This is a genomic window from Streptomyces sp. NPDC030143 (assembly GCF_055573695.1).
In genome coordinates, this window is sequence record NZ_JBVIAY010000020.1 from 1 (window position 1) to 110,600 (window position 110,600).

Genomic DNA, 110,600 nt, shown 5'->3' on the forward strand with positions numbered 1-110,600 from the left:
AAACGCCCGGTTACATTCCGAACCCGGAAGCTAAGCCTTACAGCGCCGATGGTACTGCAGGGGGGACCCTGTGGGAGAGTAGGACGCCGCCGAACTCCTTTTAGAGCTCTGGCTCTTGGGCACCAGCCCAAGAGCCAGAGCTTTTTTGCGTTGAGGTAGGGTCAGGGAGCATCGTTGGCTCGTTTTCTACGGAGGCCCCCGGGTGGAGGTCCAGGAGACCCGTGTTCAGACCGACCGGGTCCTCACCATCCCCAACATCCTCAGCATGGCGCGTCTCGTCGGCGTACCGCTGTTCCTGTGGCTGATTCTCAGGCCTGAGTTCGGGGGCCCGCAGAGCGACGGCTGGGCGCTCCTGGTGCTGGCCCTGAGCGGCATCAGTGACTATCTGGACGGCAAACTGGCGCGGCGCTGGAACCAGATCAGCAGCCTCGGCCGGCTCCTCGACCCGGCCGCCGACCGGCTCTATATTCTCTCGACTCTGGTCGGCCTCACCTGGCGGGAGATTCTGCCGCTGTGGTTGACCGCTGCACTTCTTGCGCGCGAGCTGGTACTGCTGGTGATGGTGGGCATCCTCAGGCGGCACGGCTATCCGCCGCCCCAGGTGAACTTCCTCGGGAAGGCGGCCACCTTCAACCTCATGTACGCGTTTCCCCTTCTCCTGCTCAGTGACGGAAACGGATGGCTTGCGTCACTCGCTGCCATTTTCGGATGGGCGTTCGCAGGATGGGGTACAACCCTCTACTGGTGGGCAGGAGTCCTCTACGTGGTACAAGTCCGCCGCCTGGTCCGTGCGGACGCCATGGCCGACTGAACCCACCGTTTGGCAGATACAGCGGTCGCTCGTTGGCCCGCGGGGGCAAAGTGCGGGACAATCTGGACGGGTGAAGTCGGCCAGACCCTCGTCTCTTCAAGGAGGACGCTTCCGACATGAAGGCCGTCGTGATGGCCGGAGGCGAAGGCACGCGCCTTCGTCCTATGACCTCGAGCATGCCCAAGCCGCTCCTGCCGGTGGCCAACCGGCCGATCATGGAGCATGTGCTGAGGCTGCTCAAAAGGCATGGGCTCAACGAGACCGTTGTCACCGTGCAGTTTCTGGCCTCGCTGGTCAAGAACTACTTCGGTGACGGTGAAGAGCTCGGAATGGAGCTCAGCTATGCCAACGAGGAGAAGCCACTCGGTACCGCAGGAAGCGTCAAGAACGCTGAGGAGGCGTTGAAGGACGACGCTTTCCTCGTCATCTCCGGCGATGCGCTCACCGACTTCGACCTCACCGAGCTGATCGACTTCCACAAGGAAAAGGGCGCTCTGGTCACCGTCTGCCTGACTCGGGTCCCCAACCCCCTGGAATTCGGCATCACGATCGTCGACGAAGAGGGCAAGGTCGAGCGGTTCCTGGAGAAGCCCACCTGGGGTCAGGTCTTCTCCGACACGGTGAACACCGGTATCTACGTCATGGAGCCCGAGGTCTTCGACTACGTCGAGGCCGATGTGCCCGTCGACTGGTCCGGGGACGTCTTCCCACAGCTGATGAAGGAAGGCAAGCCCATCTACGGCTACGTCGCCGAGGGCTACTGGGAGGACGTCGGCACGCACGAGAGCTATGTGAAGGCCCAGGCCGATGTCCTGGAGGGCAAGGTCGACGTCGAGCTCGACGGTTTCGAGATCTCGCCCGGGGTGTGGGTGGCCGAAGGCGCCGAAGTACACCCCGACGCCGTTCTGCGCGGGCCGCTCTACATCGGCGACTACGCGAAGGTGGAAGCCGGAGCGGAAATCCGCGAGCACACCGTCGTCGGATCCAACGTGGTCGTGAAGAGCGGGGCCTTCCTGCACAAGGCCGTTGTCCACGACAACGTGTACGTGGGGCAGCACAGCAATCTCCGCGGCTGCGTCGTGGGGAAGAACACCGACATCATGCGGGCGGCCCGCATCGAGGACGGCGCCGTCATCGGTGACGAATGCCTGATCGGTGAGGAATCGATCGTGCAGGGCAATGTGCGGGTTTACCCGTTCAAGACGATCGAGGCCGGCGCGTTCGTCAACACCTCGGTGATCTGGGAGTCCCGCGGGCAGGCGCATCTCTTCGGTGCCCGGGGTGTGTCCGGCATTCTGAACGTCGAGATCACGCCCGAACTGGCGGTGCGTCTCGCCGGCGCCTACGCGACCACCCTCAAGAAGGGGTCCACGGTCACCACGGCCCGAGACCACTCGCGGGGTGCCCGCGCGCTGAAGCGGGCGGTCATCTCGGCGCTCCAGGCCAGCGCCATCGACGTCCGGGACCTGGAGAACGTGCCGTTGCCCGTGGCCCGGCAGCAGACCGGGCGAGGGAGCGCCGGCGGGATCATGATCCGGACCTCGCCCGGGGTGCCGGACTCCGTCGACATCATGTTCTTCGACGGCCAGGGCGCCGATCTGTCGCAGGGCAGTCAGCGCAAGCTGGACCGGGTGTTCGCGCGCCAGGAGTACCGGCGTGCGTTCCCGGGCGAGATCGGTGACCTCCACTTCCCCGCCAGCGTCTTCGACTCGTACACGGGGTCGCTGCTGCGCAACGTGGACACGACCGGGATCTCCGAGTCGGGCCTGAAGGTCGTGGTGGACGCCTCGAACGGCAGCGCCGGGCTCGTGCTGCCGAGCCTGCTCGGCAAGCTCGGGGTGGACTCGCTGACGATCAACCCCGGTCTGGACGAGTCCAGGCCGACCGAGACGGCCGACATGCGACGCCGGGGACTCGTGCGGCTCGGGGAGATAGTGGCGTCCTCGCGGGCCGCGTTCGGTGTGCGGTTCGACCCGGTGGGTGAGCGGCTGTCCCTGGTGGACGAGAAGGGCCGGATCATCGAGGACGACCGGGCCCTGCTGGTGATGCTCGACCTGGTCGCCGCCGAGCGGCGCAGCGGGCGGGTGGCCCTGCCGGTCACCACCACGAGGATCGCCGAGCAGGTGGCCGCGTACCACGGGACGCAGGTCGAGTGGACGACGACCTCGCCCGACGACCTGACCCGGGTCGGGCGGGACGAGTCGACCATCTTCGGCGGTGACGGCAAGGGCGGGTTCATCGTCCCGGAGTTCAGCAGCGTGTTCGACGGCACGGCGGCCTTCGTGCGTCTGATCGGGCTGGTTGCCCGCACCCAGCTCACGCTGAGCCAGATCGACGCGCGCATTCCGCGGGCGCACGTCCTCAAGCGGGATCTGGCGACCCCCTGGGCGGTCAAGGGCCTGGTGATGCGGCGGGTCGTCGAGGCGGCCGGAGACCGCTTCGTGGACACCACCGACGGCGTGCGCGTGGTGGAGACCGACGGGCGCTGGGTGATGGTGCTGCCGGACCCGGCCGAGGCGGTCACCCATCTGTGGGCGGAGGGACCCGACGACGCCTCCGCGCAGGCCCTCCTGGACGAGTGGGCGTCGGTCGTGGACAGCGCCGGCCGCTGAGAACACGCCCCCCCGCGCGTGCCGGACACGTGCCCTCGACAGGGCCGGTCCGGCACGCCGGTGGGGCCATTCGGAGGTAGTGGCCGCGACATGCGACGATGTGCGGCATGCCGCAGCAGCCCCCCGTTCGGAGCACACCCGCGCGCGTGTCGCGCCCGGACGCGTCCATGTCGCTGCTCACCAACGTCATGGACCACAGCCTCGACGACGGCTACGCCGAAGCCGCCGCCCGCAAGAAGGCCGACGGCGCTGGAGGGCTGCCCAGGACGCTGCGGGCGAAGCTGGGTCTCGCCGCCGGCCTGGTCCTCGCGGCCCTCGTCGTGACCGTGGGGGCGGCGCAGGCGCGGGTCGCGGCACCGGTCGTCGCCAAGGAGCGCGAGGAGCTGATCGACCGCATCGACCGCGAGACGGAGGCGGCGGACAAGCTCGAAAGCGCCGTGGACGAGCTGCGCCACGACGTGAGCGCCCGGCAGCGGGCGGCGCTCAAGTCGAGCGGCGGCGGTGAGCAGGCGGAGCTGATGGGGATCCTGTCGGGCGCCGTCGAGGTGCGCGGGCCCGGCGTGAAACTGGTCGTGGACGACGCCAAGGAAGCCACCACGGGAGGCAACGGCGACCCGCGCGAGACGTCCGGGTTCTCGGACACCGGGCGGGTGCGGGACCGTGACCTGCAGCGGGTGGTCAACGGACTGTGGGCCTCGGGTGCGGAGGCCGTCTCCATCAACGGGCAGCGGCTGACGGCGCTGTCGGCGATCAGGGCCGCCGGCGACGCGATACTGGTCGACAACAGGCCGCTGGTGCCGCCGTACACCGTGCTCGCGGTGGGGGACGGAAGGAACCTCGGCACCCGGTTCCAGGACAGCGCCGACGGGCTGTACCTGCACGCCCTGCAGGAGAACTTCGGAATCCGCACCGCCATCTCCGCGGAGGACGACCTGCGGCTGCCCGCCGCACCGAGTGTGATCGTACGTACAGCACAGCCGAGAACTGAGAAGGACGCATCGTGATCGCCGTACTGGGCCTCGTCGTGGGAGTCGTGGCCGGCCTGTTGGTCCGGCCCGAGGTTCCGGCGGCCGTCGTGCCGTATCTGCCGATCGCCGTCGTGGCGGCGCTGGACGCGGTCTTCGGCGGGCTGCGCGCCATGCTCGACGGGATCTTCGACGACAAGGTCTTCGTGGTGTCGTTCCTGTCGAACGTGGTCGTGGCGGCCCTGATCGTGTTCCTGGGGGACGAGTTGGGGGTCGGCTCGCAGCTGTCCACGGGTGTCGTGGTCGTCCTCGGCATCCGGATCTTCTCCAACGCCGCGGCGATCCGCCGGCACGTCTTCCGGGCGTGAGGCAGATGAGCAACCAGGACGAGACGACCGCCAACCGGCTGCGCAGGGAGCTGCCCGAGGAGGTGCCGGTGGCCGAGGCGCCGGACGCCGGGTCCGCCGAGGGGGACGAGGAGGCGCTGACCGGGCGGCAGCGGTTGGTGAAGGGACTGTGGCCGCCGCGGGTCACCCGTGCCCAACTGATCGTCGCTCTGCTGCTGTTCGGGCTGGGTTTCGGTCTGGCCGTGCAGGTCGCCTCCAACAGCGACAGTGGCAACGCCCTGCGCGGGGCACGTCAGGAAGATCTTGTGCGCATTCTCGATGAACTCGACGCCCGCAGTCAGCGTCTTGAGGACGAGAAGCAGGGACTCGAGAAGCAGCAGCAGGAGCTGGAGAACAGCTCCGACCAGGCCGAGGAGGCCCGCAGGCAGACGGCCGAGAAGGAGAAGCAACTCGGCGTCCTGGCGGGCACGGTGGCGGCCGAGGGGCCCGGCATCACGTTGACCATCGACGACACGAAGGGGACGGTCGAGGCGGACATGCTGCTCGACGCGATCCAGGAGCTGCGCGCGGCCGGCGCGGAGGCGATCCAGGTGAACGGCGTACGGGTCGTCGCGGGGACGTATCTCACGGAATCCGACAGGCGCGTGAGCGTCGACGGGAACAAGATCAACGCGCCCTATCGTTTCAAGGTCATCGGCAAGCCGGAGGACCTGGAACCGGCGCTGAACATCCCGGGGGGCGTGGTGCAGACTCTCGAGAAGGAGCAGGCCACCGTGACCGTCCAGCGATCGACCAAGATCGTCGTGGACGCCTTGCGAGTGGCGAAGCAGCCTGACTACGCTCGGTCGTCCTCCCAGTGAACCGGCGGTGCATGGGGGTCATCCGGCAGGGGCATGAGGTTGCGGGGGGTCGGCGCACCGATCGGGTGGTGCGTGGTGGAAACTGTCTGGTGGATACGGACGTTGTGAAGGTGTCCGGGTCGGCCGGTGTATTCAGTCAGGGTTCGTCCTGCCCCACGGGCGGGTCTGTTTCGGTCAAGGGGAATCGCCCGTGAAGTTGTTTGCGAAGTTGTTCGGCAAGAGCGCGCGAGAGGGCAGCGACAACGCGACCGCCCGTCATCGCGCACAGCCCGATGCAGAGGGTCAGCGGCCGCTGTTCCGGGACCAGGTGGGTGGTCCGGGCGGGGACATTTCCGGAGGTCAGGGCGCGGCGTCTGTTGACCCTGCCCAGTCCGGCGGCATAGGTTTCGGCCAACCGTCAACCTCAAGTACGGGTGGAGGGTTTTCCCCTATGTCGGCCCTGGTGTGTACGAGGTGCGGTAACCGCAACGCGGAGAACAGCCGCTTCTGCTCCAACTGCGGTGCTCCGCTGCGCCCCGGTGTGACGCCGGAGCGCGCGTCGGAGACGACTTCCACGATCTCGATCTCCGGTCTCGAGGCCTACGACTCCGAGGCCACCGGTCAGACGCAGTTGCCGTCGCTGTCTCCCGAGGCGCAGGCCGCGGTGGACGCGCTGCCGCTCGGTTCGGCGCTGCTGGTCGTGCGCCGGGGGCCCAACTCGGGTAGCCGCTTCCTGCTGGACGGCGACCTGACCACGGCCGGGCGTCACCCGCAGAGCGACATCTTCCTGGACGACGTGACCGTCTCGCGTCGGCACGTGGAGTTCCGGCGTCGTCCCGACGGCTCGTTCACGGTGGCGGACGTCGGCAGTCTGAACGGCACCTACGTCAACCGGGAGCGGATCGACGAGGTTCCCCTGTCGAACGGTGACGAGGTGCAGATCGGCAAGTACCGGCTGGTCTTCTACGCGAGCCAGCGAGGCTACTGACCCTCCGGACTCCGTCCGGGGGGACCCCCAGGGAAGGCCCATGCTTCGAACACCGAGGGGCGGTGCCGGACACGGCACCGCCGCCGCGGACGGTGGCCTGATGAGCATCGGCACGGTGCTGAACGTGCTGCGCGACGAGTTTCCCGAGGTCACCATCTCCAAGATCCGTTTCCTGGAGTCGGAGGGGCTCGTCGAGCCGCAGCGGACGCCCTCGGGGTACCGCAAGTTCAGCGCCCGTGACGTCGAGCGTCTCGGCCACGTACTGCGAATGCAGCGGGACCACTATCTGCCGCTCAAGGTGATCCGGGAACACCTGGACGCCATGGAGCGCGGCGAGGCCGTGCCGCTGCCGACGGTGGGGCGTCAGCGGGACGGGGAGGCGATCCCGGAGCCGTCCGAGGTGCCCACCGCAGCCCGGATCGGACGGGCCGAGCTGCTGGCGGCGGCCGGTATCGGGGAGCGGGAACTCGAGGAGTGGGAGTCGTACGGACTCCTCGTGCCGCTGGAGGGCGGGGTCTACGACGCCGAGGCGGCCACGGTCGCCTCGTTGATCGCCGAGCTGGGGCGGTTCGGGATCGAGCCCCGGCACCTGCGGGTGATGAAGGCCGCGGCCGATCGTGAGGCCGGGCTGGTGGACCAGGTGGTCGCCCCGCTCAGACGGCATCGCAACCCGCAGACCAGGGCCCACGCCGAGGCCCGGACGAAGGAGCTCGCCGGGCTCACCGTCCGGCTGCACGCGGCGCTGGTGCAGACCGCGCTCGGGGTGCGGCTGCCCTGAAGCGCCGGTGGCCTCGGGCGGCCGGATCGGTCACCCGTTCCCGGCCCGACTACCCAAACGTCCCGAGCACGGCCTAGGGTTGCTGTGTGAACGAGCTCGATGTCGTAGGTGTCCGGGTCGAGATGCCCTCCAACCAACCGATCGTGCTGCTGCGTGAAGTGGGAGGCGACCGCTACCTCCCCATCTGGATCGGACCGGGGGAGGCGACGGCCATCGCCTTCGCCCAGCAGGGCATGGCCCCCGCGCGGCCGCTGACCCACGACCTGTTCAAGGACGTGCTGGAGGCCGTCGGCCAGGAGCTCACGGAAGTGCGCATCACGGACCTGCGTGAGGGCGTCTTCTACGCGGAGCTGGTCTTCGCCAGCGGGGTGGAGGTCAGCGCCCGCCCGTCCGACGCCATAGCGCTGGCCCTGCGCACCGGGACGCCGATCTACGGCAGCGACACCGTGCTGGACGACGCGGGGATCGCCATTCCCGACGAGCAGGAGGACGAGGTGGAGAAGTTCCGCGAGTTCCTCGACCAGATCTCGCCGGAGGACTTCGGGACCAGCAACCAGTAGGTGCGCAAGGACTGTGCTCCCGGCCGGCCCGGCCCGCCGCCACCGCGCCCCTTGCAGGCAATTGCCAACGGCGAGTGAGAGCGTCCTGCGGCCTCCGCTGAGGGCATTCGGCTAGCCTTTCCCCGCGGTGGGGTGCGGGAAACCACTCTTAGGGTGATTATCACTCGGCGTGGCGAGTGTGGCGATCGTTGACGCACCCCTGGTGACTGCCTACCGTCGAGAAGGCAGGTCAAGGACGGAGGTCGGCGTGGGAAGCAGCGGCGACGGTACGGCTGGGGGCGCCCCCGGACTCGGTGTCGGGGTGAGCGGTCCGTACCCTTCCCCGAGCTCTCGGCTCCGCTCGAGCGGGGGGTACCCCCCTCACGGCGGCGCGGCCGATCACGTCCCCCAGCGACCGGCGGCCGTGCCCAGCAGCGGAGGGGCGACGTCCATGGCTTCCGAGCAGATCGGCTACCGCGGTCCGACGGCCTGTGCGGCCGCCGGCATCACCTACCGGCAGTTGGACTACTGGGCGCGCACCGGGCTCGTCGAGCCGAGCGTGCGGCCCGCGTACGGGTCCGGCACGCAACGCCTGTACAGCTTCCGGGACGTCGTCGTCCTGAAGATCGTCAAGCGGTTCCTCGACACGGGCGTGTCACTGCAGAACATCCGCACCGCCGTCCAGCATCTGCGGGAGCGCGGGTTCCGGGACCTGGAGCGCATGACGCTGATGAGCGACGGCGCCACGGTCTACGAGTGCACCTCGCCGGACGAGGTCCACGCGCTGCTCCAGGGCGGTCAGGGCATCTTCGGGATCGCGGTCGGCGTGGTGTGGCGGGACGTGGAGAGCGCGCTGTCGCAGTTGCACGGGGAGCGTGTGGACACCGGCGAGACGCTCGTCGGCCACAACCCGTCGGACGAGCTGGCGCGAAGGCGCAACCGGGCGGTCTGAGGCCGGCCCCGCCCGGGGCGGGGTGAGGGTCCGCCGGGCGGCGGGTGGGCTGTGTGACGTCATTGTCAGTGGCGTGGTGCAGCATCGGAGATGTGAGAAACGCGCCCACGATCCTGCATCTCGACATGGATGCCTTCTTCGCCCAGGCGGAGCAGGCGTCCAAGCCGAGTCTGCGCGGGAAAGCGGTGGTCGTGGGCGGCCTGGGGCCCCGGGGCGTGGTGGCGACCGCCTCGTACGAGGCGAGGGTCTTCGGGGTGCACTCGGCGATGCCGATGGCCCAGGCGCGCCGGCTGGCGCCGAACGCCGCCTACCTCGTCCCGCGCGGCGGGTTCTACCGGTCGATCAGCGATCAGGTCATGGGGCTGCTGCGGGCGCTGTCGCCGTTGGTGGAGCCGCTGAGCCTGGACGAGGCCTTCGTGGACCTGGAGGCCGGGGGCGCGGCCTGGGACAGCGCGTCGGCGCGGCTGGCCGGCTCGCGGCTGCGCGCGGACATCCGGGCCGTCACCGGGCTCACCGGGTCGGTGGGGCTGGCCGCCTCGAAGATGCTCGCGAAGATCGCCTCCGAGCAGGCCAAGCCGGACGGGCTGGTGTTGATCGAGCCGGGGACCGAGCGGGCGCTCCTGGGGCCGATGCCGGTGCGGACCCTGCCCGGGGTCGGTCCGGCGACCGGCGACCATCTGAGACGGGTGGGCATCACCACGGTCGACGAACTCGCCGAGGCCGGTGAGGACGAGCTCGTCCGGCTGCTGGGCAAGGCGCACGGACACGCGCTGTACGCCATGGCGCTGGCCCGCGACGACCGGCCCGTGGTCGCGGAGCGGGAGGCCAAGTCGGTGTCGGTCGAGGACACGTACGACGTGGACATCCATGACCGGGTGCGGGTGGAGCTGGAGGTGCAGCGGCTGGCGGATCGGTGTGTGCGCAGGCTGCGGGGGGCGGGGCTGTCGGGGCGGACCATCGTGCTGAAGGTGCGGCGCTACGACTTCTCGACGCTGACCCGGTCCGAGACGCTGCGCGGGCCGACGGACGATCCGGCGGTGGTGCGGGAGGCGGCGGCGCGGCTGCTGGACTCCGTGGACACGACGGGCGGGGTGCGGTTGCTCGGTGTGGGGGTCAGCGGTCTGGCGGACTTCACGCAGGAGGACCTGTTCGCGCAGGCGGCCGAGGAACGGGCGGAGGGGCCCGAGGAGGAGGTTGTGCAGGAGCGGGCTCCCGAGGAGCCGGTACCGGCCGAGCAGCGGTGGCGTCCGGGGCACGACGTGCGGCATGCCGAGCTGGGGCACGGGTGGGTGCAGGGCAGCGGGCTGGGCCGGGTGACCGTGCGGTTCGAGACGCCCGACTCCGAGCCGGGCAGAGTGCGGACCTTCCGCGTCGACGACCCGGATCTGGAGCCGGCGGAACCGTTGCCGTTGGTGCGGCGGGGAGAGGGGGAGGAACCCGCACAGGGGGTGTCGAGCGCGGCCGACGGGGTGTCGGCGGGTGAGGGGCGAAGGGGGCCGGCGGGGGCGAGGTGAGCCGGTGGCGGGGTCTGGGGGGCCGCGAAGCGGTGGGGAGGGAGGGGAGGGCCGGGCGGTTCACCCGTCGGGCCGAAGGGCGTGCGGACGGTGTGGGGGTGCGGCTCGTGCGGTTCTGTGCCGGCCGGGGCGCGCGGGGCCGGTGCCGGTGTCGGTGTCGGCTCAGCTCTCGTCGGTGCCGGCCAGCCTGCCGAAGTCGTGGTCCGGGACCGACGGAGGAGAGGACACGTCGAGGCCGTAGTGGTGGTAGAGCTGGAGTTCCTGCTCCGGGGAGAGGTGCCGGCCCACCCCGAAGTCCGGGGCGTCCTTGATCAGGGCCCGGTCGAAGGGGACGCGCAGGGTGCCCTCCACCAGCTCGCTGGGCTCCAGAGGGACGAAGGCGTCCCGCGAGAACAGACCGGTCCGTATGGCCGCCCACTCCGGTACCCCGGTCGCGTCGTCGAGGTAGACCTCGTCGATCGTGCCGATCTTGGTGCCGTTGCGGTCGAACGCCTTGCGGCCGATCAGGTTGCGCGGGTCGATCTCGGTCTGCACGTGCCCTCCAGGTGGTCGCACATCATCCGTAAGCACTACAAAAGAGCACATCGGGACGAGCGGCCACTCGAAGTCGGCATCATTGACCTCGCTGGTAGTCTGGCAAAGGCTGCTGACCCCGTGCGGGAGAGTCCTCCGGAGATCTCCGGAGGCGCCGAAGGAGCAAATCCTCCCCGGAATCTCTCAGGCTCACGTACCGCACGGACGAGGTCACTCTGGAAAGCAGGGCGGGTGTCGACGGCTTCCGCTCTCACCGACGGTGAAAGCCGGGCGCCCGTGGGCGGCCGGTGAAGCTCTCAGGTTGAGATGACAGAGGGGGAGGCCGTCCGGGTACCCGCGCCGTGGTGCCCCTCGAAGGTCGTGTCAGACCAGGAGGCCTCCGCAAATGACCGCCCATCGCATTCCGCTCTCCGAGCTCGAGCAGGGAATCCCGTTCGAGCAGCGCCACATCGGGCCCGACCAGGAGGCGCGGGCCAAGATGCTCGCGCAGGTCGGGTACGGCTCGCTGGACGAGCTGACCGCCGCCGCGGTCCCGGACGTGATCAAGAACGCCGACGCGCTGGACCTGCCGGGCGCGCGGACCGAGGCCGCGGTGCTGGCCGAGCTGCGGGCGCTGGCCGACGGCAACCAGGTGCTCGACTCGATGATCGGCCTCGGCTACTACGGGACGTTCACCCCGCCCGTCATCCTGCGCAACGTCATGGAGAACCCCGCCTGGTACACGGCCTACACGCCGTACCAGCCGGAGATCTCCCAGGGGCGGCTCGAGGCGCTGCTGAACTTCCAGACGATGGTCGCCGACCTCACCGGGCTGCCGACCTCCGGTGCCTCGCTGCTCGACGAGGGCACGGCCGCCGCCGAGGCGATGGCGCTGTCCCGGCGCATGGGGAAGAACAAGAAGGGTCTCTTCCTGATCGACGCGGACGTGCTGCCGCAGACGATCGCCGTGATCGGGACCCGTGCCGAGCCGACCGGTGTCGAGGTGGTCGTCGCCGACCTCAGCGAGGGCATCCCGGCCGAGATCGCCGCGCGGGAGATCAACGGCGTGCTGATCCAGTACCCGGGCGCCTCCGGTGCCGTCCGCGACATACGGCCGGTCGTCGAGCAGGCGCACGCGCTGGGGGCGCTGGTGACCGTCGCCGCCGATCTGCTGGCGCTGACGCTGCTGAAGTCGCCCGGTGAGCTCGGGGCGGACATCGCCGTCGGGACGACCCAGCGGTTCGGTGTGCCGATGGGCTTCGGCGGACCGCACGCCGGCTACATGGCCGTCCACGAGAAGTTCGCGCGCAGCCTGCCCGGGCGGCTGGTCGGCGTGTCCGTGGACGCCGACGGCAACAAGGCCTACCGGCTCGCGCTCCAGACGCGGGAGCAGCACATCCGGCGGGAGAAGGCGACCAGCAACATCTGCACGGCGCAGGTGCTGCTCGCCGTCATGGCCGGCATGTACGCCGTCTACCACGGGCCCGAGGGGCTGCGGACGATCGCCCGGCGCACCCACCGGTACGCGACCGTCCTCGCGGCGGGGCTCACGGCCGGGGGAGCCGAGGTCGTCACCGGCTCCTTCTTCGACACGCTGACCGTTCGCGTGCCCGGCAGGGCCGCCGACGTCGTGGCCGCGGCGCGCGGCAACGGCGTCAACCTGCACCTCGTCGACGCCGACCATGTGTCGATCGCCTGCGACGAGACCACCGGGCGCGCCCAGGTCGCCGCCGTCTGGGGCGCCTTCGGGGTCGACGGGGACGTCGAGGCGCTGGACGCGGTCGCCGAGGACACGCTGCCGGACGGGCTGCTGCGCACCGACGACATCCTCGCCCACCCCGTCTTCCACCAGCACCGCTCCGAGACCGCGATGCTGCGCTACCTGCGTCGGCTCGCCGACCGTGACTACGCGCTGGACCGCGGCATGATCCCGCTGGGCTCCTGCACCATGAAGCTCAACGCGACCACCGAGATGGAGCCGGTCACCTGGCCCGAGTTCGGGCAGCTGCACCCCTTCGCGCCCGCCGAGCAGGCGCAGGGCTACCTCACGCTCATCCGCGAGCTGGAGGAACGCCTCGCCGAGGTCACCGGGTACGACACGGTGTCCCTCCAGCCCAACGCCGGGTCGCAGGGCGAGCTGGCCGGGCTGCTGGCGGTCCGCGGATACCACCGGGCCAACGGGGACGAGCAGCGCACGGTGTGTCTGATCCCGTCGTCCGCGCACGGGACCAACGCCGCCAGCGCCGTCATGGCCGGTATGAGGGTCGTCGTGGTGAACACCGCCGAGGACGGCGAGATCGACGTCGAGGACCTGCGGGCGAAGATCGACAAGCACCGGGACGAGCTGTCGGTGCTGATGATCACCTACCCGTCGACGCACGGGGTGTTCGAGGAACACGTCGCCGACATCTGCGCGCAGGTGCACGAGGCCGGCGGGCAGGTCTACGTCGACGGCGCAAACCTCAACGCGCTGGTCGGGCTCGCCAAGCCGGGGCACTTCGGCGGCGACGTCTCCCACCTGAACCTGCACAAGACGTTCTGCATCCCGCACGGCGGCGGCGGTCCCGGCGTCGGTCCGGTGGCCGTGCGCTCGCACCTGGCGCCGTACCTTCCGAACCACCCGTTGCAGCCGGCCGCCGGGCCGGAGACCGGTGTGGGGCCGATCTCCGCGGCGCCGTGGGGCTCGGCGGGCATCCTGCCGATCTCCTGGGCCTACGTGCGTCTCATGGGCGGTGAGGGGCTGAAGCGGGCCACGCAGGTGGCGGTGCTCAGTGCCAACTACGTCGCCAAGCGCCTCGAGCCGCACTACCCGGTGCTGTACACCGGTCCCGGTGGTCTGGTCGCGCACGAGTGCATCATCGACCTGCGTCCGCTGACCAAGGCGACCGGCGTCACCGTCGACGACGTCGCCAAGCGGCTCATCGACTACGGGTTCCACGCGCCGACGATGTCGTTCCCGGTGGCCGGGACGCTGATGATCGAACCGACCGAGTCCGAGGACCTGACCGAGCTCGACCGGTTCTGCGAGGCGATGATCGCGATCCGTGCGGAGATCGAGAAGGTCGGCGCCGGGGAGTGGCCCGCCGAGGACAACCCGCTGCGCCACGCCCCGCACACCGCCGCCGCGCTCGGTGGCGCGTGGGAGCACGCGTACACGCGCGAGGAGGCCGTCTTCCCGGCCGGGGTGTCCGCCGCCGACAAGTACTGGCCGCCGGTGCGCCGCATCGACCAGGCCTTCGGCGACCGCAACCTGGTCTGCTCGTGCCCGCCGCTGGACGCGTACGAGGACTGAGCGAAGCGTGTGAGGGGCTCCCGGCCGGGTCAGGGCCGGGAGCCCCTCGGCGTGTCACGGCGTGGCGAGTGCGACGTCGGTCGACTTGATCAGGGCGACGACGGCGGAGCCGGGTGCGAGGGCGAGGTCGGTGACGGCGTCCGCGGTGATCACGGTGGTCAGTTCCGCGTCCTGGACGGACACCTTGACGGCGGCCATGGCGCCGCCCGTCCTGACCTCGGTGACCGTGCCCGGAAGCTGGTTGCGTACGGAGAGACCCTCGACGCGGGCTGTGGCGAGGGAGACCTCCGTCGACTTCACCAGGGCGCGGACGGCGGAGCCCGCGGCCAGGGCGAGGTCGTCGGCCGCCTCCCGGGTGATCGCCGCGGTGAGGTCCTGCCCGCCGGTCAGCCGGATCGTGACGGTGGCCATGGCCTCGCCGGTGGTGACGGCGGTGACGGTGCCGTGCAACTGGTTGCGGATGCTCAGGGTCATGGCGACCCACCGTAGTGCTCGGGGCCGTCCGGTCCGGGCAGGTGACGGTCCGCACCGCCTCGGCCGTCGCCCCACCGGGGGAGGAGGATGGGCCGGCGCAGGGATCAGGCGCGGTCGATGTGCACGTTCGTCGACTTCACACGGGCCGTCGCCTCCATCCCCACCTCGAGGCCCAGCTCCTCGACGGCCTCCCGGGTCAGCAGGGAGACGAGGCGGTGCGGGCCGGCCTGGATCTCCACCTGGGCGGCGACGTCGCCGAGCTTGATCGCGGTGACGATGCCGGGGAAGGCGTTGCGGACCGAGGTGTGGGGCGGGCCCTCCTCGGCGCCGCCGGACCCGGCGAGTTCGACGGAGAACGCGGCGAGGTCCCTGCCGTCGATGAGGCGTCGTCCGGTGTCGTCGCGGTGGGTGGCCACCCGGCCCGCGTCCGCCCAGCGGCGCGCGGTGTCCGGGCTCACGCCGAGCAGCCGCGCGGCCTGGCCGATGGTGTAGGACTGCATGCCGGTCACGATAGGGCCACGCGGGCCCCCGTGTGCCGTCCGGGCAGGTCGGAGGCCTCCCGCACGGACTGGGAGATCGCGTCGCCGGTCCGCACGGTCGTTCGCTGCTCGGCGCGGTCCGGCGCGGGCGGGACGATCCTCGCCGACGCCCTCGCCGGGCAGGACGGCGTGCTGCCGGTGGCCGGTCAGCCCGTGTGGACGCGGGGGCGGCGGTCGCGGTCCGGTTCGGCCTCCCGCAGGACCTCGCGGGTGACCGGGGCGACCTCGCCCTGCCCGAAGAGGAAGAAGCGCAGGAAGTTCGCGAACGGGTTGCCCTCGGTCCACTCGAAGTAGATGTGCGGTGTGCGGCCCGTGGTGTCGCGGACGTGGAGGAGCAGGGCCGCCAGGGCGTTGGGGATGGAGGAGGACTCCAGCGTCAGGACGCGGTAGCGGTCGTGGAGTACCTCGCCGCGCACGGTGAGGCCCGCCTCGAACTCGGACGGGTCGAGGACCGTGACCTCGACGAAGACGAAGTCCTCGCCGGGGATGTCGTTGTCCTGCCGTATCTGTTCGATCTTGTCGCGGTACTCGGCGGTGTCGCGCCGGTCGGGCTCGTTGGCGATGAAGCGGATCTTCCGGCTGGCCATGTCCCGGATGAACCGTTCCGCCATGGGGTCGAGCGTCACGCTCGTCACCCGCAGTTCGAAGGCGCGGGCCAGGCGGGACAGGAGGGAGACGAGGATGATGCCCGCGATGAAGCAGGCGCCGATCTTGACGCCGTCGGGACGCTCGATGACGTTCGCGACCGTCGTGTAGAGGAACACCGCGGAGATCACGGCGAAGGCGATGGTCCAGCCCCGCTGCCCGGCCTTGCGGGCGGCGATGGTCACGGCGATGGCGGCGGAGCTGATCAGGACGAGGACACCGGTGGCGTAGGCACCTCCCTGGGCGTTGACGTCCGCGTCGAAGAGCCAGGTGACCAGGAAGGCGATCAGGGTGAAGACGATGACCATCGGGCGCACGGCCCGGGCCCAGTGCGGGGCCATGCCGTACCGGGGCAGGTAGCGGGGCATCAGGTTGAGCAGGCCGGCCATGGCGGAGGCGCCCGCGAACCACAGGATGGCGATCGTGGAGGCGTCGTAGACCGTGCCGAAGGCGTTGCCCAGGTAGGCGTGGGCCAGGTACGCCAGGGCACGGCCGTTGGCCTCACCGCCCGCCTCGAACTCCTTCTCCGGGATGAGGAGGGTGGTGATGAAGCTGGTGGCGATCAGGAAGCCGCTCATGATCAGGGCGGCCGTGGTGAGCAGCTTCCTGGTGTCGCGGACACGGCCGGTCGGCCTCGCCTCGGTGTCGTCGGGGTCGCCCTCGACGTGAGGCATGACGGCGACGCCGGTCTCGAAGCCGGAGAGGCCGAGGGCGAGCTTCGGGAAGACGAGCAGCGCGACGCCGATCATGACGAAGACGTTGCCGTGCTCGGCGGTCAGGGCGTTCGACCAGTCGGTGACGACGTGGCCCGCGGTGATCACGTGCCACAGGCCGACCACGACGACGACGGCGTTCAGCGCCAGGTAGACGCCCACCAGGGCGACGGCGACGCCGACGGCCTCCAGGAAGCCCTTGAGGAAGACCGCGCCGAGCAGAGCCACCAGGACGAGGGTGATCAGCAGTTGGCGGCCGTGCAGGGCGGCGGTCAGGTGGGGGTTCTCGACCAGGTGGGTGGAGGCGTCCGCCGCGGAGAGGGTGATGGTGATCAGGAAGTCGGTGGCGGCGAAGCCGAGGAGGGTCAGGACGAACAGCTTGCCCTGCCAGAACGACAGCAGGCGCTCCAGCATCGCGATCGAGCCCTCGCCGTGGGGACTCTCCTCGGCCACGCGCCGGTAGACGGGCAGGGCACCGGCCAGGGTGACGATCACCAGCACGATCGTGGCGATCGGGGAGAGCAGTCCGGCGGCGAGGGCCGCGATGCCCGGCTGGTAGCCGAGGGTGGAGAAGTAGTCGACGCCGGTCAGACACATGACCCGGTACCAGCGCTGGCCCTTGTGCGGTGACTCCGGTCGGGCGTGTGGTCCCTTGAGTCCGCCGTCCCTGCCCATGTCGGACAGGCCCTCCAGCATCCAGGCGCGCAGACGACTGGCTGGGGGGTGTTCGGTGGTGGCCATCGGCGTGCTCCTGATCAACGGCTCAGCGTGCGGTAATCCGGCCATCACGCGGACGGCGGCACCAGCGTAAGCAGAGCGTGACGCCTGGGCCCATGGCTGAGGGGGGCGACTGCGTCAAGCTTCCGTTAAGACCCGGCGGGTGGTGACCGGCGTCACCGCAGCCAGTGGGCGCACGACGGAGGTGCCGGCCCCTGAGCGAGGGTGCGGGTGCGGGGTGGGGCGGGCCGGCGGCCGGACACCGAGCGTCATGGTGGGCGGGGGGCCGAGGTCTGGCCGCCGTGGGGGTCGTGCCAGTGGCCGGGGCTCGGGGAACCTCCGTGTCGGCTTCGTAATGTTCGGCCTTCAAGTCGAATGTTTCGGGAGCCCGGTCATCGGCGACCATACGGCTGGAGTGGGTGCCGGTCCGATTCCCGGACCGTCCGTTGCGGATTCTCTGCGTTCAAGGGGTTGTCACCTCTTGGAGGCTGTCTCTAGGGTGCGGCAGCAGCGAAGCTTTCTGAGTCTGATCCGAAACTTTCGAAACCTGATCCAAGGAGCGCATGATGGGCGACCCGGCACTGTCCCGCCGCGGCTTCCTGGCGGCCTCCGCCGCAGCCGGTCTGAGCATGACGGCACTGAGCGCCTGCGGTGGCGACTCGGACGGAGGGTCGTCGTCAGGGACGACCACCATCGAGTGGTGGAACATCTCCACCACCCAGCCCACCAAAGACGTCTGGGCCGGCCTCGCCCGGCGGTTCGAGGCCCAGAACCCCAAGGTCAAAATCAAGATCGTCCAACTGGAGAACGACGCCTACAAGTCGAAGATGACGGCGCTGACCGCCTCCGGCAAGCTGCCCGACATCTTCCACACCTGGGGCGGCGGCGTCCTCAAGCAGCAGGTCGACGCCGGTCTCGTCGAGGACCTCACCGACCGCACCAAGGACTGGGCGGACGGCCTGCTGTCGGTCGCCCGTGAGCCGTACCTGATCGACGAGAAGGTGTACGGCATCCCCTTCGACATCGGCATGATCGGCTTCTGGTACAACAAGGCCCTCTTCCGGCGGGCCGGCATCACCGCGCCCCCCACCACATGGACCGCCTTCCTGGACACCGTGCGCAAGCTGAAGGCCGCCGGCATCACCCCGCTCGCCCTCGCCGGCAAGGAGAAGTGGCCCGGCATGTACTACTGGGCCTACCTCGCGATGCGCACCGCCGGCGTGGACGCCCTGCGCACGGCGGGCGACGAGAAGGACTTCACCGGTCAGGGCTTCGTCCAGGCGGGGCAGCACCTGAAGGAGCTCGTCGACCTCCAGCCGTTCCAGAAGGGCTTCCTCGGCGCCGCCTACTCCAGCCCCACCGGCCAGGCCGCCGCCGTCGGCAACGGCAAGGCCGCCATCGAGCTCATGGGCCAGTGGGCCCCGGTGGTCCAGGCGGACGCCGGCAAGGGCCTCGGCGCGGACCTGGGGTTCTTCCCGTTCCCCGAGGTCGAGGGCGGCAAGGGCGCGCTCACCGAGGTGTTCGGCGGAGGCGGCGGACACGCCCTGCGGGCGGGCGCCCCGCAGGCCGCCGTCGACTTCCTGAAGTTCTTCGCGACCGCCGCCACCGACACCGAACTGGTCAAGAAGACCGGCGTGCTGCCCGTCGTCCCCGCCGCCGAGAGCGCCCTCACCGACGTCAACCTGAAGGCCGTGCAGACCCAGTTGAAGGCCGCGACCGGCTTCCAGCTCTACCTCGACCAGGCCTACGCGCCCGCCCTCGGCCAGGAGGTCAACGACAGCGTCGCCGCCCTCATCGCCGGTTCCAAGTCGCCCGAGCAGGTCACCGCGTCGATCACCAAGGTCGCGAAGGAAGAGCAGTAACCGGCGATGACCTCCACCTCCCTCGAAGAGCAGCGCAGCGGGCCCGACGTCGGCCTCCCGCCCCCGGACACGGGGGCGGTGGCCCGGGGCCGGACCCGGCGGCGCGCGCTGCACTGGCTCACCGCCGTCGCCTTCCAGGTGCCCGCCCTGGTGCTGTTCGGCGTGCTCGTCCTGCTGCCGATGCTGTTCGCGCTGTACGCCTCGTTCTTCCGCTGGGGCGGCTTCGGCATGCCCGAGGACTACGTCGGCGGCGACAACTTCACCCGGCTCCTCGACGACCCGGTCTTCCTCGGCGACCTGTGGCGCTGCCTCGTCCTCATCGTGCTCTCGCTCGCGCTCCAGCTGCCGTTCGCCCTCGCCCTGGCGGTCGCCCTCAACCAGCGCATCCGCGGCCGGGCCGTCTACCGCATGCTGTTCTTCGCGCCGTACATCCTGTCCGAGGCCATCACCGGCGTGCTCTTCGCGATGATCTTCGCGCCCGACGACGGTCTCGCCGACCACGTCCTCGGCGCGGTGGGACTCCAGGGGCTCGGCGGCCAGTGGTTCGCCGACCCGGACACCGTCATGGCCACCCTGTTCCTGGTCATGATGTGGAAGTACTTCGGCTTCCACATGATGCTCTACCTGGCCGGACTGCAGTCCATCCCGGCCGAGCTGACCGAGGCCGCCCTGATCGACGGGGCCGGCCCCTGGCAGCGCTTCCGCAACATCACCCTGCCGCTGCTCGCGCCCACGCTGCGCATCAGCGTCTTCCTGTCCGTGATCGGCTCGATCCAGCTCTTCGACCTGGTCTGGGTCACCACCGCGGGCGGCCCCGACCACCACTCCGAGACGATGGCCGTGACCATGTTCCAGTACGGCTTCAAGCGCTACCAGGTCGGCTACGCCAGCGCGATCAGCGTGGCCATGTTCGCCATCAGTCTCGTCTTCGCCCTCGCCTACCAGCGGTTCGTGCTCCGCCGCGACCTGGAGGGGGCCACCACGACCCTGCGAGGAGGCGGCACGTGAGCGCCCGCAAGACCGGCGGCCCGGTGAGGGCCCGTGTGACCGGCGGCCCGGATGCGGCCACCGGGACAGGTGGCACGCAAGGGTCCCGTGGGACCGGTGGGCGGGGGGCCCGCAGGAGCGGCCGTAACCTCCCGCTGCACGTCGTCCTCATCGCCGTCGGGACGGCGATGGTCGTCCCGCTGCTCTACGCCGTCCTGTCCGGCTTCAAGTCCACCGCCGAGCTCTCCCGCAATCCCATCGGCCTGCCCGACTCCTGGGTCACCTCCCAGTACACGGACATCCTGGGTTCCGGTTCGTTCTGGCGGCTGCTCGGCAGCAGCACGCTGATCGCGGTGGGGACGACCGTGGTGGTGGTCGCGGTCTCCGCGCTCGCCGCGTTCTCCTTCGCCCGGTTCGCCTTCCGGGGCCGGGAAGCGCTGTTCACCCTGTTCACGATGGGGCTGATGTTCCCCTTCGCGGTGGCGGCCCTGCCCCTGTTCCTGCTGCTGCGCTCGATGGACCTGCTCGACAACCCGCTCGGCGTGATCCTCCCGCAGGCCGCCTTCGGCCTGCCGATGACCATCGTCATCCTGCGCGGATTCTTCCGGGAGATCCCGGCGGAGCTGGAGGAGGCGGCCACCCTCGACGGTTGCGGCCCCCTCGGCTTCTTCTGGCGGGTGCTGCTGCCCATGGCCCGCCCGGCCCTCGGCACCGTGTCCGTCCTCGCCGTCGTGGGCAGCTGGAACAACTTCTTCCTGCCGCTGCTGGTCTTCACGGACTCCACGTGGTGGACCATCCCCATCGGCGTCCAGCAGTTCCAGGGCCAGTACTCCGCCGAGTACGCCCGTGTCTTCGCCTACCTCGTCCTCGCCATGGTTCCCGCCCTGGCCTTCTACTCCGTCGCCGAGCGCCAGCTCGTCGGCGGTCTCACCGCCGGCGCCACGAAGGGATGACCCGCGCCCGCGGACGTACGGCTCACCCACACCCCTGAACGCGAGGAGTCGCACCCATGTCCCGCACCTCCCGCACCCGGCTTCGAGCCGCCGCAGTCCTGGCCGCCGCCCTGGTCGCGGCCGGCGTCCTGAGCGGCCCGGCCGCCCAGGCCGACGAGCAGCGCCACCGTGCGACGCTCGCCGACCTCGCCCAGCGCCACGGCCGCTACTTCGGCAGCGCCACCGACAACCCCGAACTCACCGACACCGCCTACACGAAGATCCTCGGCCGCGAGTTCGACATGATCACCCCCGGCAACGGCATGAAGTGGTACGCCACCGAGCCGCAACAGGGCGTCTTCGACTTCTCCGCGGGCGACGAGATCGTGAACCTCGCCCGCGCCAACCGCCAGAAGGTCCGCGCCCACACCCTCGTCTGGCACAGCCAGCTGCCCGGCTGGCTGACGGACAGGGAGTGGACGGCCGACGAGCTGCGGGCCGTGCTGAAGAACCACATCCAGACCGAGGTTCGGCACTACCGCGGCAAGGTGTACGCCTGGGACGTCGTCAACGAGGCGTTCAACGAGGACGGCACCTACCGCGAGACGATCTTCTACAAGACGCTCGGCCCCGGCTACATCGCCGACGCCCTGCGCTGGGCCCACCAGGCCGACCCCAGGGCGAAGCTGTACCTCAACGACTACAACGTCGAGGCCGTCGGTCCCAAGAGCGACGCCTACTACCGGCTCGCCAAGGAGCTGAAGGCCCAGGGCGTCCCGCTGCACGGCTTCGGCCTCCAGGCCCACCTCGCCCTCCAGTACGGCTATCCGACGACCCTGGAGGACAACCTCCGCCGCTTCTCCCGTCTCGGCCTGGACACCGCGCTCACCGAGGTCGACGTACGGATGCTGCTGCCCGCGACCGAGGAGAAACTCGCCCAGCAGGCCGAGTGGTACCGGGACATGACCGAGTCGTGCCTCGCGGTACGGCGGTGCGTGGGCATCACGATCTGGGACTACACCGACAAGTACTCCTGGATCCCGGCGTTCTTCCCCGGCGAGGGCGCTGCCCTGCCGTGGGACGAGCAACTCGCCCCGAAGCCGGCGTACTTCGCCATCCGGCAGGCCTTGAGTTAGCGGGTCCTTGCACCAGGGGCGCCTGATCAGGCCGCGCGGCCCAGGCGGGCAAAGTGCAAGGCTCCCTCAGTCCTTCGCACGATCCGGAGGGCGCTGTGGCAGGCCCTCTGGAGTGAGCCCGCGGGCGCTGGGGCAGGCCTACGGGCGAGCCCGCGGGCGTTGGACGGTCCTCAGCGCGGTGCGGTCGGCGGTGCGGTGCTGGAGCGCACCACCAGTTCCGTGCCCAGCTCCACCCGCGGCGAGTCGGGGTGCTCGCCGCGGGCCAGGCGCAACACCGTGCGGACGGCGAGCTTGCCCATGTCGGCCAGCGGCTGGCGGACGGTGGTCAGCGGCGGGGCCGACCAGCGGACTTCCGGAAGGTCGTCGAAGCCCACCACGCTCATGTCCTCCGGGACCCTCAGGCCGCGCCGGCGCAGCGCCTCGATCGCGCCGAGGGCCATCTGGTCGCTGGCCGCGAACAGCGCGGTCGGCGGCTCGGGCAGATCGAGCAGGGCGGCGCAGCCGGTGAAGCCGGACTCGGGGCGGAAGTCGCCGGGGACCACCAGGTCGTCGTCGACGGCCAGGCCGGCGGCCTCCAGGGCGGCCCGGTAGCCGTCGAAGCGGGCGCGGGAGCACAGCAGGCGCGGCGGACCGGCGATCAGCCCGATCCTGCGGTGGCCGAGCGAGAGCAGGTGCTCGGTGGCGGCGAGTCCTCCGGACCAGTTGGCGGCCCCGATGGTCGGGGTGTCGAAGGCGGGGGAGCCGACGGGGTCGACGACCACCAGCGGGACGCCCAGGATGCGCAACTGCTCGTGCAGGGTCGGTTCCAGGGCCGAGGTGACGAGGATGACGCCGTCGGAGGCGCGGGCGTGCAGGTTGCGCATCCACTCGCGGGCGTCGCCCGAGCGGCCGTGGATCGCCGAGACCACCGTGCCGACGCCGGCCGCCTGGGCGACCTCCTCGACCCCGCGGATGATCTCCACCGCCCAGGGGCTGTCGAGGTCGTTGAAGACCAGATCGAGCAGGGCGGCGCGGGCCGGGGCGGCCGCGGGGCGCTTGCGGTAGCCGTGCAGCCGCAGCAGGTCCTCGACGCGGGCCCGGGTGCCGGGCGAGACGTCGGAGCGGCCGTTGACCACCCGGGACACGGTCGGCACGGAGACGCCGGCCTGCCGGGCGATCTCGGTGATGGTGACCCGTCCGGCGCCTCGGGGCGCGGATGCCGTCTCGTCCACTGCCACTTCGCCACCTCCGTCGCGCCCCCGTGGACGCCGCGTCGAAACTTCCAGGAGTCTTCCGGAAGACGAGCGGCCCTGGGAAGAGGGGAAGCGGACGGGACACCGGAGAGACACCGTGAGTGACCGTGTCCGGGCACGCGTCGGGGCCGGTCCCGCGGCGTGTGGTCGCGGTCCGGCCCCTCGGATCGCCGGGCGGCGCGGGTCGGGCGCCGTCCGGAGGATGGCTCAGGCGGCCGTCACGACCCGGCCGGCGTCCAGCGGGCGGTGCGGAGCGATGATCCGGCCGTCCGGCAGGAGCTCACCGGTGTCCTCGAAGAGCAGGACGCCGTTGCACAGCAGGCTCCAGCCCTGCTCCGGGTGGTGCGCCACCAGCCGGGCGGACTCCCGGTCGGCGGAATGGGCTGTCGGGCACGCTGGCTGGTGCTGGCACATGGAGGAGTTCTTTCGCTCTGTCATGAGATGTGAGGTTGCTGTCGCGTCTGTTCCGCGGCGTGAAACGTCGTTCATGGCCGCCCCCCGTTGTGATAAGTCGGTCGGAACCCAGTGTTGCCCCACGAGCGTCTTTCCGCAGGGATTTCGTGGCACCGCTTCTCACAGGTTGATGACGCATCACCCGCGCGGGCGGTTCATCTCAACTGCACGGTCACTTCGGATGGTTCCGAGTGGCCGGATGGGGCTAGTCCCATCGGGCGGGACCGGCCCGGGCCCCGCCCGGCACGCTCCGGACGCCGCCGTACCCCGTCGCCGGGGTCCGCGGCGACGGAGGACGGCGGAGGGCGGGTCGGCCCCGGTCGGGCTCATGCGGCCGGAGCCTGTGAGTCGAGGAGGGGGGCGGGCGGGGTCACCCGAAGGGTCAGTACCGGCAGCAACTCGGCGACCCGGTGCGGACGGTGGGCGGCGATCCCCGGGGGTGCCGGGGCCAGCGGCACCAGGAGGTCGGTCGCGGCGGGGTGGCCGGTCGTGCCGTCCGAGGCGAAGTCACCGTGCAGCCAGAGGGTGAGCATGTACAGGCCGGGCACGGACAGCAGGCGTGCCTGGTAGGGCTGGCCGACCGACTCGGCCTGGCGCAGGGCGAGTTCGGTGGAGGCGACGTAGGGGCCCTCGAAGAAGTGCGAGAAGGCCCAGCCGTCCCCGGTCAGCCGGGTCTCGGCCGCGGCCACGGCCCGCTCGCCGCAGCGGATCAGGAAGCGCCAGCCGGCCAGCCGGGTCGCGGACACGCCCTCGGGGGTGATCGCGTCCAGGACGTGGACGGGCAGCGGGAGGTCGGGGGTGGTCGGCCCCTGGGCGGCGCGCAGGGACGGGGTCCGCGCCTCGCGGACCGCTGTGGGAGAACCGAGTGCCATGAGGACGGAGCGCAGGGCGGGCGCGGGAGCCGGGGGGACATGCAGCGGCATGGTGGGTCGCCTCTCATCGGACAGGCACGGTGGAGCGAGGGCGTGGGGCGGACGACGCTGTCAGCTCTCAGGAGAAGGTCGGAGAGGCGGGGGCCGGGGCCTGGGGTGCGTGGGTACGCGAGCGGCCTGCCGACCGTCACCTGGACGACGACAGGCTCCTTCGACCGGGCGCCCACCTTCTCTGCCTTGTCCGCGGAGTTTATACGAGACGTGTTCAGACTGTGTTTCATCTAGCCGATCCCGGGACACTCGGCAAGAGTCCATTCGGTCGGCGATACGTGTGAATCATCCCGATTCAGGGTGGGGAGGAGCGCGATGACCTCGGCAAATACAGGCGTAGCGGTCGGCCCATTCTCGTCGGCGTTTTTCACGAGTAACCACTCCGTGAAATTGCGCTACGCCGTATGCCCGGTGAATGTGCCTCCGGTCACCCGCCGGGGGGCATCCGGACAGCGTAGCGGGTGTGAGCATCGACGGGGGACGTTATCGATCGTCCGGGCTGGGCATCATCCCCCCTAGCCCGGCAGACCCGGCGGCCGGGCGACCGGCCCGGCACAGCGAGGAAGGACCCTTTCATGGGGGAGAAGGTCGTGGCAGGCGCGTTCGACCTGTCCGATCGTCAGCGCTACCGCGACAAACTGCGGCAGTGTCTGACGGGGCTGGAGCGGCTCCTGGCCCAGCAGCGCTTCGACCGTCCGAAGAACCTCATGGGGCTGGAGATCGAACTGAATCTGGCAGGCGCCGACGGACTGCCGAAAATGCTGAACGGACAAGTACTGGAGCGCATCGCCAGCCGCGATTTCCAAACAGAACTCGCCATGTTCAACCTGGAAGTCAACATCGCCCCACACCGATTGGGTGAGCGGGTATTCGATCGGCTCGCCGAGGAACTCCGCACATCGCTGGCATATGCCCACCGAAAGGCGGGTGAGGTCGACGCGGGAATCGTGATGATCGGTATTCTGCCGACTCTCGACCGTGACGACCTGGTCTCCTCGAACCTTTCCGACGTCGACCGCTACACGCTCCTCAACGACCAGATCGTGGCGGCGCGCGGCGAGGAGTTCACGCTGGAGATCGACGGCGTGGAGAGCCTGTCGTGCACTTCCAAGTCGATCGTCCCCGAGGCGGCCTGCACCTCGGTGCAGCTCCATCTCCAGGTCACACCGGCGCGCTTCGCCGACGTGTGGAACGCCGCGCAGGCGGTCGCCGCCGCGCAGATCGCCGTCGGCGCCAACTCGCCGTTCCTCTTCGGTCGCGAGCTGTGGCGGGAGTCGAGGCCCCCGCTGTTCCAGCAGGCCACCGACACCCGGCCGCCGGAACTCAAGGCGCAGGGCGTACGCCCGCGGACCTGGTTCGGCGAGCGCTGGATCAGCTCGGCGTACGAGCTGTTCGAGGAGAACCTGCGCTACTTCCCGGCCCTCCTGCCCATCTGCGACGACGAGGACCCGCTGGAGGTGGTGGCCGCGGGCGGGGTCCCCAAGCTCGCCGAGCTGGTCCTGCACAACGGCACGATCTACCGCTGGAACCGCCCGGTCTACGGCATCGCCGACGGCGTCCCCCACCTGCGGGTGGAGAACCGGGTGCTGCCCGCCGGCCCCACGGTCACCGACGTCGTCGCGAACGCGGCCTTCTACTACGGCGTCGTCCGCGCCCTCGCCGAGGAGTCGCGGCCGGTGTGGACGCGGATGCCCTTCGAGACGGCCGCCGCCAACTTCGACGCCGCCTGCCGGTACGGCATCGACGCCCGCCTCCAGTGGCCCCGGCGCGGCCGGCTCGGCGGCACGACCGAGGTCGAGGCGGTGAACCTCGTACGGGACGAACTGCTGCCGCTCGCCGAGGCGGGTCTGGACGCGTGGGGAGTGGAGCCCGCGGACCGTGACTTCTATCTGGGCGTCATCGAGGAGCGTTGCCGGCGGCGCACCAACGGGGCGGCCTGGCAGGTGGCCACCTTCCACCGCGCCCTCGAAGCGGGCCTGCCCCGCGACGCGGCCCTGGCGGCCACCACCCGCCGCTACGCGGAGCTGATGCACCACGGCGACCCGGCGCACACCTGGCCGGTGGGGTTGCCGGAGTCGGTCGGAGCCGGCAGCGGCTGAGGCGCCTCACCCACGCTCCCCCCGAGGGAGCGGGGGCGTCGTGCGGGCGAGGGCGAGGCGGGCCGGGGTGGGCCAGGGTGGGCCGGGGTGATGGGCGCCCCGCGGGCCCGGTGTGCACGCCGGGCCGGCCGGTGAGGTGGTCGGGCCGGTCCGGTGAGGGGGCCGGAGGTCCGGGGGCGGCCGGCTGGAGGGGGTTGCGTCCGGTCGGGACGGCGGCCGCCGCGTGCGTCGCGGAAGGCCGTGGCGCGTGGGGAGTGGGGGCGCGTGGGGAGTGGGGGCGCTGGTGCTCTCCCCGGGGTGATCGGGCAAGCTGTGACCTCCCATGACGGTGTGCGGCCTGGAGACAGGCGCGCTGGGGGAGGAGGGGCCGGTGGCCGACACTTGTCCGCAGGAGCGGCTCTCGCGGCGGATCGTCCGTGACGAGACGCTGCTCGTGCTGGGCGTCTCGCTCGGGGCGAGCGGTGTGTCCGCGCTGATCAGCTTTGTCGGGTCGGTCACCAAACCGGGCGGCCTGAAGGACCAGGCGGCGACCCTCAACGCCTCGGCCGCGCCCGGGCGGCCCTGGCTGGACCTCGCCTGGCAGCTCTTCGGGATCGCCACGGCCCTCATCCCGGTCGCGCTCGTCGCGCACTTCCTGCTGCGCGAGGGGCAGGGCGGCCTGCGCTCGCTCGGCTTCGACCGCACCCGCCCCTGGTTCGACCTCGGCCGGGGTGCCGCGATCGCGGCCGTCATCGGCAGCACCGGCATCGCCTTCTACCTGGCCGCCCGGGGCCTGGGCTTCAACCTCACGGTGGTCCCGGAGGCGCTGCCCGACGTGTGGTGGAAGTACCCCGTGCTGATCCTCTCGGCGCTGCAGAACGCGATCGTCGAAGAAGTCATCGTCGTCGGCTACCTGCTGCGCCGGCTGGACCGGCTGGGCTGGACGCCGACCGCCGCCCTGGTGGGGAGTTCCGTACTGCGCGGCTCCTACCACCTGTACCAGGGCGTCGGCGGCTTCGTCGGCAACATGGTGATGGGCGTGGTGTTCGTGTACCTGTACCGGCGCTGGGGCCGGGTGGGCCCCCTGGTCGTCGCGCACTCGCTGCTCGACATCGGCGCCTTCGTGGGGTACGCGCTGCTGGCGGGGAAGGTGGGTTGGCTGCCCACCGCCTGACCCCCGGGCCCCTCAGGCCAGCAGTTCGCCCTCGATCACGGTGACCGCACGGCCCTGGAGCAGCGTGCGCTCCCCCCGGAGCCCGGTGCGCACCCGGCCGGAGCGGGGAGAGGCCTGCAGTCCGGTCAGGTCGGGCCGGCCCAGGCGGGCGGACCAGTAGGGGGCCAGAGCGGTGTGGGCGCTGCCGGTGACCGGGTCCTCGTCGATGCCGAGGTTCGGGAAGAAGCAGCGGGAGACGAAGTCGTAACCCCGCGCGGGGTCCTCGGCGCGGGCGGTGGCGATGACGCCGCGCGCGGAGTGGGCGCCGAGGGCCTTGTGGTCGGGGGTCAGGGCGTGGACCGTCTTCTCGTCGGCCAGCTCGACCAGCAGGTCCCTCACGTTGGGGCCGGTTTCGCTGACGGCGACCGGCTCGGCGCCGAGGGCCTCGGCCACTCCGGCCGGGATCTCCACCGGGGTGAGCGGTGCGGTCGGGAAGTCCAGGGTGATCGTGCCGTCGTCGGCCGGGGTCGCGACCAGGACGCCGCTGCGTGTCGCGAACCGCACCCGACCCTCGTGGGCGCCCGTGCCGTGCAGGACGTGGGCGGTGGCGAGGGTGGCGTGACCGCACATCGCCACCTCGGCGACCGGGGTGAACCAGCGCAGCGCCCAGTCGGCCTCCCCGCCGGCGGGGAGCGGGTGCGCGAACGCCGTCTCGGCGTGGTTGACCTCCCGGGCCACGTTCTGGAGCCAGGGGTCGTCCGGGAAGGCGTCGAGGAGCAGGACCCCGGCCGGGTTGCCGGCGAAGGGGCGGTCGGTGAAGGCGTCGACGATTCGAATCCGCATGGCGTCGACCGTAGGGGGTGCGCGTGGGCACGGACCAAGGCCAATCCGGGAGATCTGGCCTGGGCCGCGCGGGACGGACCGGCACGCCGGTCCGGGAGGGACGGCCTCCGTTGCGACGGCGGGCCGGCCGAGTCCGGCCCGGTGAGCCGGGGCTCCGCCCGAACGACGGGTTCGCGCGGGCCGAGTCCTTGGGTTCGCCGGGGCCCCGACCCGTGGGTTCGCCGTGGGCCGCGGGGGCCTCGACCTGTGGGTTCGCGGGGCCCGGACCGTGAGTTCGCTGGGGCCGGACCCGTGAGTTCGCGGGGCCGACTGCGCGTCGCCGGGGTCGACCCGGGAGAGCCTGCCCCGGGCCCGGCCTGCCCCGGGCCCGGCCTGCCCGGCCTGCCCGGACTGAGCGGGGCCTCGGCGGCGGCACCGGTCCCGCTGGCGGGCACGGCGGCGGCGCCGGTCCGCCTGGCGGGCCGGAACCGGCGGCGCCGGTCCCGTGCACGGGCCGGAACCGGCGGCGCCCGCCCGGACGTTGACGGGACGACCGGCCTCGCAGGGCGAGGCGGAGAAGGGGGAGGGACCGGCCCTGAACGGCACGACGGCGAAGGACGACGACGGTGAGACCCGGCTCACGGGCGCGGGGGCGAACGACGACGGTGCGATCGTGCTCACCGGCGCGAGGTCGAACGACGACGGTGAGACCGAGCTCACGGGCGGGACCTCGAACGACGACGACGGAGCGATCGTGCTCACCGGCGCGACCGGTTTCATCGGCTCGCACGCCCTGCGCGCGCTGCTGGACCCAGCCCGGGGTGACGGCCGTGTTCCCCGGGTGCGTGCGCTGGTCCGTCGCGTCCCCGACCGCCCCTGCCTTCCCGGCGACCGCCCTCCCGTCACGTGGGTGCGCGGCGACCTGACCGCCCCGGACACCCTGCGCGGGCTGTGCGACGGCGCTCGGGCGGTGGTGCACCTGGCCTCGTACGTCGGCGCGGACGAGCGGCGCTGCGAGGCGGTGAACGTCGACGGCACCCGCGCGCTGATGGCGGAGGCGGCCCGCGCCGGCGTCCGCCGCGTGGTGCACCTGTCGACCGCCGCGGTGTACGGCGCCGGCCCACACGCGGGCATCGCGGTCGACGAGACGCCTCCCGCGCCGGTCTCCGCCGTGAGCAGGACCCGGCTGGCGGGGGAGGCCTACGCGCGGGAGGCGGGCGCCGTCGTCCTGCGGTCGGGGATCGTTCTGGGGGAGGGGGACCGCTGGGTGGTGCCCGGCCTGCGCGAACTGGTCGAACGGGTGCCCGCCGAGTGGGACGGCGGGCGGGCGCTGCTGTCGGTCGTCGACGTCGGCGACCTCGCCCGTCTGATCGCCGCCGTCGCGGCGGGCCCGCTCCGAGTGCCGCCCGGCGTCCACCACGCGGCCCATCCCGACCCGGTCCGCGTCCGGGACCTGCTGGCCACCCTCTCGGCCCACGGTGTCCTGCCGCCCCGCCCGTCCGCCGACTGGCCGTGGCCCACCTGTCTGGAGCGCCTGCGCGCCACCCCGGGCCGGGCCTCGGAACGCCAGTTCTCGTTGGTCGGCAGGGACCACTGGTACCGCGCCGACGACCTCTGGGAGCTGACCGCCGAGCCGGCGGGCCCCGGTCCGCTGAGCCGTCTCGCCCGGTCGGCGTCGTGGTACCGCGCTCACCTGGGACTTTCCTCCACGGGCTGAGACCGGCACCCACGTCCTGTCCCGTTCAGGGGTCCTTGCGCTTTGAGCGCCTGGTCAGGCCGCGCGCCGGGAGGAGCACAGTGCAGGACCCCCTGGTCAGTCGTCACGGCCTACGATCGGGGCGACATCACTCCACCGACTCCAGAACGCGCTCGAGCGTCCGGCGCCCCATGCTGCTCATTGTCGGATTGCTCTCGGCGTAGTACCAGACGACACCCATCGCCTGTTCGAACGCCCACGCCTTGCCGCGCTCCCACTCCAGCTCGTCACAGGCCAGTGTCCGCCGGAGCACTTCCCGCGGGCCCGGCTGCAACAGGTGCCAGGCACTGACCAGATCGAGCGCGGGGTCGGCCGGGCCGAAGCCGCCGGTGTCGAGCACGCCGCTGAGCCGGTCTCCCGCGACCAGTACATTGCCGGGGATCAAGTCACCATGGCTCATCACGTCGGCACCCGTGCGTGGCAACTCCCGAAAACGGCTCCACACCCGGCGCAGCCGGGGCACGTCGAGCAGCCCCTCACTCTCCTCGAAACACTCCGCCATCCAGTCGTCGTGGTGAGCGAGAACGCCGCCACGACCTCCGCCGTGGAAAAGCCGCCCCCGCGTCTCGGCGTCACGCAGGGCCGCGATGAAGGCCGCAAGGTCCTCGGCAAAGGCGTACGACCCGCTCGGGTCGGCCTCGAAGGCGACCGTTCCCGGCAGCCAGGTCTGGACCGACCACGGCATGGGGTAACCCGCTCCGGGTTTTCCCAAGGCGACAGGTTCCGGGGCGGGGAAGCGAGACAACTGTGCCAACTCCGCGCTCGCCCGGGCTTCCTGTTCCAGGACCGCCAGTGCCTCGGCGGCGTCGGCCAGACGCAGTGGGAAACGCGCAGAGAGGTCGTTCCCGATGCGGAAGATGGCGTTGACCGTCCCGGTCGACGACACGAGTCGGATCGCCCTGCCGCTCCACTGAGGGAACTGTTCTCGGATCAAGGTCGCAACGATTTCGGTGGTCACGTCCACTTGGTCATCGTGCATGGCCATCTCTTGCAGGCTCTTCCACTGGTCCGACGCGAAACGTCGGAAGCAGATCGGATACGGGGACGACAGCCAGTATTCCTACGCCAGGGTCCGGATCAACTGAGATCTTTTCGGCCGCCCAGGCGTCTCGAGCGTTCCGGTCGCCCCAGGTCACAGCCGCGACCTCGGAGAGATCACCTGGTGTGGTCCCCGGTCCAGAGGCGGTGCGGGAGACAGACGTTGCGGCATGAGTGGTCCAGCGGGTCACGGCAGCAGCCATCCCGCGCACCCGAGACGGGACGCGGGTGTCCCGTCGCACCGAACCTTGAGTGAATCTCATCGAAGACTGACGGATTGCAGTTCCTCTCATCGAAGGTTAAGTACGCAGGTCAAGGCGTTGCGGCAGCGGACCGCGTGCTTGCCTGGCCGCCGCGCCTCGATCGGCTAGAAATCCACGCTGCCCCGCTGGCCTTTGTGCTCGTAGCGTTGGTGGAGTCGGCGAGCCGAACTTTCGAGTGTCCCAGCGGTAGTGGCCCGGTGGCTGTCGGCACACGACTGCGGCGCAACTGCATCGGAAACTAGGCGTTTTCACGCGCGGAGATCTGCGATTCTCCTCGTGACCTCTGGGAGCGACGACAGGAAGGACGCGGGGGATGAGCGGAAGCGGGGGCGGGGCGCCGTGGAATCCATACGGAGGAGGGCAACCGCCGGAACCGGGTTCGCCCCCCGTGCCGCCAGCGGGCCCGTGGCCGCCGGGTCCGGCGCGCCCGCTGACCTTCGGACGTCTCTTCAATCCGATCGCTGTGGGGCGTGTGGTGTTCACGCCGTCCAGGCCGGACCGTGTGAACGACCCGGTAGTGAAGAGGGTGCAGGTCTTGCGGACGGTCGTCGGCCTGGTCGGTGTCACATGGATGCTGTTGTCCTACGGGCTGGCGTCAGACGCCGACTCCGTGGTGGACCACCGCTTCGACCAGATCCGCACCACCCTCATTGTGCTGGGGGTGACGTTCCCGGTCGCCGTCGCCGCCTTCATCGCGGCGGCCCGCCCACCCAACCGGCGCCTATTCTTGCGCCGCGTGGGTAAGCCCGCCGGGGCGCTGCTCGCGTTGGTAGTCACGCTCGCTGTGCCAAGACTCATCACGGGGCTGGGTTACGTGGACGAGGAAACGAACTGGACGGCGTCGGCAGGGCGGGTGGCGCTGCTGTTCGCCCTAGGCGCCTTCATGTTGTGGCTCGCCCCCTTTGGTCTCTACGGCATCGCGCAGTCACTCGTGCACGTCTTCCGGACAGCAGACCTCCACGAGACGGTTCCACCGCTGCTCGCGACGCTGCTCGTTTGGGAAGTCGCCCTCTTCGACGTATTCCGGGGTGCCTACGACGGTGTGCCCTTCGGAGTGCGGGTGGCCTTCATCCTGGGAGCCCCGCTGACCGTCACCGCCGTGGCGCTGTGGGAACTGCGGCGGCTGCGTACGAGGCACGGCATCACCCTGCGTGCAGCACTGCTCCGCTGAACCGTCGCGACGAGGGATTGCCCTTTGGTCTGCTGCTCCCGGCCGCCGCCCAACCCGTACCTGTGCAGTATCGACCGCGATCATGTGGTCCGCTGCCACAACGCCCTGACCTGCGTACTTAACCTTCGATGAGACGAACTGCAATCAGTCAGTCTTCGATGAGATTCGCTCAAGGATCGGTGCGACAGGACAGCGGGCCCGCCCCACAAGGGGTTGTCATACGAACAGTTCCGATATATCGTTGACGCATCGCGACAGATCAACGATGGAATGAACGGAGTGATGGCGATGCGTACCCACGGATACGAGCACGGACATCGACAGGGCGGTCCCTTCCGGCGCGGCGCGGGCGGCCCCGGCGGTCACGGTGGCTTCGAGGGGCCGGGTGGCTTCGACGGTCGGCGCGCGGCCTTCGGGCCGTTCGGGCCGGGCGGTCACGGCGGCTTCGGGCCGGGGTTCGGCCCTGGGCCCTGGGGCGGACGCGGGCGCGGAGGTCCGAGGGGAAGGGCCCGGCGCGGTGACGTGCGGGCCTCGATCCTGGCCCTGCTCAAGGACCGGCCCATGCACGGCTACGAGATGATCCAGGAGATCGCCGAGCGCAGCGGCGGCGCGTGGAAGCCCAGCCCCGGCTCGGTGTACCCGACCCTCCAGCTGCTGGAGGACGAGGGCCTGATCAGCAGTGAGACCGAGGGCGGTGGCGGCAAGAAGCTGTTCTCGCTCACCGAGCCGGGCCGCGCCGCAGCCGAGGAGGGGCCGGACGCCCCCTGGGAGGAAGCCTCCCGCGGGGTCGACTGGGAGGCCCTGAGCGAGATCCGGCAGGCCGGTGTCGGTCTGATGGAGGCCTTCGGGCAGGTCTGGAAGACCGGCAGCAAGGAGCAGCGCGAGAAGGCGCTGAGCGTCATCAACGACGCCCGCAAGAAGCTGTACCTGATCCTCGCCGACGAGGACTGATCCGGCTTCCGGCCGTCGTGCGGCGGTCGAGCCCCGGGCGGCCACTCCGGCTCCACGGGCGCCCCGCGTGAACCCGCGCGGGGCGCCTTCGCGCGTCCGCCCTCAGGCCACCAGCGCCTCCAGCCTGCGCAGCGACTCGGTGAGCGCGGCCGTCGCCGAGTCCTTGAGCTTGCCCGCCATCAGCGAGACGGCGGCACCCGTGAACTCGCCGTCGATCCGCACGGCGGTGGCGTCGCCCTCCGGGGTGAGCGTGTAGCGGGTCGCCACGGTCACCGCCATCGGGCCCTTTCCGCGGATCGCCAGCAGCCGGGCCGGCTCCAACTCCTCCACGGTCCACTCGACCTCGGCCGGGAAGCCCATCAGCTTCATGTTCTCCCGGAAGGTCGCACCCGCCTCGAGGCGCTCGGGGCCGCCGCCGGGGAAGTCGGTGTGGGTCGCGTTCCACTCGCCGTACGCCGGCCAGTCCGTGAGCCGGGCCCACACCTTCTCGGCCGGTGCCCGGATGTGTGCCTGCGCGCTGACTTCGGCCATGCGACCACCTCTTCGTGTCGGGCGATGCGGGCTGCGGTGTCGCGGAACGTAGCCCCGGGGCGCCGAACATTCAATACTGACGAACCGTCAGGAAGTCGCGGGGCAGGCCTCCAGATGGCTTGATCTCCTCCCTGAGGAGGAGAACCGGCCCGCCGCGCTCCACTCTGTGCGGGACGCGAAGATGCTCCCCTCCGTGGATGACGGGGGCCGCCGCGCCTGATGGAGTGGGGGTGTGCGACCCCGTATTCCCCGGCAGTCGGCCCTCGACCGGACGGCACACGCCAAGGACGACGACGCCGGACTCAGTGCCGAGCTGGCGGCGGCGGTCGCCGGCGCGCGCCGCAGGGCGGTTCGGGACGCCGACCGCCAGGCCGACACCGCGCACCTGTTGCACTCGCTCCTGGAACACGACCCCGAGGTGCGCGCAGCCTTCGACGGCCCCCAGGTCGCCCGCCTCCTGGGCTACCTCGTCCAGCGCAGCATCGGCTACGGCCTGCGCTGGCAGGGCGGGGTCGAGGACTCCGGCGCCCTGCCCGACGTGCCGGCCGCCCCGGACGCCGTCGAGGGTTTCTCGCCGCTGGCGTGCGCCGCGATGCGCGAGGCGCGGCTGCGGGCCGTCGGACGCGGCGGCGCCGGCGCGGCCCGCGGTCTCGACCTGCTGGCGGCGATCGTCTCCCACCCGCAGGCCCGCGCCGTCGAGGTTCTCACCCGCGCCGGCGTCGACGTGCGGGTGCTGCGCATCCGCGTCGAGGGCGGCCTCGACGAATGTGTCGGGGGCGGCGAGCCCGTCTGCTGAGCCGGCCGGGCCGCGCGGTCCACACGGCAGGCCGCACCTTCCATCCGGCCAGGCCGCACGCATCGCCCGGCCGGGCCGCTCCTCTCCCACCCGGCCGGGCCACCACCCCGTCGGGCCGGGCCGCCACTGCATGGGGCCGGGCCGTCACCGCGTGGGGACGGGCCGCTCCCTCCCGCCGGCCGGGCTGCTCCCTCCGTCGGGTCGGGTCGCCCCCTCCCCTGCGGCCGGGCTGCCGCGCCGTCCGGCCGATGAGACAGGTGTCAACGGGGGTGACGCTCATGTCGTGGCCTGTCATCATGTGCCGGTGCATACGTCTGTGAGCAGTCAGGGCAACCGCGGAAAGAGCCTCGGGCTCGGTCTGGCGATCGGGTCGGCCATCGCCTTCGGCGGATCCGGGGTCGCGGCCAAACCGCTGATCGAGGCGGGACTCGACCCGCTGCACGTGGTGTGGCTGCGGGTGACGGGTGCGGCCCTGGTGATGCTGCCGCTGGCCGTGCGTCACCGCGCGCTGCTGCGCCGCCGCCCCGCTCTGCTGGCCGGGTTCGGTCTGCTCGGCGTGGCCGGCGTGCAGGCCTTCTACTTCGCGGCGATCTCCCGCATCCCGGTCGGTGTCGCGCTGCTCGTCGAGTACCTCGCGCCGGCGCTGGTGCTCGGCTGGGTCCGGTTCGTGCAACGGCGGCCGGTGACCCGCGCCGCGGCGCTCGGTGTGGTCCTCGCGGTGGGCGGACTCGCCTGCGTCGTCGAGGTCTGGTCGGGGCTCGGCTTCGACGCCCTCGGACTGCTCCTCGCGCTCGGCGCCGCCTGCTGCCAGGTCGGCTACTTCATTCTGTCCGACCAGGGCAGCGACTCCGGCGACGGCGCCCCGGACCCGCTCGGCGTCATCGCGTACGGTCTGCTCGTCGGCGCCGCCGTGCTGACGGTCGTGGCCCGGCCCTGGGGCATGGACTGGTCGGTGCTCGCGCACTCCGCCGCCATGGACGGCAGCGACGTCCCGGCCTGGCTGCTGCTCGCCTGGATCGTGCTGATCGCCACGGTCCTCGCCTACGTCACCGGCGTGGTCTCCGTGCGCCGGCTCTCCCCGCAGGTCGCGGGTGTGGTGGCGTGTCTGGAGGCGGTCATCGCGACCGTTCTCGCGTGGTTCCTGCTCGGCGAGCACCTCTCGGTACCGCAGATCGCGGGCGGCGCGGTGGTGCTGCTGGGCGCGTTCATCGCGCAGGCGTCGGCGCCCGCCAAGGGCTCGGCCGAGCCGGTGGCCGCCGGGAGCCCGGAGCGGGAACTGTCCGCCCGGGGGACCTCGGCCTAGAACGATGATCATGTCGTACGACGTGCTCGGTCCGTCGCCCCCGGCCGCCTGAGGCGGCCCTCCGGCAACCCGCCCTGGCGCCTGGTGCCGTGCGCGACGGGGCCGCCCGCGGAAGAAATCCCCGGCCCGCCGCGCGCGGCGGTGCCTTCCGGCCTTCCGCACCCTGGGGAGAGGGCGAGTCCGTCGCCGTTACCGGGCCCACGGAGGGCGCCACCTGACCGGCTGACCGGTCGGCGACCGGCCGGGCGGCGGGCTCACCCGGGCGCCCCGCCCGCCCGGCCGCCGGGGTCCTCACAACGACGTGAGGTAACCCGGGAGTTCGACGCCGGGCGCCAGGTCGGCCGCGGGGTCGGGGGTGTCGTAGCCCTTGCGCAGCGGCACCACGCCCGCCCAGTGGGGGAGGGTGAGGTCCTCGGGCTCGTCGTTCACCCCGCCCGTGCGGGCCTTGGCCGAAACCTCGTTCAGGTCGAGGCGGACCACCGCGGTGGCGGCGAGTTCCTTCTTGTTGGCGGGCCGGGAGTCGGCGGCGCGGCCGGGGATGACGTGGTCGACCAGGGCGTCGAGCGCCGCCTTCTTCTCCTCCGGGTCGGTCACGTCGTAGGCCAGGCCGTGCACGACCACCGAGCGGTAGTTGATCGAGTGGTGGAAGGCCGAGCGGGCCAGGACCAGCCCGTCGACGTGCGTCACCGTCAGGCACACCGGCAGCCCGGCGTCGGCCCGCCCCGCCGCCCGCAGCGGGCGCGAGCCCGTCGAACCGTGGACGTAGAGCGTCTCGCCGACGCGGCCGTAGAGCGTGGGCAGCACGACCGGCGCGCCGTCGCGGACGAAGCCCAGGTGGCAGACGTAGCCCTCGTCGAGTATCGCGTGCACCAGTTCCTTGTCGTAGGCGGCCCGCTCGGGGGAGCGGGTGGGGACCGTGCGATCGGTCGGGGTGTAGGCGGCGGGCGTCGTCTGCGGGGTCCCCTGCATGGCGGTCTCCGTTGCGGTGGTATTTGTACTAGTGCATACTGGGCTTTGTGCTAGGAGAGTATCGGATCACGGGCCGTCGCGCAGCAGACATTTCGGCGAGCATCGAGCGCGCGGTGGGCGCGGGGGAGCTGGAACCCGGTCAACTGCTCCCTCCGATGCGGGAGTTGGCGGAGGCGCTCGGGGTGAACCCGAACACCGTCGCGGCCGCGTACCGCACCCTGCGCGAACGCGGGGTCATCGAGACACACGGGCGGCGGGGGAGCCGGGTGCGGCCCAAACCGGCCACGACGGGACGGGAGCCGGAGCGCCTGGACCTCCCGGCCGGCGTGCGCGACCTGGCCGACGGCAACCCCGATCCGGCCCTGCTGCCCCCGCTCGCCCCGGCTTTCGCAGCGGCGGCGGGGGAGGGCGACCGGCGGCCGGTGCTGTACGGCGACGACCCCGTGGAGCCGGAGCTGGTCCGCCGTGCCCGGGCCGGCCTCGACGCCGACGGCGTGCCGCCCGGACCGCTCACCGTGGCCTGCGGGGCCCTGGACGCCGTCGAGCGCGTGCTCGCGGCACACCTGCGGCCGGGTGACGCGGTCGCGGTCGAGGATCCCGGCTGGGGCCGCACCTTCGACCTCGTCGCCGCGCTCGGACTGCGCACGCTGCCCGTGGGCGTCGACGACGAAGGGCTGCTCCCGGACGGCCTGCGCGCCGCCCTGGTGGCGGGGGCCCGGGCCGTGATCGTCACCGACCGCGCGCAGAACCCCACCGGGGCCTCGTTGACCGCTCTCCGTGCGCGGGACCTGCGCGCCGTTCTGGCCGAGTATCCCGGGGCCCTGCTGATCGAGGACGACCACGGTCACGGCATCGTCGACCTGCCCCTGCACCCCCTGGCCGGCGTCACCCGGCACTGGGCCTTCGTCCGCTCGGTCGCCAAGGCGTACGGCCCCGACCTGCGCCTCGCGCTCCTCACCGGGGACGAGGTCACCGTCGACCGGGTGCGCGGACGGCAGCGACTCGGTCCCGGCTGGGTGAGCCTGCTGACCCAGCGGGCCGTGGTACGGCTGTGGCAGGACGGCGCCGTGGACGGACCGTCGGTCGCGGCCGCCTACCGGGAACGGCGTGACGCGCTGATCGACGCCCTCGCCGAGCGGGGGATCGCCGCCCGCGGGCGCAGCGGCATGAACGTGTGGGTCCCCGTCCCCGACGAGACCGGCGCGGTCGCCCGCCTCCTGCACGCCGGCTGGGCGGTCGCCCCCGGTGCCCGCTTCCGCCTCGGGACGCCGCCCGCAGTCCGCGTCACCGTCTCGACCCTCACCCCCTCCGACACCGCCCCCCTGGCGGAGGCGATCGCGTCGGCGCTGGGGGCGGGGAGGGGGCGGGGGTACGTCTGAGCGGGGTCCGCGGGCGAGTGGGGGGGCGCGGGCTGACGACGGGTGACGTCGGGGCGGTGCTCGGGGCGGTGCTCGGGGTGCCTGGGGTGGATGCCGTGGACGAGGGCGCTCGGTGGAGCGTCTGGCGGGTGACTTGGGGAGGGGGCTTCCGACCGGCGGCGCCCGGTGCGGTGTCCGGGGGTGTGCGGACAGGGTGCGCTGTGGTGGGGCGAGGTGGTGGTGGCGGTGTCCTGCGAGGCGTCCGGTGGTGTGGTGTGTCCGACGGGCGGGCCCCCGGCGGCGTGTCCGGGGGCGGCCAGGTGCCGGGGGTGGACAGGTACCGGGGGCGGCGGCTGCCGTGTCCGGTGGGGACGGTCATGTGCGGTGCCCGTCCCGGTTCCCGCCGGTCCCCGTCCCGGTTCCCGCCGGTCCCCGTCCCGGTTCCCGCCGGTCCCGTCCTGGTCGCGGGCCCCGTCCCTGCCGGACCGGTCCGCTTCCGGCACCCGTCTCCGCGTGGCCGGTCCGGCCGGTCCCGTCCCGGGCGCGGGCTTCAGGTCGTGTTCTCGCGCCTTCCGGGTCGCGCCTGGGTGAGTGCCGCGCCCGCCAGGACGATCACCGCGCCCACCGGGGTCGACCAGGCCAGGGGTTCGTGGAGGAGGGCGACGCCCGCCGCGGTGGCGATGACCGGGATGAAGTAGGTGACCATTTGAGCCGTCGTCGGGCCGACCTCGGTGACCAGGCCGTACTGGATCAGCACGGCGAGGCCGGTGCCGAGGGCGCCGAGGGCGGCGATCGCCAGCAGCGGCAGGAGGGAAACCTCGGCAGGGAGGGTGGTGAACAAAGGGGTCACCAGGGTGAGTTGCAGCGTGGCGAGGAGCAGTTGCGCGCCGGTCATCGACAGGGCGGAGGATCCGCTGTCCGCCAGGGTGCGGCGGACGTAGATCCAGCCGATCGGGTAGCTGAGCGAGGCGAGCAGGGCCAGCGCGGTGCCCCGGGCGTCCAGGCCCTCGAAGCCCTGCCAGGCGCCCAGCACGGTGAGGACGCCGAGGAAGCCGAGGCCCAGGCCGGCGACCCGGACCCGGGTCGGACGGTCCTCGGAGAGTGCCACGAGCGACAGGGCCATGCCCCACAGCGGGGAGGTCGCGTTGCAGATGCCGGCGAGCGTCGACGGGATCGTCAGCTCGGCGTAGGCGAACAGGGAGAACGGCAGGGCGTTGAGCAGGAGCGCGGCGACCGCCAGATGACCCCAGGTGCGCGCCCCGCGCGGAAGCCGCTCCCGCTTCACCGCCATCGCCGCCGCCAGCACCGCCGTCCCGAACACCAGTCTGCCGAGCGTCACCTGGAAGGGCGCGTACGCCTCGGTGCCCACCTTGATGAGCAGGAAGCTGAAGCCCCAGATCAGCGACAGGGCGACGAAGCGCAGTCGCCAGTCCAGGGAGCGGCGGGGGCGGGGTGCCGCAGCCGGGGTGCGGGCGTTGGAGGCGTCGGTGGTGGAGGTGACGGTGGTCATGGGCATCACGGTGCTGGACGAGAACCTTGTAGCACAAGCGAGAATTCGCACGCCGTATCTCGTAGCATCGCTTACATGTTGAACCTGGAGCGCCTGCGCACCCTCGACGCCCTCGCCCGGCACGGCTCGGTCAGCGGCGCCGCCGCGGGGCTGCACATCACGACCTCGGCGGTCTCCCAGCAGATGGCCAAGCTGGAGCGGGAGGTCGGACAGCGGCTCCTCGCCAAGAACGGGCGCGGCGTGCGGCTGACGGACGCGGGCCGGCTGCTCGCCGAGCACGCGGCCCGCATCCTCTCCCAGGTCGAGCTGGCCCAGTCCGACCTGGAAGCGCAACGCGGCCAGGTGGCGGGCGAGTTGAGACTGTCAGCGTTCCCGACCGCCGCACGCGGCCTGTTCCCCGGCGCGCTCTCCGCACTGCGCAGGGAGCACCCCGAGCTGCGTCTGCGCTCCTGCGAGCTGGAGCCGGAGCACGGCATCGCCCAGGTGGTGCGCGGCGACCTCGACCTCGCCGTCGTCCTGGACTGGTACAACAAGCCGATGCCGCTGCCCGACGGCCTGGTCAAGGCGTCCCTCCTCGACGATCCGGCCGAGGTGGCGATGCCGGCCGGGCACCGGCTCGCCGGGCGGGACGAGGTGGACCTCGGGGAGTTCGCCGAGGACGAGTGGATCACCTGGGGCCAGGGCGAGTTCTGTCACGAGTGGCTGATGTTCACGCTGCGCTCACGCGGGATCGAGCCGATCGTCGGCCACCGCGCGGCCGAGACGCACACCCAGCTCGGCCTGGTCGCCGCCGGTCTGGGCGTCTGCGTCGTGCCCCGGCTCGGGCGGCACCCGGTCCCCGAGGGGGTCGTGACGGTCCCCCTGCGTCAGCGCGTCCGCCGCCACGTCTACGTCGTCTGGCGGGCGGACGCCGACCGCCGCCCCTCGATCCGGGCCGCCGTGGCGGCGTTGCAGGAGACGGCCCGCCGACTCGGCTGACCCCGGCGTGCCGAGCCGCTTCCGGCTGTCCGCGGTGTGCCGGTGCCGCGTGAGGCTGGCCTCGGTGTGCGGTGCTGCTTTCGGCTGTCCCCGGCGTGCCGAGCCGCGTCCGGCTGTCCCCGGCGTGGCGGTGCCGCGTGAGGCTGGCCTCGGTGTGCGGTGCTGCTTTCGGCTGTCCCCGGCGTGCCGAGCCGCGTCCGGCCGTCCGCGGTGTGCCGGTGCCGCCGTCGGCGGGAGCCGTCAGCCGGTCACCCGGTCGCCCAGCTTGCGGAAGTCCCAGGAGACGACCTTCTCCGGCCGCAGTCGCAGCCAGGCGTGGCGGCCGTCGTGGGGCATGGCCTCCAGGCCGAAGTTCTTGCGGGCGAACAGCGTCTCCACGGTGTCGAGTTCCGCGCACAGCTCCCCGGTGCGCGGTATCTCCCCGACGAACTCCACGGTGCCGGACAGCTCGACGCCGCGCAGCGACTCGTACTCCTCGCCCGTGTCGATCACGATGGCGACCCGCGGGTCGCGGCGCAGGTCCGCCCAGCGTCTGCTGCGCACCACCGAGTACAGCCACAGCGCGCTGCCGTCCCACAGGAACCACAGGGCGCTGACGTGCGGGGTGCCGTCGGCGGACACGGTGGCGACCCGGCAGGTGCGCTGGGTCGTGAGGAACGCGTCCAGTTCCCCCGGCGTCATCATGATCCTGCGGCCCCGGCGCTGGGTGACGGTCATGCGGCCCCTCTTCTCTTCTCTCACGTCGTGCCAGAGACAGTCTCTGACATCACGTCAGAAAAGGATGGGTCTTCTTCCCTGCTCACGCAACGGTGGCTATCCTCACCCGACTTCGCCCACGCCGGCCCCCAGGGGGAGCCATGCCGACCGGACCACAGCTCGGTGACCAGCTCGCCCCGGCGAGCACCGTCCTGCTGACCGTCGAGTGTCAGCAGGGGGTCGTCGGACCCGATGCCGCCCTGCCCGAACTCGCCCGCGCGGTCCGCTCGTCGGGTGCCCTCGACAACGTCGCCCGGCTGGTCGCCGGCGCGCACGCGAGCGGCGTCCAGGTGATCCACGCCGTCGCCGAACGCCGCCCCGACGGCCGGGGCGCCAACCGCAACGCCCGGCTGTTCCGCGCCGCCGAACGCCTGCCCGTCCGCCAGCTCGCCGGCACCGCCGCGGTCCGTGTCGCTCCCCCCATCGAGGTCGCCGAGGAGGACCTCGTCGTCCGACGGCTGCACGGGCTGTCGCCGATCCAGGGCACCGAGGTCGACGCCCTGCTGCGCAACCTGGGCTGCCGCACCCTGGTCGTCGCCGGCGTGTCGGCCAACGTGGCGGTCCCCAACGCCGTCTTCGACGCCGTCAACCGCGGCTACACCGTCGTCGTGCCGAGCGACGCCGTCGCGGGGGTGCCGTGCGACTACACCCCCGCGATGATCCGCCACACCCTCGCCCTCATCGCCACGGTCGCGACCACGGACGAGGTGCTGGCGTGCTTCGCGCGGCCCGGCGCGCCCGTCAGGCGAGCGTGATCGAGTCCCCGCTCACGGTGATCTTCACCTCGGGCAGCGCCGCCTTCGCCGGTCCGCTCTTCACGCTGCCGTCCGTGATCGAGAAGTTGCTCTGGTGGCAGGGACAGTTGATGAGCCCGTCGGCGACGCTCTTCACCGCGCAGCCCACATGCGTGCACACGGCCGAGAACGCCTTGTACTCGCCCGCCGTCGGCTGGGTGACGACCACCTTCTGGCTGCCGAAGATCTTGCCGCCGCCCTCGGGTATCTCCGAGGTCTTCGCGAGCGCGCCGCCGGTGCTCGCGGCCCCGGAGCCCCCGGTCGACCCGCCGGCCCCCGTCGAACCGGTCGACCCGCCGGCCCCCGTCGAAGCGGTCGATCCGCCGGAGCCCGAACCACCGGAGGCGGCCGACGGGCTCGGGTCGTCGTCCGAGCCGCCGCACGCGGTCAGCGCGACGGTGAGCCCCGCGGCTCCGGCGGCCGCCACGACGGTACGACGGGCAGGCCCCGACACGGGAGGGAGCGATGCGCTGGTCATGCTGAGGTTCCCTTCAGGGGGGATCGATGATCTGTTCAGAGGTACGGGCCGGGCGTGCCGCTTGTTCAGCGACCGGAACGGTCCCGGACGGTGTCGAGATGGTGACCCGTGCGACGTGAGCCGGGCGTAAGGGGTCCTTGCGCTGTGCCCGCCCGGGCCGCGCGGCCCGGCACCCGCACCTAGCCCGGCTGCCGCAAAGCCCTGCTGGCTCCGCTACGAGGGCTCTCCGGCGCCTTGCGATGCACGGCACCCGACCACGCGGCCGGATCGGACGCTCTCAACGCCAGCCCCTGAGCCACACCTGTCGTGGCGCTGTCGGCCGGGCACGGCGGGCCCGGGCCGCCCCAGTAGCCTGGGGCGATGCTCAAGGAAGTGATCGCGACCCGCTTCGTCACGCCCCTGCGTGAGGGCGGCTCGCTGCCGGGGCTCGTCGAGGCCGACGACCTCGGCACGTACGTCCTGAAGTTCACCGGCGCCGGACAGGGCCGCAAGACGCTCGTCGCGGAGGTCGTCTGCGGGGGACTCGCCCGCCGGCTCGGCCTCAGGGTGCCCCGCCTGGTCACCGTCGAGCTGGACCCGGTCCTCGGGCTCGGCGAACCCGACCAGCAGGTGCAGGAGCTGCTGAGGTCCAGCGGCGGCACCAACCTCGGCATGGACTTCCTCTCCGGAGCCCTCGGCTACGACCCGCTCGCCTTCCCCGTCGACGCCGAGGAGGCCGGCCGGATCGTCTGGTTCGACGCGCTGGTCAACAACGTCGACCGGTCCTGGCGCAACCCCAACCTGCTGGTGCGCCGCGGCGACCTGTGGCTCATCGACCACGGCGCCACCATGATCTGGCATCACAACTGGCCCTCCGCCGAGTCCTCCGCGGCCCGCCCCTACGACGCCTCGGACCACGCACTCGTCCGCTTCCGCCCGGACGTCGCCCGGGCCGCGTCCGATCTGGCCCCCCTCGTCACCGCCGACCTCCTCGCCGAGGTCACCGCCGAGATCCCCGATGTCTGGCTGACGGACGAGCCCGGCTTCGACACCCCCGACGCGCTCCGGCGTGCCTACGCCGCACCCCTCCTCGCGCGCGCCTCCGTCATCCACGACCGCATCAAGGGGACCGAGTGAGCGACGACCGCCACTTCATCAGGCCGGGCCAGAGCGGCGACCGGGACGTCTTCGAGTACGCGCTGCTGCGCGTCGTCCCCCGCGTCGAACGCGGCGAGTGCGTCAACGCCGGCGTCCTCGTCTACTGCCGCGCCCAGGGCTATGTCGGCGCCCGGACCCACCTCGACGAGGCGCGGCTGCTGGCCCTCGACCCGGAGGCGGACGTGGCGGGCGTGCGGGCGGCCCTGCGGGCCGTCGAGGGCGTATGCGGCGGTGGCGAGGGCGCCGGCCAGGCGGCCGGGGACGACGCCGGCCGGCGTTTCCGCTGGCTGGTCGCGCCGCGCTCGACGGTCGTCCAGCCGGGGCCGGTGCACACCGGCCTCACCACCGATCCGGCGGCGGAGACGGAACGGTTGCTGAACCTGCTCGTCAGGTAATGGATCACACGGGCGCGGATGCCGTTGACACCGCGTGCCAGGGCTTCTAGCGTCACGTCGTACTGAAGGTACTAAGCGGTCGCTCACCCGAGGAGAAGCAGCAATGTCCACCACTGAGCAGCGGGTCGCCGTCGTCACGGGCGCGGCGCGGGGCATCGGCGCCGCCACCGCCGTACGGCTGGCCGCCGAAGGCCGTGCGGTCGCCGTGATCGACCTCGACGAGGCCGCCTGCAAGGACACCGTCGAGAAGATCACCGCGGCGGGCGGCAAGGCCGTCGCCGTCGGCGCCGACGTCTCCGACGAGGCGCAGGTCGAGGCGGCGATCGCACGCGTCGTCGAGGAACTCGGCGCCCCGACGATCCTGGTCAACAACGCGGGCGTGCTCCGCGACAACCTGCTGTTCAAGATGAGCGCCTCCGACTGGGACACGGTCCTCAACGTGCACCTGCGCGGATCGTTCCTGATGACCAAGGCCGTCCAGAAGCACATGGTCGACGCCGGCTTCGGTCGCATCGTCAACCTCTCCTCGTCCTCCGCGCTCGGCAACCGCGGCCAGGCCAACTACTCGGCCGCCAAGGCCGGTCTGCAGGGCTTCACCAAGACCCTCGCCATCGAGCTCGGCAAGTTCGGCATCACCGCCAACGCCGTCGCCCCCGGCTTCATCGCCACCGACATGACGGCCGCCACCGCCGAGCGCGTGGGCATGGGCTTCGAGGAGTTCAAGGCCGCGGCCGCCACCCAGATCCCGGTGCAGCGCGTCGGCGAGCCCGACGACATCGCCCACGCGATCGCGTTCTTCACGGGAGAGGCCGCCGGCTTCGTCTCCGGCCAGGTGCTGTACGTCGCCGGCGGACCGCTCAACTAGCCCCAGGGGTCACGGACATGACTGAACTTCCCGCTCTCTCCGGCAAGGTCGCCCTCGTCACGGGCGCCAGCCGCGGCATCGGCTACGGCGTCGCCGAGGCGCTCGTCGCCCGCGGCGACCGGGTCTGCATCACCGGCCGCAACGAGGAGGCCCTCAAGGAGGCCGTGGACACCCTCGGCGCCGACCGGGTCATCGGTGTCGCCGGCAAGGCGCACGACGTCGAGCACCAGGCCGCCGCCGTCGAGGCCACCATGGAGGCCTTCGGCCGCGTCGACTTCCTGGTCAACAACGCCGGCACCAACCCGGTGTTCGGCCCCATCGCCGACCTCGACCTGGCCGTGGCGCGCAAGGTCTTCGAGACCAACGTGATCTCGGCGCTCGGCTTCGCCCAGCGCACCTGGCACGCCTGGCAGAAGGACAACGGCGGGGCGATCGTCAACATCGCCTCCGTCGCGGGCCTGTCGGCCTCGCCCTTCATCGGCGCCTACGGCGTCAGCAAGGCCGCGATGATCAACCTGACCCAGCAGCTGGCGCACGAGTTCGCGCCGGGGGTCCGGGTCAACGCCATCGCCCCCGCCGTGGTGAAGACCAAGTTCGCACAGGCCCTGTACGAGGGCCGCGAGGCCGAGGCTGCCGCGGCCTACCCGCTGGCCCGGCTCGGCGTGCCCGCCGACATCGGCGGCGCCGCCGCGTTCCTCACCTCCGGGCAGTCGGACTGGGTCACCGGCCAGACGCTCGTCGTCGACGGCGGCATCTTCCTCAACGCCGGCGTGGCCTGACGCGCCTCCCGTACCCGGACCGGGCGCCCCCCCCGCGCAGGGGGCGCCCGGTCCCGCACACCACGCCCACCACCTGATGACAACGTCGTCACACCTCGAGTGATCAAGAACGCCCCACCGGGGCGGAGCCACCCGGCGTGGCGCTGCGGTATGGTCTGCCGACCCTTGGTATGGCAGATCGAGGAGCGTGCGCGTGTTCAACCGGAACCGATCCATGCAGCAACTGGCGGCGATCGTGTCCATATCCCTGGTGGCCGGATGCAGTCTGCTGGGCGAGGAGGGCTCCGAGGACGCCGGGCCGATCGTCGTGGGGACCACGAGCGCCCCCAGCACGCTGGACCCCGCCGCGGCCTGGGACGGCTCCTGGGAGCTGTTCCGCAACGTCTACCAGACGCTGCTCGCCTACCCCAACGGGGCGACCGCGCCGCAGCCCGACGCCGCCAAGAGCTGCTCGTTCACCGACTCCTCCAGCCGCACCTACCGCTGCACGCTGCGCGGCGACCTGAGGTTCTCCAACGGGGACAAGATCGACGCGGCGGCCGTGAAGCACTCCGTCGACCGGATCCGCGCCATCAACGCGCCCTCCGGCCCGGCCGCCCTGCTCGGCAGCCTCGACGAGGTCCAGGTGCTCGCCGACGACGAGGTCGTCTTCAAGCTGAACAAGGCCGACGCGACCTTCCCGTTCGTGCTCGCCACCCCGGCCATGTCCATCGTGGACCCCGACGACTACCCCGCCAAGGCCCTCCGCGAGGGCGACGACATCGTCGGTTCGGGGCCGTACCGGATCGACTCCTACAAGGAGGGCGACCGGGCCGTCCTCGTCCGGTACGACGGCTACAAGGGCTACGCCGACCACAAGAACGACGCGGTGACCATCCGGTACTTCCAGGACTCCGCCGAGATGGTCAAGGCGCTGCGGAGCCGGCAGATCGACATCACCTACCAGGGGCTCGCCGCCGACGACGTCCTCGAACTGGGCAAGGACGGCGCCGACAACGAAGGCCTCCAGGTCGTCGAGGGCACCAGCACCGCCATCAACTACCTCGTCTTCAACCCCAAGGACCCGTGGGCCGACAAGCTCGCCGTCCGCCGGGCCGTCGCCCAGATCGTCGACCGGGCCGCGATCGCGCACAAGGTCTACAAGGACACCGTCGACCCGCTGTACTCCATGGTCCCCAAGGGACTCACCGGCCACACCACCGCCTACTTCGACAGCTTCGGCGAGCCGGACCCGGCCAAGGCCCGCGAGATCCTCTCCGACGCCGGCATCAGCACGCCCGTCCCGCTCACCCTCTGGTACACCACCGACCGCTACGGCTCCGACACCGCTCTGGAGTTCAAGGAGCTCAAGAGGCAGCTGGAGGCCTCGGGCCTGTTCAAGGTCACCCTCAAGAGCCGCCCGTGGAAGACGTACGTGGTCGGCTACCAGAAGGGCGAGTACCCCGTGTTCGGCCGCGGCTGGATGCCGGACTTCCCCGACGCCGACAACTTCATCGCGCCGTTCGTCGGAGAGCAGAACGCCCTCGGCACGCCCTACCCGGTGAAGGAGATCACCGACGACCTGCTGCCCCGCTCCCGCCAGCAGAGCGACCGCGCCGACGTGGTCAAGGAGCTCGAGGAGGCGCAGCAGATCCTCGTCGACGACGCCCGGCTGCTGCCGCTGTGGCAGGGCAAGCAGTACATCGCCGTGCACGAGGACGTCTCCGGCGGCGAGCGGTCCCTCGACCCGTCGACGATCATGATGGTGTGGCAGCTGTCCCGCAAGACCAGCTGGTAGGCGCTCCCGGGACGCCGCTGTCAGTGGTCACCTGTAGGTTCTGTGACCTGGAAGTGACCGCACGACGAAGGACGTTGACGTGACCGACATCGCCATGCTGCCCGAGTCCTGGCGCGGGGTCCTGGGCGACGAGCTGCAGCAGCCCTACTTCAAGGAGCTGACGGAGTTCGTCGAGGAGGAACGGGCGAAGGGTCCCGTCTACCCCCCGCGCGAGGAGGTCTTCGCCGCGCTCGACGCCACGCCGTACGAGCGGGTGAAGGTCCTGGTCCTCGGGCAGGACCCGTACCACGGCGAGGGTCAGGGGCACGGGCTGTGCTTCTCGGTGCGGCCGGGCGTGCGGATCCCGCCGTCGCTGAGGAACATCTACAAGGAGATGCACGCGGAGCTGGGCACGCCGATTCCGGACAACGGCTACCTCATGCCGTGGGCCCGGCAGGGCGTGCTGCTGCTGAACGCGGTCCTCACGGTCCGCTCCGGCGAAGCCAACTCGCACAAGGGCAAGGGCTGGGAGAAGTTCACCGACGCGGTGATCCGCGCCGTGGCCGACCGGCCCGACCCGGCCGTGTTCGTCCTGTGGGGCAACTACGCGCAGAAGAAGCTCCCGCTGATCGACGAGAGCCGGCACATCGTGGTCAAGGGAGCCCACCCCTCCCCGCTGTCGGCGAAGAAGTTCTTCGGCTCCCGCCCCTTCACCCAGATCAACGAGGCGGTTGCGAGCCAGGGCCACGAGCCGATCGACTGGACGATCCCGGACCTGGCCTGAACATGCCGCCGGGCCGGTCCCTCACCGGACCGGCCCGGTCCTGCCTGACCCGGATTGCCGCCGCCTGCCGTTAGCGTCTTCGCGAGGACGAACACGGAGCCGGTGCCGCGTGCCGGGGCGACCGGGACGACCAGGACTGTCGACGAGGTGCGGAGGACGCGTGGCGGAGCATCGACAGGGGCAGGCGACGCCGGACGCCGTGCTGACACGGATCGGGCAGGTCGTGATGCTGCACCACGGCGGGGACCGCGAGGAGGCCCGGCGCCGCTTCCTGGAGCTGTGGGCGGAGATCGGCGAGGACGGCGACCCGCTGCACCGCTGCACCCTGGCCCACTACCTCGCCGACACCCAGGACGACCCCTTCGACGAGCTGGCCTGGGACCTGCGCGCGCTGACGGCGGCGGAGGAGCACGAGGGGTCGCCCGAGGTGCGGGCGCTGTACCCCTCGCTGCACCTGAACCTGGCGGCGGACTACGTCAAGCTCGGCCGCACCGAGGCCGCCCGCACCCATGTCCGCAAGGCACGCCGAGCGGCCCGGGCCCTGCGGGACGACCCGTACGGGGACGGCATGCGGGCGGCGATCAGCAGGATGGAACTGCGGCTGGGCGAGAACGCCGGCCCCCGCACCGACTGACCGCTCACCGCCCGGGACGTCCCGCAGGCGTGTGGGCGGGGGCGGATCCCCGCCCGGACCGTCCCGTGGGCCTGCTTCCCGACACCGGTCCCCGCCCCGTCCCCGCCCTGTGGACGTGCCGCCCGCTCCCCGCCCGGACGCCCGGTAGGTCTGTCGGCGATCACCGCCGGGCACCCGCAGCCCTGCTGCCGGATCACCGCCCGGACGTCCCGTAGGCCTGCTCACAGATCACCGCCTCCGGGCTGTCCGACCGCCACCCCCCGTACGTCCGGCCCAGGGCGCAGACGTCGGTGTTCCGGCGGATCTCCTTCTCCACCTCGCCCGCGTCGGGGACCTCCACCCGGGGCCGCTCCGGACGGTTCGGGCGGGGGTGGCGCGACTGCGAGGGCGGCTGCGGGCGGGAGCGGGTGGCCGGCGGTCGCTCGGCCGGCTCCGCCCGTCCGGCCGCCGGGGTGTGACGCCGCCCCTGCGCGGGCGCCGTGGACTGTGGCGTGCGCGGCGGCCCGACCCGCTCCAGCGCCTCCAGGACCGGCGCCTGCACGACCCGTGTCCCGCTGCGCCCGTCCGGCCGCGGCACGGACGGCTGGGAGGGCACGGCGGGCGGGCCGGGCACGGGCGGGCGCTGCACGGTCACGCATCCGGTCAGGGCCGAGACGGCCACAATCAGCAGGAGCGTTGCGGTAGTCGTCGTTCGCTGCACCCGCGTCACTCTGCTCGGTCCGGCACCCCGGGACACGGCGGACCCCCGGGCAATGCCCCGCACGGGTGAGCGGCGGCTGTCCGGAGAGGAACCCGCAGACCTCGACGAGGGCCGTCCGCGGCGCCCCGGGGGACCGCGGACCGCGGTCCCCCCGGGTGCCCGGCTGTCGACGGCCGCGATCCGTGCCGCTTCGGCGGGATCGTCGGCCGGCCGCCGTCACGGCCCCCGTATGCTGCGGTGCAGGCGGGCGCAGACGAGCAGTGAGGGAGAGTCCCCGTGAAGGTCGGTTGCATCGGACTCGGAGACATCGCGCAGAAGGCCTATCTGCCGGTGCTCGGCGCGCTGCCGGGGCTCGAACTCCACCTCCACACCCGCACACCGGCCACCCTCGACCGGGTCGCCGACTCCCTGCGCCTGGCCGCCGCACAGCGCCACCGCGGCCTCGACGAGCTCCTCGGCCAGGGCCTGGACGCCGCCTTCGTGCACGCCTCCACCGTCGCCCACCCGGAGATCGTCACGCGGCTGCTGGAAGCCGGCGTCCCGACGTACGTCGACAAGCCGCTGGCGTACCGGCTCGCAGACTCCGAGCGGCTCGTACGGCTCGCGGAGGAACGTTCCACGAGCCTCGCCGTCGGCTTCAACCGGCGGTTCGCCCCCGGGTACGCGCAGTGCGCCGACCATCCGCGGGAGCTGATCCTCCTGCAGAAGAACCGCGTCGGGCTGCCCGAGAAGCCGCGCACGATGATCCTCGACGACTTCATCCACGTCGTCGACACGCTGCGGTTCCTGGCGCCCGGGCCGGTGGACGACGTGACCGTGCGGGCCCGCGCCGAGGACGGGCTGCTGCACCACGTCGTCCTCCAGCTCTCCGGGGAGGGCTTCACCGCGCTCGGCGTGATGAACCGGCTCAGCGGGTCCAACGAGGAGATCCTCGAGGTCTCCGGGCAGGACACCAAGCGTCAGGTCGTCAATCTCGCCGAGGTGATCGACCACAAGGGGCAGCCGACCGTGCGGCGGCGCGGCGACTGGGTGCCGGTGGCCCGCCAGCGCGGCATCGAGCAGGCCGTCCTCGCCTTCCTCGACGCCGTCCGCGCCGGCAAGGTGCTCAGCGCCCGGGACGCGCTGGCGACTCACGAACTGTGCGAGCGGGTGGTGCGGGCAGTGGAGGAGCGCTCCGCCGCGGCCTGACCCTCCGCGCCCCCTCCCACAGCCCCAGCAGCGCCAGGACGAGCAGGGCGCCGTGGGCGACCCAGTCGCCGAAGCGGACGTACAGGGTGGTGCCGTCGGCGAGGGGGACGTCGTGGACCGCCGTGGTGCTCGCGTCCGTGCCCTGCCACGGGCCGGTCGGCCGGCCGCTCGCGTCGTACACGGCGGAGACGCCCGTCAGCGTCGCGTGCACGAACGGCCGGCCCGTCTCCGCGGCCCGCAGCGCGCCGAGCGAGGCGTGCTGCTCGGGCGCCCAGCTCCGCTGGAACGTCGACGTGGACGACTGCGCGACCAGCACGTCGGCACCGTCCTCGGCGAGATGCCGGCTCATGTCGGGGAACGCCGTCTCGAAGCACACCATCGGCCCGATCCGCAGCCCCGGTCCGATGTCCATGACGACCTGTCCGCCGCCCCGCCGACGGTCCTCACCCGCGGCCTTGCCGACCGAGGTCGCCCAGCCGAGCAGCGAACGGGCCGGGACGTACTCGCCGAAGGGCACCAGCCGCATCTTGTCGTAGCGGTCGCCGGTCGGGCCGTCCGGTCCGACCAGGATGGAGCTCTTGTAGATGCCCGGCCGGTCCGAGCGCCGTGCGTCCACGTTCACCAGGATCGCGGCGTCGGTGGCACGGGCCAGCTCGGCGAGACGGCGGGCCAGGTCGGGCCGGTCGTCAAGGTCGTAGCCGACGCTGCTCTCGCCCCACACGACCAGATCGACGTCCTGCCCGACGAGCCGGCGCGTCAGCTGCTCCTCGCGGTCGAAGCGGCGGTCGGGGCCGGGCACCACCCCCGGCTGCACGACCGCGATCCGCGCCTGCCCGTCGCCGTGGGGACGCGGCGCGCCCGTCCACGCGGCCGAGGCCGCCGCGGCGGTCGCGACGAGCCCGGCGACGGCCGGCACCCGGTGCGCGGGCACCGCGACGAGCACGGCGAACGCCACGTTGACCGCCACCACGAGGAAGCTCAACAGCCACACCCCGCCGACGGAGGCCAGCCGCAGCGCCGGCTCCACCTGCCACTGACTGGCCCCGAGCATGCCCCACGGCCCGCCCAGCCCCTGCCAGGAGCGGACGATCTCCACGGCGAGCCAGCCCGAGGGCAGCACGGCGAGCGAGGCCGAGACCCGGCCCCGGGAGGGCACCCCGGCGAGGAACCGGCGCACCAGCCAGCCCCACGGCGCCCACAACGCGCCCAGCAGCGCGGCGAGGAGGAACGTGAACACGTGCAGGCTCGGCAGCAGCCACAGGTGCATGGCCAGCATGAACCCGAAGCCGCCGCTCCAGCCGTCGTACAGCGCCCGCCTGCCGGTAGGCGCCGAGCGGGCGAGCAACAGCCAGGGAACCAACGCCGGCAACGCCCACCACCACAGGGCAGGCGCCGGGAACGCCGGTACGGGCAGCGCGCCCGCCAACGCCCCGAGGACCGAGCGTCGCCACGGGGAGGTGAGCCAGGGAGCGAACGTGTTCATACGGCACCTCCCTACCCGCTGATGGCTCCAGTGTGCGCGCGGCGGACGATCTCCGACCAGATGGCCTGTACCCGCCGGTCGCTTTCCGGTCAGCCGGCCGCGGCCCGCCGGGCGGGGCGGCGCCACTTCTCCTCCACCACCACCTCGCGCACCCGCCAGCCGTCGGGTGTGCGCAGCAGGGCGAAGGAGTACCGGCCACCGCAGACGAAGTCCGGCGCGCCGGTGGAGCCCCCGTCGGCCAGCCGCATCGGGTTGACGTAGTCGGCCCGCACGCGGGCGGTGTCACCGGTGTCCCGCTCCAGGACCTCGAACGACAGCCGGCGGTTGACGATGAGGTGCTGCCGCATCTCGAACACGCGCAGGCTCTCCGCGAGCCACGCGGCGACCTTCCCCGCCTCCCCCTCGATACCGCCGGCCGAGCGGTAGTCCGCCCGCCCGTCCGGTGTGAACAACTTCCGGTACGCCGTCCAGTCCCCGTCGTCGACCGCCACCGCGTAGTCGGTGATCAGTTCGTCGACGGCCAGCCGGTCCATCACGGCGGCGAGCTCGCACGCTGCGTCATGGCCCGAGTGTTGGGCATGCGGGGTGCGGAGCCAAGAGGCGTGCGAGGGGCGGGCGGGCGGCTCCCCGGGGCCGGGCGGCCGCCGGGCCCGTACCGGTCGCACCCTGTGACCGGCGGGTGAATAGGGTGACCTCCATGTCTGCCACGATGAGTTCCACGAGAACCCGCGCCGCGCTCCGCACATCGGCGCGCCTTTCCGCCGAGTTGCTGCTGATACTCGTGATGCTCTCGGTGACCCTGTGGCTCCTGGGCCGGATGTGGTCGGTGGTCTGGCCGCTCGTACTCGCCCTGTTCCTCACGACGTTGACCTGGCCGCTGGCGCGTTTCCTGCGCCGGCACGGGTGGCCGCCCGCCCTCGCCGCGTCGTGCGTGACCGTGCTGTTCCTGTCGGTCGCCGCGGGCATCGTGGCGCTGATCGCGGTGCCGGTCGCCTCCCAGTCCGGCGAGCTGACCGACGGTGTGGTCGAGGGCATCCAGCGACTGCGGGAGTGGGCCGCGGGGCCGCCGCTGAACATCGGCGACGACCAGATCACCGGTGCCACCGACACCGCGATCGCCCGCGTCCAGAGCAGTATGGGCAGCCTGGTCAGCACGGTCGCCACCGGTGTGAGCACCGTGGTCAACGGCGTGGTCACCGCCGTCCTCGCGCTCTTCCTGATGTTCTTCTTCCTCAAGGACGGCCCGCGGTTCCTGCCCTGGCTCACCCGCCAGCTGCCCGGCCGGCTCGCCCACGACGTCCCCACCGTGGCCCTGCGCGGCTGGAACACCCTGGGCTCGTTCGTGCGCTCCCAGGCACTCGTCGGTCTGCTCGACGCCGTCTTCATCGGGCTCGGTCTGTGGATCCTGGACGTGCCCCTGGTGCTTCCGCTGGCGGTGCTGACGTTCGTCTCCGCGTTCGTGCCGATCGTGGGCGCCCTGTTCGCCGGATTCGTCGCGGTGCTCATCGCGCTGGTGTCGAACGGGTTCGGGGACGCGCTGATCGTGCTGGCGATCATCGTGGTGGTGCAGCAGCTGGAGGGCAACGTGTTCCAGCCCATGATCCAGAGCCGGGGGCTCGGCCTGCACGCGGCGGTGGTCCTGCTCGCGGTGACGCTGGGCGGCAGCCTGGCCGGCATCGTCGGCAGCCTGCTCGCCGTCCCGATCGCCGCGCTGCTCGCGGTCGTGTGGAACTACGTCCGCGACCAGCTCGTCGACCCGCCGCACGAGCCGGCACCCGACGAGGTGCCGGCCGGCGCGCCCGTGACGTCCTGAGGCCTCGTCAGCACCACGGCGCGGACGCGGGGTCCGGCACGCTCACCGGCACGCCGGAACAGCCGTCGCCGCCCTGCGACCCGCTGCGCACGCCGGGCCCGGCGTACCGCCCGCGGATATTCGGTGGCCGTGCCGGGTGGCGGACGGCGAGGCTGAGCCCGTGAACGAGCAGCACGAGCAGGGCGCGGATCAGGAACCGAGGTTCCGCGTGCGCGCCCTGCACACCGAGAACACGATCACCGTCTACCAGGCGTACCGCCCCGAGATCGGCGAGGCGGCGGCCCGCGACGGCCGGTTCCCGCCGGCCTGGAGCCGTGAGCGGATGACCTGGATCAAGCCGTCCTTCCTGTGGATGATGTACCGCTGCGGCTGGGCCACCAAGGAGAACCAGGAGACTGTCCTCGCCGTCGAGATCACCCGTGACGGCTTCGAGTGGGCCTTGCGCCACGCCTGCCTCTCGCACCACGTGCCGCAGCTCCACGGCGACCAGGCCGCGTGGAAGCGGCGGTTGAGAGCCTCCCCGGCCCGCGTCCAGTGGGACCCGGAACGCGACCTCCATTTCGCCCCGCTGCCCCACCGCTCCCTCCAGGTCGGCCTCGCGGGCGAGGCGACGGCCCGTTACGCCGACGAGTGGATCGTCGGCATCGAGGACGTCACGCCCCTGGCCCGGGAGATCCACGTCCACGTACGCGCGGGCGAACTCGACGTCGCGCGGACGCTGTTGCCGCCGGAGCGGCCGTACCCCGTCGACGACGAGGCGCTGGCCCACCTGCGGCGGGAACCGTCTGCGAACCCCACGACCACGGCCGGGAGTTGATCGCGTGTCCGGTCACGGGACGGTCGGGGCGCGTCCCGTCACCGTCGTCACCGGCGGCAGCCGGGGGATCGGTGCCGCCGTCTGCCGCCGGCTCGCGCGTGACGGGCACGACCTGGTGGTGGGATACGCGCGGGACGGCGAGGCCGCCGAGGCGGTGGCCGACGCGGTGCGTGGGGCCGGGGGCCGGGCGGTCGCGGTGCGGGGGGACACGGCCGTCGAGGCGCACGTGGAACGGCTGTTCACCGTGGCGGAGGAGCGGCTCGGGCCGGTGACGGGGCTGGTGAACAACGCGGGGGTCACCGGGCCGCTGGGACGGCTCGCCGACAGCGACACCGCCGACCTGCGCCGGGTGGTGGAGGTCAACCTGCTGGGCGTGCTGCTGTGCGCCCGGAGGGCGGCGCGGGTGATGACACCGCGGGGTGCCGGGGTGATCGTCAACGTGTCGTCGGCGGCCGCGACGCTCGGCGGTCCCGGCGACTACGTCCACTACGCGGCGACCAAGGCGGCCATCGACGCCCTCACCGTCGGTCTGTCCAAGGAACTCGGCCCCGACGGCATCCGCGTCAACGCGGTCGCGCCGGGGATGGTCGACACGGACATGCACGCGGCGATGGGCGATCCGGACCGGGCGCACCGGGCCGCCGCGTCGATCCCGCTGCGCAGGCCCGGCCGGGCCGAGGAGATCGCGGCGGCCGTGGCCTGGCTGATGTCGCCGGAGGCGTCGTACACGACGGGGGCCGTGCTGCGGGTGGCCGGGGGCCGGTGAGGGGCGGGACGCCCGGCAGCGGCCTCTCAGGCCGCCTCGACCACGTCGGCGCGGATCGCCGCGGCCCACTCCACCACCAGCAGCTCGTACTCCGCCCGCTCCTGCGCCGTGAGCGACCCGCCCGCGCGCAGCCACAGCGCCCGGATCTGCTCGTTCACCTCGGCAGCAGACCGCACGGAACCAGGGGTCACAGAACTGGGGGACATGGCGACCAGCCTAGGCGCAAGGACTGACGCTGCGCTACCGCACGGCTACGCGTCCCGTATGGGCTTGGTCACGGCCGGCGGCCGGCCGTGACCGCGCCCGATTCGGGCGCCGGGCCGGGAAGCCGGCGGAACGGACGGAGGGGCGGGCACCCGGTGCCCGCCCCTCCGCCCGCACCCGTGGGATCAGCCGGCCGACTCGGCCGCGTGCGGGCTGAGGACGCCCAGGGCGACGAGGGCGATGAGCACGATGCCGAGGACCACGCGGTAGTAGACGAACGGCATGAACGACTTGGTGCTGATGAACTTCAGGCCCGCATCGCCGCCGCTGACCGACAGCGCAAGGTCGAGCTGGCGCTCGCCGACCAAAGGGACCCGCGGCGCTGGCGGTACACCGGGGGCGCACCGCACCGCACGCCGCGCTGTGGCTGCTGGCCCGGGTCGAGCGCGCGGCCGGACCGTGCCGCCGCATCACCGGCGCTGAGGAGAAACGCATCGGCATTGTCGCGTCCGGCGCCGCCGACCGGGTCGAGCGTGCCCTGGACATCGCTGCGCAGAAGCGGACGCTGGAGCAGCCGCACGACTGCGGCGGGGCCATCGACGTGCACGGCGGTGAGGGCCGGACGCCGGTCGCGCACTGCACGGGGTGCGGTGCGATCTGGACGGAAGGCGGTGTCGTGGCCGCGTGATCGAGCCCGGGGAACGGTGTCAGTACCGCGACTTACTCTGCATACATGACAGTCAAAGGCACCTTCACCGTCGAGCTTTCAGGCCCCTAGGAGGCCCGCGCCGCGCTCCTCGAAGCGTTCGCGCAGGACTCGATAGCGGCCAGATACATCGCGCCCGAGGCCACTGGTCTCGACGAGGAAGCAAAAGGATGGGTGCGAGCAGAGTTCCACGAGAGAACGGACTCTCCGAGCTCTGACTTCCAGCAAGCCTGCCTCGCCAAGGCCACAGCGCTCGGTGAGCAGTTCGGCTACCAACTGCGCAGCCACGGAATTGTGGTTGGCGCCGTCGGCCCAGCTCAGTCACGTCGTTGACACACGGACAAGCGCCGTGATCCTCAAGGAGTTCAACATCACGGAGGAGTTCTTGCCCATCGTTGCCGAGCAGACAGGTGTGCCCGTCGAGTTCCTGGAGCTGCGGGAGCCGCCCGGCGTCTGGTCGATTCCCGAGGTATGACAAGCCTTCCTGTCCGGGGTGGGCGCCCCTTGGCTCAGTGCGTCCACGCCTCTGGCCCTCCGTCACACCACTCGACCAGCCCGGACCGGCTGGGGCGTTGCGGTGCCCGAAGTGGGAAACCCGCCAACTGATCACCCGTAGGCGTCAATCCAGCCGAAAACCCCACGCCACCCCCTCCACCACAGCACACTGCCCAGACGCCACCAGCCACGGAGGAGCCACACATGGCCACGAACCCCTACTTCAACCAGCCGCTCGCCCCCGCTCGCCCCCGCATGTTCAACACGACGATCGCGAAGGTGATCTGGACGCTCGTCCCGCTCGTCACGATCGGCTTCGCCGCCGCTGTCCCCTTCGTCGTCGCCGCTGTCAAGGGCGTCATCAAGCCGTGGCTCGCGGCCGCCTACGTCGCCGCCGACGTCGCCGTCCTGGTCCTTTCCGTCGCCCTCGACCCGAAGGGCGACGACGCGAACCCGGTCGCCGGCCTGCTGCTTATCCTCCTGGTGATCACTGCGGCGACGCACACCGCGCTCCTCGACAACGACAAGATCAACGTCGGGAAGTAGCCCGGCTTTTGACGGCCATGCCACCATGAGCCGTGTCCGGTGGGGAGACGCTGACGCGCTCACGGGTGCCCAGAGGCAATGCCTGGCCCACCACGGCACGATCGCCAAACTCCGATCGCCCCGCTCACCACCCCCGGGCGGGGCGATCGCACGGGCACGCACCATTGACCCCCACCAGCACCCGGCGCAGGCCATGGCACCAGGCTGCGGGCGAGCGGCGCGGGGCGCACGCCGGCATCGTCCGTCTGGCGCGAGACGCCCGCCCCATGTTCCAGAGGCGGACGCGGTTGTCGCGGCTCAGCCGGCCTTCTGTTCCCGCAGCTCGTAGACGGTGGCGGTGAGGGTGCCGTCCTGCTGCTCGTAGTGGGAGAGGGCGACGCCGAGGCCGAAGAAGGTGGGTGCCCATTCGCCGACGAAGATGCCCCACCGGTCGGCGCGGGCGACGCCGGCGCCGGGTTCGGCGTTGAGGCTGGTGACCCAGGTGGCGATGGAGAGGCCGATGGAGGCCATGGCTGCCAGGTAGGCGTGTTCGCTGCGGATGCCCATGTCGTGCATTCTCTTGATGATCACGGTGTGCTCCGTTCGAGTGAGGGGTCTTTTGCCGTGTTCCTCACTCGCCAGCGTCCCATTCATCACTTTTGCACCACATGTGGAGCTGCTCGGCGCGGTGCTGCTACCCGCCAGCCGCCTCCACGTGGTGCCGCACCACCTTCTTCACCGCGAGCTCCACGCTGGCCCGCATCGCGCCCTGCTCTTTCGCGTGCTCGGTGACCGAGGCCTGCACGTCTTGGGCGAGGTCGCGCCACGTCTGCCATGCAGTGTCGAAGGCGGCCCGGTCGCCGCGGTCGCGTAGGGCCTGGACGGGCGTGCGCCAGGTCGGCGGCGCGTTGTTTCTCCACGAGTTCCTCGAAGGTGTGTGCCACGTGCCGGGATCTTACGTGCGGGCGTGACGAAGCCCCCGCCTCGACGTGAGACGGGGACTCGGAGCGGGCAGCTACATCCGCCACTTCTCGCGATAACCGGGCCGATCCGCGTAGATGGCGGCAAGGTGCAGGAGAACGGGTTTGAGGGCGGCGAGGGTCATCCTTGCTGGGCCGTTGACCAAGTAGTCCGGCGAATTGGCCTGCTGCATGGACTGCTCCGCCATCCTGAGTACCCGCCGCTTGGCGTCGACCTCGCGCAGCACCCGCGCCGGATCCCACGCCGCGATGTGCTCGCCGTGCACAGGCACGACTCGCCGCGCCACGCCGAGGCCACTCTCAGCCTGCACGTCGGACCCGTCGTAAGCCCACGCCCCGCCGCCAGCCTGCCGAACAGTCGCCCTTCGCGCCGTCTCCTCGTCAGCATCGAGCTGCTCACCGAGCCACCGCACCAGATCATCCATCCGACGCCTCCGCCTGCTTCGGCCGGTTCTTCCCCGAGCCCGAGTAGCCCTTCACGATGTCCTGCACCGTGCTGAAACTGATGTCCAACTCAGCCCCCACCGTGCGCAGCGAGGCCCCCGGCCGCGCGAGCAGCTCCTTCACCGCCTCCTGACGCGCCTCCTTCAGCTCCTTGTTCCGGCCCGGCAGGGCTTTCAGCACCTCGCCCAGGGCGCGCGCTCTCTCGGTCGGGTCGGCGATCCCCTTGAGAGCGTCGATGGCATCGAACACCCGTTGCGCCTCCTCGGTCACACCCAGCCCCTTCTCTCGGGCGGGCCACTGGCCAAAGTGTAGGGGGGTCCCCTACAGTGCTGGAAGTGGCACCGCGCTACTAAGTGGTCGCCGCTGGAAGTTCTTCGGGGGTTGACGTGACGGTTGGTTATGTGGTCCGGGGTGCTCAGGAGGGCAGACCGCTAAAGGGTCGCGATCACTGTGGTTTTAGCGGGGTAGCCCCAGCTCGCCTGCACGCAGCCCGGCCTGGAAGCGGGAGTCGGCCTCGAGTTGGGCCATCAGCTCGGCTACACGCCGCCGGTACGTGCGCAGTGAGACGCCGAGTCGTTTGGCCGCCGACTCGTCGGTGAGGCCCGAAGCGAGGGCTTTGAGAATCATGCCGCCGTCGGCATCGAGGTGCGGGACGTCACTGCGCAGATAGGTTTCGAGATCGACGGCGGCGTCCCAGATCGCCCGGAACAGCGAGTGAACGCCGTCGACCAGGATCTGTGACGTCGTCACGATGTACTCGCGGCCGGTGGGGGTCTCCTGGCCGGCAAGGATCATCACCCGCCGGTCGATGAGGATCGTCTCGTGCTGCAGCGGCGAACGGCTAATCCGAACGAGAGCGCCCTTACTCCGCACCAGTCGCAGGTGCGCGCGGGCCTCCTCGTCGGCGAGTGCCACCGGGCTGAGCAGCTTCCGAGGGGTGAAGTCAGCGGGATCCGCCGCGCGCATCCGATTCCGGACCGCGGCCCTGGCCCCCGGTTGCGACCAGGTCTTGAGATCCCGGGCGGCGCACAGGAACTCGGTCTGCGCGGACTCGAAGAGATGACCTGCGCGCGCGATCAACTCTGCGTCTCCTCGCACTGAAAACACCTCTTCGTTCCGCATCCCGCCAGTCTGGCAGCAAGCTGCCACGAGCTCGCTGGGCGTCGTGCCGTCGGACACCATGAGCGACATGACGATCAAGACTTTCTCCCTCGGCGGAGAGCTGACGATCAACCGGCTCGGCTTCGGCGCGATGCGCCTGGCGATGGGCACCTTCGCCGGTCCGGCGCGAGATCCCGAGACGGGCATCGCGGTGCTCCGCCGGGCCGTGGAGCTGGGCGTGAACCACATCGACACGGCCGGCTTCTACGGCAGGGACGCGGTGTGGGCCAACGAGTTGATCCGTACGGCATTGACCCCCTACCGTGACGACCTGGTGATCGCGACGAAGGTTGGGCCATTGCCCGGACCGAACGGTGTGCCGAGCGGGCAGGCAACGGCTGATCAGCTGCGCGGCCTAGTCGAGGCGGATCTACGCTGTCTAGGTCTCAACCGGCTCGACCTGGTCTATCTGCGGGTCGGCGGGATGACCGGGCCGGGTGACGAGTCAATCGCCGAACGGTTCGCGGTCCTGGCCGAGCTCCGCGCGGAGGGGCTGATCGGACACCTGGGTGTCAGTAACGTCGACGCCGCCCAGCTCGCCGAGGCCCGGGCGATCGCGCCCGTCGCGGCGGTGCAGAACCGGCACACCGGTGACATGGGGCTGCTGGCGGAAAGCGAGGAAGCGGGCATCGCGTACGTGCCGTACTTCCCGCTCGGTGGCGGAGTCGGCAGCGGCCCACTCGACGCCGAACGGCTCGGCAAGGTCGCAGCACGTCTGGACGCGACCACAGCGCAGGTCTCGATCGCCTCGCTGCTGGCGACCTCGCCGACGGTGCTGGCGATTCCGGGTACCGGTTCTCTGGAACACCTCGAGGAGAACCTCGCGGCGAACGATCTCAGTCTCAGTGACGAGGACCTGTCTGACCTGCGAGGCTAACTGGTCGGCTCCGGAAGTCAGCTTGCCTGCCATGCCGTCTGCCGCCGCCCGCCCCATATCCCCGACTGCCACCGAGCGGCACCGGTTGAAGAAGGCAGCCTGGGGCCACAAGACCGAGTACCGGCTTCGAGTGCGCGCGCAGATCGTGCTCCACGCGGCCCGCGGGCTGCCGAACGCGCGGATCGCCGAGCGGGTCGGCGTGCACGTGGACACCGTGCGCACCTGGCGGAGCCGCTTCGCCGAGCTGGGCATGCCGGGCCTGGCCGACCGCAAGCGCACCGGACGCCCGCCCTCCTTCACCCCGCTGCAGGCCGCCCAGGTCAAGGCCCTCGCCTGCCAACTGCCTGCCGAGACCGGCACGCCGGTGTCCCGCTGGACCACCCCCGAACTGGCCCGGTTCGGATGTGCTCCACGCGAAAGGCCCCCGCGAACCTGAACCGCGGGGGCCTTCGTGCTGCCCCGGGTGGGAGACGACTGGGAGACGATCAAGGAAACCGAGCCGGAACTATCGAGAGTTTCCGAGAGATGCCGATAGCGGCAACTCGCGGCCCAACCGCCCGATCAGCCTGCCGATTCGGCCGCGTGAGGACTCAGAAAACCCAGGCTGACCAGCACAATCACCACGATGCCGAGGACCACGCGGTAGTAGACGAACGGCATGAACGACTTGGTGCTGATGAACTTCATGAACCAGGCGATGACCGCGTACCCGGACGCGAACGCGATCACCGTCGCGAACGCCGTCGGCCCCCAGCTGACATGGCCGCCCTCCATCGCGTCCTTCAGCTCGAAGGCGCCGGAGGCGAGGACGGCGGGGATGGCGAGGAGGAACGAGTAGCGGGCGGCCGCCTCGCGCTTGTAGCCCATGAACAGGCCGCCGCTGATGGTGGCGCCCGAACGTGAGACGCCGGGGATGAGCGCGCAGGCCTGGCAGAGGCCGAAGATCAGGCCGTCCTTCACGCCCAGGTTGTCCAGCGTCTTGCGCTGCTTGGGAGCGCGGTGCTTGCCGCCGTTCTCGTCGCGGGCGGCGAGCCGGTCGGCGATGCCGATGACGATGCCGACGACGACGAGCATCGTCGCGGTCAGCCGCAGATCGCGGAACGGCCCCTCGATCTGGTCCTTGAGCGTGACGCCGAGCACACCGATCGGGATCGAGCCGACGATCACGAGCCAGCCCATCTGGGCGTCGTGCTCCTTGCGCATCGTCTTGTCGAAGAGCGACCGGGACCAGGCCGACAGGATCCGCCCGATGTCCTTGCGGAAGTAGATCAGGACGGCCGTCTCCGTGCCGATCTGGGTGATCGCCGTGAAGGCGGCGCCGGGATCCTCCCAGCCCGAGAAGGCCGCGGTCAGTCGCAGGTGCGCGCTGGAGGAGACGGGGAGGAACTCGGTCAGCCCCTGGACGAGTCCGAGGATGAGGGATTCAAACCAAGACATGAGGTTACGGAGTCCAAGTGCCGATCGGGAAGGGCGACGGGCACGGCGGGCCGCCGCGCGCGCGGTGATCACGTGGGTGTGCAGGGGGCAGCGTATCGCCCCCGGGTGACAACCCCGCCACAGGGGTTTCGCGGCGGGGTCCGGAGGGGAGGGGCGCGCGAGGCCCGGGCGGGGCGGGCGCGGCGGCCGAGCTGGGCGGATGTGGTGTGCGGACATGTTGACCGGACATGGGAGCGGCGCATACGTTGCTGCCGGTGGGAAAGCGCTTGCTACGTGGGTGCGCTCCAGCCAGGTGGTTCCAGGCCGTTCGGTCGTTCGTCGGAGGAGTGCTGATCACGCCCATGTCCCCGTCCACTCCGCTCGCCGGCCGTCGAGTGCGGGCCGCAGTCGTCGGCACCGGCGCCATCGCCCGCGGTTCCCACCTGCCCGCCCTCCACCAGCTCGCGGCCGAGGGCGAGACCGAGGTGGTGGCGGCCGTCGACATCGATGCCGGGGCCGTGGAGGCGTTCTGCGCGGAGGGAGGCGTTCCGCACGCCTACACCGACCTGGACCGGATGCTCGCGGAGCAGCGCCCCGACCTGGTGACCATCTGCACCCCGCCGACCCTGCACCGCGATCAGAGCGTGGCCGCGCTGCGGGCCGGCGCCTGGGTGTGGTGCGAGAAGCCGCCCGTGCCGACGCTCGCCGACTACGACGCCGTGGTGGCGGAGGAGGGCGCCGAAGCCGGACCCTACGCCTCGATCGTCTTCCAGCACCGCTTCGGCTCCGGGGCCCGGCACGTGCGGCGGCTGCTCGCCGAGCAGTCCCTCGGCCGGCCGCTCGTGGCGCACTGCCAGACCACCTGGTACCGCGACGCCGCCTACTACGCCGTGCCCTGGCGCGGGCGCTGGCGGACCGAGGGTGGCGGGCCCGCCATGGGCCACGGCATCCACCAGATGGACCTCCTCCTCGATCTTCTCGGCCCGTGGAGCGAGGTGCGCGCCATGGCGGGGCGGCTGGTGCACGACGTGGAGACCGAGGACGTCTCCACCGCCCTGGTCAGCTTCGACAGCGGCGCCCTGGCGACGGTCGTCAACAGCGTCCTGAGCCCCGACGAGGTCAGCCGCATCCGCGTCGACTGCGAGCACGCCACCGTCGAACTCACCCATCTCTACGGCCACTCGAACGCCGACTGGCGGATCACCCCGGCCCCCGACGTCCCCGGCGACCGGGCGGCCGCCTGGCAGGACTTCGGCACGGACGTGCCCAGCTCGCACCTGGCGCAGTTGCGCGAACTCGTGGCGAGCATGCGGGCGGGGGAGCGGCCGCGCAGCAGCGGCGCCGACGGGCGCACCAGCCTGGAGCTGATCACCGCCCTGTACAAGGCGGCCTTCACGGACACGACGGTGAGGCGGGGCGAGATCGGGCCCGGCGACCCGTACTACACCGCCCTGCACGGCGGCGCCCCCGGCTGGGCGCCGGCCGCCCCCGTCACCGAGGAGGTGTCGGCATGACCGACCTGCGACTCGTCCACGCGCACGGCGACCGCGTCACCGTGACCGACACGGCCTCGGGTGTCGAACTGTTCGCGTACGTCTACCGGCCGGAGGCCGCCTGGGAGGCGCCGCGGCCCTACATCCACCCGATGCGCACCCTCGCGGGCGACGTCGTCACCGACTACCGGCCCAACGACCACCGCTGGCACAAGGGCCTGTCGCTCACGGCCTCGCACCTGTCGGGCGCGAACCTGTGGGGCGGCAACAGTTACGTCCACGGCGAGGGGTATCTCCGGCTGCCCGAACGCGTCGGCTCGATGGCGCACGTCGCCTTCGACGAGGTCACGGCCGACGGCGACCGGGTCGTCATCGCCGAGCGCCTGACCTGGCATCCGCACAGCGGCGAGCTGTGGGCCGAGGAGCGGCGCCGGATCGAGGTGCACGACGTCGACCGCGCCTTCGGCTCCTGGGCGCTGACCTGGAGCAGCGCCATCACCAACCGCCGCGACGAGCCGCTGCGGTTCGGCAGCCCGACCACCGCCGGACGCGAGCGGGCCGGCTACACGGGCCTGTTCTGGCGCGGTCCGCGCGCCTTCCGCGACGGCCGTGTCATCGGCCCCGAGGGCGAAGGTCCCGAGCTGATGGGCACCCAGAGCCCCTGGCTGGCCCTCTCCGGCGAGCACGACGGCACCGACGGTCACGCCACCGTCGTCTTCGCCCACGCTCCCGAGAACGACCACTCCGGCGCCGCGGGCGCCCACCCCGCCCACTGGTTCGTGCGTAACGAGCCCTTCGCCGGCGTCGCGCCCTCCTGGGCCTTCTTCGACGAACTGGAACTCGCCCCCGGTGACACCCTCACCCGCCGCTACCGCGTCGTCGTGGCGGACGGAGCCTGGGAGCGGGAGGAGATCGCCAAGTACCTCCACGAGCACCCCTGGTAACCCGGACCGTTTCTTCGCAGGGCCTGGCCGGGGCGCCAGGAGGGGCACGAGGCACGGGACGCTCCCGCCACGGCCACGTCCCCTCGACGCGGACGGCGCCTTCTCGAGGAGGGCGTAATGCCCGGACACGGCCCGGGGGAGTCCGGCCGGCTCGGGCGGCCCGCCGGGCTCCCTGCTTGCAAGGACCCCTCAGGCCGCCGGGCCCGACAGGGTCCAGCCCGGGGCCTGGGGGTGGGCGGTCAGGTCCTCGTGGTGGATCGGGCCGCCGCAGGCCTCGCAGGTGACCACCGGGATCATCTCGTTGCCGCAGGTGTGCTCGATGACCATGGGGCGGTCGGCGTCCTTGCGGAGATGGCGGTCGCCCCACGCCATGAGCGTCATCAGGACCGGCTCCAGTTCGATCCCCGCCTGCGTGGGCCGGTACTCGAAGCGCTGCGGGCGCTCGCTGTAGGCGCGCCGGGTCAGGATCCCCGCGTCCACGAGGCGGCGCAGCCGGGTGGCCAGGATGTCGCGCGGCGCACCGATGTTGCGCACGAGCTGGTCGAAGCGGCCGTTGCCCAGGCACACCTCCCGCAGGACGAGCAGGGAGTACTTCTCCCCGACGAGCGCCAGGGCGTCGGCGATGGAACACGGGCGCGGGTTCTTGGTGGAGGCGGCCATGCGGTCAGTCTAGGGGAGGGTTTGATTTTCCAACTGGCGGCGTTATGGTGAGTACGGATTTCCTACTCACCGGTAGCCGCCGCGTCGGGCGGACCGGCCACCGCCCGGCGGCCAAGGAGGCCCGCACCATGCGTGACGCAGTCATCGTCGAAGCCGTACGCACCCCCATCGGCAAGGGCAAGCCGAACGGATCGCTCGCCCACATCCACCCCGTCGAACTCCTCGCCCACACCCTGCGCACCCTCGTCGAGCGCTCCGGCGTCGACCCCGCGCTGATCGACGACGTCATCGGCGGCACCGTCGACCAGGTCGGCGAACAGGCCATGAACACCACCCGCTACGCCGCCCTGTCCGCGGGCTTCCCGGAGTCGGTCCCCGCGGCGACGGTGGACCGGCAGTGCGGTTCCTCCCAGCAGGCCGTGCACTTCGCCGCCCAGGGCGTCATCGCGGGCGCCTACGACCTCGTCGTCGCCTGCGGCGTCGAGTCGATGAGTCGGGTGCCGATGTGGTCGAACGTGCCGCCCGGCAAGGACCCCTTCGGCCCCGGTGTCGCCGAGCGCTACCCCGAGGGCCTCGTCCCGCAGGGCATCAGCGCCGAACTCATCGCCGCCAAGTGGTCGATCACCCGCGAACAGATGGACTCCTTCGCGCTGTCCTCGCACCGCAAGGCCGCCGACGCCTGGCAGAAGGGCCTCTTCGACACCGAGGTCGCGCCCCTGGAGGGTGTCTCGCGCGACGAGTGCGTACGGCCCGACAGCACCCTCGACGTCCTCGCCGGCCTGCGGCCCGCCTACCACGACCCCGGCTTCGCCGAGCGCTTCCCGCAGATCGAGTGGAACGTCACCGCCGGCAACGCCAGCCCCGTCAACGACGGCGCCTCCGCCGTGCTGATCACCTCGGGCGAGACCGCCGCCCGGCTCGGGCTGCGCCCGCTCGCCCGGCTGCACAGCTTCGCCGTCACCGGCTCCGACCCGCTGCTGATGCTCACCGGCGTCGTGCCGGCGACCGAGAAGGTGCTGCGCCGGGCGAACCTGCGCCTCGACGACATCGACCTGTTCGAGGTCAACGAGGCCTTCTCCAGTGTGGTGCTCGCCTGGCGGCAGGAGACCGGCGCCGACCTCGCCCGGGTCAACGTGCACGGCGGCGCGATCGCGCTCGGGCACCCGCTCGGCGCGAGCGGGACCCGGCTGACGACGACCCTCGTGCACGCGATGCGCGAACGGGGCGCCCGCTACGCGCTGCAGACGATGTGCGAGGCGGGCGGGCTCGCGAACGCGATGATCCTCGAAGGCCTCTGAACCCCGGGAGGCGGCGTCACCGGCACCCCGCCCGACCCGTCACCGGCGGCGCAGATGGTGGCGCTTGCGCCAGGCCACCACCGCGCCCCCCAGCGCCGGCAGGGCGATGAACGCCATGGAGACCAGGAACAGCGGGGAGGTAGGGGACGAGGCGCTGGCCCCGGCGACGACGTACGCGGCCGTGTTCGGGACCGAACCGAGCGCGGTCGCGACCAGGAACGGCAGCCAGCCCATGCGGGAGACCGCGGCGCAGTAGTTCGCGGCCCAGAACGGCACCCCCGGGAACAGCCGGACCGCCAGCATCGAACGCAGTCCGTGCCGGCTCAGCTGCCCGTCCGCGGCCTTCAGCAGCCGGCCCTTCAGCAGCGGCCGCAGCGCGTCCTGCCCCAGGATCCGGCCGAGCCCGAAGGCCGCCCCGGCCCCCAGCACCGTCCCCGCCAGCGCCGCGCCCAGGCCCAGCTGCGAGCCGAACAAAGCGCCCGCGCCCAGGTTCAGCAGCGGCCTCGGCACGAACGCCACCGTGCACAGCCCGTACGCGACCGCGAACGCCGCCGCGGCCGAGGGGCCGCCCAGCTGGGGCGGCCAGCCGTCCGCGAGCAGCTTCTGCGGTTCGAAGAGCAGCACACAGGAGGCCGCCGCCGTCAGCAGCACGACCAGCAGGGCGAGACGTGACCAGGGGGACAGCAGCACTCTCGTGCAGCGCGCGGCGAGAGCGGCGGGCACGGGTGCGGTGGCCGTGACGGCGGGGACGGGGAGGGGGACGACCAACTCCGTTGCCGCGGCCCGGGGAGAGGCCGTGGCGGTGCCCCCGGAGCGGGTGGTGGCATCGAGCATCCGGCGACACTAACCGACGGAGGTGTGTGATCGCCGTATGGTTCGTCTCATGACCGTCACAGGAACGGAAACGGTCGGTGTACCGCCGAGCGACCTCGCCGACGCGGTCCTGGAGCGGCTGACCGCCCTGTACGCCGACGCCGCCGACCCGGTCAGGGCGGCGGCCATGCGCGCGTACATGAAGGACGTGGCCCCCATCCTCGGACTGCCCACACCCGAGCGCCGGGCGCTGTCCCGGACCGCCCTGACGGGCATGCCCCGCCCCACCGAGGCCGACTGCACGGCGATCGCCCTGCGCTGCTGGGCGCTGCCGCACCGGGAGTACCACTACTTCGCCGTCGACTACCTCCGCCGGCACGTCGGACGCTGCACGTCCGCCTTCCTGCCGGTGACCCGCCGGCTCGTCACCACGGTCCCCTGGTGGGACACCGTCGACCTGCTCGCCGTGCACGTCGTCGGTGCCCTCGTCGAGGCCGACCCGCGCCTGACGGCCACGATGGACGCCTGGATCGGCGACGACGACCCGTGGGTCGCCCGCACCGCCCTGCTCCACCAGCTCCGCCACAGGGACCGCACCGACGCCGGCCGTCTCTTCGCCTACTGCCTGCTCCAGTCGGGCCACCCCGACTTCTTCGTCCGCAAGGCGATCGGCTGGGCCCTGCGCGAGTACGCCAAGACCGACCCCGAGGCCGTCCTGTCCTTCCTCGCCCGTGAACGGGGACGGTTCGCGCCGCTGACGGTGCGGGAGGCACTGAGAGCTCCGAACAAGAAGGGAGCCCGGCTCGCGCCGCGGTCGAGAGGGCTGTCGGGGGCGCGGGTGCCGCGGGCGCCGTGGTGCACGTAGCGCTCGGGGACGACGCGCTGCGCCTCGAAGACACCCAGCCCCGGCCCCGTCCGGTCACCCGGACGACGCGGACCGCCGGGAGGCCGGGCGTCCCGCAGGACGTGTCCGTCGACCCGGGCGCGGATGCCGGCCGGCAGGCAGCTCCCACCCCTCGGCCGGGGTGATGTCGCTCACGACGGCAGTGCCCCTCGCCCATGTCCCCACCTCCCGGCCCCGAGGTCCGCGGGGAAAACCGTTCGACACCGGCCGAACGGTCGGCCAGGATCATCCCCATGTTCCGGTACGCCTTCCTCCTCGCAGCATCCGCGGTCGCGGATGCCCCGAAGGCTGCCGTTCCCGTTCTCGTGGCCGCTGTCGACGGCGCCCGAAGCTGACCCTCTCCGGATCGTCCGGCGGACCCCGCATGGGGAGGGTCGGCGAGGTTCCCGGGGTCCCCGTCCCGGTCCGCGTTCCGCGCGGCCGGGGCCGTCACTCAGCACCATCTGAGAGCTTCGAGGTATCGCCATGCCCAAGACCGCCTACGTGCGCACCAAACCGCACCTGAACATCGGCACGATGGGTCACGTCGACCACGGCAAGACCACCCTGACCGCCGCCATCACCAAGGTCCTCGCCGAGCGCGGCGCCGGCACCTTCGTGCCCTTCGACCGCATCGACCGCGCCCCCGAGGAGGCGGCCCGCGGCATCACCATCAACATCGCGCACGTCGAGTACGAGACCGACACCCGGCACTACGCGCACGTCGACATGCCGGGCCACGCCGACTACGTCAAGAACATGGTCACGGGCGCCGCGCAGCTCGACGGGGCGATCCTCGTCGTCTCCGCACTCGACGGGATCATGCCGCAGACCGCCGAACACGTCCTGCTCGCCCGGCAGGTGGGCGTCGACCACGTCGTCGTCGCCCTCAACAAGGCCGACGCGGGGGACGAGGAGCTCACCGACCTCGTCGAGCTGGAGGTCCGCGAGCTGCTCACCGCGCACGGCTACGGCGGCGACGCCGCGCCCGTCGTCCGGGTCTCCGGACTGAAGGCGCTGGAGGGCGACCCGCGCTGGACGGCGTCGATCGACGCGCTGCTCGACGCGGTGGACACGTACGTGCCGATGCCGGAGCGCTACCTGGACGCGCCGTTCCTGCTGCCCGTGGAGAACGTGCTCACCATCACCGGCCGGGGGACCGTGGTCACCGGGGCGGTCGAGCGGGGCACCGTGCGCGTCGGCGACCGGGTCGAGGTGCTCGGCGCCGACGTGGACACCGTGGTGACCGGCCTGGAGACCTTCGGCAAGCCCATGGAGGAGGCGCAGGCCGGGGACAACGTGGCGCTGCTGCTGCGCGGGGTGCCGCGGGACGCCGTACGGCGGGGGCACGTGGTGGCCGCGCCGGGGAGCGTGGTGCCGCGGCGGCGGTTCTCGGCACGGGTGTACGTGCTGTCCGGGCGCGAGGGCGGGCGCACCACGCCGGTCGCGACCGGATACCGGCCGCAGTTCTACATCCGCACGGCCGACGTGGTCGGTGACATCGACCTCGGCGAGGCCGGCGTGGCGCGGCCCGGGGACACGGTGGCGATGACCGTGGAGCTGGGCCGGGACGTGCCGCTCGAGCCCGGGCTCGGTTTCGCCATCCGCGAGGGCGGGCGGACCGTGGGCGCGGGCACGGTGACGGCCGTCGACTGACGGCGGCCGGAGCGCGCGGGGGACCGCGGGCCGGGATGACCGGCCCGCGCGGTTCTTCCGTGTCCGACGGGCTGGTGTCTGCGGGCGCGGGGCCGGTGGCGGTGGCCGCGGTTCCCGTGCCTGCCTGGGCGTGGGCGGGGGCCGGTGGTGGTCGGCCGAGGTTGTCGCGCCCGCGGGGCCGCGTCCGCTGTGACGGTCCGCGCGGTTCGCGCCGCGTCTGATGGCTCCGCGCGCCGACGCGTCTGCGGCCGGGCGCCTGCGGGGGCGTGGGGCCGGGGCCACCGGCCGCGCGGTTCTCGCCCGTCCGCGGGCGGGCGTCCGAGAGCGCGGGGGCCGGTGACGGTGGCCGGCCGCGGGTCCCGTGCCGGCGCGGGGCCGGGGTGGCCGGCCGCGCGGTCGCGTGTCCGAGGGCGGGCGCCGGGCCCCGGGCACAATGAACGGGTGAACGACGAGCCCATCCCCGTCTCCCGCGCCGTCGACCACGGCACCGCCAAGCTGATGCCCGACGTCGACCGGGAGCGCGCGTGGCTGCTCACGGTCGACGGCTCCCCGCAGTCCTACGTCGACCTCGACGAGCCGGAGCACCTGGAGTTCGAGTACGCGCTGCGGCTCGGCCATGTGCTCGACGTCGTCGCCGAGCCGGGACACCCGCTGGACGTCCTGCACCTCGGCGGCGGCGCGCTCACCCTGCCCCGGTACGTGGCCGCGACCCGGCCGGGCTCCCGACAGGACGTCGTCGAGGCCGACCGGGGGCTGCTGCGGCTGGTCGTCGAGCATCTGCCGCTGGCGGCGGGCGCAGACGTCACGCTGCACGCGGCCGACGCCCGGGCCTGGCTGGAGGCGGCGCCCGCCGGCTCGGCCGACGTGATCGTCGCCGACGTCTTCGGCGGCTCCCGCGTGCCCGCGCACGTCACCTCGCTCGCCTACGCCCGCGAGGCGTGCCGGGTGCTGCGTGCCGACGGCGTCTACCTGGCGAACCTTCCGGACGCGGCGCCGTTCCTCTTCCTGCGTTCCCAACTCGCCACGCTCGCCGAGGTCTTCGGGGAACTCCTGCTGATCGCCGAACCGGCGGTGCTGCGCGGCCGCCGCTTCGGCAACGCGGTCCTCGCCGCCGCCCACCACCCGCTGGACCTCACCGTCCTGTCCCGCCGCACCGCCTCCGACGCGTTCCCGGCCCGCGTCGAACACGGCCCGGCCCTACGGCACTTCATCGGTGACGCGGGACCGGTGAGCGACGAGGAGGCGGTCCCGAGCCCGGAACCGCCGGAGGGAGCGTTCGGGATCGGCTGAGCCGAAGCGGGGCGGGGCGCACGGGCCGGCCCGACCGGCGAGGCGAGGTCGACACGGACCGGGCCGACCACCCGGCCGTGAGCGCGCCGCCCGAGCCTGCCCGTGCATCCGCGAAAGTGCCGCCGGAGCCTGCCCGTCCGCCGTGCACGCGCCGCTTGTGCCTCCCCGTGCGTCCGCGAAGGTGCCGCTCGAGGCCGACCGACCGCCCGGCGGCGGGACCGTCCCGCTCAGTCCGTCCGTCCCGCGTGTTCGCCGGGCTCCGGCTCGGTGCTCGCCAGGGGGCCGGTCGCGGTGGGGGTCGCTCCGGTGACGTGTTTGGTGCGGCGGGTCAGGTTTCTGACGTCCGGGACGCACAGGACCGCGGCGGTGACCAGGACGACGAGGCTCGCGCAGCCCCACAGGGACGCCGTGCGGCCGAAGGCGGTCTCCGCCGGGCCCGCCAGGGCCGTCGCCAACGGCACCAGGGCGACCGAGCCGAACCAGTCGTAGGCGGAGACCCGGGAGAGCTTGTCCTCGGGGATCTCCTGATGGAGGGCGGTCATCCAGGAGACGCCGAAGACCTCCAGGGTGACGCCGGTCAGGAACATCACCGCGCACAGCACGCCGACGGGCACCGGGACGGCGAGCGCGGCGGACGGCAGGGCCAGCGGGAAGACGCAGAGGGTGCCGGCGAGGAGCAGTCGGCGCGGTTTCCAGCGGGTCATGAGGAGGGCGCCGGCCACCGTGCCCGCGCCGAAGAAGCCGAGTGCGAGACCCCACGGCCCGGGCCCGCCGAGGTGCTCCCGGGCGACCAGTGGGCCGTAGACCGCGTCGGCGGCGCCGACGACCGCGTTGGCGACCGAGAACTGCAGCACGATGCCCCACAGCCACGGACGGCCGCTGAACTCCCGCCAGCCCTCCCGGAGGTCGGCGAGCATGCCGCCGCCCCGGCCGCGCGCCGGGATGTGGCTCACGTCGAGGAAGGAGCGCAGCGACCCGGCGAGCGCGAACGCGGCGGCGTCCGCCGCGAGGACCCAGCCCGGACCGATCACGGCCACCATGGCACCGCCGAGCGCCGCACCGCCGACGGCCGCCCCCTGCATCGCCATCCGGAACACCGCGAACGCCCGGCCGGCCTGTTCGCCCCGGACCGAGGACAGCAGCATGCCCTCGGCGGCGGGACCGAAGAACGCCTGGCCGGTGCCGCCGAGCGCGGTCAGCAGCATCATCTGCCACAGCCGCGGCTCGCCCGCGAGGACGAGCGCCGCGAACGCGGCCTGCGACACGCAGTTGAGGGCGTTGGCCGCGACCATCACCCGGTGTCGGGGCAGCCGGTCGGCGATCGCCCCGCCGATCAGCAGGAACAACACCAGCGGCAGCGTGCGGGCCGCGGCCACCAGCCCGACGTCGCCACCGTCGCCCCCCGTCTCGAGGACGGCGAACGCGGCGGCGATGAGTGCCCCGTGACTGCCGAGGCCGGTGACGAACGCGGCGGCGGTCAGCAGACTGTAGTTGCGGCCCGCCCAGGCGGGTCTGCGCAGGCGGGGCGGGGAGTCGGCGGCTGAGGTCACCGGCCGACTATCCCCGCCCGGAGGAGGGTCTGCCAAACCGATTACGGGTCAGTTCTGCGTCGGTTCCCCGTGGAGCCGCACGGTGGCGAGGATCTGCATGATGGTCGCCTTCGGCAGCTCCTCCTTCACGCCCTTGGCGGCGTAGAGGTTGAACGACACGAAGTCGCCCTTGGAGTTCTTGAAGCCGAACGTGATCGCCTTGCCGTCGCTGTCGCACTTGCCCTTCTGGGGGGTGTTCGTCGACTGCGCCCAGGCATAGCTGCCCTTGATGCCGGAGGTCGTGGTGAAGGCGGTCGCCTTCTTGTCGAAGGTGATGCTCTTCTTGTCCGGATCGGTGTAGCCGCCGAACACCCACCAGGCCGGCGTGTTGACGGCGATCTCGTCGGTGTTCTTGGCGCCCTGGGCGCCCTTGGTGCCGGCCATCGCCAGCGGGGTGTCGTCGGACTTGCCGTCCTTGTCGGCGTCGGTGGTGCACCACTTGGACTTGAACTCGGCCGTGCCCGACATGATGATCGAGTCGTAGCCGTCGGGCTGCTCCTTGTCCTTCCACTCGAAGCCCTGCGCGAGTCCCGGTGACTGCACCTCCCAGTCCGCCGGCACGTCGAAGGCGATGCCCCACTTCGGGTTCACGACGACCTTCCAGCCCGCGACCGTCGCCTTCTCGGTCTCGTTGTCGCGCGGGTTGTCGTCCGTGCCGGAGGACGAGGAGGCCGAGCCGCTCGGATCGGCGGATGCGGTCGGGCTCTTGCTGCCCTTGCCGGCGACCTCGACCGGGTCCTTGTCGTCACCGCCCAGCACCAGGAACCCGGTGACACCGGCGGCCACGACCACGGCCGCCGCCGCGACGATCGCGATCACCTTCGTCCGGTTGCCCCCGCCGCCGCCGGAGCCGCCGGGCTGGGGAGCGCCCGCGGGCGCCGGGGTGTTCCACTGCGTGGGCTGGGTGTAGGGGTTGTGCTGCTGGTAGCCGGGTTGCTGATAGGGATTCGGCTGCTGGTATCCCGGCTGCTGATACGGATTGTTCTGCGCCTGCGGGTTCTGCTCTCCCCCGGGCGGCTGCTGTCCTGGCCACATGGCCAGAAACCCTAGTCCCGCCCGGGACACGTTTCGGTCACCGCCCCTTGTCAGGGACGTACCGATCAGGAGTCGGCGGGCCGGAACACCCGCACGGTGCCCGTGATCTGCCGGATTTGCGGCATCCGGCGCCTCGTCGCGGCCCCCTCGGGTCCGGAGAACGACCAGGACGCGAAGTCGCCCTCGGGGGTGTCGAAGGCGAACACCGTGGCCTTGCCGTGGGGGTACCGCCCCCGGAGGCCCGGGACCCGGCCGGCCGGCGCGTCGAAGGCGACGCCGAATGCCGGGTTCACGACGACCTTCCGGCCGGCGGTGGTCGGCCGCTGCGTCGCGCCGCCGGGCGGCAGACGTACGGCGATCGTCGCACCGGTCTGGCGGCCGGAGGCTACCCGTGGGTAACATCGCTGTCATGAGCGCAGACCAGATGTCCATCGGCGAGATGCTCGCCGCAACGGTGCCCATGGCCCGGACCCTGCACCTCGAGTTCCTCGAGACAAGCCCGGAGAAGGCCGTCGTCGCCCTGCCGGACCAGAGCGAGTACCACAACCACGTGGGTGGGCCGCACGCCGGGGCGATGTTCACGCTCGGCGAGTCCGCCAGCGGCGCGATCGTCCTCGCGGCGTTCGGCGACCAGCTCGCGCGGGCCGTGCCGCTCGCCGTCCGCGCCGAGATCGCCTACCGCAAGCTCGCGATGGGCGCCGTCACCGCCACCGCGACCCTGGGACGCCCGGCCGCCGAGGTCGTCGCCCAGCTCGACGCGGGCGAGCGCCCCGAGTTCCCGGTCACGATCGAGATCTGCCGTGGCGACGGCGCGGTGACCGGCGAGATGACGGTCGTCTGGACCCTGCGCCCCAACGGCTGAGCACCCGCGGGCGATGGCCGAGCACCCGCGGGCGATGGCCGAGCACCCGCGGGCGACGGTCGGGCGCCCGTGGACGGCGGCTGAGCACGCGCGGACGGCGGCTGAGCACCCGCGGGCGACGGCTGAGCACCCGCGGGCGACGGTCGGGGCGTCCCCTGACGGCGGCTCAGCGCTCGCGGACGGCGGCCGGGCGCGTCGGAGTCGTCGTGCGGGGGGCCGGCGACTGCCCGGCGTCACCGCGCCCCGTCCCGCTCCTCGGGGTCACGGGCGCTGAAGCCGCGGCGGCCTCGCGGGCGCCCTGACGGCCTCACGCCGCCGGGCGTTCCGCCGCCGCGCCGTGTCCCCGGGCGCCCCCGGCTGCGCCACGAACCCCTCCAGTCAGACGATGAACTCCGGGCCCAGGCCGGGGCGGCCGCAGGCCGGGCGGACGCGGTGCGCGGGGTGGTCCGCCCTTGTCGCCGGTGTCGTAGCGGCGGCCGGCACAGACGACGCCGTGGACCGCGCTGGGAGTCACCTCTGAGATCGCTGTGCGCTGCGCGGGTCTCGGAAGTTCCGTGCCGCATCCGCCTTTCCGCGTACACAAGTTGACTCCGGGCTTCCGCCCGGATCTCGCATACGGGCGTGGATACCGCCGGTAACTTATCTGAAGAGCCCCCCACTTTGAACTCCGGTCACTCGAACTCCTTGTTTCCCGTGAGGCGCGTGTGCGAAGGTGAGCCTCCCCGCGGGCCGGTCGATCGGTGACGGATCTGGTCAGGCCGAAAGTGCGAACCGATCACCAGTACCGAACACCAGCGTCGAGCAACCAAAACCGTCACCGCTCACCGCACCAATCACGCACCTGCTTTCCGGCGGACGCCCCTCCCCTGTGCCGTTCGTCGGCTTGGAAGGAAATGGTTTCGTGCCGTCCCCGAACCCCCCACGCCCGCCGTACCCGCCCCGCCCCGGATGGCCCCCCGGGGAGTCCGACCGCGACCTCGCCGCCCGCCTGGGCACCGACGGTCACGCCCACGCCGTGGCCGTGCTGCTCGCCCGGCACTGGCGGGCGGCGCACGACTACGCCACCGTCTGCCTCGCCGGATCCCAGGACTCGGCGCGGCTCGTGGCCGCCGCGGCGTTCCACGACGTGTTCGGGCGGCTCACGCAGGGCCGCGCGAGCGGCGCCCTGCGCCCCCGACTCCTCGTCACCGTACGGAACACGGTCCGGGAATGGGCCGGCTCGGACGGAGTGGTGGCCGTACTGCCGGAGTTGCGCAAAACCGTCGGCGGCCGCGGCCTGCGCGCCGCGCGGCCGGTCACATCCGAAAGGCGACAACTCGCCGAACGCGCTTTCCACTCCCTCCCGGCCGCCTCCCAATGCCTGTTGTGGCATACGGAGGTCGAGACCGAACCGCTTTCCATACCCGCCGGTCTGCTGGGCGTCGACCGCATCACCGCGGAGGCCGGACTGGAACGCGCCCGAGAACAATTCCGGGCGGGCTGTGTACGCGCCCACAGGGAACTCGCGCCCACGCCGGAATGCCGTTTCCACAACCGCTTGCTCGACGTTCCGCTGCGCCGCGGCGGAACCCTGCTGCCCGAGGTCCGCAACCACCTCGCCCAGTGCCGTCACTGCCGGCACGCGGCCGAACAGCTCAGCCACTTCGACGGCGGACTGGACGTGCTGCTCGCCGAGACCGTCCTCGGCTGGGGCGCCCGCCGTTACCTCGACTCCCGCCCGGGACGCGACAGTTGCCCCGACACGGCGGTCCGCCCTGCGGCGCCCCGTCCGGTCGGCGGTGGCCGGCACCGCGTCGGGTCGACCGGTCTGCTCGAACTTCCGGCCCGGCGCTCCAGGGCCGTCCTGCTCGGCGTCGGGCTGACCTCCCTCGCCCTGCTCGCGACCGTCCTCGCGGTCACGGGCCGGTCCGAGGACAGCGGTGTCCCCCGGTCACCGGCCACCTGGGGCGCACCCGTCGGCAGCACCGGCACCCCGGGCACCCCGGACGATGCCGCCGGACGAGCGCACACGCCGGGCGGTTCCGGCGGCACCCCCACGGCGGCCTCCGCCGGCCGTCCGGCGGGGCTCGCCCAGGCACGGCTGCGCGCCGCCGCCGCCGGACTGTGCCTCGACACCGCCGGTGGCCGGACCGAGTCCGGCGCGACGGCCGTCCTGGCGGTGTGCTCCTCCGCCGCGTCTCAGCGGTGGTCGTACCGGGACGACGGGCTGCTGCGCAGCGCCGCCGCCCCGACGCTGTGCCTGGCCGCCGACCCCGGTCGCGGGACGGCCGCCCTCGCCGGCTGCGGGGTGCACTCCGGTGAGGTCCTCTTCGACCTGACCGTCGGCGGCGAACTCGTGCTGCGGCGGGGCGGGGGCGGCCTGCTGGTGTCGCCCGGTACCGGCAGGCCCGGCGCGTCCGTCGTCGTGACGCGGCGGAACGGCTCCGGCCAGCAGCGGTGGGAGTTCGACGCCGTCGGGGACGCGGAGCGCCCGCCCCCCACGGAGGCCGGACCGCAGGACGGAGCGGGAGGCTCGGCGGAGCCGCCCGGATCACCCGGACCCGAGCCGTCCGCTCCCCGCGACGCACCCGCCCCGCCCCGCGAGGCCGTCCCCGCCCCGGCCGAGCCGGCGCCGCCCGCCCCGCCGTACGAGGAGCGGTTAGCGCAGGTGGAGTGCTGTGAGGCGCCCGCGCCGGCCGAGACCCCGCCGCCTGCGCCCGGCCCGGTCCAGGCGGTCGACGGTCTCGTCGAGGACGCTCTGGGCGCGACGGTCACGGGACTGACGACTGCCCTCGGCCGGTGAGAGCGCCGCTTGCGCCGCTGCGGGGGCCGCACCCCGGGCCGCCCGGCTCCGCCCGGCCGACCCGGTAGGCTTCCCGGCGTGCGCCCGTCCGCGGCGCGCGCCGGGATCGCAGGGGCGCCCGGAACGCACAGACACCCGGAACCGGAACGCGAAGCCGTTCGGAGCGCGGGGACATCCAAGGGGAGGAACCGGCGGTGCACGTCCAGGAATGGCTGGAGGCCGTACCAGCGGTCGCCATCTACGCGCTGGTGGGTCTGGTCATCGGCCTGGAGAGTCTGGGCATCCCGCTCCCGGGCGAGATCATCCTCGTCTCCTCGGCGCTGCTCGCCTCCCAGCACGGCGAGATCGACCCCGTCATCCTCGGCACCTGCGCCACCGCGGGCGCCGTGATCGGCGACTCCATCGGCTACGCCATCGGCCGCAAGGGCGGCCGGCCCATGCTGGCCTGGCTGGGCAAGAAGTTCCCCCGCCACTTCAGCGAGGGACACATCGCCACCGCCGAGCGGTCGTTCGAGAAGTGGGGCATGTGGGCCGTCTTCTTCGGCCGCTTCGTCGCCCTGCTGCGCATCTTCGCCGGGCCGCTCGCCGGTGTGCTGCGCATGCCGTACTGGAAGTTCTTCGTCGCCAACGTGCTCGGCGGCATCCTGTGGGCGGGCGGCACGACGGCCGTCATCTACTACGTCGGCGTCGTCGCCGAGTCCTGGCTCAAGCGGTTCTCGTGGCTGGGGCTGGTGCTGGCGGTGCTGATCGGCCTGACGTCGATGCTCGTGCTCAAGCGCAAGGCGAAGAAGGCGGCGGCCGAACACCCGGTGGCCGAGCCGGAGCCGGTCCCGGCCGCCGACTAGGGGGTGTTTCGAACGTCCCGCACACAGGACGTTCGAAACACTCCCTATAGCCCTCAGTCCGCGGGCCGGCCGTGCACCTCACGGTGGGCGTTCGCCAGCTCCGCGTACATCGTCCCGTTCAGCGTGACGCCCTCGCGCTCCTCGTCGGTCAGCCGCCGCCTGACCTTCGCCGGCACACCGGCGACGAGCGAGCCCGGGGGCACCCGCATGCCCTGCGGCACCAGGGCCTGCGCGGCGACCAGGGAACCGGCGCCGATCACCGCCCCGTTGAGCACCGTGGCGCCCATCCCGACCAGACAGTCGTCCTCGACGGTCGCCCCGTGCACGACCGCGTTGTGGCCGACGGACACCCGCTCGCCGATGGTGACGGGGAAGCCCGGGTCGGCGTGGAGCGTGCAGTTGTCCTGGATGTTGCTCTGTGCCCCGACCGAGATCCGCTCGACGTCACCGCGCAGCACGGCCCCGTACCAGACGCTCGCGCCCGCCTGGAGCGTCACGTCACCGATCACGGAGGACGTGGGCGCCACGAACGCCTCCTCGTCGATCTTCGGGTCCCTGCCGCCGATGCCCGTGATCAGCGCCTGCTGCATCATCACCGTCTCCTCGTCGTCCGCGGTACCCCCGCACCGTACGCCACCCGGTGGGGTGAAGATCACAGGCATCCGGGGGCCGGGGCCCGCCGCGCGCTGAGTACCGTGTGCGGGTGCCGAAGCGCAAGAACACGTTCTCATCCTGGTGGCGCCGCCTCGCGCAGCGCGCCGTCCACGCGGGCTGGGCCTGGGTGCAGCACACCGGTTCCGTCACCGCCGAGCGCCCCGGCCGCTTCCGGTTCGGCGCGATGGGCGCGGGCACCCGGCTCGCCTTCCCGCTCGGCACGGTCTTCGGCGAACCCTGGATCCACGTCGGCGCGCACTGCATCGTCGGGGAGCAGGTCACGCTGACGGCGGGCCTGATGCCCGACCTGGACCTCGGCCCGGACCCGATCCTGCGCATCGGCGACGGCGTCGTCCTGGGCCGCGGCAGCCACGTCATCGCCGACACGACGGTCACCATCGGCAGCGACTGCTACTTCGGCCCGTACGTCTACGTCACCTCCACCAACCACTCCTACGACGACCCGCACGAGCCGATCGGCAGACAGTGGCCGCGCATGGAGCCCGTGGAGATCGGCCCAGGATGCTGGATCGGCACCGGCGCGGTCATCCTGCCGGGCGCGCGCGTCGGGCGGAACGTCGTCGTCGCGGCCGGGGCGGTGGTGCGCGGCGCGGTGCCCGACCACGCCGTGGTGGCGGGCGCCCCCGCCCGCGTCGTACGCCGCTGGACCCCCGCCGAGGGCTGGCAGCCGCCGCTGCGCACCCCGCCACCGGTGCCGATCCCGGACGGTGTCACCTCCGAGCAGCTCGTCGCCCTGTCGGACCTGGACGAGGAGACGGCGGCCCGGCTGGCGGAACTGGAACCGGAGCGCTGAGCCGCACGGCCCGGGCAGGACGCGCGCCCCGCCGCCGCCGGCGCCGTCCCCCCGCCGGGGCCGGACTCCGCGCAGTACAGTTCGGTGCACGATCGGGTGCACCGCACCGTGGTGCAGGGGGGTGAGCCCCGGCATCCACAACATCGGACTCCTGGAGTGGACGGAACGTGTCGGACCTCGACCTGCTGACCCGGTCCCTGGCGCGCAGCGTCAGGCACTGGCGAGCGGTGCGCGGCTTCACCCTGGACGTGCTCGCCGCCCGGTCCGGTGTCAGCCGCGGCATGCTGATCCAGATCGAGCAGGCCCGGACCAACCCCAGCCTCGGCACGGTCGTCAAGATCGGTGACGCGCTCGGCATCAGCATCACCACCCTGCTCGACTACGAGCGCGGCCCCCGGGTCCGCGTCGTCCCCGCCGAGCGAGCCGTGCGGCTGTGGCACACCGACGCCGGCAGCTACAACCGACTCCTCGCCGGCGCGGAGGCGCCCGGCCCGCTGGAGATGTGGGACTGGCGGCTGATGCCGGGCGACAGCAGCCCCTCCGAGCCCCACCCGGCCGGCACCGTCGAACTGGTCCACGTCCTCGCGGGCGAGCTGACGCTCACCGTGGACGGCGCGGACCACCGCGTCCCGACCGGCGCGAGCGCCTCCTTCGAGGCCGACGTCCCGCACGTGTACGGCAACCAGGGCGAGGAGCCGATGGATATGGTGATGGCCGTCTCGGTGCCGCCCGTGCCCTGAGAACTCCGAACAAAAGGGGAGGTCGGCTCGCGACGCCGGCACGACGGGCGGACGGACCTTGTAGCGTGCGGCCATGCGCGCACCGATCGGACACTTCGACGACCCCAGACCCGCCCTCGACTGCCTCGACGAGCTGACCCGCCCGGTCGCCGACGCCGTACGCCACTGGAGCGGCAGCGTCCCCGCCGACCGGATCGTCTACGTCGACACCGACCCGCAGTGGGCCGACACCGCCGTCTTCGTCGAGCGCTACGGGCAGGAGCTGCTGGAGCAGTCCGCCAACTGCGTGGTCGTCGCGGGCCGACGCGGCGGTGAGACCACGCTCGCCGCGTGCCTGGTCCCGTCCACCACCCGGGTCGACGTCAACGGCGTCGTCCGACGTCGACTCGGCGCCCGCAAGGCGTCGTTCGCCCCCGTGGACACGGCGGTGGGGGAGACCGGCATGGAGTACGGCGGTATCACGCCGATCGGACTGCCCGCCGCGTGGCCGGTGCTGGTGGACGCGACCGTCGTCGACCTGCCGTACGTCCTGGTGGGCAGCGGGCGCCGGCGCGGGAAGCTGCTGGTGCCGGGCAAGGCCTTCGCCGACCTGCCCGGCGCGGTGGTGGTGGAGGGGCTCGGCACGGCCTGAGGGGTCCTTGCCCGGTGCCCGCCCGGGCCGCGCGGCCTGATCAGGCGCTCATGTGCGAGGAGCTCCGAGTCAGGCCGTGTGGTGGGCCAGCGCCAGATGCGGGTCCGCCTCGCCCGGCACCGGTGCCGGGTCGGCGTGGACGAGCGCGGCGGTGAGCCGGGGAACCGCGTGCAGCAGGGCGTGCTCGGCGTCCACCGCGATCGCGTGCGCCCGGCGTACCGTCACCTCCCCGTCCACGACGACCGCCACCTCGGCGCGCAGCCGGTGCCCGATCCAGCGCAGCCTCAGCTCGCCCACGTCCCGCACCCCCGGCACCTCCCTCAGCGCCCGCTCGGCGCGGTCGACCAGCGCCGGGTCGACCGCGTCCAGCACCCGCCGGAACACCTCCCGCGACGCGTCCCGCAGCACCAGAGCGATCGCCGCGGTGATCGCCAGCCCCACGACCGGGTCGGCGAGGCGCCAGCCCAGCGCCGATCCGCCGGCGCCCAGGAGGACGGCCAGGGAGGTGAACCCGTCGGTGCGCGCGTGCAGTCCGTCCGCGACCAGCGCGGCCGAGCCGATCGCCCGCCCGACGCGGATGCGGTAGCGGGCCACCCACTCGTTGCCCGCGAAGCCGACGAGCGCGGCCACGGCGACCGCCGGCACGTGCTGGACCGGGCGCGGGTCGAGGAGCCGTTCGACGGCCGTCCACCCGGCGAACGCGGCGGACGCGGCGATCGTCAGGACGATCACGATCCCCGCCAGATCCTCCGCGCGCCCGTAGCCGTAGGTGAACCGACGCGTCGCCGCCCGCCCGCCGAGCACGAACGCGATGCCCAGCGGTACGGCGGTCAGCGCGTCCGCCGCGTTGTGCACCGTGTCGCCGAGCAGCGCGACCGACCCGGAGAGGGCGACCACGACCGCCTGGGCCAGGGCCGTCGCACCGAGCACCGCCAGTGAGACCCACAGGGCGCGCATCCCGCGGGCCGAGGACTCCAGGGCCGGATCGAGCTTGTCGGCGCTCTCGTGGGAGTGCGGTGTGAGCAGGTGGGCGAGGCGGTGGCGCAGGCCGTGTGCGGGATGAGGCGGATGCGGGTGAGAGTGCGGGTGCGGCTGTGCGTGGTCGTGGTGGTGCGGCTGTGCGTGGTCGTGGCGGTGCGCGTGCTCGTGCCGGTCGCTCACGTCGGTCCCCTTTCCGGTGCGCGGTGTGGACGTACCCGCTCCCGGTCGCCATTATGTGCGTATGAGCGCACGCATGCACCTGTCACCTGCGCATGATGCGCACCCACGCACCCCCGGCGAGGAGCAGTTCGCCCTCGCCGCCGAAGTGCTCGCGCTGCTCGGCGACCGGACCCGGTTGACGCTGCTGCACGCCCTGACCTCGGGCGAGGCGGATGTGACGACCCTGACCGAGGTGTGCGGCGCGGCCCGGCCGGCGGTGAGCCAGCATCTGGCGCGGCTGCGGCTCGCCGGGCTGGTGGCCACCCGCAAGGAGGGACGCCGGGTGGTCTACTCGCTGTGCGACGGGCATCTGCGCCGTCTGGTCGACGAGGCGCTGAACGTGGCGGACCACCGGCTGAACGACCGGCCGCCGCACGACTGACCCCGACGGAACGGCGGGCCGCCGTACGACCGCGACCGGTGGGCGGCCGCACGGCTGACTCCTGCCGGCCGGCCGGCCGCCGCACGACCGACACCGGCCGCATGACCGGCCGCGCGTCATCGACTCCGGCCGAGTGCTGCGGGAACCGGGACCGGCCGAGTGCTGCGGGGGAGGCCGAGCGGCTGCGGGGGCCGGCCGAGCGTGCGGTCGCCGCACGACGGCTCAGTAGCGCTCGGCCGTCCCCAGGTACTGCTCGGCGAAGGCGGCAGCGGCGGCGGGCGAGGTGAAGAGCCGGCGCGGGCGAGTGTGGTGGTCGGCGAGGCCCCGACGCTCGAGTCCGCGGACGGCCCACTCCTCGACGACGCCCGCGCGCGGCCGGCGTTCGACGAACGCGCGGCTCTCCGTCTCCAGGACGACGCAGTCGACGGACGCGGCCCGCAGGATGTTGCCGACGGTCAGACCGGCGGGCCCCGCGCCGCCGCCGACGACGACCGGAGTGCGGTGCGCAGACGGGGAGGCGGAGGTCACCCGGCACATGATGGGCGGCTGCCGCACGGTCAGGGAGCCGGTCCCCGGGAACTCAGCGCAGCCGCGGGATCTCGATCGCCGGGCAGCGGTCCATCACCATCTCCAGCCCCGCCGCGCGCGTCCGCTCGTAGGCCGCCTCGTCGACGACGCCGAGCTGGAACCACACCGCCTTCGCGCCCCCGGCGACCGCCTCGTCGGCGACGGCTCCCGCGAGGTCGCTGTTGACGAACACGTCGACGACGTCCACCTCGAACGGGATCTCCGCCAAGGAGGCGTACCCCCGTTCGCCGTGCACCGTCTCCGCCTTGGGGTGCACGGGCACGACCCGCTTGCCGAAGCGCTGGAGCACCTCCGCGACGCCGTACGCCGCGCGGCTGCGGTTGGTCGACAGGCCCACCACCGCCCAGGTGTCGCCGAGCCCGGTCAGGATCTTGCGGATCGTTGCCTCGTCGCCGTACACGGCGGCCTCCTTCGAAGGGCGGAACAGCTTGCGGCGCTTCCGGGAGCGCAACCCCTCAACAGCGGACGGCGCGCCCTGATTCCGTGCCGTGCCGCTGCGGAGGCCCCGCCGCCCGCCTACGCTCACTCCGTGCTCCGCATCATCGACGCCCGAACCGGCGAGCCCACCGCCGCCTCCCCCGCCCGCCGCGGCCTGACCCGCGTCGAGGCCCATGTCCCGGCGTACGACGCCGGCGCCCTGCGCGTCCTCCTCGTCGCCGACCTGCTCTTCCGGGTCCTGGAACTCGGCGGGACCCCTGTCCTCGCCACCCTGGACGGCGCGGGCCGGTCGCCGGAACTGCGGGCGGCCGCCGCGGCTCTCGGCGTCCACCCCCTCGAGGACGGCCACGACTCCGGCGGGCACGTCCTGCACGTGCTGCGGACGGGCGGCAGCGCCCCCGACGGCGTACGGATCGACGTGGCGGCCGTGCGCGACGGAGGGGTCGTCGACCGGGCCCTGGCCGAGGATCCCGCGGCCCTGCGCCTGGCCCTCCTCTCCCACCACCACGGCGATGCCGTCCCGCTCGGCACGGACGCGACGCGCGAGGCCCACGACACCCTCGCCCGCTGGCGCCGCGCCGTCGCCGCCTGGGCCCGCCACCCCTCCCGCCCCGTCCCCGACGACGTCCGGGCCCGCCTGCGCACCGCCTGGGAGGACGACCTGGACGTCCCGGGGGTGCTGCGCGTCCTGCGATGGGTGGAGGAGGCGGGACCGGAGCTGGCGGACGGTGCCCGCTTCGAGACGTACGCCTACGCCGACCGTCTCCTCGGCCTCGACCTCACCCGCGACATCGGGGCCCCGGCGTGAGCGCCCGGATCGGCGCGGGGCCGCTGCGGCGCCTGGTCGTGCTGCGGCACGCCAAGTCCGCCTGGCCGGAGGGCGTGGCCGATCACCAACGGCCGCTCGGGCCGCGGGGCCTGCGGGACGCGCCCGCCGCCGGACGGGCCCTCGCCGAGGTCGACTGCCTGCCGGACCTCGCCGTGTGCTCCACCGCCGCACGGGCACGCCAGACCTGGGAACTGGCCTCCGCCCAGTGGGGGACCCCGCCGCCGGTCCGGTACGAACCCCGGCTGTACGCCGCCGACGTGCCGGACCTGCTGGCCGTCGTGCGCGAGACACCCCCCGAGATCGCGACGCTGCTGCTGGTGGGGCACAACCCCGGGCTCGAGGAGCTGGTGCTCGCCCTGGCGGGCGAGGGGCTCGACGACGGCCTGGACCAGGTACGGGAGAAGTTCCCCACCTCCGCGATCGCCGTCCTCGCCTGGCGCGGCTCCGCCTGGCGGGACCTCGCCCCCGGCACGGCCCTGCTGACCTGGGCCGCCGTACCGCGCGGACGCAAGGGCGGCTGAGCCGACGGCCCCCGCGGGCCCCTTTTGTCCGGAGCTGTCAGGGGTCCTTGCACCATGAGCGCCTGATCAGGCCGCGCGGCCCGGGCGGGCATAGTGCAAGCGCCCCTTGGTGCAAGGACCGTTTAGTGCAAGGACCACCTAAGCTGTCCGGATGCAGGACGAGTACCGCACCGTCGCCCGCGCGGGTGTGCACGAGACCGAGGTCAATCGCTCCCGTTTCCTGTGCGCCCTCGCCCCGGCGGCCACCGAGCGGGAGGCGCAGGAGTTCGTCGCAGCCGTCCGCAAGGAGCACGCCGACGCCACCCACAACTGCTGGGCGTACGTCATCGGCGCCGACGCGTCCGTGCAGAAGGCCAGCGACGACGGCGAACCGGGCGGCACCGCGGGCGTGCCCATGCTGCAGATGCTGCTGCGCCGCGACATGCGGTACGTCGTCGCCGTCGTCACCCGGTACTACGGCGGCGTCAAGCTCGGTGCCGGCGGTCTCATCCGTGCCTACGGCGGCGCGGTCGGCGAGGGCCTCGACGCCCTCGGCACCCGCACCCGGCGCCGCTTCCGGCTGGCCACCGTGACCGTCGACCACCAGCGCGCCGGCAAGCTGCAGAACGACCTGCGGGCCACCGGCCGCGCGGTGCGCGACGTGCGGTACGGCGAGGCGGTCACCCTGGAGATCGGCCTGCCGGACGCCGACGTGGACGCCTTCCGCGCCTGGCTCGCGGACGCGACGGCCGGCACGGCCGACTTCGAGCCGGGCGGGGAGGCGTACGGGGACGTGTGAAAACCCGCACGTCAATGAAATGTCCGCAATGCTCCCATAGGTGACGTGCCGTGACGGTGCGATACGGGAGTGACCGCCCGGCTGGCCGAACCCGCCCGTTAGTCTCGAGGATCATGAGGCTCCTGCACACCTCCGACTGGCACCTCGGCCGGGCGTTCCACCGGGTGAACATGCTCGGGGCGCAGACCGAGTTCATCGGTCACCTCGTCACCACCGTGCGTGAGCACGCGGTGGACGCGGTGGTCGTGTCCGGGGACGTGTACGACCGGGCGGTGCCGCCGCTCGCCGCCGTCGAGCTGTTCGACGACGCCCTGCACCGGCTCGCCGACCTGGGCGTGCCGACGGTGATGATCTCCGGCAACCACGACTCCGCCCGCCGACTCGGGGTCGGCGCCGGGCTGATCGGACGGGCCGGCATCCACCTGCGGACCGACCCCTCGGCGGCGGGAACCCCCGTGGTGCTCGCCGACGCCCACGGCGACGTGGCCTTCTACGGCCTGCCCTATCTCGAACCCGCCCTGGTGAAAGACGAGTTCAAGGTGGACAGGACCGGCCACGAGGCCGTGCTCGGGGCCGCCATGGACCGGGTCCGCGCCGACCTCGCCACCCGCGCGCCGGGCACGCGTTCCGTCGTCCTCGCCCACGCCTTCGTCACCGGCGGCCTGCCCAGCGACAGCGAGCGGGACATCACCGTCGGCGGTGTCGCCTCCGTGCCCGCCGGCGTCTTCGACGGCGTCGACTACGTCGCGCTCGGCCATCTGCACGGCTGCCAGATCCTCACCGAACGAGTGCGCTACTCCGGCTCCCCGCTGCCGTACTCCTTCTCCGAGGCCGAACACCGCAAGACCATGTGGCTGGTCGACCTCGGGGCCGACGGGACCGTGGCCGCCGAGCGGATCGACTGCCCCGTCCCGCGCGCACTCGCCCGTCTGCGGGGCAGGCTGGAAGAGCTGCTCGCCGACCCCGCCCTCGCACGGCACGAAGAGGCGTGGGTCGAGGCGACGCTCACCGACGCCGTGCGCCCGGCCGACCCCATGGCCCGCCTCACCGAACGCTTCCCCCACACCCTCAGCCTCGTCTTCGCGCCCGAGCGCGCCCCCGACGGCCCCGACGTGTCCTACGCCCGGCGTCTGGCCGACCGCACCGACCAGGAGATCGCCGAGGACTTCGTGGCCCACGTGCGCGGGGCGGGACCCGACGCGTACGAGCGCCAGGTGCTGCGCGACGCCTTCGACGCCGTGCGCGCCGACGACGCGGAGCGGGAAGTGGCCCGATGAGACTGCACCGGCTCGACCTCACCGCCTTCGGCCCCTTCGGCGCCTCGCAGAGCGTCGACTTCGACGCCCTGTCGGGCGCCGGGCTGTTCCTGCTGCACGGACCGACGGGCGCCGGCAAGACCTCCGTCCTGGACGCCGTGTGCTACGCGCTGTACGGCTCCGTCCCCGGCGCCCGCCAGAGCGGCCAGGGCCTGACGCTGCGCAGCGACCACGCCGCCCCCGGCACCCGCACCGAGGTCACCCTCGACCTCACCGTCGCCGGACGCCGGTTGGAGATCACCCGGCAGCCGCCCTGGGAACGCCCCAAGAAACGCGGCGCGGGCACCACGGTCGACAAGGCCCAGACATGGCTGCGCGAGTACGACGCCGTCGCCGGGGCATGGAAGGACCTCAGCCGCTCCCACCAGGAGATCGGCGAGGAGATCACCCAGCTGCTCGGGATGAGCCGCGAACAGTTCTGCCAGGTCGTACTGCTTCCCCAGGGCGACTTCGCCCGCTTCCTGCGCGCCGACGCCGAGGCGCGCGGCCGGCTCCTCGGCCGTCTCTTCGACACCCGGCGTTTCGCCGAGGTCGAGAAACGGCTCGCCGAACGGCGCCGCGGCACCGAGACCCGCGTGCGGGAGGGCGACGCCGCGCTGCTCGCCGACGCGCACCGCATGCAGCAGGCCGCCGGCGCCGCCATGGACCTGCCCGACCTGGCCCCCGGCGAGCCAGGCCTGGCCGAGGCCGTGCTCACCGCCGCCGCCGTGGCCCGCAGCACCGCACGGGAACAGCTCACCGTCGCCGAACGCGGCCGCCTCGCCGCCGAGTCCGCACAGGCCGCCGCCGAACGCGCGCTGGCCGACGTCCGCGAACGGGCCCGGCTGCAACGGCGGTTCGCCGAGGCCGAGGAACGGGCCCGGGCCCTCGAGGCGGGGGCCGCAGCGCACCGGGAGGCACAGGCGCGGATGGAGCGGGCCCGCAAGGCGGAGGCCGTGGCGCCGGCGCTGGAGCTGCGGGACGCCGCAGAAGCCGAGCATCGCGGGGCGACCGCCGCCGAGGCACGTGCGCGGGCCCTGCTGCCGGAGCGCTTCGCGGACGCCGGCGCCGCCGGTCTCGCCGCCGCCGCCCGCCGCGCCGCCGAGGAGCTCGGCGGACTGGAGTCGGCCCGCCGCACGGAACGCCGACTGACCGCACTGGTCGCCGAGCGCGCCGACCTGGACCGCCAGGAGCGCGCCGACGAGGACGTCCTGGCGGAGAGCGAGGGCTGGCTCGCCCAGTGGGACGCCGTCCGCACGGCGCTGCGGACCCGTATCGAGACCGCGCAGGAGGCCGCCGCCCGCGCCGAACAGCTCGCCGTCCTGCGCGAGCCCGCCCGGCGCCGGCTCGAGGCCGCCCGGCAGCGCGACCGGCTCACCCAGGACGCCGAGGACGCCCGGCGGCGGGCCCTCGCCCGCGCCGAACGGGCCGTGTCGGCCCGCACGCACTGGCTGAACCTGAAGGAGCAGCGCCTCGACGGCATCGCCGCCGAACTGGCCGCCACCCTCCGCGACGGCGAGCCCTGCGCGGTCTGCGGCGCCGTCGACCACCCCGCACCCGCGCGCAGGGACGCCTCACACGTCGACCGCGAGGCCGAGGAGCGGGCCCTCGCCGCCTCCCAGGCCGCCGAGCAGGAGCGCGAGGACGCCGAGCGGGACCTCGCGGCCGTCCGCGAGGCGCTCGCCGCCGCCACCGCCGAGGCCGGCGACACCCCCGCCGACCGGCTCGCCGCCGACGCCGAGGAACTGGAGCGCGACCACGCGCGCGCCCGCCGGGACGCCTCCGCCCTGCACCCCGCCCGCGAGGAACTGCGCCACGCCGAACAGGAACACGAGCGACGCACCGCCGCCCAGCGGGGGGCCGCCGTCCGCGCCGCGTCCCGCGTCGGTCACCGGGAGCGCCTGGAGCGCGAACGGGCCACGCTGGAGGAGGAGTTGGCGCAGGCCCGGGGTGCCGCCGAGAGCGTGAGCGAACGGGCCGCCCAACTGGAGCGGCAGGCCGCCCTGCTCGGCGACGCCGCCGACGCCGCCCGCGCCGCCGAGGAGAGCGCCGCCCGCCTCAAGGCCGCCGACGGCCGCCTCGACGAGGCCGCCTTCCGCGCCGGCTTCGACACCCCGCAGGCCGCCGCCGACGCCCTCCTCGACGACACCGCCCACCGCACCCTGCAACACCGCCTGGACGCCCGGCGGTCCGAGGAGGCCGCCGTACGGGCCGTGCTCGCCGAGCCGGAGACCGTGGCCGCCGCCCGGCAGCCGCGCGCCGACGTCGCCGCGGCCGAGGAGCGGGCCGCGCACGCCGCGCAACGGCTGCGCCGGGCCGCCTCCGCCCAGGACGCCGCCGCCCGCCGCTGCGCCGAACTCGACCGTCTCTCCGCACGCGCGAGCGACGGCGTACGGCGCCTCGCGCCGCTGCGCGAGGAGTACGACCGGGTCGCCCGGCTGGCCGGACTCACCGCCGGCACCTCCGCCGACAACGAGCGCCGCATGCGCCTGGAGTCGTACGTCCTCGCGGCCCGGCTGGAACAGGTGGCCGCCGCCGCGACCGTGCGGTTGCAGCGGATGTCGTCCGGGCGCTACACCCTGGTCCACTCCGACGACCGCACCGGGCGCGGACGCAGTGGACTCGGACTGCACGTCGTCGACGCCTGGACCGGCCGCGAACGGGACACGGCCACCCTGTCGGGCGGGGAGACGTTCTTCGCCTCGCTCGCCCTCGCGCTCGGCCTCGCCGACGTCGTCACCGACGAGGCGGGCGGGGTCCGGCTGGACACCCTCTTCATCGACGAGGGGTTCGGCAGCCTCGACGACCAGACGCTGGACGAGGTCCTCGACGTCCTCGACTCCCTGCGCGAACGGGACCGCAGCGTCGGCATCGTCAGCCACGTGGCCGATCTGCGGAGGCGGGTCCACGCCCAGCTGGAGGTCGTGAAGGGCCGGTCCGGGTCGGTGGTGCGCCGGCGCGGTCAGTGACCGAGCGGGCGCCGGGGGAGAGGTGAGGAGTAGACGACGCTGGTCGTCACCGAGCCCAGCGCACCGATCCTGCCCGACACCTCCTCCAGGTGCCGCATCGAGCGGGCGGCGACCTTGATGACGAAACAGTCGTCCCCCGTGACGTGGTGCGCCTCCAGGATCTCCGGTGTCACGGCCACCAGGTCGTGGAACGGCCTGTAGTTGCCGGTGGGGTAGCGCAGCCGGACGAACGCCAGGATCGGCAGCCCCAGCCGCTCGGGGTCCACGACGGCTGCGTACCCCTGGATGACACCCGCCTCCTCCAGCCGCCGGACGCGTTCCGTGACGGCGCTCGCGGACATCGACACCGCCCGTGCCAGGTCGGCGAAGCTGGCCCGGCCCTCGCGCTGGAGGACCTCGAGAATGCGCCAGTCGGTGGCGTCCGGGGAATACGCGGTCATGGAGGAGGGATAGCAGGGGATTCCCCGGCGGATCAAGAGCAGAGCCGTGGATCCCACCTTCAGGAAAGGGATCACCGGCCATAGGTTTCCTGCCATGACCACTTTCGCGAGCACCACCTCCCATCCCGTCCTGAGCGTGGCCCCCGCCGCCCCGGCCGAGGCCGCGGCCTACTTCCGGGCGAGCCTCGTCTTCCACGCCGACGTCTCCGACGTGGCCGCCGCGCTCGCGGCCGGCGGCGACCCCGGGTTCGTCCTCCTGGACTCGCGCTCCACCGGGGCCTGGGACCAGGGGCATGTCCCCGGCGCGGTCCACCTGCCCACCGCGCTCGTCCCCGAGCTGGCCGAGCAGCTCCTCGACAAGGACGTGCCGGTGGTGACGTACTGCTGGGGTCCGGGCTGCAACGGCGCGACCCGTGCCGCCCTCGCGCTCGCCGAACTCGGCTACCGCGTCAAGGAGATGCTCGGCGGCTTCGAGTACTGGGTGCGCGAGGGCTTCGAGTTCGAGACCTGGCAGGGCCGCGAGCGGCGCGACGCCGACCCGCTCACGGCCCCCGTGGACGCGCGGGACTGCGGCTGCTGACGGGACGGGCCGTCGGCGGCCGCCGTCCCCCGGATCAGAGCCGCGCCAGCTCGTCCACCAGGTCGTCCAGGCCCAGCGAACCCTGCGAGAGCGCCGCCATGTGCCAGGACTTGAGGTCGAAGGCGTCGCCGTGCCGCTCACGGGCCCTCTCCCGGCCCAGCAGCCAGGCCCGCTCGCCGAGCTTGTAGCCGATGGCCTGGCCGGGGATGCTCAGATAGCGGGTCAGCTCGCTCTCCACGAAGTCCGCCGGACGGCTGCTGTGCGCGCCGAAGAACTCCTCGGCCAGCTCCGGGGTCCAGCGCTCCCCCGGGTGGAAGGGGGAGTCCGCCGGGATCTCCAGCTCCAGGTGCATGCCGATGTCGACGATCACCCGCAGCGCGCGCATCATCTGCGCGTCGAGGTAGCCCAGCCGCTGCTCCGCGTCCGTGAGGAAGCCGAGCTCGTCCATCAGCCGCTCCGCGTACAGCGCCCAGCCCTCGCAGTTGGCGCTGACCATGCCCACGGACGCCTGGTAGCGGGAGAGGTTCCCGGCGACGTGCGCCCACTGCGCGAGCTGGAGGTGGTGGCCCGGAACACCTTCGTGGTACCAGGTGGAGACCAGGTCGTAGACCGGGAAGCGGGTCAGGCCCATCGTCGGCAGCCAGGTGCGGCCGGGCCGCGAGAAGTCCTCCGACGGGGGCGAGTAGTAGGGGGCCGCCGCGCTGCCGGCGGGCGCGATCCGCGACTCGACCTTCCGCACCCGTTCGGCGAGTTCGAAGTGGGTGCCGTCCAGGGTGTCGATCGCCTGGTCCATCAGGCCCTGGAGCCAGTCGCGGGTTTCTTCGACCCCCTCGATGTGCTTGCCGTGCTCGTCGAGGTGCGCGAGCGCCACCCACGGCGTGCTCGCGCCGGGCAGGATCTTCTCCGCCTCCTGCCGCATCTCGGCGAGCAGACGGTGGTACTCGGCCCAGCCGTACGCGTAGGCCTCGTCCAGGTCCAGGTCGGTGCCGTTGTAGTAGCGCGCCCAGCGGGCGTAGCGCTCGCGGCCCACGGTGTTCGGCGCGTCCTGCACGGCGGGCGCGTAGACGTCGCGCAGCCAGTCCCGCAGCTCGACGACGGCCGCGTCCGCCACCCCCGCCGCGTCCGCGAGTTCGGCGCGCAGCGCCTCGGGGCCGGCGGAGGCGAACTCCGCGAACCAGCCGCGGCCCGAGCCGTCGGTGTCGGTCCACTCGGTGAGCTGGGAGACGAGGGTGGCGGTCGGCCGGGGAGCGGCGTACAGCTTGCGCTCCAGGCCGAGGGCGAGGGAGGCGCGGTATCCGGCCAGCGCCGTGGGCACCGCGCGCAGTCGCTCGGCGATCGCCGCCCAGTCGGCGTCGGTCAGCGTCGGCGTCACCGTGAACACCTCGCGCACGTGGTGCGCGGGCGTGCCCATGTTGCCGACCGCGCGCAGCCCCTCCTCGGCCTCGTGCACGGCGAGTTCCGCGGTGAGGCGCTCGCGCAGCAGGCGCGCGCACCGGCGCTCGATGTCACTCTCGGCGCCGGGCCGTCGCTCCGCCTCGTCCAGCCGGGCCAGGGTCCCCCGCGCGAGCCGGGCCAGCGCCTCCTGCCCGGCCGGCGAGCAGTCGGGCAGTCGGCTGGAGCTCTCCGGCACACCGAGGTAGGTGCCGGTGACGGGGTCGAGGGCGATGAGTTCGTCGACGTAGGCGTCGGCGACCTCGCGGGGCAGGGGGTGGGTGGTCTGTGACATGCGCACCATCCTCGTACGGGACGGTGGCGCCCGTCACGGCAATTGAGCCGAGGGCGAAGGCGGCAGCAGCGGCCCGCAGTCCCACTGCTGGAATATCAGCCGCGTCTCCACCCGGGCCACCTCGCGCCGGGCGGTGAACTCGTCGAGGACCAGCCGTTGCAGATCGGCCATGTCGGCCACCGCCACATGGACCAGGTAGTCGTCGGGCCCGGTGAGGTGGAAGACGGTCAGCGCCTCCGGCAATGCCCGGATCCGCTCCACGAACGGCCCCACCAGCTCCCGCCGGTGCGGCCTGACCTGTACCGACAACAACGCCTGGAGGCCGCGCCCCAGTCTGGCCGGATCCAGCCGCAGCTGATGCCCGAGGATCACACCGCTGCGGCGCAGCCGCGCCACCCGGTCCAGACACGTCGACGGCGCCACGCCCACCTGTGCCGCGAGGTCGCGGTACGTCGTCCGGGCGTCGTTCTGCAGCAGCCGCAGCAGTTGGAGGTCCACCGGATCGAGTACGACGGAATCGGCCATCGGCCGAACGTAGCACGGAGTCCGGCCCCATCGACCCGTCCGGTGTTCACCCTGCCGTCCATGGACTCCGCGAGAACGCACGCGTACGACGACGTACGCCGGCCGGGAGCGCGCCGCGCCCTGGCCACCGAGGCCGTGCACGCCGGACGGGACGACCTGGCCCGGCAGGGACTGCACGCCCCGCCGATCGACCTGTCCACCACCTACCCCTCGTACGACAGCCGCGCCGAGGCCGCCCGCATCGACGCGTTCGCCACGACCGGCGCCGATCCGCAGGGGCCGCCGGTCTACGGCCGGCTGGGCAATCCGACGGTCGCCCGCTTCGAGACGGCGCTGGCCCGGCTGGAGGGCACCGAGAGCGCCGTCGCCTTCGCCAGCGGCATGGCCGCGCTGAGCGCCGTCCTGCTGGCGCGCTCCTCGGAGGGCCTGCGGCACGTGGTGGCCGTCCGCCCCCTGTACGGGTGCAGCGACCACCTGCTGACCGCCGGGCTGCTCGGCTCGGAGGTCACCTGGACCGACCCGGCCGGCATCGCCGACGCGCTGCGCCCTCACACCGGGCTGGTCCTGGTCGAGTCACCCGCCAACCCGACGCTCGCCGAGGTCGACCTGCGCGCCCTCGCCCACGCCTGCGGCTCGGTCCCGCTGCTCGTCGACAACACCTTCGCCACGCCCGTGCTCCAGCGCCCGGCGGAGCAGGGCGCCCGGCTGGTGCTGCACAGCGCCACCAAGTACCTCGGCGGACACGGCGACGTCCTGGCCGGCGTCGTCGCCTGCGACGAGGAGTTCGCCGGACGGCTGCGGCAGATACGGTTCGCCACCGGCGGGGTGCTCCACCCGCTGGCCGGCTACCTGCTGCTGCGCGGTCTGTCGACGCTCCCGGTGCGGGTGCGCGCCGCCTCCGCGAACGCCGCCGAGCTGGCCCGCCGACTGGCGGCCCGTCCGGGCGTCACCCGCGTCCATTACCCGCGCATCGGCGGCGCGATGGTCGCCTTCGAGATCGAGGGCGACCCGCACGAGGTGATCGCCGGCGTCCGTCTCGTCACCCCGGCCGTGAGCCTCGGCAGCGTCGACACCCTCATCCAGCATCCGGCGTCCATCAGCCACCGCATCGTGGACGCGGACGACCGGCGGGGCGCCGGGGTGAGCGACCGGCTGCTGCGGCTGTCGGTGGGCCTGGAGGACGTGGAGGACCTGTGGGCCGACCTGGACCGGGCGCTGGGGCCGCGGCACGCCGACGAGGGCGCGCCGGCCGGGGTGCCGCACCGGGTCGTCGCCGAGGTGCGCTGAGTCAGCCCCCGCACCGGCCGGCCGGCGGTCCGTATGCGCCGGCCCGGCGGTCCGCGTCCGCCGGGCCGGCACGGGCCGGGCTCAGGCGTCCTCGCACTATGAGCGCCTGACCGGGCCGCGCGGTCCGGCACCGCACCTCGCCGCGTTGTCAGCCGCGCGGCCCGGGCGGGCACAGTGCGTGGACCCCTCAGTCGCCGGTGACCGGCTGCTCGCGCCGCGCGGACGCCGCCGTCTCCGGGCCGTGCGCGACGGCGTCCAGGCGGGCGGTGATGACGAGGGTGCCCTCCTCGATCTGGTAGTCGAGGGGCAGGCCGAGGCTCCGCATGGCGGCGACCATCCCGGTGTTGGAAGACTGCGTCACGGCGTACACGCTCGCGCAGCCGGCCTCGACGGCCATGCCCACCAGCCGGCGCAGGAGCTCACCGCCGATGCCGCGCCGCTGCCACCGGTCCTCGACGAGCAGCGCCACCTCCGTCTCGTCGCCGTCCCACAGCAGGTGGCCGAGGCCGACGACGCGCCCGGAGGGCGCCTGTACGGCGAGGGTGCGGCCGAAGCGAGGGCTGAGCAGGTGGGTGAGGTAGCGGTCCGCGTCGCCGACCGGGCCGTGGTAGCGCATGCCGAGGGTGCGCGGCGAGCAGCGCTCGTGCATCGCCTTCGCCGCGGCCAGATCACCGGTGTCGGCCCGGCGGACGGTGATGTCGTTGCCCGCGGGCAGCGTCAGCACGTCCTGCCCGCCCGGGACGCGCGGGCCGAGGCGGGCGTCCAGCTCCACCAGTGCCCGCGCCCGCGCGAACTCGGTGGGGGTGAACGGCAGGTACGGCCGCTCCACCGCGATCACTCCGCCTTCCGGCGCCCGCAGGCGCATCACGGTCTCCTCCAGCACTCCCTCGACAGGCACCCCACCCGGCGCCCGGCCACCGCTGCCGGCCTTGGCGGGCAGCGAGCGGATCGTGCACCGGCCGAGCAACTGCCGTAGGGCGAGGGGAAGTTCGGCGGCGTCGAGGGCGGTTCGGGTGGCCATTTCGAGGATGCGGGTCGGCGCGTCCACCAGGTCGTGGGCGTCGGCCCGCTCGATCCAGGTGCCGCTGCCGCCGGCCGCCGCCACGGCCGCGGTGATCCCGGCCGCGGTGAGCGCGCCGGGGGCCCGCAGGAGGAACTCGTCGACGGTGTCCGCGCCGAGCGGGTGGGTCTGCAGGCTCAGGATGTCGACGCGGTGCCCGGCGAGCGCCGTGCACAGCGCGGCCAGTGAGCCGGGTGCGTCCTTCACGGTCGTCCGCATCCGCCACAGGGTGTTCTGCCCGGCCGCTTCGGGGAGTTCGGACGGCCCGGCCTGCCGCTCGGGGGTGGGCGGCCGGGCATCGGTATCACTCGTGGGCGGCGCGTGACCGTGCCTGCGTGACCACCACAGGGCGGCCAGCTCCCGTACGGACCTCCGCCCGTGGTGCTCCGGGCGTCCGCGCTCGGCGCGTGTCACATCAGACATGTCTCGAGTCATGCAGCCACTGTGAAGGAACGGTGTTGCGTGATCACGAACGCTGTGTGACTGATGAGTAAAGGCAACGTATGCCGGGTTTGTTGACCTTTTCATCATCGCGCCGCGCACCGAGGGATGACGGACCGGTGCGCGGAGCGCCTTTCCACCGTACGGGAGGTAGGGGGGTCGCGCGGTCAGGGGTCCGTGCACTGTGCCCGCCCGGTCCGCGCGGCCCGGTACCGCACCTCGCCGCGTTGCCGGAAAGCCCTGTCGGCTCCGCTACATGGACTCTCCGGCGCCTCGCGGTGCACGGCACCGGACCACTGGGCCTGATCAGGCGCTCATCGTGCAAGGACCCCCTTACTGGCCGACCCGGCCCGGCTGGAGCACCTTGGTGAACAGCACGGTGCCGTCCTGCTCGCGCAGCCGCACCGTCAACTCCCCGCTGCCCCCGTCGATGTCGACCTCGCCGAAGAACTGGTAGCCGTCGGCCGGTGAGACGTTGGCCGTGGCAGGCGCCTTCACGAAGACGCGGTCCGGGCCGAAGGTGTCGTCCAGCGCGCTCGCCGGGAAGGCCCCGGCGTTGAGCGGTCCGGAGACGAACTCCCAGAACGGCGCGAAGTCCTTGAACGCGGCCCGCGACGGGTCGTAGTGCTGGGCGGAGGTGTGGTGGACGTCGGCCGTCAGCCACACCGTGCCGGTGATCCGCCGGTGCTTGACGAACCGCAGCAGCTCGGCGATCTGGAGCTCACGGCCCAGCGGGGCACCGGGGTCGCCCTGCGCCACGGCCTCGAAGTTGGGCTTCCCGTCGGTGCCGTCCGGCACGACCAGGCCGAGCGGCATGTCGGCGGCGATCACCTTCCACACCGCCCGGGAGCGGGCCAGCTCCCGCTTCAGCCACTCCAACTGCTCCCGGCCCAGGATGCCCTGCGGGTCGGTCTTCCCGTCGTCCGGTGAGTTCGCGTCGCGGTACGTGCGCATGTCCAGCACGAAGACGTCCAGCAGCGGGCCGTGGTGCTGCACCCGGTAGACCCGGCCGTCGGGGCGGCGCAGCGTCGAGATCGGGAAGTACTCGGAGAACGCCTGCCGGGCCCGTGCGGCGAGGACGTCGATGTTCTTCTCGGTGTACCGGGGGTCGGCGAGGATCTCGCCCGGGAACCAGTTGTTGGTCACCTCGTGGTCGTCCCACTGGACGATGGAGGGGACCTGGGCGTTGAAGGCCCGCAGGTTCTCGTCCAGCAGGTTGTAGCGGAAGTTGCCGCGGAACTCCGCCGTCGTCTCGGCGACCTTCGCCTTCTCCTCGGTGGTGACGTTCCGCCAGGTGCGCCCGCCGGGCAGGGCCGCGGTGGCGGTGAGCGGGCCGTCGGCGTAGATGTTGTCGCCGCTGCACAGGAAGAAGTCCGGGTCGAGAGCGGCCATGGCCCGGTAGATCCGGTAGCCGCCGAGCTCGGGGTTGATGCCCCAGCCCTGCCCGGCCAGGTCGCCGGACCACACGAACCGCACGCCGTCGCGCCGCCTGACGGACGCGGTGCGGAAGGTCCCGGTCACCGGCTCGCCCGTGCGGCGCGGGTCGTCCGGGTCGGCCAGCAGCACCCGGTAGTGGATCTGCTCGCCGGACGGCAGCCCGTCGAGCCGGGTGGTGCCGGTGAAGTCGGTGCCGGCGCCGAGCAGCGGGCCCTGCCGGCGGCGGGCGTTCCTGAACGACTCCGTGGCCGACGTCTCGACGATCATGCGCGCCGGACGGTCGGAGCGCACCCACACGAGGCCGGAGTCCGTCGTCACGTCCCCGCTCTGCACGCCCCAGGCGGCCCTCGGCCGTCCGGACAGGGCGAGGGCCGGCGCCGCCGCGACGGCGGAGGGCAGGGTCAGGGCCGCGGACGCGGCCAGCGAGCCGCGCAGAACGCTGCGGCGCCCGGGGAACGGACGGTGGGACATGGGGCCTCCTGGGACGGGAACCGGCCGGTGTGCACCGTCACACCTACTGGGGCGCCGCAGCGCACACGCAAACCCCGGATGAACAACTGGCCGTGTCGTCGGCCGGATACGGTTCACCGACCTCTGCGGCGTCTGTGCGTCTTCGGCGTCTCCGGCGTCTGTGCCGTCTCCGGCGTGCGCCGCCGGCCCTACCGTGGCGCCCGTCCTGCCGGGGCGCCGGCCCCACCAAGGTGCTCGCCCTGCCGCGCCTGCCTCATTGCGGCGTGCCCGCCCCATTGCGGTGCCCGTCCCGTCGCGGTGCTCGCCCTATTGCGGCGTCGGCCCCGTCGCAGCGGCTCCCACCCCTGCGCCCCCTCCGTCGCGGCGCCCGCTCCATCGCAGCGGCTCGTCCCGCCGCGGTGCTCGCTCCAGCCAGGGAGTCTGTCCGGCCGCGGCGTCGGCCTCGCCAGGGTGCCGCTCCCACCGCGGTGCCCACCTCACCCCTCGCGCACCGCCTCCGCCATCACGCCGACGCCGTCCCGGATGCGGGCGGGGGACAGGTGCGCGTAGCCCAGGACGAGGCGCACCTCGCCCGCCTCCCGCGGCCCGTGCCCCTCGGTGGCCCGCAACCCGTGCCCCTCCCCGGTGGCGGTACGCGCGTGCGCGTACTCCCGCAGTGCCCGGACCGCCACACCGGCCCCGGCCAGCCGTCGCAGGAAGGGCTCCGGCGGCCCGTACCGCTGCGGGAGGGTGGCGATGACGTGCAGGCCCGCGGCGATGCCGGAGACACGGGTGCCGGGGAAGTGCTCCCCGAGCGCGGCGACGAGGGTGTCGCGCCGCTCACGGTAGGCGCGTTGGCAGCGGCGCAGCTGACGGTCGTAGTCGCCGCGCTCCACGAAGCGGGCGAACAGCGCCTGGTCCAGGACGGGGTGACCGAGGTCCGTGGTCCGTTTGCGTTCGACGACCTCGTCGGCCAGCGCCTCGGGGACGAGCAGCCAGCCGAGCCGCAGTCCCGGCGCGAGGGACTTGCTGACCGACCCGGTGTAGGCCACCCGCTCCGGATCGAGGCCCTGGAGCGCGCCCACGGGGGCGCGGTCGTAGCGGAAGTCCCCGTCGTAGTCGTCCTCCAGCAGGAAACCGTCCACGGACCGCGCCCAGTCGAGCAGGTCGGCGCGCCGTCGCGCGGAGCAGGCGATGCCGGTGGGGAACTGGTGCGAGGGCGTGGTCACCACGGACCGGACGCCCGACGCCCGCAACGGGCCGAGGGCGAGCCCCTCGTCGTCCAGGGGCACCGGTACGGAGGTGACGCCGGCCGCCGCGTACAGGGCGCTGTGCTGCGGGCTCCCGGGGTCCTCCACGCCGACCGCGTCGATCCCGCGCGCGCGGAGCGCGAGTCCGAGCAGGGCGGTGGCCTGTGCCACGCCGGAGACGACGACGATCCGCTCGGGGTCGGCGACCACACCCCGGCGCCGCACGAGCAGTTCGGCGAGCGCGGTGCGCAGCCGGGGCAGGCCGCGCGGGTCGGGGTAGCCCAGCTCGTGGTGGGGCAGCTCCGCCAGCACACCGCGCTGCGCCGCCGCCCAGGCGGCCCGCGGGAAGAGCGACAGATCCGGTGTCCCCGGCACGAAGTCGGCCCGCGCCCCGGGCGCCCGGGGCGCGAGGTCCCGCGTACGGGGCGGGGCCGCCCGTACGGCGCCGCCCACCCAGGTCCCCGACCCCCGCCCGCTGCGCAGGTAGCCCTCGGCCGTCAACTGCTCGTACGCCTCGGTGACCAGACCGCGCGACACCCCGAGGTCGGCGGCGAGGTCCCGGCTCGACGGCATTCGGGTGCCCGGGGCGAGCCGCCCCGAGCGGACCGCCTCCCGCAACGCCGCCTGCAGCGCACGGCCCCGCGCGCGGGCCGGCGCGGCGACGGCCGGCAGCAGCACCTCCCAGGCGGGGGAGGCTGAGGCTGGGGAGGCGGTGGAGGAGACGGCGGAGGCGGCGGCCGTCGGCCCGGGCGGATTGGTCCCCGATGACGTCATGGAAGTGGACCTTAAACCGGGCCGCCGTGCTCCCTAGCGTCGCCGTCATGAACGCCACCACCACACGCGGCTCCCTGCTCGCCGCGCTCGCCTGCGTCCTCGTCGGAGGGTCCTTCACCGCCAACAGCGTCCTCGGCGCCTACCCGTACGCGGGCGGCCAGGCCCTGCGCTACGGCCTCGCCTGCCTGCTCCTCGTCCCCCTGGCGGGACCGGGGGCGTGGGCCCGGCTGCGCGCGCTCACGCCCCGTCAGTGGGCCCGCCTCGCCCTGCTCGCGGCCGTCGGCATGGTCGGCTTCAACCTGGCCGTCCTGGCCGCCGAACGCTCGGCGGAACCCGCCGTCCCCGGCGTCCTCGTGGGCTGCGCGCCCGTCGTCGTGGCGGTCCTCGTGCCGCTCCTGGAAGGTCGGCGTCCGCGGCGGACCGTGCAGTACGGGGCGTCACTGGTGGCCGTGGGAGCCCTCACCGTGCAGGGGTGGGGCCGCACGGACGGGGCGGGTCTCGCCTTCTCGGTCTGCGCGCTGGCCGGCGAGGTCGGCTTCGCGGTGCTGGCCGTTCCCGTGCTGCGGCCGCTGGGGCCGCGCCTGCTGTCCGCCGCGGTGTGCGGGATCGCCGCCGTCGAGTCCGCGGCGGCCGGACTGCTCCTCGACGGCGGCGCCTGGCTGCGCCGGCCCGACGCGGGCGAGACCGCCGCGCTGCTGTGGCAGGCGGTGGTCGTCACCGTCGTCGGCTTCGTGTGCTGGTACATGGGCGTGCAGCGGATCGGCGCGGAGCGCGCCACGCTGTTCTCCGGTCTGATCCCGGTCGCCGCCGCCTGCACCGCGCCGCTGGTCGGCGCGGGCTCCTTCGGCCCCGCCCAGGCCACCGGCAGTGCGCTGGTGGCCGCCGGAGTCGCCCTGGGGGCGGGCGTGACGGCTCGTGGCCGGTGTCCTTCAGCGGCTGCCGTCCAGCAGCACCCGCGCGACGAGCGCCGGGTCGTCGTTCATGGGGCAGTGGCCGCAGCCGGGCAGCCGCACCAGACGGGCCTGGGGGATGACCTGCTTGGCGCGGACGCCCTGGCGGCGCACCAGCAGCCAGTCCCGGGTGCCCCAGGCGACGGTGACCGGCAGACCGGGGAGGTCGTCGGTGAACGTGACCGTCGCACCGGCCCGTAGCGTCTGGTCGAACCCGGTGGCCCCGGCCAGCGCCAGGGTCTCGGCGACCACCGCCTCCGGCGAACGGCGGCCCGGGCGGGCGTAGATGGTGCTGGTGAGCGCCGTGCGGCCGGCCGCCGTACGGGACAGGCGCTCCACCAGGGGCAGCGGCATCCGGCGGGACAGGTGGCGCATCGTGAGCAGGACGCCGAAGGCGTACCGCCGCTCGGCCGGCGACCAGAACCCGGCGGGCGACAGGGCGGTGACGGACCGTACGTGCTTCTCGCGGCCGAGTTCCAGGGCCAGCAGGCCGCCCAGCGAGTTGCCCGCCACGTGCGGGCGCTCCAGCCCCAGCGCCTCGCAGAAGCCCGCGAACACCGCGGTCGTGGTGGGCAGGTCGTAGGGGAGCCCGTCGGGCAGGGAGGGGGAGGCGCCGAAGCCGGGCAGGTCCACGGCGATCACGTCGCGCTCGGTGGCGAGGATGTCGACCACCGGGTCCCAGGCCTGCCGGTGGTGCCCGATGCCGTGGAGCAGCAGCAGCGGCTCGCCCCGGCCCGCGCGCGCGTACGAGACGGTGACGGACCGGGGGCCGCTCGGGGTGGGGACCGGGAAGGAGACGGTGGTGGACATGGCGGTGCTCCTCGCGTGGACGGACCGGCGGAAACGGACGTGGCGGGGCCGACGTGTAGACAGCTTGTCAGCAATTGCTACCCGTGGGTAGCCCCTTGTGGGGCGCCGTCTGGACACGGCCGCGCGGCTCGGCTGGGATGGCACCGTGACCGCAGACACGACGACCGACGTCTTCCAGGAACACCGCCCGCTGCTGCTGGGCGTCGCCTACCGCATGCTGGGACGGGTCGCCGACGCGGAGGACGTCGTCCAGGACGCCTGGCTGCGCTGGTCCGCCGCCGGCCGCGACGACGTCCGCGAACCGCGCGCCTACCTGGTCCGCGTCACCACCCGCCTCGCCCTGGACCGCCTGGCCCGCATCCGGACGCGCAACGAGGCCTACGTCGGCCCCTGGCTGCCCGAGCCGTACGTCACCGACTTCGGCGCAACCGTCCCGGACACCGCCGAACGGGTCGTGCTCGCCGACTCCGTCTCCCTCGCCGTCCTCGTCGTGCTGGAGTCGCTGTCCCCGCTGGAGCGCGCGGTGTTCGTCCTGCGCGAGGCCTTCGGCTACCCCTACGCCGAGATCGCCGCCGTCCTCGACCGTTCCGAGCCGGCGGTGCGTCAACTGGCCGGCCGGGCCCGTCGGCACGTCGAGGAGCGTCGGCCCCGCTACGAGGTCGACCCCGTCCAGCGCCGCGAACTCACCGAGCGTTTCCTCACCGCCGCGGCCGAGGGGGACCTCGCGGGACTGATGGCGCTGCTCGCCCCGGACGCCCGCCTCGTCGGCGACAGCGGCGGCAAGGCCAAGGCGCCGCTGCGGGTCCTGGAGAGCGCCGACCACGTGGGCCGCTTCCTCGCCGGCGTGGCCCGCAAGAGCGTCCCCGACCTGTCCTTCCGCTTCCTGGAACTCAACGGCGGCCCCGCCGTGCTCGCCCTCTCGGGCGACAAGCCGGACGCCGTCTTCCAGATCGACGTGGCCGACGGACGCGTCCAGGTCGTCTACGTCATCCGCAACCCGGACAAACTGCGCGCGCTGGCCGCGTAGCCGCCCCGCACCGGTCTGCCGCCCCCGTCGGGCGACGGGGCCGTGCCGTCGTGTCACGAGAACGCCCCCGTGCGAACGCCTCGTGAACGCTTTTCCGCCGTGCGCCCGTCGGCCCTCCGAGGGTTCGAGGATTGGTCTTGACCAAGGGTGAGGCCCGTCCTATGGTCGCTGACAAGTGCAACAACCTTTAATAAACAAGGGCGCGAAAACGCCGCCGGACCACGGCTATTGCGGAGGACAGGGTGGGGACCACGCAACTGGAATCGGTACCGGAACCGAAGTACTGGCATCTCAGGACCGTGCTCACCGAGGCACTCGACTCGGAGTTCGCGGTCGGCGAGATCCTGCCGAACGAGCGGGAACTGGCCGCCCGATTCGGCGTCGCGCGCGCCACGCTCCGTCAGGCGCTGGAACAGCTCGAGCTGGAGGGCAGGCTGCACCGCCGCCGCGGCGTCGGCACCACCGTGGCGCCGCCCCGCGTGGGCGTGGACGTCGGCAGCGAACGGCATACCTGGCCCGACGCGGCCGGTGACACGTGGCAACCCGTCGACTGCACGGTCGCCGCGCCGCCGGCGGCCGTCGCCGACGCCCTGGGGGCCGGGCGCGACGAGCCCGTGCACATCGTGCGCCGCTCCCGGGTGTCCCACGGTCAGCCCGTCGCCGCCGAACTGCTCTACGTCCCGCAGACGTCGGTGCCCGGCCTGACCGCCATCGACGCCCCCTCGGGGCCCGCCCGCGCACGAGCCGTCCTGCGCGAACTGCAGCACCGGGCGCTGGAGGGCCAGGACCGCGCGGTGGAGCTCGGCTCGGCCCGCGCCGACGACGCCAAGGAACTCGACCGCCTCCCCGGTGCTCCCGTCCTCGTCGTCACCACCCGCTTCTTCGCCGAGGGCCGCACCGCGGCGCTGTCCGTCGCCACCTACCGGGCGGACACCTGTCGGCTGACGTTCGGCGCGTCGGGCGGCGTGGAGATCCACCACGGCCCCGAACGCCGGGCCTCCTGAGGACGCGGCACCGTCCCGGCCCGCCCGACGACCCGGCACCGTCCCGGCCTCGTGACGGCCGGACGCCGGTCTCGGTCCCCGCTGCCGGCCCCGGCGGCAGACACCTGAACGGTCTGCCACGGGGGCGCCGAGCGGAGCCGCGTCCGCACCGGTCACCGAGCGGAGCCCCTCACCGCGCCCCGGATCCTCTCCGGGGCGCGGCGCGTTTCCCGACCGGCGACCGGCGACCGGCGACCGGCGACCGGCGACCGGCGACCGCAGTGTGCCGACCAGCGACCGCCGTGTGCCGACCGCCGTGTGCCGACCGCCGACTGGCGACCGCCGTGTGCCGACCGTCGGTGGCGGGCCGCCGTGTGCCGCCACGCCGCCGCCCGGGCCGCCGCTCAGCGGCCGGTCACGGTCCCCTCCACCGCGAAGAGCTGCTCCTCCACGTGGTCGAGCGCCAGCCGCAGCGCCCCCGTCGCCACGGCCGCCTCGCCCAGCAGCGACAGCGCCACCTTCGGCGGCCGCAGGCAGTAGCGCGCCAACTCCCGCCGCAGCGGCTCCAGTACGCCGTCCAGCCCGGCCGCCCAGCCGCCGACGACGACCAGCTCCGGGTCGAGGGCCAGCACCAGCGCGGCCACGTCGTGCACGAGCCGCTGGATGAAGCGGTCCACGGCCGCACACGCCCGCCGGTCACCCTGACGGGCCTGGGCGAACACCGCGGCGACCGCCTGCTCGTCCAACGGGTGCAACGGCTCGTCCGTCGTCGACAGCAGTGTCTCCGGCGTCTCCCCCCGGCCCAGCAGGTGCAGCGCGCCGATCTCACCGGCCGCCCCGCCGTACCCCCGGTGCAGCCGCCCCCCGATCAGCGAGCCCGCGCCCGGGCTCAGCCCCGCCAGCACGAACACCACGTCGTCGGAGTCGGTGGCCGCGCCCTTCCAGTGCTCGGCCACCGCCGCCGCGTTGGCGTCGTTCTCCACCAGCACCGGGCACTTGAACGAGCGGCTCAGCCGCTCGCCCAGCCGCAGCCCCGTCCACTCGGGCAGCGCGGTTCCCAGCCGGACGGTGCCGTCCGCCTCGACGATGCCGGGCGCACCGACACCGACGGCCCGCAGCGAACTGCGCGGGACGCCCGCCCGGCGCAGCAGCTCGGCCACCGCCGTACGCAGCCGCTCCAGCCGTTCGTCGGCCGGCGCCGCCTCGTCGACGTCCCTGGCCTGCGCCCCGAGCACCCGCCCGTCCAGGTCGGACAGGAGCGCGGCCACGCGGTGGGCCCCTATCTCCAGGCCGAGCAGATGACCGGCCTCCGCACGGAACCGGAACCGCCGCGCCGGGCGCCCCTGCCGTCGGGCGGCACCCTCCTCGGCCGCCTTCTCGACGACGAGCCCCGCCCCGATCAGGTCCTCGACGACCCCTTCGACGGTCGGCCGGGACAACCCCGTCACCCGGGTGATCTCCGTGAGCGTCGCGCAGTCGGTGGCCCGCAACGCGTGCAGCACCACCGCGGAATTGATCCTTCGCAGCAGCGAGGGATCCCCGCCGGTCAGCCGCCCCACCGTCCGTCCTCCCAGCTCGTGCGCGTGTGCGGCGGATCGTACTCGGCGTGCCGCCACCCCGGCGAGTGCGGTGTCCCGCACCCTTCCGCGGTACCCCCGGCCCGCCCGGCCCTCAGCCCGTCCCCACGAACCCCGACTCGTACGCCGTGATCACGGCCTGCGTCCGGTCCCGCGCCCCGAGCTTCGCCAGCACCACGCTGACGTGCGACTTGACCGTCTCGGCGCCGACGAACAGGCGCTCCGCGATCTCCGCGTTGGACAGACCGCGCGCCATCAGCCGCAGCACCTCCGCCTCCCGTTCGGTCAACCGGGCCCGCTCCAGAACGTCCTGGGCCGCGCGGTTGCCGGAACCCGTCCCGTACTCGGCGGCGAGCCGCCGCACCGACGCCGGGAACAGCAGCGACTCACCCTCGGCGACCAGCCGCACCGCGTGCACGATTTCGGCGGGCCGGGCCCGCTTCAGCAGGAACCCGTCCGCGCCGGCGCGCAGCGCCTCGTACACGTACTCGTCGTTCTCGAAGGTCGTCACCACCAGGATCTTCGGCGGCCGGTCCACCGTCCGCAGCACCGCGCGCGTGGCCTCGATGCCGTCCATGAGCGGCATCCGCACGTCCATCGCGACGACGTCCGGCCGCAGTTGCCGCACCAGGGGGATCACCGCCGCCCCGTCCACGGCCTCGCCGACGACCTCGATGTCGGGCTGAGCCTCCAGCACGGCCCGCAGACCCGCGCGGACCAGGGGTTCGTCGTCGACGAGGAGTACGGTCACCGGCATCCGGCCAGCGTAGATCAGCGCAACGGCAGCTCCGCACGCACCCTCCAGTCGCCCTCCTCCGGCCCGGTCGAGGCGCGCCCGCCCAGCAGCGCGGCCCGCTCCCGGATGCCCCGCAGCCCGCTGCCCCGTCCGGGGCCCGGTATCCGGGCGGTGAGCGGATTGCGGACGTCCAGACTGAGGACGTCGTCGGCGACTCCGACCCGCACCCGGACCGGGACGGCCCCCGCGTGCCGCAGCACGTTCGTCAGCGACTCCTGGAGGATGCGGTAGCCCTCCCGGGACACCGGCCCCGGCACGCTCTCCAGCGGGCCGGTCAGCTCGGCGTCGACCTGCGCCCCGGAGGCGCGCGCCGACTCCAGCAGCCGGTCGGCCTCCGTCAGCGTCGGTCTGGCGCCCGCCGGCCGCCCCGAGTCGCGCAGTACGCCGAGGACCCGTTCCAGATCGGCCAGCGCCGACCGGCCGGTCTCCTCGATCGCGGCCAGCGCCCGGTCGGTGAACGCCGCGTCGCCCGCCGCGCGCGCCGCCCCCGCCTGCACCACCGCCACCGTCAGCGCGTGCCCGATCGAGTCGTGCAGCTCGCGGGCGATGCGGGTGCGCTCCAGCAACTGCTCGGTGCGTTCCTCCAGGGCGGCGACCCGCTCGGCGGCGGACGGGCCGAGCAGCCGCCGCGCGACGGCGGTCACCAACGCGCCCAGGCCGACGACGAGTCCGTACAACAGCAGCAGGGGGAGTGGCACCAGGAGCGCGTACCAGGCGTGCGGGGTCGCCTCGTCGAGGACCGGGATGTCGTCGGGCACCCGGCCGCGCGCGATCTCGGCCAGCTGGAACGCGAGGATCGGCAGCCAGACGCAGGCGAACATGGCCACCGCCCCGAGTGCCATGCGCACTTCCAGCCACAGCACCATCCGCAGCCGGTCCGCCCAGGTGGTCGCCGGAGTCACGGAGAACCCCGGGTCCTGTTCGTCGGGCGTCAGCAGCAGTTGCGCCTGCACCCCCTCGCCCCTGCGCACGGCCGGGATGAACGCGACGGGTATCAGCGCCAGGGCGGGCACCCACGGCCGGGACAGGTCGATGAACAGCCAGACGCTCACGAACAGCATCGGCACCCACAGGTGCAGCAGTCGTGTGTACGTGATCCCCCGCAGCAGCGGGCGCAGGAAGCGGCCCATGCGGACATCGTGACAGGCGCCACTGACAAGGGGCCTCCCCCGAGCGGGGGAGACGGACTCCACCGGCGGGGGAGGTTCCCACCCCGCCTCGACCGCCAGGGTTGTGTCCATGACCAGCATCGACGTCCGCGACCTCACCAAGGAGTACGGCCCCCGGCGGGCCGTGGACCGGCTCACCTTCCGGGTCCCGCCCGGCCGTGTCACCGGTTTCCTCGGCCCCAACGGCGCCGGCAAGTCCACCACCCTGCGCCTCGTCCTCGGCCTCGACCGGCCCACCTCCGGCTCCGCCACCCTCGACGGCCGGGCCTACGCCACCCTGCACGAACCCCTGCGCCACGTCGGGGCCCTGCTCGACGCCGAGGCCCCGCACGGCTTCCGCACCGGACGCGACCACCTGCGCGCCCTGGCCGCGAGCAACCGCATCCCGGTCCGCCGGGTCGACGAGGTGCTGGAGGAGACCGGCCTCGCACCGGCCGCGCGCCGCCGGGTGCGGACGTACTCCCTCGGCATGCGGCAGCGGCTCGGCATCGCCGCCGCGCTGCTCGGCGACCCCGGCGTGGTGCTGCTCGACGAGCCGTCCAACGGCCTGGACCCCGAAGGCATCGTGTGGATCCGCGGACTGCTGCGCCGGCTCGCGCGGGAGGGGCGCACGGTGCTGGTCTCCAGCCACCTGATGAACGAGACCGCGTCGTTCGCCGACCACCTCGTCGTCCTCGGCCGCGGCCGTCTGCTCGCCGACACCCCGATGCGTGACTTCATCGACGCGCGCGTGCAGCCCAGGGTGCGGGTCCGCACCACCGACCCCGCCGCGCTGACGGAGGCGCTCGCCCGGCACGGACACCGGGCCGAGGAGCAGCCGGGCGGGCACTGGACCGTCCACCACGCCCGCGTGGACGACATCGGCCGCCTCGCCTCCGACGCGGGCGTCCCCCTCCTCGAACTGGCCGCCGAGGAAGGCACGCTGGAGCAGGCCTACCTCGACCTGACCGCCGCCGAGACCGAGTTCACCGCACAGCACCAGGAGGCCCGACCGTGAGCTTCGCCCCCGCTCTCCACGCCGAACTCCTCAAGGTCCGCACACTGCGGTCGCAGGTCGGCGGCCTGGCCGCCCTCCTGCTCGTCACGGTCGCCTTCTCCGCGCTCGCGGGCGCCGACACGGGCGGCGACGACTTCGACCCGCTCTTCAGCGCCTTCTTCGGCGTCACCTTCGGTCAGATCGCGGCGATCGCGTTCGGCACGACGACCGTGGCCGCCGAGTTCCGGCGCGGCGCGCTGCGCGTGTCCCTGGCCGCGGTGCCGCACCGGGGCCGCTGGTTCGCCGCCAAGCTGGCGTCGATCGCGCTGCCCGTCCTGGCCGTCGGCCTGACCACGGGCTTTGTGACCCTGGCGGTGGGCGGGGCGGTGCTGGGGGAGAAGGCCGACGGCTTCAGCACGGCCGAGGGCGTGCGGGCCGCCGTCGGCTGCGGGATCCACCTCACGCTGATGGCCCTGTTCGCCGCCGGTCTGACGGCCGTCCTGCGCAGTGGGGTCGCCACGCTCAGCGTCCTCATCCCGTTCCTGTTGATCGTGTCCTTCGTGATCGGCGACCTCTCCGGAAGCGTCGCCGACTTCCTGCCCGACCGGGCCGGTCAGGTCGTGCTCCACGCGGACCGGGGCGGCGCCCTCGGACCGTGGACGGGCCTCGCGGTGACCGCCCTGTGGGCGGCGGCCGCCGTCGCGGCGGGAGCGTGGCGGGTGCGGCGCCGGGACGCGTGAGGGGCGGCCGCTGACACCCCGCCAAGTGCCCGTGGCCGGAGCCTCACTGATTGTCAGTGATGACCGCTTTACTGGATCACATGGACATCGCGCGCTGCCTCGCCGCCATCGACCTGCTGTGCACCCGGGAGTTCCCCGCGGAGCACGGCAGGACGGACGTGGGCACGGGAGGGCCCGGTTACCTCGTTCAGGAATTACAGACCAGCGGCGACTTCTGGGA

Annotated in this window: 105 protein-coding genes, 1 rRNA gene, 4 pseudogenes and 1 riboswitch (1 of these 111 running past the window's edge); of the genes and pseudogenes, 67 read left to right on the forward strand and 43 right to left on the reverse strand. The window is 72.8% G+C overall.

What is annotated here, in order from left to right; translation table 11 throughout:
- The 11 genes from rrf to ACZ4YY_RS28395 all read left to right on the forward strand — a co-directional run.
- Nucleotides 1-95: ribosomal RNA gene (gene rrf, locus ACZ4YY_RS28345) — 5S ribosomal RNA — on the forward strand; the annotation flags it as partial.
- Nucleotides 96-202: 107 nt separating this feature from the next.
- A complete protein-coding gene (locus tag ACZ4YY_RS28350; RefSeq protein ID WP_468296261.1) occupies nt 203-811 on the forward strand; it encodes a CDP-alcohol phosphatidyltransferase family protein in 609 nt (202 codons plus the stop codon).
- Between the two features lie 116 nt (nt 812-927).
- The gene (locus ACZ4YY_RS28355) at nt 928-3,423 is read left to right on the forward strand and encodes a sugar phosphate nucleotidyltransferase (protein WP_468296263.1); all 2,496 of its coding nucleotides are present in this window, start codon (nt 928-930) and stop codon (nt 3,421-3,423) included.
- A 98-nt stretch (nt 3,424-3,521) separates the two neighbouring features.
- The gene (locus ACZ4YY_RS28360) at nt 3,522-4,427 is read left to right on the forward strand and encodes a DUF881 domain-containing protein (protein ID WP_468296265.1); all 906 of its coding nucleotides are present in this window, start codon (nt 3,522-3,524) and stop codon (nt 4,425-4,427) included.
- Nucleotides 4,424-4,756 (forward strand): small basic family protein, encoded by a 333-nt coding sequence (locus ACZ4YY_RS28365; RefSeq protein ID WP_468296269.1) that lies wholly within the window; start codon nt 4,424-4,426, stop codon nt 4,754-4,756. Before ACZ4YY_RS28360 ends, ACZ4YY_RS28365 begins: the two co-directional genes overlap by 4 nt.
- Before the next feature lie 5 nt (nt 4,757-4,761).
- Complete coding sequence (locus tag ACZ4YY_RS28370; protein WP_468296272.1) at nt 4,762-5,595, forward strand: DUF881 domain-containing protein; 834 nt, start codon at nt 4,762-4,764, stop codon at nt 5,593-5,595.
- Between the two features lie 82 nt (nt 5,596-5,677).
- Nucleotides 5,678-6,562 (forward strand): FHA domain-containing protein, encoded by an 885-nt coding sequence (locus tag ACZ4YY_RS28375; protein WP_468296709.1) that lies wholly within the window; start codon nt 5,678-5,680, stop codon nt 6,560-6,562.
- A 40-nt stretch (nt 6,563-6,602) separates the two neighbouring features.
- On the forward strand, nt 6,603-7,340 hold the full coding sequence (gene ftsR, locus ACZ4YY_RS28380) for a transcriptional regulator FtsR (RefSeq protein ID WP_468296276.1): 738 nt from the start codon (nt 6,603-6,605) through the stop codon (nt 7,338-7,340).
- An 86-nt stretch (nt 7,341-7,426) separates the two neighbouring features.
- Nucleotides 7,427-7,900, forward strand: coding sequence for a bifunctional nuclease family protein (locus ACZ4YY_RS28385; RefSeq protein ID WP_004934251.1), 474 nt, complete (start codon nt 7,427-7,429; stop codon nt 7,898-7,900).
- Between the two features lie 247 nt (nt 7,901-8,147).
- Nucleotides 8,148-8,831, forward strand: a complete 684-nt coding sequence (locus tag ACZ4YY_RS28390) for a MerR family transcriptional regulator (protein ID WP_468296279.1) — start codon at nt 8,148-8,150, stop codon at nt 8,829-8,831.
- A 92-nt stretch (nt 8,832-8,923) separates the two neighbouring features.
- Nucleotides 8,924-10,345: a DNA polymerase IV gene (locus tag ACZ4YY_RS28395; RefSeq protein WP_468296283.1), complete on the forward strand. Its 1,422-nt coding sequence runs from the start codon at nt 8,924-8,926 to the stop codon at nt 10,343-10,345.
- Nucleotides 10,346-10,507: 162 nt separating this feature from the next.
- On the opposite strand, the gene ACZ4YY_RS28400 is transcribed toward ACZ4YY_RS28395, so the two are convergent.
- Nucleotides 10,508-10,879 (reverse strand): PRC-barrel domain-containing protein, encoded by a 372-nt coding sequence (locus ACZ4YY_RS28400; RefSeq protein ID WP_468296286.1) that lies wholly within the window; start codon nt 10,877-10,879, stop codon nt 10,508-10,510.
- Between the two features lie 113 nt (nt 10,880-10,992).
- Nucleotides 10,993-11,088: riboswitch (glycine riboswitch) on the forward strand.
- A gap of 176 nt (nt 11,089-11,264) precedes the next feature.
- On the opposite strand from ACZ4YY_RS28400, the gene gcvP reads away from it, so the two are divergent.
- Nucleotides 11,265-14,150: an aminomethyl-transferring glycine dehydrogenase gene (gene gcvP / locus ACZ4YY_RS28405; protein WP_468296289.1), complete on the forward strand. Its 2,886-nt coding sequence runs from the start codon at nt 11,265-11,267 to the stop codon at nt 14,148-14,150.
- Nucleotides 14,151-14,204: 54 nt separating this feature from the next.
- Here gcvP and ACZ4YY_RS28410 read toward each other — a convergent pair whose 3' ends face one another.
- The 3 genes from ACZ4YY_RS28410 to ACZ4YY_RS28420 all read right to left on the reverse strand — a co-directional run bounded on the left by ACZ4YY_RS28410 (nt 14,205) and on the right by ACZ4YY_RS28420 (nt 17,262).
- Nucleotides 14,205-14,624, reverse strand: coding sequence for a TOBE domain-containing protein (locus tag ACZ4YY_RS28410; RefSeq protein WP_468296292.1), 420 nt, complete (start codon nt 14,622-14,624; stop codon nt 14,205-14,207).
- Between the two features lie 104 nt (nt 14,625-14,728).
- The gene (locus tag ACZ4YY_RS28415) at nt 14,729-15,124 is read right to left on the reverse strand and encodes a TOBE domain-containing protein (RefSeq protein ID WP_468296295.1); all 396 of its coding nucleotides are present in this window, start codon (nt 15,122-15,124) and stop codon (nt 14,729-14,731) included.
- 185 nt (nt 15,125-15,309) lie between these two features.
- Entirely contained in the window at nt 15,310-17,262 is a 1,953-nt protein-coding gene (locus tag ACZ4YY_RS28420) for an APC family permease (RefSeq protein ID WP_468296298.1), read from the reverse strand.
- A 542-nt stretch (nt 17,263-17,804) separates the two neighbouring features.
- On the opposite strand from ACZ4YY_RS28420, the gene ACZ4YY_RS28425 reads away from it, so the two are divergent.
- The 4 genes from ACZ4YY_RS28425 to ACZ4YY_RS28440 all read left to right on the forward strand — a co-directional run bounded on the left by ACZ4YY_RS28425 (nt 17,805) and on the right by ACZ4YY_RS28440 (nt 22,155).
- The gene (locus ACZ4YY_RS28425; protein ID WP_468296301.1) at nt 17,805-19,100 is read left to right on the forward strand and encodes an extracellular solute-binding protein; all 1,296 of its coding nucleotides are present in this window, start codon (nt 17,805-17,807) and stop codon (nt 19,098-19,100) included.
- Nucleotides 19,101-19,106: 6 nt separating this feature from the next.
- Entirely contained in the window at nt 19,107-20,108 is a 1,002-nt protein-coding gene (locus ACZ4YY_RS28430) for a carbohydrate ABC transporter permease (RefSeq protein ID WP_468296307.1), read from the forward strand.
- 167 nt (nt 20,109-20,275) lie between these two features.
- On the forward strand, nt 20,276-21,040 hold the full coding sequence (locus ACZ4YY_RS28435) for a carbohydrate ABC transporter permease (RefSeq protein WP_468296712.1): 765 nt from the start codon (nt 20,276-20,278) through the stop codon (nt 21,038-21,040).
- Between the two features lie 56 nt (nt 21,041-21,096).
- A complete protein-coding gene (locus ACZ4YY_RS28440; RefSeq protein WP_468296311.1) occupies nt 21,097-22,155 on the forward strand; it encodes an endo-1,4-beta-xylanase in 1,059 nt (352 codons plus the stop codon).
- Nucleotides 22,156-22,325: 170 nt separating this feature from the next.
- Here ACZ4YY_RS28440 and ACZ4YY_RS28445 read toward each other — a convergent pair whose 3' ends face one another.
- The 3 genes from ACZ4YY_RS28445 to ACZ4YY_RS28455 all read right to left on the reverse strand — a co-directional run bounded on the left by ACZ4YY_RS28445 (nt 22,326) and on the right by ACZ4YY_RS28455 (nt 24,763).
- On the reverse strand, nt 22,326-23,366 hold the full coding sequence (locus ACZ4YY_RS28445) for a LacI family DNA-binding transcriptional regulator (protein WP_468296314.1): 1,041 nt from the start codon (nt 23,364-23,366) through the stop codon (nt 22,326-22,328).
- 228 nt (nt 23,367-23,594) lie between these two features.
- A complete protein-coding gene (locus tag ACZ4YY_RS28450; protein WP_468296716.1) occupies nt 23,595-23,801 on the reverse strand; it encodes a DUF5999 family protein in 207 nt (68 codons plus the stop codon).
- A 365-nt stretch (nt 23,802-24,166) separates the two neighbouring features.
- Nucleotides 24,167-24,763: a hypothetical protein gene (locus ACZ4YY_RS28455; protein WP_468296317.1), complete on the reverse strand. Its 597-nt coding sequence runs from the start codon at nt 24,761-24,763 to the stop codon at nt 24,167-24,169.
- Nucleotides 24,764-25,338: 575 nt separating this feature from the next.
- On the opposite strand from ACZ4YY_RS28455, the gene ACZ4YY_RS28460 reads away from it, so the two are divergent.
- Both ACZ4YY_RS28460 and ACZ4YY_RS28465 read left to right on the forward strand, forming a co-directional pair.
- Nucleotides 25,339-26,862: a glutamate-cysteine ligase family protein gene (locus tag ACZ4YY_RS28460; RefSeq protein WP_468296319.1), complete on the forward strand. Its 1,524-nt coding sequence runs from the start codon at nt 25,339-25,341 to the stop codon at nt 26,860-26,862.
- Nucleotides 26,863-27,184: 322 nt separating this feature from the next.
- On the forward strand, nt 27,185-28,015 hold the full coding sequence (locus tag ACZ4YY_RS28465) for a CPBP family intramembrane glutamic endopeptidase (RefSeq protein WP_468296325.1): 831 nt from the start codon (nt 27,185-27,187) through the stop codon (nt 28,013-28,015).
- A gap of 12 nt (nt 28,016-28,027) precedes the next feature.
- On the opposite strand, the gene ACZ4YY_RS28470 is transcribed toward ACZ4YY_RS28465, so the two are convergent.
- A complete protein-coding gene (locus tag ACZ4YY_RS28470; protein WP_468296328.1) occupies nt 28,028-28,837 on the reverse strand; it encodes a PhzF family phenazine biosynthesis protein in 810 nt (269 codons plus the stop codon).
- A 520-nt stretch (nt 28,838-29,357) separates the two neighbouring features.
- Here ACZ4YY_RS28470 and ACZ4YY_RS28475 point away from each other — a divergent pair.
- Nucleotides 29,358-30,533 (forward strand): NAD-dependent epimerase/dehydratase family protein, encoded by a 1,176-nt coding sequence (locus ACZ4YY_RS28475; protein WP_468296330.1) that lies wholly within the window; start codon nt 29,358-29,360, stop codon nt 30,531-30,533.
- 127 nt (nt 30,534-30,660) lie between these two features.
- Here the strand turns inward: ACZ4YY_RS28475 and ACZ4YY_RS28480 are convergent, their stop codons facing one another.
- Complete coding sequence (locus ACZ4YY_RS28480; protein ID WP_468296333.1) at nt 30,661-31,557, reverse strand: aminoglycoside phosphotransferase family protein; 897 nt, start codon at nt 31,555-31,557, stop codon at nt 30,661-30,663.
- 818 nt (nt 31,558-32,375) lie between these two features.
- On the opposite strand from ACZ4YY_RS28480, the gene ACZ4YY_RS28485 reads away from it, so the two are divergent.
- Nucleotides 32,376-33,044, forward strand: coding sequence for a hypothetical protein (locus tag ACZ4YY_RS28485; RefSeq protein WP_468296337.1), 669 nt, complete (start codon nt 32,376-32,378; stop codon nt 33,042-33,044).
- Nucleotides 33,045-33,332: 288 nt separating this feature from the next.
- Nucleotides 33,333-33,995, forward strand: a complete 663-nt coding sequence (locus tag ACZ4YY_RS28490) for a PadR family transcriptional regulator (RefSeq protein ID WP_468296340.1) — start codon at nt 33,333-33,335, stop codon at nt 33,993-33,995.
- A 102-nt stretch (nt 33,996-34,097) separates the two neighbouring features.
- Here the strand turns inward: ACZ4YY_RS28490 and ACZ4YY_RS28495 are convergent, their stop codons facing one another.
- Nucleotides 34,098-34,526 carry a type II toxin-antitoxin system Rv0910 family toxin gene (locus tag ACZ4YY_RS28495; RefSeq protein ID WP_468296343.1) on the reverse strand — a complete coding sequence of 143 codons (429 nt, stop codon included), beginning with the start codon at nt 34,524-34,526 and terminating at the stop codon, nt 34,098-34,100.
- Between the two features lie 232 nt (nt 34,527-34,758).
- Here ACZ4YY_RS28495 and ACZ4YY_RS28500 point away from each other — a divergent pair, with 232 nt between their 5' ends.
- Together ACZ4YY_RS28500 and ACZ4YY_RS28505 are read left to right on the forward strand one after the other, a co-directional pair.
- The gene (locus ACZ4YY_RS28500; protein WP_468296346.1) at nt 34,759-35,322 is read left to right on the forward strand and encodes a peptidase; all 564 of its coding nucleotides are present in this window, start codon (nt 34,759-34,761) and stop codon (nt 35,320-35,322) included.
- 298 nt (nt 35,323-35,620) lie between these two features.
- Nucleotides 35,621-36,625: an EamA family transporter gene (locus tag ACZ4YY_RS28505; protein ID WP_468296718.1), complete on the forward strand. Its 1,005-nt coding sequence runs from the start codon at nt 35,621-35,623 to the stop codon at nt 36,623-36,625.
- A 291-nt stretch (nt 36,626-36,916) separates the two neighbouring features.
- Here the strand turns inward: ACZ4YY_RS28505 and ACZ4YY_RS28510 are convergent, their stop codons facing one another.
- Nucleotides 36,917-37,594 (reverse strand): pyridoxamine 5'-phosphate oxidase family protein, encoded by a 678-nt coding sequence (locus tag ACZ4YY_RS28510; protein ID WP_468296349.1) that lies wholly within the window; start codon nt 37,592-37,594, stop codon nt 36,917-36,919.
- Between the two features lie 47 nt (nt 37,595-37,641).
- On the opposite strand from ACZ4YY_RS28510, the gene ACZ4YY_RS28515 reads away from it, so the two are divergent.
- Nucleotides 37,642-38,973 (forward strand): aminotransferase class I/II-fold pyridoxal phosphate-dependent enzyme, encoded by a 1,332-nt coding sequence (locus ACZ4YY_RS28515; protein ID WP_468296351.1) that lies wholly within the window; start codon nt 37,642-37,644, stop codon nt 38,971-38,973.
- Nucleotides 38,974-39,502: 529 nt separating this feature from the next.
- On the opposite strand, the gene ACZ4YY_RS28520 is transcribed toward ACZ4YY_RS28515, so the two are convergent.
- Entirely contained in the window at nt 39,503-40,462 is a 960-nt protein-coding gene (locus tag ACZ4YY_RS28520) for a DMT family transporter (RefSeq protein WP_468296354.1), read from the reverse strand.
- 75 nt (nt 40,463-40,537) lie between these two features.
- Between ACZ4YY_RS28520 and ACZ4YY_RS28525 the strand changes: the two genes are divergently transcribed.
- Nucleotides 40,538-41,440 carry a LysR family transcriptional regulator gene (locus ACZ4YY_RS28525; protein ID WP_468296357.1) on the forward strand — a complete coding sequence of 301 codons (903 nt, stop codon included), beginning with the start codon at nt 40,538-40,540 and terminating at the stop codon, nt 41,438-41,440.
- A 240-nt stretch (nt 41,441-41,680) separates the two neighbouring features.
- On the opposite strand, the gene ACZ4YY_RS28530 is transcribed toward ACZ4YY_RS28525, so the two are convergent.
- Nucleotides 41,681-42,157, reverse strand: coding sequence for a pyridoxamine 5'-phosphate oxidase family protein (locus ACZ4YY_RS28530; RefSeq protein WP_468296361.1), 477 nt, complete (start codon nt 42,155-42,157; stop codon nt 41,681-41,683).
- 140 nt (nt 42,158-42,297) lie between these two features.
- Between ACZ4YY_RS28530 and ACZ4YY_RS28535 the strand changes: the two genes are divergently transcribed.
- Nucleotides 42,298-42,951 (forward strand): cysteine hydrolase family protein, encoded by a 654-nt coding sequence (locus ACZ4YY_RS28535; RefSeq protein WP_468296364.1) that lies wholly within the window; start codon nt 42,298-42,300, stop codon nt 42,949-42,951.
- On the opposite strand, the gene ACZ4YY_RS28540 is transcribed toward ACZ4YY_RS28535, so the two are convergent.
- A complete protein-coding gene (locus tag ACZ4YY_RS28540) occupies nt 42,938-43,468 on the reverse strand; it encodes a Rieske (2Fe-2S) protein (protein ID WP_468296367.1) in 531 nt (176 codons plus the stop codon). The genes ACZ4YY_RS28535 and ACZ4YY_RS28540 overlap by 14 nt on opposite strands.
- Nucleotides 43,469-43,828: 360 nt before the next feature.
- On the opposite strand from ACZ4YY_RS28540, the gene ACZ4YY_RS28545 reads away from it, so the two are divergent.
- The 7 genes from ACZ4YY_RS28545 (at nt 43,829) to ACZ4YY_RS28575 (ending at nt 49,818) form a co-directional block, all read left to right on the forward strand.
- Nucleotides 43,829-44,584, forward strand: a complete 756-nt coding sequence (locus tag ACZ4YY_RS28545; RefSeq protein WP_468296370.1) for a HipA family kinase — start codon at nt 43,829-43,831, stop codon at nt 44,582-44,584.
- A complete protein-coding gene (locus tag ACZ4YY_RS28550; RefSeq protein ID WP_468296374.1) occupies nt 44,581-45,000 on the forward strand; it encodes a DUF3037 domain-containing protein in 420 nt (139 codons plus the stop codon). The genes ACZ4YY_RS28545 and ACZ4YY_RS28550 overlap by 4 nt, the downstream gene beginning before the upstream one ends.
- Before the next feature lie 103 nt (nt 45,001-45,103).
- On the forward strand, nt 45,104-45,865 hold the full coding sequence (fabG, locus tag ACZ4YY_RS28555) for a 3-oxoacyl-ACP reductase FabG (RefSeq protein WP_468296377.1): 762 nt from the start codon (nt 45,104-45,106) through the stop codon (nt 45,863-45,865).
- A 17-nt stretch (nt 45,866-45,882) separates the two neighbouring features.
- On the forward strand, nt 45,883-46,644 hold the full coding sequence (locus ACZ4YY_RS28560) for an SDR family oxidoreductase (RefSeq protein ID WP_468296380.1): 762 nt from the start codon (nt 45,883-45,885) through the stop codon (nt 46,642-46,644).
- A 193-nt stretch (nt 46,645-46,837) separates the two neighbouring features.
- Nucleotides 46,838-48,421, forward strand: a complete 1,584-nt coding sequence (locus ACZ4YY_RS28565; RefSeq protein ID WP_468296383.1) for an ABC transporter substrate-binding protein — start codon at nt 46,838-46,840, stop codon at nt 48,419-48,421.
- A gap of 79 nt (nt 48,422-48,500) precedes the next feature.
- Nucleotides 48,501-49,184: a uracil-DNA glycosylase gene (gene ung, locus ACZ4YY_RS28570; protein ID WP_468296387.1), complete on the forward strand. Its 684-nt coding sequence runs from the start codon at nt 48,501-48,503 to the stop codon at nt 49,182-49,184.
- Between the two features lie 160 nt (nt 49,185-49,344).
- Nucleotides 49,345-49,818, forward strand: a complete 474-nt coding sequence (locus ACZ4YY_RS28575) for a hypothetical protein (RefSeq protein ID WP_468296391.1) — start codon at nt 49,345-49,347, stop codon at nt 49,816-49,818.
- Between the two features lie 193 nt (nt 49,819-50,011).
- On the opposite strand, the gene ACZ4YY_RS28580 is transcribed toward ACZ4YY_RS28575, so the two are convergent.
- Entirely contained in the window at nt 50,012-50,518 is a 507-nt protein-coding gene (locus tag ACZ4YY_RS28580; RefSeq protein ID WP_468296394.1) for a hypothetical protein, read from the reverse strand.
- A gap of 276 nt (nt 50,519-50,794) precedes the next feature.
- On the opposite strand from ACZ4YY_RS28580, the gene ACZ4YY_RS28585 reads away from it, so the two are divergent.
- A complete protein-coding gene (locus ACZ4YY_RS28585; RefSeq protein WP_468296397.1) occupies nt 50,795-51,706 on the forward strand; it encodes a Gfo/Idh/MocA family protein in 912 nt (303 codons plus the stop codon).
- On the opposite strand, the gene lnt is transcribed toward ACZ4YY_RS28585, so the two are convergent.
- Complete coding sequence (gene lnt, locus ACZ4YY_RS28590) at nt 51,624-53,189, reverse strand: apolipoprotein N-acyltransferase (RefSeq protein WP_468296400.1); 1,566 nt, start codon at nt 53,187-53,189, stop codon at nt 51,624-51,626. The two genes, ACZ4YY_RS28585 and lnt, sit on opposite strands and share 83 nt — an antisense overlap.
- An 89-nt stretch (nt 53,190-53,278) precedes the next feature.
- Nucleotides 53,279-53,751: pseudogene (locus ACZ4YY_RS28595) on the reverse strand (nuclear transport factor 2 family protein).
- 135 nt (nt 53,752-53,886) lie between these two features.
- On the opposite strand from ACZ4YY_RS28595, the gene ACZ4YY_RS28600 reads away from it, so the two are divergent.
- The 3 genes from ACZ4YY_RS28600 to ACZ4YY_RS28610 all read left to right on the forward strand — a co-directional run bounded on the left by ACZ4YY_RS28600 (nt 53,887) and on the right by ACZ4YY_RS28610 (nt 56,585).
- Nucleotides 53,887-55,002: an AI-2E family transporter gene (locus tag ACZ4YY_RS28600; RefSeq protein ID WP_468296403.1), complete on the forward strand. Its 1,116-nt coding sequence runs from the start codon at nt 53,887-53,889 to the stop codon at nt 55,000-55,002.
- Nucleotides 55,003-55,162: 160 nt separating this feature from the next.
- Nucleotides 55,163-55,819 carry a DUF4291 domain-containing protein gene (locus ACZ4YY_RS28605; RefSeq protein ID WP_468296408.1) on the forward strand — a complete coding sequence of 219 codons (657 nt, stop codon included), beginning with the start codon at nt 55,163-55,165 and terminating at the stop codon, nt 55,817-55,819.
- A 4-nt stretch (nt 55,820-55,823) separates the two neighbouring features.
- Nucleotides 55,824-56,585 (forward strand): SDR family NAD(P)-dependent oxidoreductase, encoded by a 762-nt coding sequence (locus ACZ4YY_RS28610; protein WP_468296411.1) that lies wholly within the window; start codon nt 55,824-55,826, stop codon nt 56,583-56,585.
- 26 nt (nt 56,586-56,611) lie between these two features.
- On the opposite strand, the gene ACZ4YY_RS28615 is transcribed toward ACZ4YY_RS28610, so the two are convergent.
- Nucleotides 56,612-56,791 carry a hypothetical protein gene (locus ACZ4YY_RS28615; protein ID WP_468296414.1) on the reverse strand — a complete coding sequence of 60 codons (180 nt, stop codon included), beginning with the start codon at nt 56,789-56,791 and terminating at the stop codon, nt 56,612-56,614.
- Between the two features lie 183 nt (nt 56,792-56,974).
- Nucleotides 56,975-57,100, reverse strand: a pseudogene (locus ACZ4YY_RS28620) (UDP pyrophosphate phosphatase); the annotation flags it as partial.
- A gap of 744 nt (nt 57,101-57,844) precedes the next feature.
- Here ACZ4YY_RS28620 and ACZ4YY_RS28625 point away from each other — a divergent pair.
- Together ACZ4YY_RS28625 and ACZ4YY_RS28630 are read left to right on the forward strand one after the other, a co-directional pair.
- Entirely contained in the window at nt 57,845-57,970 is a 126-nt protein-coding gene (locus tag ACZ4YY_RS28625) for a hypothetical protein (protein ID WP_468296417.1), read from the forward strand.
- Nucleotides 57,971-58,194: 224 nt separating this feature from the next.
- Nucleotides 58,195-58,536 carry a hypothetical protein gene (locus ACZ4YY_RS28630; RefSeq protein WP_468296420.1) on the forward strand — a complete coding sequence of 114 codons (342 nt, stop codon included), beginning with the start codon at nt 58,195-58,197 and terminating at the stop codon, nt 58,534-58,536.
- Nucleotides 58,537-58,833: 297 nt separating this feature from the next.
- Here the strand turns inward: ACZ4YY_RS28630 and ACZ4YY_RS28635 are convergent, their stop codons facing one another.
- The 4 genes from ACZ4YY_RS28635 to ACZ4YY_RS28650 form a co-directional block, all read right to left on the reverse strand.
- A complete protein-coding gene (locus ACZ4YY_RS28635) occupies nt 58,834-59,106 on the reverse strand; it encodes a hypothetical protein (protein WP_468296423.1) in 273 nt (90 codons plus the stop codon).
- Nucleotides 59,107-59,530: 424 nt separating this feature from the next.
- Entirely contained in the window at nt 59,531-59,920 is a 390-nt protein-coding gene (locus ACZ4YY_RS28640) for a DUF6221 family protein (RefSeq protein ID WP_468296426.1), read from the reverse strand.
- On the reverse strand, nt 59,913-60,209 hold the full coding sequence (locus ACZ4YY_RS28645) for a hypothetical protein (RefSeq protein WP_468296429.1): 297 nt from the start codon (nt 60,207-60,209) through the stop codon (nt 59,913-59,915). Before ACZ4YY_RS28645 ends, ACZ4YY_RS28640 begins: the two co-directional genes overlap by 8 nt.
- A 186-nt stretch (nt 60,210-60,395) precedes the next feature.
- Entirely contained in the window at nt 60,396-61,061 is a 666-nt protein-coding gene (locus tag ACZ4YY_RS28650) for a DNA-binding response regulator (RefSeq protein WP_468296720.1), read from the reverse strand.
- A gap of 67 nt (nt 61,062-61,128) precedes the next feature.
- Here ACZ4YY_RS28650 and ACZ4YY_RS28655 point away from each other — a divergent pair, with 67 nt between their 5' ends.
- Both ACZ4YY_RS28655 and ACZ4YY_RS28660 read left to right on the forward strand, forming a co-directional pair.
- On the forward strand, nt 61,129-61,977 hold the full coding sequence (locus tag ACZ4YY_RS28655; protein ID WP_468296432.1) for an oxidoreductase: 849 nt from the start codon (nt 61,129-61,131) through the stop codon (nt 61,975-61,977).
- Nucleotides 61,978-62,008: 31 nt separating this feature from the next.
- On the forward strand, nt 62,009-62,413 hold the full coding sequence (locus ACZ4YY_RS28660) for a helix-turn-helix domain-containing protein (protein WP_468296435.1): 405 nt from the start codon (nt 62,009-62,011) through the stop codon (nt 62,411-62,413).
- A gap of 125 nt (nt 62,414-62,538) precedes the next feature.
- Here ACZ4YY_RS28660 and ACZ4YY_RS28665 read toward each other — a convergent pair whose 3' ends face one another.
- Nucleotides 62,539-63,414, reverse strand: coding sequence for an undecaprenyl-diphosphate phosphatase (locus ACZ4YY_RS28665; protein ID WP_468296438.1), 876 nt, complete (start codon nt 63,412-63,414; stop codon nt 62,539-62,541).
- A gap of 341 nt (nt 63,415-63,755) precedes the next feature.
- On the opposite strand from ACZ4YY_RS28665, the gene ACZ4YY_RS28670 reads away from it, so the two are divergent.
- Complete coding sequence (locus ACZ4YY_RS28670) at nt 63,756-64,907, forward strand: Gfo/Idh/MocA family protein (RefSeq protein WP_468296441.1); 1,152 nt, start codon at nt 63,756-63,758, stop codon at nt 64,905-64,907.
- Nucleotides 64,904-65,830 carry a DUF6807 domain-containing protein gene (locus ACZ4YY_RS28675; protein ID WP_468296444.1) on the forward strand — a complete coding sequence of 309 codons (927 nt, stop codon included), beginning with the start codon at nt 64,904-64,906 and terminating at the stop codon, nt 65,828-65,830. Before ACZ4YY_RS28670 ends, ACZ4YY_RS28675 begins: the two co-directional genes overlap by 4 nt.
- A gap of 189 nt (nt 65,831-66,019) precedes the next feature.
- On the opposite strand, the gene ACZ4YY_RS28680 is transcribed toward ACZ4YY_RS28675, so the two are convergent.
- The gene (locus ACZ4YY_RS28680) at nt 66,020-66,490 is read right to left on the reverse strand and encodes a winged helix-turn-helix transcriptional regulator (RefSeq protein ID WP_468296447.1); all 471 of its coding nucleotides are present in this window, start codon (nt 66,488-66,490) and stop codon (nt 66,020-66,022) included.
- 128 nt (nt 66,491-66,618) lie between these two features.
- Here ACZ4YY_RS28680 and ACZ4YY_RS28685 point away from each other — a divergent pair, with 128 nt between their 5' ends.
- Nucleotides 66,619-67,788 (forward strand): thiolase family protein, encoded by a 1,170-nt coding sequence (locus ACZ4YY_RS28685; RefSeq protein WP_468296451.1) that lies wholly within the window; start codon nt 66,619-66,621, stop codon nt 67,786-67,788.
- A gap of 39 nt (nt 67,789-67,827) precedes the next feature.
- On the opposite strand, the gene ACZ4YY_RS28690 is transcribed toward ACZ4YY_RS28685, so the two are convergent.
- A complete protein-coding gene (locus ACZ4YY_RS28690; RefSeq protein WP_468296454.1) occupies nt 67,828-68,622 on the reverse strand; it encodes a TVP38/TMEM64 family protein in 795 nt (264 codons plus the stop codon).
- A gap of 49 nt (nt 68,623-68,671) precedes the next feature.
- Between ACZ4YY_RS28690 and ACZ4YY_RS28695 the strand changes: the two genes are divergently transcribed.
- From ACZ4YY_RS28695 to ACZ4YY_RS28705, 3 genes are all read left to right on the forward strand, one after another.
- The gene (locus ACZ4YY_RS28695; protein ID WP_468296457.1) at nt 68,672-69,466 is read left to right on the forward strand and encodes a DNA alkylation repair protein; all 795 of its coding nucleotides are present in this window, start codon (nt 68,672-68,674) and stop codon (nt 69,464-69,466) included.
- 504 nt (nt 69,467-69,970) lie between these two features.
- The gene (gene tuf, locus ACZ4YY_RS28700; protein ID WP_468296460.1) at nt 69,971-71,140 is read left to right on the forward strand and encodes an elongation factor Tu; all 1,170 of its coding nucleotides are present in this window, start codon (nt 69,971-69,973) and stop codon (nt 71,138-71,140) included.
- A gap of 498 nt (nt 71,141-71,638) precedes the next feature.
- On the forward strand, nt 71,639-72,430 hold the full coding sequence (locus ACZ4YY_RS28705; RefSeq protein ID WP_468296722.1) for a spermidine synthase: 792 nt from the start codon (nt 71,639-71,641) through the stop codon (nt 72,428-72,430).
- Nucleotides 72,431-72,657: 227 nt separating this feature from the next.
- Here the strand turns inward: ACZ4YY_RS28705 and ACZ4YY_RS28710 are convergent, their stop codons facing one another.
- The 3 genes from ACZ4YY_RS28710 to ACZ4YY_RS28720 all read right to left on the reverse strand — a co-directional run bounded on the left by ACZ4YY_RS28710 (nt 72,658) and on the right by ACZ4YY_RS28720 (nt 75,347).
- Nucleotides 72,658-73,980 carry an MFS transporter gene (locus tag ACZ4YY_RS28710; protein ID WP_468296463.1) on the reverse strand — a complete coding sequence of 441 codons (1,323 nt, stop codon included), beginning with the start codon at nt 73,978-73,980 and terminating at the stop codon, nt 72,658-72,660.
- A 48-nt stretch (nt 73,981-74,028) separates the two neighbouring features.
- Entirely contained in the window at nt 74,029-75,054 is a 1,026-nt protein-coding gene (locus ACZ4YY_RS28715; protein ID WP_468296466.1) for a DUF8017 domain-containing protein, read from the reverse strand.
- 65 nt (nt 75,055-75,119) lie between these two features.
- The gene (locus ACZ4YY_RS28720; RefSeq protein WP_468296470.1) at nt 75,120-75,347 is read right to left on the reverse strand and encodes a hypothetical protein; all 228 of its coding nucleotides are present in this window, start codon (nt 75,345-75,347) and stop codon (nt 75,120-75,122) included.
- A 131-nt stretch (nt 75,348-75,478) separates the two neighbouring features.
- On the opposite strand from ACZ4YY_RS28720, the gene ACZ4YY_RS28725 reads away from it, so the two are divergent.
- The 3 genes from ACZ4YY_RS28725 to ACZ4YY_RS28735 all read left to right on the forward strand — a co-directional run bounded on the left by ACZ4YY_RS28725 (nt 75,479) and on the right by ACZ4YY_RS28735 (nt 79,543).
- A complete protein-coding gene (locus ACZ4YY_RS28725) occupies nt 75,479-75,916 on the forward strand; it encodes a DUF4442 domain-containing protein (protein ID WP_468296725.1) in 438 nt (145 codons plus the stop codon).
- Nucleotides 75,917-76,817: 901 nt separating this feature from the next.
- Nucleotides 76,818-78,698, forward strand: a complete 1,881-nt coding sequence (locus ACZ4YY_RS28730; protein ID WP_468296472.1) for an RICIN domain-containing protein — start codon at nt 76,818-76,820, stop codon at nt 78,696-78,698.
- Between the two features lie 194 nt (nt 78,699-78,892).
- Nucleotides 78,893-79,543: a DedA family protein gene (locus ACZ4YY_RS28735; protein WP_468296475.1), complete on the forward strand. Its 651-nt coding sequence runs from the start codon at nt 78,893-78,895 to the stop codon at nt 79,541-79,543.
- A gap of 53 nt (nt 79,544-79,596) precedes the next feature.
- Here the strand turns inward: ACZ4YY_RS28735 and ACZ4YY_RS28740 are convergent, their stop codons facing one another.
- On the reverse strand, nt 79,597-80,136 hold the full coding sequence (locus ACZ4YY_RS28740; RefSeq protein WP_468296480.1) for a gamma carbonic anhydrase family protein: 540 nt from the start codon (nt 80,134-80,136) through the stop codon (nt 79,597-79,599).
- A 110-nt stretch (nt 80,137-80,246) separates the two neighbouring features.
- Between ACZ4YY_RS28740 and ACZ4YY_RS28745 the strand changes: the two genes are divergently transcribed.
- From ACZ4YY_RS28745 to ACZ4YY_RS28755, 3 genes are all read left to right on the forward strand, one after another.
- Nucleotides 80,247-81,011, forward strand: coding sequence for an acyltransferase (locus tag ACZ4YY_RS28745; protein WP_468296485.1), 765 nt, complete (start codon nt 80,247-80,249; stop codon nt 81,009-81,011).
- Between the two features lie 167 nt (nt 81,012-81,178).
- On the forward strand, nt 81,179-81,751 hold the full coding sequence (locus ACZ4YY_RS28750) for a helix-turn-helix domain-containing protein (protein ID WP_468296488.1): 573 nt from the start codon (nt 81,179-81,181) through the stop codon (nt 81,749-81,751).
- Nucleotides 81,752-81,824: 73 nt separating this feature from the next.
- Nucleotides 81,825-82,382, forward strand: coding sequence for a YbaK/EbsC family protein (locus ACZ4YY_RS28755; RefSeq protein ID WP_468296491.1), 558 nt, complete (start codon nt 81,825-81,827; stop codon nt 82,380-82,382).
- Between the two features lie 69 nt (nt 82,383-82,451).
- Here ACZ4YY_RS28755 and ACZ4YY_RS28760 read toward each other — a convergent pair whose 3' ends face one another.
- A complete protein-coding gene (locus ACZ4YY_RS28760; protein ID WP_468296495.1) occupies nt 82,452-83,543 on the reverse strand; it encodes a cation diffusion facilitator family transporter in 1,092 nt (363 codons plus the stop codon).
- Between the two features lie 61 nt (nt 83,544-83,604).
- Here ACZ4YY_RS28760 and ACZ4YY_RS28765 point away from each other — a divergent pair, with 61 nt between their 5' ends.
- Nucleotides 83,605-83,964, forward strand: coding sequence for an ArsR/SmtB family transcription factor (locus ACZ4YY_RS28765; protein WP_468296498.1), 360 nt, complete (start codon nt 83,605-83,607; stop codon nt 83,962-83,964).
- A 315-nt stretch (nt 83,965-84,279) separates the two neighbouring features.
- On the opposite strand, the pseudogene ACZ4YY_RS28770 reads toward ACZ4YY_RS28765, so the two are convergent.
- Nucleotides 84,280-84,501, reverse strand: a pseudogene (locus ACZ4YY_RS28770) (FAD-dependent monooxygenase); the annotation flags it as partial.
- Between the two features lie 43 nt (nt 84,502-84,544).
- Entirely contained in the window at nt 84,545-84,952 is a 408-nt protein-coding gene (locus ACZ4YY_RS28775; protein WP_468296501.1) for a CoA-binding protein, read from the reverse strand.
- Between the two features lie 129 nt (nt 84,953-85,081).
- Here ACZ4YY_RS28775 and ACZ4YY_RS28780 point away from each other — a divergent pair, with 129 nt between their 5' ends.
- The 5 genes from ACZ4YY_RS28780 to ACZ4YY_RS28800 all read left to right on the forward strand — a co-directional run bounded on the left by ACZ4YY_RS28780 (nt 85,082) and on the right by ACZ4YY_RS28800 (nt 91,382).
- On the forward strand, nt 85,082-85,798 hold the full coding sequence (locus ACZ4YY_RS28780; RefSeq protein ID WP_468296504.1) for a hypothetical protein: 717 nt from the start codon (nt 85,082-85,084) through the stop codon (nt 85,796-85,798).
- Nucleotides 85,795-86,340, forward strand: coding sequence for a SixA phosphatase family protein (locus tag ACZ4YY_RS28785; RefSeq protein WP_468296507.1), 546 nt, complete (start codon nt 85,795-85,797; stop codon nt 86,338-86,340). The genes ACZ4YY_RS28780 and ACZ4YY_RS28785 overlap by 4 nt, the downstream gene beginning before the upstream one ends.
- A gap of 151 nt (nt 86,341-86,491) precedes the next feature.
- Nucleotides 86,492-87,118 (forward strand): YigZ family protein, encoded by a 627-nt coding sequence (locus tag ACZ4YY_RS28790; RefSeq protein WP_468296510.1) that lies wholly within the window; start codon nt 86,492-86,494, stop codon nt 87,116-87,118.
- A gap of 113 nt (nt 87,119-87,231) precedes the next feature.
- Nucleotides 87,232-88,395 carry an exonuclease SbcCD subunit D gene (locus ACZ4YY_RS28795; protein ID WP_468296514.1) on the forward strand — a complete coding sequence of 388 codons (1,164 nt, stop codon included), beginning with the start codon at nt 87,232-87,234 and terminating at the stop codon, nt 88,393-88,395.
- Nucleotides 88,392-91,382, forward strand: a complete 2,991-nt coding sequence (locus ACZ4YY_RS28800) for an AAA family ATPase (RefSeq protein WP_468296518.1) — start codon at nt 88,392-88,394, stop codon at nt 91,380-91,382. Before ACZ4YY_RS28795 ends, ACZ4YY_RS28800 begins: the two co-directional genes overlap by 4 nt.
- Here the strand turns inward: ACZ4YY_RS28800 and ACZ4YY_RS28805 are convergent.
- Nucleotides 91,376-91,822 (reverse strand): Lrp/AsnC family transcriptional regulator, encoded by a 447-nt coding sequence (locus ACZ4YY_RS28805; RefSeq protein ID WP_468296521.1) that lies wholly within the window; start codon nt 91,820-91,822, stop codon nt 91,376-91,378. The genes ACZ4YY_RS28800 and ACZ4YY_RS28805 overlap by 7 nt on opposite strands.
- A gap of 94 nt (nt 91,823-91,916) precedes the next feature.
- Between ACZ4YY_RS28805 and ACZ4YY_RS28810 the strand changes: the two genes are divergently transcribed.
- A complete protein-coding gene (locus ACZ4YY_RS28810) occupies nt 91,917-92,402 on the forward strand; it encodes a rhodanese-like domain-containing protein (protein ID WP_468296524.1) in 486 nt (161 codons plus the stop codon).
- Nucleotides 92,403-92,436: 34 nt separating this feature from the next.
- Here ACZ4YY_RS28810 and ACZ4YY_RS28815 read toward each other — a convergent pair whose 3' ends face one another.
- Both ACZ4YY_RS28815 and ACZ4YY_RS28820 read right to left on the reverse strand, forming a co-directional pair.
- Nucleotides 92,437-94,128, reverse strand: a complete 1,692-nt coding sequence (locus ACZ4YY_RS28815; RefSeq protein WP_468296527.1) for a DUF885 domain-containing protein — start codon at nt 94,126-94,128, stop codon at nt 92,437-92,439.
- Nucleotides 94,129-94,161: 33 nt separating this feature from the next.
- Nucleotides 94,162-94,653: an Lrp/AsnC family transcriptional regulator gene (locus ACZ4YY_RS28820; protein WP_468296531.1), complete on the reverse strand. Its 492-nt coding sequence runs from the start codon at nt 94,651-94,653 to the stop codon at nt 94,162-94,164.
- Between the two features lie 60 nt (nt 94,654-94,713).
- Here ACZ4YY_RS28820 and ACZ4YY_RS28825 point away from each other — a divergent pair, with 60 nt between their 5' ends.
- Nucleotides 94,714-95,940, forward strand: a complete 1,227-nt coding sequence (locus ACZ4YY_RS28825; protein ID WP_468296536.1) for a trans-sulfuration enzyme family protein — start codon at nt 94,714-94,716, stop codon at nt 95,938-95,940.
- A 187-nt stretch (nt 95,941-96,127) separates the two neighbouring features.
- On the opposite strand, the gene ACZ4YY_RS28830 is transcribed toward ACZ4YY_RS28825, so the two are convergent.
- The 3 genes from ACZ4YY_RS28830 to pdxR all read right to left on the reverse strand — a co-directional run bounded on the left by ACZ4YY_RS28830 (nt 96,128) and on the right by pdxR (nt 101,352).
- Complete coding sequence (locus ACZ4YY_RS28830; protein ID WP_468296539.1) at nt 96,128-97,435, reverse strand: GNAT family N-acetyltransferase; 1,308 nt, start codon at nt 97,433-97,435, stop codon at nt 96,128-96,130.
- A 339-nt stretch (nt 97,436-97,774) separates the two neighbouring features.
- Nucleotides 97,775-99,349: an alkaline phosphatase D family protein gene (locus ACZ4YY_RS28835; RefSeq protein WP_468296542.1), complete on the reverse strand. Its 1,575-nt coding sequence runs from the start codon at nt 99,347-99,349 to the stop codon at nt 97,775-97,777.
- Between the two features lie 476 nt (nt 99,350-99,825).
- The gene (pdxR, locus tag ACZ4YY_RS28840; RefSeq protein ID WP_468296544.1) at nt 99,826-101,352 is read right to left on the reverse strand and encodes a MocR-like pyridoxine biosynthesis transcription factor PdxR; all 1,527 of its coding nucleotides are present in this window, start codon (nt 101,350-101,352) and stop codon (nt 99,826-99,828) included.
- A 47-nt stretch (nt 101,353-101,399) separates the two neighbouring features.
- Between pdxR and ACZ4YY_RS28845 the strand changes: the two are divergent.
- Nucleotides 101,400-102,188: pseudogene (locus tag ACZ4YY_RS28845) on the forward strand (EamA family transporter); the annotation flags it as partial.
- 93 nt (nt 102,189-102,281) lie between these two features.
- Here the strand turns inward: ACZ4YY_RS28845 and ACZ4YY_RS28850 are convergent.
- Nucleotides 102,282-103,112 carry an alpha/beta fold hydrolase gene (locus ACZ4YY_RS28850; RefSeq protein ID WP_468296547.1) on the reverse strand — a complete coding sequence of 277 codons (831 nt, stop codon included), beginning with the start codon at nt 103,110-103,112 and terminating at the stop codon, nt 102,282-102,284.
- A 145-nt stretch (nt 103,113-103,257) separates the two neighbouring features.
- Between ACZ4YY_RS28850 and ACZ4YY_RS28855 the strand changes: the two genes are divergently transcribed.
- Entirely contained in the window at nt 103,258-104,139 is an 882-nt protein-coding gene (locus ACZ4YY_RS28855) for an RNA polymerase sigma-70 factor (RefSeq protein ID WP_468296550.1), read from the forward strand.
- A gap of 242 nt (nt 104,140-104,381) precedes the next feature.
- Nucleotides 104,382-105,143, forward strand: coding sequence for a GntR family transcriptional regulator (locus ACZ4YY_RS28860; RefSeq protein WP_468296553.1), 762 nt, complete (start codon nt 104,382-104,384; stop codon nt 105,141-105,143).
- 383 nt (nt 105,144-105,526) lie between these two features.
- Here the strand turns inward: ACZ4YY_RS28860 and ACZ4YY_RS28865 are convergent, their stop codons facing one another.
- The 3 genes from ACZ4YY_RS28865 to ACZ4YY_RS28875 all read right to left on the reverse strand — a co-directional run bounded on the left by ACZ4YY_RS28865 (nt 105,527) and on the right by ACZ4YY_RS28875 (nt 108,625).
- Entirely contained in the window at nt 105,527-106,681 is a 1,155-nt protein-coding gene (locus ACZ4YY_RS28865; protein ID WP_468296728.1) for an ROK family transcriptional regulator, read from the reverse strand.
- A 112-nt stretch (nt 106,682-106,793) separates the two neighbouring features.
- Nucleotides 106,794-107,456, reverse strand: a complete 663-nt coding sequence (locus ACZ4YY_RS28870) for a response regulator transcription factor (protein ID WP_468296556.1) — start codon at nt 107,454-107,456, stop codon at nt 106,794-106,796.
- Between the two features lie 14 nt (nt 107,457-107,470).
- Nucleotides 107,471-108,625, reverse strand: a complete 1,155-nt coding sequence (locus ACZ4YY_RS28875) for a sensor histidine kinase (RefSeq protein WP_468296559.1) — start codon at nt 108,623-108,625, stop codon at nt 107,471-107,473.
- Between the two features lie 109 nt (nt 108,626-108,734).
- Here ACZ4YY_RS28875 and ACZ4YY_RS28880 point away from each other — a divergent pair, with 109 nt between their 5' ends.
- The 3 genes from ACZ4YY_RS28880 to ACZ4YY_RS28890 form a co-directional block, all read left to right on the forward strand.
- On the forward strand, nt 108,735-109,661 hold the full coding sequence (locus tag ACZ4YY_RS28880) for an ATP-binding cassette domain-containing protein (protein WP_468296563.1): 927 nt from the start codon (nt 108,735-108,737) through the stop codon (nt 109,659-109,661).
- The gene (locus ACZ4YY_RS28885) at nt 109,658-110,380 is read left to right on the forward strand and encodes an ABC transporter permease (RefSeq protein WP_468296566.1); all 723 of its coding nucleotides are present in this window, start codon (nt 109,658-109,660) and stop codon (nt 110,378-110,380) included. Before ACZ4YY_RS28880 ends, ACZ4YY_RS28885 begins: the two co-directional genes overlap by 4 nt.
- An 80-nt stretch (nt 110,381-110,460) precedes the next feature.
- Nucleotides 110,461-110,600, forward strand: the start of a protein-coding gene (locus tag ACZ4YY_RS28890) for a hypothetical protein (protein ID WP_468296569.1). 304 nt of this gene lie beyond the right edge of the window; 140 of the gene's 444 nt are visible here — the first part of the coding sequence; its start codon is at nt 110,461-110,463; the stop codon falls past the right edge of the window.

Coding starts and splice junctions, on each gene's coding strand:
- ACZ4YY_RS28530 (WP_468296361.1), bottom strand. CDS start 42,157: ATGACCGTCACCCAGCGCCGGGGCCGCAGGATCATGATGACGCCGGGG.
- ACZ4YY_RS28715 (WP_468296466.1), bottom strand. CDS start 75,054: ATGTGGCCAGGACAGCAGCCGCCCGGGGGAGAGCAGAACCCGCAGGCG.
- lnt (WP_468296400.1), bottom strand. CDS start 53,189: ATGAACACGTTCGCTCCCTGGCTCACCTCCCCGTGGCGACGCTCGGTC.
- ACZ4YY_RS28665 (WP_468296438.1), bottom strand. CDS start 63,414: ATGTCTTGGTTTGAATCCCTCATCCTCGGACTCGTCCAGGGGCTGACC.
- ACZ4YY_RS28690 (WP_468296454.1), bottom strand. CDS start 68,622: ATGCTCGATGCCACCACCCGCTCCGGGGGCACCGCCACGGCCTCTCCC.
- ACZ4YY_RS28425 (WP_468296301.1), top strand. CDS start 17,805: ATGGGCGACCCGGCACTGTCCCGCCGCGGCTTCCTGGCGGCCTCCGCC.
- ACZ4YY_RS28440 (WP_468296311.1), top strand. CDS start 21,097: ATGTCCCGCACCTCCCGCACCCGGCTTCGAGCCGCCGCAGTCCTGGCC.
- ACZ4YY_RS28525 (WP_468296357.1), top strand. CDS start 40,538: ATGTTGAACCTGGAGCGCCTGCGCACCCTCGACGCCCTCGCCCGGCAC.
- ACZ4YY_RS28740 (WP_468296480.1), bottom strand. CDS start 80,136: ATGATGCAGCAGGCGCTGATCACGGGCATCGGCGGCAGGGACCCGAAG.
- ACZ4YY_RS28465 (WP_468296325.1), top strand. CDS start 27,185: ATGACGGTGTGCGGCCTGGAGACAGGCGCGCTGGGGGAGGAGGGGCCG.
- tuf (WP_468296460.1), top strand. CDS start 69,971: ATGCCCAAGACCGCCTACGTGCGCACCAAACCGCACCTGAACATCGGC.
- ACZ4YY_RS28820 (WP_468296531.1), bottom strand. CDS start 94,653: ATGGCCGATTCCGTCGTACTCGATCCGGTGGACCTCCAACTGCTGCGG.
- ACZ4YY_RS28470 (WP_468296328.1), bottom strand. CDS start 28,837: ATGCGGATTCGAATCGTCGACGCCTTCACCGACCGCCCCTTCGCCGGC.
- ACZ4YY_RS28725 (WP_468296725.1), top strand. CDS start 75,479: ATGTCCATCGGCGAGATGCTCGCCGCAACGGTGCCCATGGCCCGGACC.
- ACZ4YY_RS28600 (WP_468296403.1), top strand. CDS start 53,887: ATGTCTGCCACGATGAGTTCCACGAGAACCCGCGCCGCGCTCCGCACA.
- ACZ4YY_RS28545 (WP_468296370.1), top strand. CDS start 43,829: ATGCTCAAGGAAGTGATCGCGACCCGCTTCGTCACGCCCCTGCGTGAG.
- ACZ4YY_RS28680 (WP_468296447.1), bottom strand. CDS start 66,490: ATGGCCGCCTCCACCAAGAACCCGCGCCCGTGTTCCATCGCCGACGCC.
- ACZ4YY_RS28675 (WP_468296444.1), top strand. CDS start 64,904: ATGACCGACCTGCGACTCGTCCACGCGCACGGCGACCGCGTCACCGTG.
- ACZ4YY_RS28695 (WP_468296457.1), top strand. CDS start 68,672: ATGACCGTCACAGGAACGGAAACGGTCGGTGTACCGCCGAGCGACCTC.
- ACZ4YY_RS28850 (WP_468296547.1), bottom strand. CDS start 103,112: ATGTCCACCACCGTCTCCTTCCCGGTCCCCACCCCGAGCGGCCCCCGG.
- ACZ4YY_RS28670 (WP_468296441.1), top strand. CDS start 63,756: ATGTCCCCGTCCACTCCGCTCGCCGGCCGTCGAGTGCGGGCCGCAGTC.
- ACZ4YY_RS28825 (WP_468296536.1), top strand. CDS start 94,714: ATGGACTCCGCGAGAACGCACGCGTACGACGACGTACGCCGGCCGGGA.
- ACZ4YY_RS28615 (WP_468296414.1), bottom strand. CDS start 56,791: ATGTCCCCCAGTTCTGTGACCCCTGGTTCCGTGCGGTCTGCTGCCGAG.
- ACZ4YY_RS28370 (WP_468296272.1), top strand. CDS start 4,762: ATGAGCAACCAGGACGAGACGACCGCCAACCGGCTGCGCAGGGAGCTG.
- ACZ4YY_RS28755 (WP_468296491.1), top strand. CDS start 81,825: ATGCGCGCACCGATCGGACACTTCGACGACCCCAGACCCGCCCTCGAC.
- ftsR (WP_468296276.1), top strand. CDS start 6,603: ATGCTTCGAACACCGAGGGGCGGTGCCGGACACGGCACCGCCGCCGCG.
- ACZ4YY_RS28420 (WP_468296298.1), bottom strand. CDS start 17,262: ATGGCCACCACCGAACACCCCCCAGCCAGTCGTCTGCGCGCCTGGATG.
- ACZ4YY_RS28765 (WP_468296498.1), top strand. CDS start 83,605: ATGAGCGCACGCATGCACCTGTCACCTGCGCATGATGCGCACCCACGC.
- ACZ4YY_RS28540 (WP_468296367.1), bottom strand. CDS start 43,468: ATGACCAGCGCATCGCTCCCTCCCGTGTCGGGGCCTGCCCGTCGTACC.
- ACZ4YY_RS28800 (WP_468296518.1), top strand. CDS start 88,392: ATGAGACTGCACCGGCTCGACCTCACCGCCTTCGGCCCCTTCGGCGCC.
- ACZ4YY_RS28415 (WP_468296295.1), bottom strand. CDS start 15,124: ATGCAGTCCTACACCATCGGCCAGGCCGCGCGGCTGCTCGGCGTGAGC.
- ACZ4YY_RS28880 (WP_468296563.1), top strand. CDS start 108,735: ATGACCAGCATCGACGTCCGCGACCTCACCAAGGAGTACGGCCCCCGG.
- ACZ4YY_RS28520 (WP_468296354.1), bottom strand. CDS start 40,462: ATGACCACCGTCACCTCCACCACCGACGCCTCCAACGCCCGCACCCCG.
- ACZ4YY_RS28685 (WP_468296451.1), top strand. CDS start 66,619: ATGCGTGACGCAGTCATCGTCGAAGCCGTACGCACCCCCATCGGCAAG.
- ACZ4YY_RS28650 (WP_468296720.1), bottom strand. CDS start 61,061: ATGCGGAACGAAGAGGTGTTTTCAGTGCGAGGAGACGCAGAGTTGATC.
- ACZ4YY_RS28560 (WP_468296380.1), top strand. CDS start 45,883: ATGACTGAACTTCCCGCTCTCTCCGGCAAGGTCGCCCTCGTCACGGGC.
- ACZ4YY_RS28705 (WP_468296722.1), top strand. CDS start 71,639: ATGCCCGACGTCGACCGGGAGCGCGCGTGGCTGCTCACGGTCGACGGC.
- ACZ4YY_RS28430 (WP_468296307.1), top strand. CDS start 19,107: ATGACCTCCACCTCCCTCGAAGAGCAGCGCAGCGGGCCCGACGTCGGC.
- ACZ4YY_RS28355 (WP_468296263.1), top strand. CDS start 928: ATGAAGGCCGTCGTGATGGCCGGAGGCGAAGGCACGCGCCTTCGTCCT.
- ACZ4YY_RS28450 (WP_468296716.1), bottom strand. CDS start 23,801: ATGTGCCAGCACCAGCCAGCGTGCCCGACAGCCCATTCCGCCGACCGG.
- ACZ4YY_RS28480 (WP_468296333.1), bottom strand. CDS start 31,557: ATGGCCATGCACGATGACCAAGTGGACGTGACCACCGAAATCGTTGCG.
- ACZ4YY_RS28870 (WP_468296556.1), bottom strand. CDS start 107,456: ATGCCGGTGACCGTACTCCTCGTCGACGACGAACCCCTGGTCCGCGCG.
- pdxR (WP_468296544.1), bottom strand. CDS start 101,352: ATGACGTCATCGGGGACCAATCCGCCCGGGCCGACGGCCGCCGCCTCC.
- ACZ4YY_RS28660 (WP_468296435.1), top strand. CDS start 62,009: ATGCCGTCTGCCGCCGCCCGCCCCATATCCCCGACTGCCACCGAGCGG.
- ACZ4YY_RS28835 (WP_468296542.1), bottom strand. CDS start 99,349: ATGTCCCACCGTCCGTTCCCCGGGCGCCGCAGCGTTCTGCGCGGCTCG.
- ACZ4YY_RS28455 (WP_468296317.1), bottom strand. CDS start 24,763: ATGCCGCTGCATGTCCCCCCGGCTCCCGCGCCCGCCCTGCGCTCCGTC.
- ACZ4YY_RS28495 (WP_468296343.1), bottom strand. CDS start 34,526: ATGGCCGAAGTCAGCGCGCAGGCACACATCCGGGCACCGGCCGAGAAG.
- ACZ4YY_RS28875 (WP_468296559.1), bottom strand. CDS start 108,625: ATGGGCCGCTTCCTGCGCCCGCTGCTGCGGGGGATCACGTACACACGA.
- ACZ4YY_RS28435 (WP_468296712.1), top strand. CDS start 20,276: ATGGTCGTCCCGCTGCTCTACGCCGTCCTGTCCGGCTTCAAGTCCACC.
- ACZ4YY_RS28490 (WP_468296340.1), top strand. CDS start 33,333: ATGCGTACCCACGGATACGAGCACGGACATCGACAGGGCGGTCCCTTC.
- ACZ4YY_RS28795 (WP_468296514.1), top strand. CDS start 87,232: ATGAGGCTCCTGCACACCTCCGACTGGCACCTCGGCCGGGCGTTCCAC.
- ACZ4YY_RS28460 (WP_468296319.1), top strand. CDS start 25,339: ATGGGGGAGAAGGTCGTGGCAGGCGCGTTCGACCTGTCCGATCGTCAG.
- ACZ4YY_RS28805 (WP_468296521.1), bottom strand. CDS start 91,822: ATGACCGCGTATTCCCCGGACGCCACCGACTGGCGCATTCTCGAGGTC.
- ACZ4YY_RS28790 (WP_468296510.1), top strand. CDS start 86,492: ATGCAGGACGAGTACCGCACCGTCGCCCGCGCGGGTGTGCACGAGACC.
- ACZ4YY_RS28810 (WP_468296524.1), top strand. CDS start 91,917: ATGACCACTTTCGCGAGCACCACCTCCCATCCCGTCCTGAGCGTGGCC.
- ACZ4YY_RS28630 (WP_468296420.1), top strand. CDS start 58,195: ATGGCCACGAACCCCTACTTCAACCAGCCGCTCGCCCCCGCTCGCCCC.
- ACZ4YY_RS28640 (WP_468296426.1), bottom strand. CDS start 59,920: ATGGATGATCTGGTGCGGTGGCTCGGTGAGCAGCTCGATGCTGACGAG.
- gcvP (WP_468296289.1), top strand. CDS start 11,265: ATGACCGCCCATCGCATTCCGCTCTCCGAGCTCGAGCAGGGAATCCCG.
- ACZ4YY_RS28360 (WP_468296265.1), top strand. CDS start 3,522: ATGTGCGGCATGCCGCAGCAGCCCCCCGTTCGGAGCACACCCGCGCGC.
- ACZ4YY_RS28830 (WP_468296539.1), bottom strand. CDS start 97,435: ATGACTCGAGACATGTCTGATGTGACACGCGCCGAGCGCGGACGCCCG.
- fabG (WP_468296377.1), top strand. CDS start 45,104: ATGTCCACCACTGAGCAGCGGGTCGCCGTCGTCACGGGCGCGGCGCGG.
- ACZ4YY_RS28815 (WP_468296527.1), bottom strand. CDS start 94,128: ATGTCACAGACCACCCACCCCCTGCCCCGCGAGGTCGCCGACGCCTAC.
- ACZ4YY_RS28410 (WP_468296292.1), bottom strand. CDS start 14,624: ATGACCCTGAGCATCCGCAACCAGTTGCACGGCACCGTCACCGCCGTC.
- ACZ4YY_RS28655 (WP_468296432.1), top strand. CDS start 61,129: ATGACGATCAAGACTTTCTCCCTCGGCGGAGAGCTGACGATCAACCGG.
- ACZ4YY_RS28510 (WP_468296349.1), bottom strand. CDS start 37,594: ATGCAGGGGACCCCGCAGACGACGCCCGCCGCCTACACCCCGACCGAT.
- ACZ4YY_RS28535 (WP_468296364.1), top strand. CDS start 42,298: ATGCCGACCGGACCACAGCTCGGTGACCAGCTCGCCCCGGCGAGCACC.